Origin of the sequence: Anoxynatronum buryatiense, from assembly GCF_900182905.1 — a bacterium.
In the GTDB taxonomy this organism is placed as follows: Bacteria; Bacillota; Clostridia; order Peptostreptococcales; family Tindalliaceae; genus Anoxynatronum; species Anoxynatronum buryatiense.
In genome coordinates this window covers 57,672-173,014 of sequence record NZ_FXUF01000001.1, presented here as the reverse complement: position 1 = coordinate 173,014, position 115,343 = coordinate 57,672, and the positions used below count along the sequence as shown (strand labels likewise).

108 protein-coding genes, 1 tRNA gene, 1 other RNA gene, 2 pseudogenes and 1 riboswitch (2 of these 113 cut by a window edge) are annotated in these 115,343 nt (G+C 45.3%); of the genes and pseudogenes, 80 read left to right on the top strand and 32 right to left on the bottom strand.

Going from position 1 to position 115,343, the window contains the following annotated elements:
- From rbsK to ssrA, 3 genes are all read left to right on the top strand, one after another.
- Positions 1 to 63: the 3' end of a ribokinase gene (rbsK, locus tag QOL74_RS00765; RefSeq protein ID WP_283407516.1), read on the top strand. Its footprint begins 840 nt before the window's first position; the window shows 63 of its 903 coding nt (coding positions 841–903); its start codon lies off the left edge, out of view; its stop codon occupies positions 61 to 63.
- 102 nt (positions 64 to 165) lie between these two features.
- Complete coding sequence (smpB, locus tag QOL74_RS00760) at positions 166 to 630, top strand: SsrA-binding protein SmpB (RefSeq protein ID WP_283407515.1); 465 nt, start codon at positions 166 to 168, stop codon at positions 628 to 630.
- Positions 631 to 987, top strand: a transfer-messenger RNA (tmRNA) gene (ssrA, locus tag QOL74_RS00755). It begins immediately after the preceding gene.
- Between the two features lie 176 nt (positions 988 to 1,163).
- Here ssrA and QOL74_RS00750 read toward each other — a convergent pair.
- Genes QOL74_RS00750 through QOL74_RS00740 form a run of 3 tightly spaced genes read right to left on the bottom strand, consistent with a single transcriptional unit; the run spans position 1,164 to position 2,631 of the window.
- The gene (locus QOL74_RS00750) at positions 1,164 to 1,328 is read right to left on the bottom strand and encodes a hypothetical protein (protein ID WP_283407514.1); all 165 of its coding nucleotides are present in this window, start codon (positions 1,326 to 1,328) and stop codon (positions 1,164 to 1,166) included.
- A gap of 34 nt (positions 1,329 to 1,362) precedes the next feature.
- The gene (locus QOL74_RS00745; RefSeq protein ID WP_283407513.1) at positions 1,363 to 1,725 is read right to left on the bottom strand and encodes a hypothetical protein; all 363 of its coding nucleotides are present in this window, start codon (positions 1,723 to 1,725) and stop codon (positions 1,363 to 1,365) included.
- A gap of 24 nt (positions 1,726 to 1,749) precedes the next feature.
- Positions 1,750 to 2,631 carry a cytochrome c biogenesis CcdA family protein gene (locus QOL74_RS00740; protein ID WP_283407512.1) on the bottom strand — a complete coding sequence of 294 codons (882 nt, stop codon included), beginning with the start codon at positions 2,629 to 2,631 and terminating at the stop codon, positions 1,750 to 1,752.
- Positions 2,632 to 2,637: 6 nt separating this feature from the next.
- Between QOL74_RS00740 and QOL74_RS00735 the strand changes: the two genes are divergently transcribed.
- From QOL74_RS00735 to QOL74_RS00715, 5 genes are all read left to right on the top strand, one after another.
- The gene (locus QOL74_RS00735) at positions 2,638 to 3,426 is read left to right on the top strand and encodes a copper amine oxidase N-terminal domain-containing protein (protein ID WP_283407511.1); all 789 of its coding nucleotides are present in this window, start codon (positions 2,638 to 2,640) and stop codon (positions 3,424 to 3,426) included.
- A gap of 547 nt (positions 3,427 to 3,973) precedes the next feature.
- A complete protein-coding gene (locus QOL74_RS00730) occupies positions 3,974 to 4,948 on the top strand; it encodes a MarR family transcriptional regulator (protein WP_283407510.1) in 975 nt (324 codons plus the stop codon).
- Positions 4,933 to 5,691 (top strand): hypothetical protein, encoded by a 759-nt coding sequence (locus tag QOL74_RS00725; protein WP_283407509.1) that lies wholly within the window; start codon positions 4,933 to 4,935, stop codon positions 5,689 to 5,691. The genes QOL74_RS00730 and QOL74_RS00725 overlap by 16 nt, the downstream gene beginning before the upstream one ends.
- 202 nt (positions 5,692 to 5,893) lie before the next feature.
- The gene (locus tag QOL74_RS00720; RefSeq protein WP_283407508.1) at positions 5,894 to 6,415 is read left to right on the top strand and encodes a hypothetical protein; all 522 of its coding nucleotides are present in this window, start codon (positions 5,894 to 5,896) and stop codon (positions 6,413 to 6,415) included.
- Positions 6,351 to 7,034, top strand: coding sequence for a recombinase zinc ribbon domain-containing protein (locus tag QOL74_RS00715; RefSeq protein ID WP_430383847.1), 684 nt, complete (start codon positions 6,351 to 6,353; stop codon positions 7,032 to 7,034). The genes QOL74_RS00720 and QOL74_RS00715 overlap by 65 nt, the downstream gene beginning before the upstream one ends.
- A gap of 420 nt (positions 7,035 to 7,454) precedes the next feature.
- Here QOL74_RS00715 and QOL74_RS00710 read toward each other — a convergent pair whose 3' ends face one another.
- The 3 genes from QOL74_RS00710 to QOL74_RS18445 form a co-directional block, all read right to left on the bottom strand.
- The gene (locus tag QOL74_RS00710; RefSeq protein WP_283407506.1) at positions 7,455 to 7,724 is read right to left on the bottom strand and encodes a helix-turn-helix domain-containing protein; all 270 of its coding nucleotides are present in this window, start codon (positions 7,722 to 7,724) and stop codon (positions 7,455 to 7,457) included.
- Between the two features lie 47 nt (positions 7,725 to 7,771).
- Positions 7,772 to 8,293: a DUF6431 domain-containing protein gene (locus QOL74_RS00705; RefSeq protein ID WP_283407505.1), complete on the bottom strand. Its 522-nt coding sequence runs from the start codon at positions 8,291 to 8,293 to the stop codon at positions 7,772 to 7,774.
- A gap of 657 nt (positions 8,294 to 8,950) precedes the next feature.
- A complete protein-coding gene (locus QOL74_RS18445; protein ID WP_430383843.1) occupies positions 8,951 to 9,088 on the bottom strand; it encodes an IS3 family transposase in 138 nt (45 codons plus the stop codon).
- A 1,261-nt stretch (positions 9,089 to 10,349) separates the two neighbouring features.
- Between QOL74_RS18445 and QOL74_RS00695 the strand changes: the two genes are divergently transcribed.
- From QOL74_RS00695 to QOL74_RS00680, 5 genes and pseudogenes are all read left to right on the top strand, one after another.
- Complete coding sequence (locus tag QOL74_RS00695; RefSeq protein WP_283407504.1) at positions 10,350 to 11,111, top strand: stalk domain-containing protein; 762 nt, start codon at positions 10,350 to 10,352, stop codon at positions 11,109 to 11,111.
- A gap of 29 nt (positions 11,112 to 11,140) precedes the next feature.
- Positions 11,141 to 11,431: a hypothetical protein gene (locus QOL74_RS00690; protein ID WP_283407503.1), complete on the top strand. Its 291-nt coding sequence runs from the start codon at positions 11,141 to 11,143 to the stop codon at positions 11,429 to 11,431.
- A gap of 45 nt (positions 11,432 to 11,476) precedes the next feature.
- Positions 11,477 to 11,668, top strand: a pseudogene (locus QOL74_RS18440) (diguanylate cyclase domain-containing protein); the annotation flags it as partial.
- A gap of 415 nt (positions 11,669 to 12,083) precedes the next feature.
- Positions 12,084 to 12,815, top strand: coding sequence for a LytR/AlgR family response regulator transcription factor (locus QOL74_RS00685; RefSeq protein WP_283407502.1), 732 nt, complete (start codon positions 12,084 to 12,086; stop codon positions 12,813 to 12,815).
- A gap of 132 nt (positions 12,816 to 12,947) precedes the next feature.
- Positions 12,948 to 14,252, top strand: a complete 1,305-nt coding sequence (locus QOL74_RS00680; RefSeq protein ID WP_283407501.1) for a sensor histidine kinase — start codon at positions 12,948 to 12,950, stop codon at positions 14,250 to 14,252.
- Positions 14,253 to 14,320: 68 nt separating this feature from the next.
- On the opposite strand, the gene QOL74_RS00675 is transcribed toward QOL74_RS00680, so the two are convergent.
- Positions 14,321 to 14,941: a YdeI/OmpD-associated family protein gene (locus QOL74_RS00675; RefSeq protein ID WP_283407500.1), complete on the bottom strand. Its 621-nt coding sequence runs from the start codon at positions 14,939 to 14,941 to the stop codon at positions 14,321 to 14,323.
- A 212-nt stretch (positions 14,942 to 15,153) separates the two neighbouring features.
- Between QOL74_RS00675 and QOL74_RS00670 the strand changes: the two genes are divergently transcribed.
- From QOL74_RS00670 to QOL74_RS00655, 4 genes are all read left to right on the top strand, one after another.
- Positions 15,154 to 15,393 (top strand): MerR family DNA-binding transcriptional regulator, encoded by a 240-nt coding sequence (locus QOL74_RS00670; protein WP_283407499.1) that lies wholly within the window; start codon positions 15,154 to 15,156, stop codon positions 15,391 to 15,393.
- 30 nt (positions 15,394 to 15,423) lie between these two features.
- Complete coding sequence (locus QOL74_RS00665) at positions 15,424 to 15,999, top strand: GNAT family N-acetyltransferase (protein ID WP_283407498.1); 576 nt, start codon at positions 15,424 to 15,426, stop codon at positions 15,997 to 15,999.
- Between the two features lie 305 nt (positions 16,000 to 16,304).
- The gene (locus QOL74_RS00660) at positions 16,305 to 17,837 is read left to right on the top strand and encodes a glutamate synthase-related protein (protein ID WP_283407497.1); all 1,533 of its coding nucleotides are present in this window, start codon (positions 16,305 to 16,307) and stop codon (positions 17,835 to 17,837) included.
- Between the two features lie 74 nt (positions 17,838 to 17,911).
- Positions 17,912 to 18,385: a Fur family transcriptional regulator gene (locus QOL74_RS00655; protein ID WP_283407496.1), complete on the top strand. Its 474-nt coding sequence runs from the start codon at positions 17,912 to 17,914 to the stop codon at positions 18,383 to 18,385.
- Here QOL74_RS00655 and QOL74_RS00650 read toward each other — a convergent pair.
- A complete protein-coding gene (locus QOL74_RS00650; RefSeq protein WP_283407495.1) occupies positions 18,375 to 19,601 on the bottom strand; it encodes a M20 family metallopeptidase in 1,227 nt (408 codons plus the stop codon). The two genes, QOL74_RS00655 and QOL74_RS00650, sit on opposite strands and share 11 nt — an antisense overlap.
- 35 nt (positions 19,602 to 19,636) lie before the next feature.
- Positions 19,637 to 20,320: a P-II family nitrogen regulator gene (locus QOL74_RS00645; RefSeq protein WP_283407494.1), complete on the bottom strand. Its 684-nt coding sequence runs from the start codon at positions 20,318 to 20,320 to the stop codon at positions 19,637 to 19,639.
- A 212-nt stretch (positions 20,321 to 20,532) separates the two neighbouring features.
- Between QOL74_RS00645 and htpG the strand changes: the two genes are divergently transcribed.
- The 6 genes from htpG to QOL74_RS00615 all read left to right on the top strand — a co-directional run bounded on the left by htpG (position 20,533) and on the right by QOL74_RS00615 (position 27,515).
- Positions 20,533 to 22,410: a molecular chaperone HtpG gene (gene htpG / locus QOL74_RS00640; protein ID WP_283407493.1), complete on the top strand. Its 1,878-nt coding sequence runs from the start codon at positions 20,533 to 20,535 to the stop codon at positions 22,408 to 22,410.
- 153 nt (positions 22,411 to 22,563) lie between these two features.
- On the top strand, positions 22,564 to 23,685 hold the full coding sequence (locus QOL74_RS00635; RefSeq protein WP_283407492.1) for an amidohydrolase: 1,122 nt from the start codon (positions 22,564 to 22,566) through the stop codon (positions 23,683 to 23,685).
- Between the two features lie 43 nt (positions 23,686 to 23,728).
- Positions 23,729 to 25,051 (top strand): MFS transporter, encoded by a 1,323-nt coding sequence (locus QOL74_RS00630; protein WP_283407491.1) that lies wholly within the window; start codon positions 23,729 to 23,731, stop codon positions 25,049 to 25,051.
- A gap of 141 nt (positions 25,052 to 25,192) precedes the next feature.
- Complete coding sequence (locus QOL74_RS00625) at positions 25,193 to 26,062, top strand: hypothetical protein (protein WP_283407490.1); 870 nt, start codon at positions 25,193 to 25,195, stop codon at positions 26,060 to 26,062.
- A gap of 165 nt (positions 26,063 to 26,227) precedes the next feature.
- A complete protein-coding gene (locus QOL74_RS00620) occupies positions 26,228 to 26,620 on the top strand; it encodes a hypothetical protein (RefSeq protein ID WP_283407489.1) in 393 nt (130 codons plus the stop codon).
- A 64-nt stretch (positions 26,621 to 26,684) separates the two neighbouring features.
- Positions 26,685 to 27,515 (top strand): J domain-containing protein, encoded by an 831-nt coding sequence (locus QOL74_RS00615; RefSeq protein WP_346771694.1) that lies wholly within the window; start codon positions 26,685 to 26,687, stop codon positions 27,513 to 27,515.
- 41 nt (positions 27,516 to 27,556) lie between these two features.
- Here QOL74_RS00615 and QOL74_RS00610 read toward each other — a convergent pair whose 3' ends face one another.
- Entirely contained in the window at positions 27,557 to 27,943 is a 387-nt protein-coding gene (locus QOL74_RS00610) for a metallopeptidase family protein (RefSeq protein WP_283407487.1), read from the bottom strand.
- Positions 27,944 to 28,075: 132 nt separating this feature from the next.
- On the opposite strand from QOL74_RS00610, the gene QOL74_RS00605 reads away from it, so the two are divergent.
- On the top strand, positions 28,076 to 28,384 hold the full coding sequence (locus tag QOL74_RS00605; protein WP_283407486.1) for a hypothetical protein: 309 nt from the start codon (positions 28,076 to 28,078) through the stop codon (positions 28,382 to 28,384).
- Between the two features lie 91 nt (positions 28,385 to 28,475).
- Here the strand turns inward: QOL74_RS00605 and QOL74_RS00600 are convergent, their stop codons facing one another.
- Positions 28,476 to 29,987 carry a protein adenylyltransferase SelO gene (locus QOL74_RS00600; protein WP_283407485.1) on the bottom strand — a complete coding sequence of 504 codons (1,512 nt, stop codon included), beginning with the start codon at positions 29,985 to 29,987 and terminating at the stop codon, positions 28,476 to 28,478.
- Between the two features lie 169 nt (positions 29,988 to 30,156).
- On the opposite strand from QOL74_RS00600, the gene QOL74_RS00595 reads away from it, so the two are divergent.
- Together QOL74_RS00595 and buk are read left to right on the top strand one after the other, a co-directional pair.
- Entirely contained in the window at positions 30,157 to 31,968 is a 1,812-nt protein-coding gene (locus tag QOL74_RS00595; protein WP_283407484.1) for a glycerophosphodiester phosphodiesterase family protein, read from the top strand.
- A 110-nt stretch (positions 31,969 to 32,078) separates the two neighbouring features.
- Complete coding sequence (gene buk, locus QOL74_RS00590) at positions 32,079 to 33,137, top strand: butyrate kinase (protein ID WP_283407483.1); 1,059 nt, start codon at positions 32,079 to 32,081, stop codon at positions 33,135 to 33,137.
- 11 nt (positions 33,138 to 33,148) lie between these two features.
- On the opposite strand, the gene QOL74_RS00585 is transcribed toward buk, so the two are convergent.
- Positions 33,149 to 34,771, bottom strand: a complete 1,623-nt coding sequence (locus QOL74_RS00585) for a putative manganese-dependent inorganic diphosphatase (RefSeq protein WP_283407482.1) — start codon at positions 34,769 to 34,771, stop codon at positions 33,149 to 33,151.
- Between the two features lie 70 nt (positions 34,772 to 34,841).
- On the opposite strand from QOL74_RS00585, the gene QOL74_RS00580 reads away from it, so the two are divergent.
- Positions 34,842 to 36,695, top strand: a complete 1,854-nt coding sequence (locus tag QOL74_RS00580) for a DUF4153 domain-containing protein (protein WP_283407481.1) — start codon at positions 34,842 to 34,844, stop codon at positions 36,693 to 36,695.
- Between the two features lie 53 nt (positions 36,696 to 36,748).
- Complete coding sequence (locus tag QOL74_RS00575) at positions 36,749 to 37,192, top strand: peptidylprolyl isomerase (RefSeq protein ID WP_283407480.1); 444 nt, start codon at positions 36,749 to 36,751, stop codon at positions 37,190 to 37,192.
- Positions 37,193 to 37,280: 88 nt separating this feature from the next.
- Here QOL74_RS00575 and QOL74_RS00570 read toward each other — a convergent pair whose 3' ends face one another.
- A complete protein-coding gene (locus QOL74_RS00570) occupies positions 37,281 to 38,069 on the bottom strand; it encodes a DeoR/GlpR family DNA-binding transcription regulator (RefSeq protein ID WP_283407479.1) in 789 nt (262 codons plus the stop codon).
- A 178-nt stretch (positions 38,070 to 38,247) separates the two neighbouring features.
- Here QOL74_RS00570 and iolC point away from each other — a divergent pair, with 178 nt between their 5' ends.
- The 10 genes from iolC to QOL74_RS00520 all read left to right on the top strand — a co-directional run bounded on the left by iolC (position 38,248) and on the right by QOL74_RS00520 (position 49,644).
- Positions 38,248 to 39,264, top strand: a complete 1,017-nt coding sequence (iolC, locus tag QOL74_RS00565) for a 5-dehydro-2-deoxygluconokinase (protein ID WP_283407478.1) — start codon at positions 38,248 to 38,250, stop codon at positions 39,262 to 39,264.
- The gene (locus QOL74_RS00560) at positions 39,261 to 40,082 is read left to right on the top strand and encodes a class II fructose-bisphosphate aldolase (protein WP_283407477.1); all 822 of its coding nucleotides are present in this window, start codon (positions 39,261 to 39,263) and stop codon (positions 40,080 to 40,082) included. The genes iolC and QOL74_RS00560 overlap by 4 nt, the downstream gene beginning before the upstream one ends.
- Positions 40,083 to 40,172: 90 nt before the next feature.
- On the top strand, positions 40,173 to 40,964 hold the full coding sequence (locus QOL74_RS00555) for a 5-deoxy-glucuronate isomerase (protein ID WP_283407476.1): 792 nt from the start codon (positions 40,173 to 40,175) through the stop codon (positions 40,962 to 40,964).
- 45 nt (positions 40,965 to 41,009) lie between these two features.
- Positions 41,010 to 42,875 carry a 3D-(3,5/4)-trihydroxycyclohexane-1,2-dione acylhydrolase (decyclizing) gene (gene iolD / locus QOL74_RS00550; RefSeq protein ID WP_283407475.1) on the top strand — a complete coding sequence of 622 codons (1,866 nt, stop codon included), beginning with the start codon at positions 41,010 to 41,012 and terminating at the stop codon, positions 42,873 to 42,875.
- A 41-nt stretch (positions 42,876 to 42,916) separates the two neighbouring features.
- Entirely contained in the window at positions 42,917 to 43,750 is an 834-nt protein-coding gene (locus QOL74_RS00545) for a sugar phosphate isomerase/epimerase family protein (protein ID WP_283407474.1), read from the top strand.
- Between the two features lie 111 nt (positions 43,751 to 43,861).
- Positions 43,862 to 44,749 carry a myo-inosose-2 dehydratase gene (iolE, locus tag QOL74_RS00540; protein WP_283407473.1) on the top strand — a complete coding sequence of 296 codons (888 nt, stop codon included), beginning with the start codon at positions 43,862 to 43,864 and terminating at the stop codon, positions 44,747 to 44,749.
- A gap of 378 nt (positions 44,750 to 45,127) precedes the next feature.
- Positions 45,128 to 45,379: a glutaredoxin 3 gene (gene grxC, locus QOL74_RS00535; protein WP_283407472.1), complete on the top strand. Its 252-nt coding sequence runs from the start codon at positions 45,128 to 45,130 to the stop codon at positions 45,377 to 45,379.
- 99 nt (positions 45,380 to 45,478) lie between these two features.
- A riboswitch (SAM riboswitch) is annotated at positions 45,479 to 45,582 on the top strand.
- Positions 45,583 to 45,663: 81 nt separating this feature from the next.
- Positions 45,664 to 46,953: an O-acetylhomoserine aminocarboxypropyltransferase/cysteine synthase family protein gene (locus QOL74_RS00530; protein WP_283407471.1), complete on the top strand. Its 1,290-nt coding sequence runs from the start codon at positions 45,664 to 45,666 to the stop codon at positions 46,951 to 46,953.
- A 6-nt stretch (positions 46,954 to 46,959) separates the two neighbouring features.
- On the top strand, positions 46,960 to 47,877 hold the full coding sequence (metA, locus tag QOL74_RS00525) for a homoserine O-acetyltransferase MetA (RefSeq protein ID WP_283407470.1): 918 nt from the start codon (positions 46,960 to 46,962) through the stop codon (positions 47,875 to 47,877).
- Between the two features lie 180 nt (positions 47,878 to 48,057).
- Complete coding sequence (locus QOL74_RS00520; protein WP_283407469.1) at positions 48,058 to 49,644, top strand: hypothetical protein; 1,587 nt, start codon at positions 48,058 to 48,060, stop codon at positions 49,642 to 49,644.
- A gap of 51 nt (positions 49,645 to 49,695) precedes the next feature.
- Here the strand turns inward: QOL74_RS00520 and QOL74_RS00515 are convergent, their stop codons facing one another.
- From QOL74_RS00515 to QOL74_RS00500, 4 genes are all read right to left on the bottom strand, one after another.
- Positions 49,696 to 50,937 (bottom strand): DUF1015 domain-containing protein, encoded by a 1,242-nt coding sequence (locus QOL74_RS00515; protein WP_283407468.1) that lies wholly within the window; start codon positions 50,935 to 50,937, stop codon positions 49,696 to 49,698.
- Between the two features lie 4 nt (positions 50,938 to 50,941).
- Positions 50,942 to 51,874 (bottom strand): D-2-hydroxyacid dehydrogenase, encoded by a 933-nt coding sequence (locus QOL74_RS00510; protein ID WP_283407467.1) that lies wholly within the window; start codon positions 51,872 to 51,874, stop codon positions 50,942 to 50,944.
- A 101-nt stretch (positions 51,875 to 51,975) separates the two neighbouring features.
- Positions 51,976 to 53,043, bottom strand: a complete 1,068-nt coding sequence (locus QOL74_RS00505) for a pyridoxal-phosphate-dependent aminotransferase family protein (RefSeq protein WP_283407466.1) — start codon at positions 53,041 to 53,043, stop codon at positions 51,976 to 51,978.
- 41 nt (positions 53,044 to 53,084) lie between these two features.
- Positions 53,085 to 53,498 (bottom strand): OsmC family protein, encoded by a 414-nt coding sequence (locus QOL74_RS00500; protein ID WP_283407465.1) that lies wholly within the window; start codon positions 53,496 to 53,498, stop codon positions 53,085 to 53,087.
- A 204-nt stretch (positions 53,499 to 53,702) separates the two neighbouring features.
- Here QOL74_RS00500 and QOL74_RS00495 point away from each other — a divergent pair, with 204 nt between their 5' ends.
- The 8 genes from QOL74_RS00495 to QOL74_RS00460 all read left to right on the top strand — a co-directional run bounded on the left by QOL74_RS00495 (position 53,703) and on the right by QOL74_RS00460 (position 64,282).
- The gene (locus QOL74_RS00495; protein WP_283407464.1) at positions 53,703 to 54,722 is read left to right on the top strand and encodes a LacI family DNA-binding transcriptional regulator; all 1,020 of its coding nucleotides are present in this window, start codon (positions 53,703 to 53,705) and stop codon (positions 54,720 to 54,722) included.
- Between the two features lie 2 nt (positions 54,723 to 54,724).
- On the top strand, positions 54,725 to 55,738 hold the full coding sequence (locus QOL74_RS00490; RefSeq protein WP_283407463.1) for a carbohydrate kinase family protein: 1,014 nt from the start codon (positions 54,725 to 54,727) through the stop codon (positions 55,736 to 55,738).
- The gene (locus QOL74_RS00485; protein ID WP_283407462.1) at positions 55,701 to 57,200 is read left to right on the top strand and encodes a glycosyltransferase; all 1,500 of its coding nucleotides are present in this window, start codon (positions 55,701 to 55,703) and stop codon (positions 57,198 to 57,200) included. The genes QOL74_RS00490 and QOL74_RS00485 overlap by 38 nt, the downstream gene beginning before the upstream one ends.
- A gap of 16 nt (positions 57,201 to 57,216) precedes the next feature.
- Positions 57,217 to 58,305 (top strand): carbohydrate ABC transporter permease, encoded by a 1,089-nt coding sequence (locus tag QOL74_RS00480; RefSeq protein ID WP_283407461.1) that lies wholly within the window; start codon positions 57,217 to 57,219, stop codon positions 58,303 to 58,305.
- Positions 58,292 to 59,164: a carbohydrate ABC transporter permease gene (locus QOL74_RS00475; RefSeq protein WP_283407460.1), complete on the top strand. Its 873-nt coding sequence runs from the start codon at positions 58,292 to 58,294 to the stop codon at positions 59,162 to 59,164. Before QOL74_RS00480 ends, QOL74_RS00475 begins: the two co-directional genes overlap by 14 nt.
- A 138-nt stretch (positions 59,165 to 59,302) precedes the next feature.
- Entirely contained in the window at positions 59,303 to 60,670 is a 1,368-nt protein-coding gene (locus tag QOL74_RS00470) for an ABC transporter substrate-binding protein (protein WP_283407459.1), read from the top strand.
- Between the two features lie 90 nt (positions 60,671 to 60,760).
- Positions 60,761 to 63,115, top strand: a complete 2,355-nt coding sequence (locus QOL74_RS00465) for a glycoside hydrolase family 65 protein (RefSeq protein ID WP_283407458.1) — start codon at positions 60,761 to 60,763, stop codon at positions 63,113 to 63,115.
- A 57-nt stretch (positions 63,116 to 63,172) separates the two neighbouring features.
- Positions 63,173 to 64,282, top strand: a complete 1,110-nt coding sequence (locus QOL74_RS00460; RefSeq protein ID WP_283407457.1) for an ABC transporter ATP-binding protein — start codon at positions 63,173 to 63,175, stop codon at positions 64,280 to 64,282.
- 73 nt (positions 64,283 to 64,355) lie between these two features.
- Here the strand turns inward: QOL74_RS00460 and QOL74_RS00455 are convergent, their stop codons facing one another.
- Positions 64,356 to 65,477, bottom strand: a complete 1,122-nt coding sequence (locus QOL74_RS00455; RefSeq protein WP_283407456.1) for a stalk domain-containing protein — start codon at positions 65,475 to 65,477, stop codon at positions 64,356 to 64,358.
- A gap of 145 nt (positions 65,478 to 65,622) precedes the next feature.
- Here QOL74_RS00455 and QOL74_RS00450 point away from each other — a divergent pair, with 145 nt between their 5' ends.
- Entirely contained in the window at positions 65,623 to 66,189 is a 567-nt protein-coding gene (locus QOL74_RS00450; RefSeq protein WP_283407909.1) for a xanthine phosphoribosyltransferase, read from the top strand.
- Positions 66,190 to 66,274: 85 nt separating this feature from the next.
- A tRNA-Thr gene (locus QOL74_RS00445) sits at positions 66,275 to 66,350 on the top strand.
- A 254-nt stretch (positions 66,351 to 66,604) separates the two neighbouring features.
- Here the strand turns inward: QOL74_RS00445 and QOL74_RS00440 are convergent.
- The 3 genes from QOL74_RS00440 to QOL74_RS00430 all read right to left on the bottom strand — a co-directional run bounded on the left by QOL74_RS00440 (position 66,605) and on the right by QOL74_RS00430 (position 68,929).
- On the bottom strand, positions 66,605 to 67,732 hold the full coding sequence (locus QOL74_RS00440; RefSeq protein WP_283407455.1) for a tyrosine-type recombinase/integrase: 1,128 nt from the start codon (positions 67,730 to 67,732) through the stop codon (positions 66,605 to 66,607).
- A gap of 257 nt (positions 67,733 to 67,989) precedes the next feature.
- On the bottom strand, positions 67,990 to 68,610 hold the full coding sequence (locus tag QOL74_RS00435) for a hypothetical protein (protein ID WP_283407454.1): 621 nt from the start codon (positions 68,608 to 68,610) through the stop codon (positions 67,990 to 67,992).
- Between the two features lie 13 nt (positions 68,611 to 68,623).
- Positions 68,624 to 68,929 (bottom strand): helix-turn-helix domain-containing protein, encoded by a 306-nt coding sequence (locus QOL74_RS00430; protein ID WP_283407453.1) that lies wholly within the window; start codon positions 68,927 to 68,929, stop codon positions 68,624 to 68,626.
- Positions 68,930 to 69,353: 424 nt separating this feature from the next.
- On the opposite strand from QOL74_RS00430, the gene QOL74_RS00425 reads away from it, so the two are divergent.
- The 20 genes from QOL74_RS00425 (at position 69,354) to QOL74_RS00330 (ending at position 92,615) form a co-directional block, all read left to right on the top strand.
- Positions 69,354 to 69,551: a helix-turn-helix domain-containing protein gene (locus QOL74_RS00425; protein WP_283407452.1), complete on the top strand. Its 198-nt coding sequence runs from the start codon at positions 69,354 to 69,356 to the stop codon at positions 69,549 to 69,551.
- Between the two features lie 113 nt (positions 69,552 to 69,664).
- Complete coding sequence (locus tag QOL74_RS00420) at positions 69,665 to 69,913, top strand: helix-turn-helix domain-containing protein (RefSeq protein ID WP_283407451.1); 249 nt, start codon at positions 69,665 to 69,667, stop codon at positions 69,911 to 69,913.
- A 172-nt stretch (positions 69,914 to 70,085) separates the two neighbouring features.
- Complete coding sequence (locus tag QOL74_RS00415) at positions 70,086 to 71,531, top strand: hypothetical protein (RefSeq protein WP_283407450.1); 1,446 nt, start codon at positions 70,086 to 70,088, stop codon at positions 71,529 to 71,531.
- Complete coding sequence (locus tag QOL74_RS00410) at positions 71,500 to 72,396, top strand: ATP-binding protein (protein ID WP_283407449.1); 897 nt, start codon at positions 71,500 to 71,502, stop codon at positions 72,394 to 72,396. Before QOL74_RS00415 ends, QOL74_RS00410 begins: the two co-directional genes overlap by 32 nt.
- 129 nt (positions 72,397 to 72,525) lie before the next feature.
- On the top strand, positions 72,526 to 72,792 hold the full coding sequence (locus QOL74_RS00405) for a hypothetical protein (RefSeq protein ID WP_283407448.1): 267 nt from the start codon (positions 72,526 to 72,528) through the stop codon (positions 72,790 to 72,792).
- A 416-nt stretch (positions 72,793 to 73,208) separates the two neighbouring features.
- Positions 73,209 to 76,472 carry a helicase-related protein gene (locus QOL74_RS00400; protein ID WP_283407447.1) on the top strand — a complete coding sequence of 1,088 codons (3,264 nt, stop codon included), beginning with the start codon at positions 73,209 to 73,211 and terminating at the stop codon, positions 76,470 to 76,472.
- 11 nt (positions 76,473 to 76,483) lie between these two features.
- The gene (locus QOL74_RS00395) at positions 76,484 to 77,212 is read left to right on the top strand and encodes a DUF4391 domain-containing protein (protein WP_283407446.1); all 729 of its coding nucleotides are present in this window, start codon (positions 76,484 to 76,486) and stop codon (positions 77,210 to 77,212) included.
- Positions 77,205 to 79,163 (top strand): site-specific DNA-methyltransferase, encoded by a 1,959-nt coding sequence (locus QOL74_RS00390; RefSeq protein WP_283407445.1) that lies wholly within the window; start codon positions 77,205 to 77,207, stop codon positions 79,161 to 79,163. The genes QOL74_RS00395 and QOL74_RS00390 overlap by 8 nt, the downstream gene beginning before the upstream one ends.
- 13 nt (positions 79,164 to 79,176) lie before the next feature.
- Complete coding sequence (locus QOL74_RS00385; protein WP_283407444.1) at positions 79,177 to 82,140, top strand: type III restriction-modification system endonuclease; 2,964 nt, start codon at positions 79,177 to 79,179, stop codon at positions 82,138 to 82,140.
- A 76-nt stretch (positions 82,141 to 82,216) separates the two neighbouring features.
- On the top strand, positions 82,217 to 84,124 hold the full coding sequence (locus tag QOL74_RS00380) for a hypothetical protein (RefSeq protein WP_283407443.1): 1,908 nt from the start codon (positions 82,217 to 82,219) through the stop codon (positions 84,122 to 84,124).
- A 47-nt stretch (positions 84,125 to 84,171) separates the two neighbouring features.
- Positions 84,172 to 84,993 carry a hypothetical protein gene (locus QOL74_RS00375; protein WP_283407442.1) on the top strand — a complete coding sequence of 274 codons (822 nt, stop codon included), beginning with the start codon at positions 84,172 to 84,174 and terminating at the stop codon, positions 84,991 to 84,993.
- Between the two features lie 140 nt (positions 84,994 to 85,133).
- Positions 85,134 to 86,042: a GIY-YIG nuclease family protein gene (locus QOL74_RS00370; RefSeq protein ID WP_283407441.1), complete on the top strand. Its 909-nt coding sequence runs from the start codon at positions 85,134 to 85,136 to the stop codon at positions 86,040 to 86,042.
- 33 nt (positions 86,043 to 86,075) lie between these two features.
- Positions 86,076 to 86,927, top strand: coding sequence for a DNA-deoxyinosine glycosylase (locus QOL74_RS00365; RefSeq protein WP_283407440.1), 852 nt, complete (start codon positions 86,076 to 86,078; stop codon positions 86,925 to 86,927).
- A gap of 232 nt (positions 86,928 to 87,159) precedes the next feature.
- Positions 87,160 to 87,774, top strand: a complete 615-nt coding sequence (locus QOL74_RS00360; protein ID WP_283407439.1) for an outer membrane protein assembly factor BamD — start codon at positions 87,160 to 87,162, stop codon at positions 87,772 to 87,774.
- 80 nt (positions 87,775 to 87,854) lie between these two features.
- On the top strand, positions 87,855 to 88,160 hold the full coding sequence (locus QOL74_RS00355) for a hypothetical protein (RefSeq protein ID WP_283407438.1): 306 nt from the start codon (positions 87,855 to 87,857) through the stop codon (positions 88,158 to 88,160).
- Between the two features lie 468 nt (positions 88,161 to 88,628).
- Positions 88,629 to 89,246, top strand: coding sequence for a DUF6088 family protein (locus QOL74_RS00350; RefSeq protein ID WP_283407437.1), 618 nt, complete (start codon positions 88,629 to 88,631; stop codon positions 89,244 to 89,246).
- Positions 89,247 to 89,253: 7 nt separating this feature from the next.
- The gene (locus tag QOL74_RS00345) at positions 89,254 to 89,838 is read left to right on the top strand and encodes a nucleotidyl transferase AbiEii/AbiGii toxin family protein (RefSeq protein ID WP_283407908.1); all 585 of its coding nucleotides are present in this window, start codon (positions 89,254 to 89,256) and stop codon (positions 89,836 to 89,838) included.
- Positions 89,839 to 90,183: 345 nt separating this feature from the next.
- Positions 90,184 to 91,572 carry an AAA family ATPase gene (locus tag QOL74_RS00340; RefSeq protein ID WP_283407436.1) on the top strand — a complete coding sequence of 463 codons (1,389 nt, stop codon included), beginning with the start codon at positions 90,184 to 90,186 and terminating at the stop codon, positions 91,570 to 91,572.
- On the top strand, positions 91,562 to 92,239 hold the full coding sequence (locus QOL74_RS00335; protein ID WP_283407435.1) for a hypothetical protein: 678 nt from the start codon (positions 91,562 to 91,564) through the stop codon (positions 92,237 to 92,239). The genes QOL74_RS00340 and QOL74_RS00335 overlap by 11 nt, the downstream gene beginning before the upstream one ends.
- 202 nt (positions 92,240 to 92,441) lie before the next feature.
- Positions 92,442 to 92,615 (top strand): hypothetical protein, encoded by a 174-nt coding sequence (locus QOL74_RS00330; RefSeq protein WP_283407434.1) that lies wholly within the window; start codon positions 92,442 to 92,444, stop codon positions 92,613 to 92,615.
- A 182-nt stretch (positions 92,616 to 92,797) separates the two neighbouring features.
- Here the strand turns inward: QOL74_RS00330 and QOL74_RS00325 are convergent, their stop codons facing one another.
- The 5 genes from QOL74_RS00325 to QOL74_RS00305 form a co-directional block, all read right to left on the bottom strand.
- A complete protein-coding gene (locus QOL74_RS00325) occupies positions 92,798 to 94,771 on the bottom strand; it encodes a CotH kinase family protein (protein ID WP_283407433.1) in 1,974 nt (657 codons plus the stop codon).
- A 29-nt stretch (positions 94,772 to 94,800) separates the two neighbouring features.
- Positions 94,801 to 95,469, bottom strand: a complete 669-nt coding sequence (locus tag QOL74_RS00320; protein ID WP_283407432.1) for a DUF4956 domain-containing protein — start codon at positions 95,467 to 95,469, stop codon at positions 94,801 to 94,803.
- Positions 95,470 to 95,526: 57 nt separating this feature from the next.
- Complete coding sequence (locus tag QOL74_RS00315) at positions 95,527 to 96,195, bottom strand: polyphosphate polymerase domain-containing protein (RefSeq protein WP_283407431.1); 669 nt, start codon at positions 96,193 to 96,195, stop codon at positions 95,527 to 95,529.
- Between the two features lie 322 nt (positions 96,196 to 96,517).
- A complete protein-coding gene (locus QOL74_RS00310; RefSeq protein ID WP_283407430.1) occupies positions 96,518 to 96,790 on the bottom strand; it encodes a hypothetical protein in 273 nt (90 codons plus the stop codon).
- Positions 96,791 to 96,936: 146 nt separating this feature from the next.
- Complete coding sequence (locus QOL74_RS00305; protein ID WP_283407429.1) at positions 96,937 to 98,205, bottom strand: DNA polymerase Y family protein; 1,269 nt, start codon at positions 98,203 to 98,205, stop codon at positions 96,937 to 96,939.
- Positions 98,206 to 98,422: 217 nt separating this feature from the next.
- Here QOL74_RS00305 and QOL74_RS00300 point away from each other — a divergent pair.
- From QOL74_RS00300 to QOL74_RS00265, 9 genes and pseudogenes are all read left to right on the top strand, one after another.
- Positions 98,423 to 99,900 (top strand): annotated as a pseudogene (locus QOL74_RS00300) (IS5 family transposase).
- A gap of 510 nt (positions 99,901 to 100,410) precedes the next feature.
- Positions 100,411 to 100,917, top strand: coding sequence for a hypothetical protein (locus tag QOL74_RS00295; RefSeq protein ID WP_283407428.1), 507 nt, complete (start codon positions 100,411 to 100,413; stop codon positions 100,915 to 100,917).
- A 371-nt stretch (positions 100,918 to 101,288) separates the two neighbouring features.
- Positions 101,289 to 101,492, top strand: coding sequence for a hypothetical protein (locus QOL74_RS00290; RefSeq protein WP_283407427.1), 204 nt, complete (start codon positions 101,289 to 101,291; stop codon positions 101,490 to 101,492).
- Entirely contained in the window at positions 101,456 to 101,551 is a 96-nt protein-coding gene (locus tag QOL74_RS18435; protein ID WP_430383846.1) for a hypothetical protein, read from the top strand. Before QOL74_RS00290 ends, QOL74_RS18435 begins: the two co-directional genes overlap by 37 nt.
- 329 nt (positions 101,552 to 101,880) lie before the next feature.
- A complete protein-coding gene (locus QOL74_RS00285) occupies positions 101,881 to 102,198 on the top strand; it encodes a PadR family transcriptional regulator (protein WP_283407426.1) in 318 nt (105 codons plus the stop codon).
- 4 nt (positions 102,199 to 102,202) lie between these two features.
- Positions 102,203 to 103,567, top strand: a complete 1,365-nt coding sequence (locus QOL74_RS00280; RefSeq protein WP_283407425.1) for a DUF2812 domain-containing protein — start codon at positions 102,203 to 102,205, stop codon at positions 103,565 to 103,567.
- 153 nt (positions 103,568 to 103,720) lie between these two features.
- Positions 103,721 to 104,104 carry a BlaI/MecI/CopY family transcriptional regulator gene (locus QOL74_RS00275; RefSeq protein WP_283407424.1) on the top strand — a complete coding sequence of 128 codons (384 nt, stop codon included), beginning with the start codon at positions 103,721 to 103,723 and terminating at the stop codon, positions 104,102 to 104,104.
- Positions 104,101 to 106,173, top strand: coding sequence for a M56 family metallopeptidase (locus QOL74_RS00270; protein ID WP_283407423.1), 2,073 nt, complete (start codon positions 104,101 to 104,103; stop codon positions 106,171 to 106,173). Before QOL74_RS00275 ends, QOL74_RS00270 begins: the two co-directional genes overlap by 4 nt.
- An 81-nt stretch (positions 106,174 to 106,254) precedes the next feature.
- On the top strand, positions 106,255 to 106,830 hold the full coding sequence (locus QOL74_RS00265) for an SOS response-associated peptidase (protein WP_283407422.1): 576 nt from the start codon (positions 106,255 to 106,257) through the stop codon (positions 106,828 to 106,830).
- A 77-nt stretch (positions 106,831 to 106,907) separates the two neighbouring features.
- On the opposite strand, the gene QOL74_RS00260 is transcribed toward QOL74_RS00265, so the two are convergent.
- Both QOL74_RS00260 and QOL74_RS00255 read right to left on the bottom strand, forming a co-directional pair.
- A complete protein-coding gene (locus QOL74_RS00260; RefSeq protein ID WP_283407421.1) occupies positions 106,908 to 108,230 on the bottom strand; it encodes a bifunctional folylpolyglutamate synthase/dihydrofolate synthase in 1,323 nt (440 codons plus the stop codon).
- A gap of 207 nt (positions 108,231 to 108,437) precedes the next feature.
- A complete protein-coding gene (locus QOL74_RS00255) occupies positions 108,438 to 109,676 on the bottom strand; it encodes an FprA family A-type flavoprotein (protein WP_283407420.1) in 1,239 nt (412 codons plus the stop codon).
- A 277-nt stretch (positions 109,677 to 109,953) separates the two neighbouring features.
- Between QOL74_RS00255 and QOL74_RS00250 the strand changes: the two genes are divergently transcribed.
- Positions 109,954 to 110,484, top strand: coding sequence for a nitroreductase family protein (locus QOL74_RS00250; RefSeq protein ID WP_283407419.1), 531 nt, complete (start codon positions 109,954 to 109,956; stop codon positions 110,482 to 110,484).
- 50 nt (positions 110,485 to 110,534) lie between these two features.
- Here the strand turns inward: QOL74_RS00250 and QOL74_RS00245 are convergent, their stop codons facing one another.
- The 3 genes from QOL74_RS00245 to QOL74_RS00235 are packed head-to-tail and all read right to left on the bottom strand — an operon-like array spanning position 110,535 to position 112,516.
- Complete coding sequence (locus tag QOL74_RS00245; RefSeq protein WP_283407418.1) at positions 110,535 to 111,395, bottom strand: DegV family protein; 861 nt, start codon at positions 111,393 to 111,395, stop codon at positions 110,535 to 110,537.
- Positions 111,396 to 111,440: 45 nt separating this feature from the next.
- Entirely contained in the window at positions 111,441 to 112,130 is a 690-nt protein-coding gene (locus QOL74_RS00240; protein ID WP_283407417.1) for a polysaccharide deacetylase family protein, read from the bottom strand.
- A 14-nt stretch (positions 112,131 to 112,144) separates the two neighbouring features.
- The gene (locus QOL74_RS00235; protein WP_283407416.1) at positions 112,145 to 112,516 is read right to left on the bottom strand and encodes a hypothetical protein; all 372 of its coding nucleotides are present in this window, start codon (positions 112,514 to 112,516) and stop codon (positions 112,145 to 112,147) included.
- Positions 112,517 to 112,713: 197 nt separating this feature from the next.
- On the opposite strand from QOL74_RS00235, the gene QOL74_RS00230 reads away from it, so the two are divergent.
- Together QOL74_RS00230 and QOL74_RS00225 are read left to right on the top strand one after the other, a co-directional pair.
- Positions 112,714 to 113,130 (top strand): secondary thiamine-phosphate synthase enzyme YjbQ, encoded by a 417-nt coding sequence (locus tag QOL74_RS00230; RefSeq protein ID WP_283407415.1) that lies wholly within the window; start codon positions 112,714 to 112,716, stop codon positions 113,128 to 113,130.
- Between the two features lie 79 nt (positions 113,131 to 113,209).
- The gene (locus QOL74_RS00225; RefSeq protein WP_283407414.1) at positions 113,210 to 114,352 is read left to right on the top strand and encodes an MFS transporter; all 1,143 of its coding nucleotides are present in this window, start codon (positions 113,210 to 113,212) and stop codon (positions 114,350 to 114,352) included.
- A gap of 44 nt (positions 114,353 to 114,396) precedes the next feature.
- On the opposite strand, the gene QOL74_RS00220 is transcribed toward QOL74_RS00225, so the two are convergent.
- Positions 114,397 to 115,343, bottom strand: the 3' portion of a protein-coding gene (locus QOL74_RS00220) for a sensor histidine kinase (RefSeq protein ID WP_283407413.1). 739 nt of this gene lie beyond the right edge of the window; 947 of the gene's 1,686 nt are visible here — the last part of the coding sequence; its start codon lies beyond the right edge, outside the window — the gene reads right to left on this strand; the stop codon is at positions 114,397 to 114,399.

Sequence of the window (115,343 nt, the reverse complement as noted above, 5' to 3'; positions counted from 1 at the left end):
GCCCAACATTCCCTCCCCCTGCGTGGGCAGGTGGATGACTTTATGAAGTCATATCAGGCATGAAACAAGGCTGGCACAAAAGACCTTTTGGCGGTACAATGGAAATAGAGGAAGTGAAGTCACCGGGTAAAGCAAATTTATCTGGTGGTGAAAGGACTGAAATGCATGGCAGAAAACGTTAAAATCATTGCCCAAAATCGAAAAGCCCGGCACGATTATTTTATTGAAGAAACCTACGAAACAGGAATTGTTTTAAAGGGTACCGAGGTGAAATCAATCAGAGGCGGCCGCATCAACTTGAAAGATGGGTATGCCAAGGTTGAAAATAGTGAAGTTTTCCTGTATAATGTACATGTAAGCCCTTATGAACAGGGAAATATTTTTAATACCGATCCTATGAGGGTTCGCAAACTCCTGCTCCACAAGCGGGAAATTCGCAAACTCATCGGCTATGTGCAGCAAAAGGGGTACTCCCTGATTCCGCTGAAGGCATATCTGAAAAATGGGAAGGTGAAAATCGAGCTGGCGGTAGCCCGGGGCAAGGCCCAGTATGACAAGCGGGAAACCATCGCCAAGCGCGACGCCGACCGCCGCATTCAGAAAGAGCTGCGGGAACGGCAAAAACAGTAAGGGGACGTACTGGTCTCGACGGGGGTTTGGAGTCTTCAGAAGCGAGCCGTGTTTTTGTTTCGGGTACACGTTAAAGAACGGGACACCTAAAGATAAACGCTAACGAAAATTACGCTTTAGCAGCTTAATATAGCTGCTCGTCACCTTCGGTAAACCCGCGGGCCGAAACGTGACGTCAACTTAGCGGGGAACGCCGCAGGGGGGTGCCTTGACCCTGCGTTGTACAACTGGGGCTGGTCAAACCTAAATGCTGTTGCTGGCAGTTAGGCAAGACGAGATCTAAATCAGCAGCTGCGCTCGGAGAAACTGGTGGCAAAGGGCCTTCGGACAGGGGTTCGACTCCCCTCGTCTCCACCACCCATAGTGCAACCGGCATCATCGGAATCAAACCCGATGGTGCTGTTTTGCTTTTTGATGAAAATAGGCCCGTTAAGAAATGCAATATGAACACGTTTTTCATAAACGATGACATAATCTAATCCCTGGTCAGAGAGGCTGCTAAGTCAAGCTGCCTCCTCCGGCACAACCAGCACTCAGTCAGTGCCTGGGCCTATGGCAAAGTCCAGCAACGCCTCCAGGTCCATCAAGCCAACATGGAAATCCAGGAGTTCACTGCCCTGCATCTTCAGAAGGGTGGGGGTCACCGGGCTGGTGGTGTCCGTTGTGTCAGCCACTGCCTGCCAAAAGTCCTGTTCCATTAACCAGTTCACCCGAAGGGGGTAGTCGCCAATTTCAAAAAGGAAGTAGGGCACCTGCCGGGGCTGGTAAACGGTAGGCCGACAGCACCGTTGTTTCCAGTATGTGACAGGGTTCGCAGTAAACAGAACCAATGAGCACCAGGTAGGGCTGGGCTTCCAGGTCAAAGAGCTGGCGCCACTGGGTGGGCAGGATCTCTGCGTAAGGTGCCAGGCCGGGCCCTTCACCACCTTCCGGGAAAAGAGGGGCGTCAGTACCGGCAGCAAAGTCCAGGTAGCTTTCAACACTGTCAAAGGCCTCCTCCTGGGAGGCGTCAGAGGCCCCACTGCAGGCGCTCAGGGAAAGGGACAACAGCAACAGCAGCCAAACAAGGGGGTTGCGCAGGGTAGGGTGGTTCATGGACACATAGCACCTCCGATACAGTTACAACAGCCGCCACAACATCATCCCCACGTAACCCGCCATCCCGGTGTAAAAAAGGGCCCCGGCCAGCTTGATGTGTTTCAGGTGGCGGGTCAGGGTGTCTGACACAGTGAGGAGGGTCTTGGCGCCATAGACAGCGTAAAACACCAGGACAATGGGGACAATGAACATCAGGTTGTACAAAGCCAGCAAGCCGTAAAGCTGCCACCTATCCGGCCGGGTGGACAGCAGAAAGGTCAGGGTGGGCAGGTAAATCTGGCCGGTACAGAGAAAGTCAATGAGGGAGATCAGGACACTGACAAAAAAAGTGGTCAGGTAAAGGCTGGTGGGGGACACACGGTTGCGCACCAGGCGGTGGATGACGTGCTTCAGCTTTTTGGGCAGCTGGGTTTTCACCGCTTTTTCATTCCCCGACTTTAAATGATGGTAATCCAGGAGGTTCAGCCCGGCAAAGGCCAGGCAAAAAAGCACTGTCAGGCCATAGACCAGCCGCAGGGCCAGGGGCAGAAACGCCAGTTGCAGCAAAAATGTCATCAACCCGGCCCCGATGACAAAGTACGTGAGAAAGGTGGCGCCGGCATAGATCCACCCCACCGTCAGGATCCGCCGGTAATCCTCCCCCTGGACCCCGGCCATCATCACATAGGACAACAGGAACATGAGCATGGCCAGGGCGCAGGGGTTAAGGCCGTCCAGGAACCCGGCCGCGAGGATCACCGGCAGGGTAAAGGCAAGGGGCCTGTCACCTGCCGGAGCAGCAGCGTGTGCCTCTCCTGCCAGGTACCCTGCCAGGGCTTCCGGCTCCCAAAAAGCCTTGATGGCTTCCAGACCGGAAAGGGCCACCTGTTCATTGACCACCACCAGGGGGATCAGGGGCGTCACCCCTTTGTGGACAACAGCAACCGGACCTTGGTCCCCGTCCGGGTGGTCAGCGAAAACCTGGGCATGGCCATCACCTGGGACGAAGGCGCCCAGCGAGTGGGCATCAACAACGAAATGTTCCTCACCATCGGCAGTGCCACCGCCATGGTCCGGGGAGCCTCCGTCACCATGGACACCCGGGCCCTCATTGTGGGGGGCAGAACCTACGTCCCCCTGCGCTTTGTCAGTGAAAACTTTGGTGTAGGAGTAGATTGGGCGCATAACAACCTGGGGGGCATTGACGTGTTCCTGTACACGGACCCTGACAGCCTGCCTGTCACAGGACCGGAGCCCACGCCGGAGCTGGAGCCAGAACCCCAGCCCCAGCCTGGCAATGATTACTCAGCCCTGGATGCGGGACTTCCCAAAAACAAAGATGATATAATTCATCAAGTGTGGGGATTCACTACGATAAAAGATGAAGTGGTCGATGCCTACCTAAACGCTGCGTCATCAACCATCAAACTAACCGGCAATACCATTGAGATGTATCTGCCCCAAATGCCTGTGGGTTGTGGATGGGATGTGCGAACATCCGCGCTTCTTAAAGGGGAGGTTATTGAGCGTAATGATAGGTATATCAATAGTGTTGGCGGCGAAGTAGTTAGTTTTTCAGTTAACTGGAGCACTCAGGAAGACTACAGTATCAGTATAGGTCTAGATAGGGATATGGAACCCTGGTGTATTTCTAACATGAGTAACCTCAGTTATATTTACAGTGACGGCCGAATAGAAACGAGTTATCGTCAACGTTAAAAACCATGGCCACAGAACGGGGGTAGTTTCCAGCCGCCTTCCCGGGGTGGAGTATAGTGACCACCGCCCGTGTTACAACGTACCACCCGGTTGCTTACCTGATTGGCTTGAAGTGCAGCCATACCCCACCAGAACCAGGTGCGGGAACCTTCACAAAGATGCACACCCCTCAATAGAAATGCACACCCCTCAATAGAAATGCACACCCCTATCGTCAAATCGTTGAACTTTCGACAGGGGGTGTGCATTTTATCAATCTATGGTTCCTTCTTCAAAAGAAGTACCACCTATTGATAAAGGGCATTTATCGATAGGTGGTTTTTATTTTGCCCTTAAACAGCTGAAATGAGTGGGTTTGGAGGTTTTGTGATTCGGGCGTGGTAACTGACTGGGTGATTTTTAGATGAGTATTTGAGGGTGAATGTCGATTTTGCTTATGCTAATCTAAAAGTAAGGCCAATAAATAATATAACAAAATAAATTGCAATCAAACAAATTGAGTGGTATATTAATACGTGAAACGTTATGTTTGGAGGTGGTTTCATTGATGATGGTTGCTGAGTCTTATTTGAAAGAGAATATCGACGAAGATTTAACCGTAGAGCCATGGCATAAAAAAAATCGTTTCCCACTGTTTTTGAGAAACAGTTATCATTTTTATGACATGAAAATCCTTGAAACTCAATGTATTTTGATGGAAGTCATTCATGAGATGCCGAATATCGATCAACTTCAAAAACATATTAAGCAAATTAAAAACCTTACAGACTGTCACGTAGTGCTCCTGTATAAAACCCTTTCAAGGTATAGAAGAAAAACGTTAATTGAAAGAAGAATCCCTTTTGTGATTGAAGACGGACAGATGTACTTGCCATTCTTGGGGCTTGATTTGAAAAAGGCACAAGAGCAAGCGGAACAAGAATTGAAGCGCTTCACAGCGCCTGCTCAGGTTGCATACTTGTATTTCTTGTACCATAAAGATGACGTTGTGAATATGACCAAGTTTGCAGAAAAGATGGGGTTTAATCACATGACAGCTTCCAGAGCGCTGAATGACCTGTACCATGCGAATCTAGTCACTTACGAGGTTGGTGGAAAGACGGGGAGAAGCAAAGAATATAAAAGAATTCCAGATCCGGATTATTTTGTGATTGGCAGGAAGTATCTAAGTACCCCAGTAAGAAGAACCATCTATACAAGAACAAGACCTGTAGGTGCTTTGACTGCTGGCTTTGAAGCACTGGCAGGGTTATCCATGATCAATCCGCCCGATCATCCAGTCATGGCAATGCATGGAAAACAGCTTGATGAAGAACACCTTGAAATTGTTAAGAACCAAGACATGATAAAAGACACGCAACTGGTTGAGCTTCAACTTTGGCATTATGATCCCAAGCTATTCGCTAAAAAACAGCATGTGGATGTCATGTCTTTATATGCATCCCTAAAGGAAGAAACGGATGAAAGGGTTGAACAAGCGCTAGAAACGATCTTGCGAGGTGAGTCATGGTACACGGACTAGAGAAATTTAAAGAGTATTTTAGAGAGCATACAAATCAATATGTTTTTATCGGCGGCACAGCATGTGACCTGATTATGGATGAGTTAGGAGCTTCATTTCGAGCGACCAAAGACTTGGATATAGTACTCATTATTGAAGCGCTTGATTTGTCTTTTGGAGAAACCTTTTGGAAGTTTATTGAAGATGGTGGTTATGATACTCGTGAGAAGAATGAAGGGGAATATCAGTTCTATCGGTTCACTGAACCGAAGGATCCATCTTTTCCTAAAATGATTGAACTATTCAGCAAGAAACCTGCTAACATGGAACTGAAATTTGATACTGGACTAACACCGATCCATATAGACGAAAGCATTGTCAGTTTATCAGCCATACTTCTAAATGACGTCTATTATGATTCGCTGGTGAAAGGGAAGCGAAGTGTTGATGGTTACTCAATCATTGAAATTGAAACCATCATTCTTTTCAAAATGAAAGCCTGGCTGGATATGAAAAAAAGAAAAGAAGCTGGAGAGCAAGTGGATTCAAAAAACATGCGAAAGCATAAAAACGATGTCTTTAGGTTATTATCCAATGTGACACCTTCTAAAAAAATTGAAACGGCAAAAGGAATCCAAAAAGACATCACAGAATTTTCTGAGCTGATTCTTACAGACAAGCCAGATTTAAGGAATTTGAGAATAAAAGGAACTGATTTCGAAGAATTGTTAGGTTTGCTAAAGGATGTTTTCTTAGAGAAATAAGAAGCTTGATTGAAAGAGTTTAGGGCGAAATCTTCAGAACAATGCACACTCCTAAACTAAAATGCACACCCCTTGTCAAATTGCCTATGCTAATCTGATAGTGAGCCAAAATCATACTTCGTGCTGATGAATAAGTGAGCCACCTAATCCAAACTCCTATACAATTGAAAGCATCAAATTAATTGATTGGAGTGTGAAAGGTGTGATCGTGGACGTGGAACTGTATGGTCAAATCAGACGTATGTTTACCCAAGAAGGTATGACACAACGAGCAATTTCCCGAACATTAAGCATCTCCAGAAATACAGTCAAGAAGCACTGCGAAGGCAACCATGTTCCCTGGGACCGAAAACCCTATGAACGAATATCATCCGTTGTGGCGGAAGAAATCCGTGCTTTTATCCAAGAATGTCTGGATCAGGATCAAGCGGAAGGTTTGAAAAATCAAAGTCATACAGCCAGGCAAATCTATCACCGCCTAAAACGTGAAAAAGCCTTTACCGGTGGCGAATCCACCATTCGAAATATTGTCAATGAAATGAGACCTAAACACAAAGAAGCTTTTATGCCGCTGGAGTTTGATCCAGGTGAAGCTGCCCAAGTGGACTGGGGAGAAGCAACAGTTTACATCAAAGGCAACAAAACAAAAGTACAGCTTTCTGTCGGCACGCCTGGTCTGCGGACAGTGCGGCGGGTTCTACGGCTCCAAGGTCTGGGGGTCTAACACAAAGTACAGGCGGACCATCTGGCAATGCAACGACAAATTCAAGGGTGAGGTCCGGTGCGCCACCCCCCATGTGACGGAAGAAGTGAAAGAGAAGTTCCTGAGGGCGTTTACTTCACTATTAGAATACCGGGAGAAGCTAGTTGAAAACTGCCGATTAGCACAAAAGACCCTGTGCCATGTGAAGGACATTGAGGAGGAACTGGAAGAGCTGCAGCAGGAAAAGGAAATGGCTGCAAAGCTGGTCAGGCAAGCCATTGAAGAAAACGCTCATCGGGTAGTTGATCCGGAAACATGGCAGGAGAGTTACAAGGGGTATCTGGATAGGTATCAACAGGCAGTGGAAGGAATTGACCAACTGGAAAGACAGAAAAAGGGGCGGAAGGACAAGAATCGGGAAATGGAACGATTTATAAAGCACATAGAAAAAGCAGACGAAACACTGACGGATTTTGAAGAAGGTCTCTGGGTGTTGATCATAGAACGTGTCACAGTCCTAATAGATGGCAGATTGATGTTTCATTTTAAGGATGGGACTGAGGTTCAAGTCCATCATCTGGAAGAAACGCCTTTCCATTCAATACAGCAGAAAGAACAAGTCACTATGCAGACAGGTTGATAGAATAGATCTAATGACAAGCACACCCTTTAGCCTCCAATCTGGAAGCCACGGGGTGTGCATTTTTTTAATGGATTTATATTGAAGTGTGAAAAACGATAACAGCTAGACTAGTCCTGTGACTGGACTAGTGTGTTTCACTGTGAGTGCTATCGCTAGCTGACCGGAACCAGACGGCCTAAACTGACCGAAAACTGCCGGACTTTGTGACCGGAAAACCCAAAAGCACTTTTGTCACTTTTGGGTTTTCCACATCAGGTTTCGTTGACCGGCTTTCTGCCCTCCGGGAACCGGAGGGAGTCATACGCGTCTTGCCCCAGACCAGGCGCTCGGGTTGCTCCTCAGCAGAGCCCTATCCTCCCGGAAAGGAAAAAACCGGTCAAAGTCATAAGAAGGTTTATCGCTTTGGAGGCATCTGCGTTATGCCATCTCCCCGCCAATGACCAGGCTGACCATATGATCATCAATGATGGGCTTTTGACTCTGTGCCCCATAGATCAGGCCGTCGTAGCCTCTTTCCTGGTATCGGGAAAGGTACCGGCGCAGGGTGCGTTCTGACAGGCCGGTTTCCTGGCTGATCTGGTCTTTGAGTTTCTGATAACTGGCTTTGTCCAGGCTGGGGGTCAAGAGGGGGGCGATGAGTTTCATCCGATTTTCCGCCAGCTGCCGTTGGTGCTTGTCCTTGGTCATGACAATCATCCTTTCATCGGTGGGATTGTCATCACCATACACTGATCTTACCTGGCACAAAAGGCCGAACGGGTCTGTACCCAGAGGTTCTTTTTCACCAGGCTTTGGACAATGCGGCCCAGCCAGCCGGGGGCACTGCCTACATACTTTCGGAACCGTTGAAGTGCAGTTCCCATGAGGGGAGTCTTTTCCATTGTTTCCTTCCGCTCCATGGTGTGCAGGGCACCCAACAGGTGGCAGGTGATGCCGTCAAACCAGACTTTCCAGCGCCTGAGGGTGGATTCTTCCACGGGTACTTCTTGTTCCTCCAGGGTAGATTCCATGAGTGCCGCTGCATGATGCTTGTAGGGGATTAGAAGGTCCGGCAGTTGGTGATGGATCTTCAGACAGGATTTGCACTGGAGTCTGCGGATACGAAGGACCTTCTCTACAAGGTCTCCGTTGGCCTCGTGAGCCTCAAGGACCTTCCGGTTCCGACTTCCAATGACCTTTTTTTCTGAAGAATGGCAGCAGGGGCAGAAAAATGGCTCCAAACTCCTAACAAAAAACACCGGTTTCGGGGTTTTCATCCAGCCTATACTCTGATAAAATGACCATAAGAGTTGTGTTGGACGTCCCTGAGACTGCTGTCGGAAGCAGTCTATCTAACAGGGGCGTCTTTCCTTTCTCAAGATTTGTTATGGTCATTATATCTGGCAATTTTCGGACAGGCAAGTACGTCAGCAATTGGTCATTTGGGATCGGCTTAAACAGGAAAGCTACTACAGGCAACTGCGGAAGGTGACCAAAGGAAAAGCCGAATTGTACCGATTCCTGGCAAATCTGTCCAGTTTGTGGATCAATACAGCATCAAACTGTCCGTTTTTGCATCCTTCATCATTCGTTGAAAGCCGGGGCAATCGTCTGAAGTAGCGGAGTGTTCTTCATCATTATGGTTCCAGCAATGGTCATGCCATTTTTATCCGCATATGATTTAATGGCCCGCGGGGGACAGGTTTTATTCTGTTCCCTGTTCTTGTCTGCGTCGAAATGACATGGCAAAAATCTAGCCTTTCAATGGTTAAAGGATGAAGATTTCCTGAATCCGTGACATTCAACACAAAAACAACTGTCGAAGCTCCAAAGGCCCCAAAACCTTAAAATTTGACACTGTAGTCGGGATATTGATCCATCAAGAGATCAATTTGGCAGTGATCTGAATCCCTTGGAACGGAAACAACGGTGGTTCAAATAGCAAGTGAATATTTATTTTCCAACTCTGCCCTTTTTTCTGCCGGGGTCATTTGGTGCTTTAGTTGATACCGGGAGTGATTATAAAATTCAACATAATCCATCACTTCTTGAATAACCTCAACAGCACTCATTCGAAATGTTCTTCAGCCACTCTGTTTTCATACAGGAGATTGGTGCATTATCAATGGGCTTTCCTGGCCAGGACACCGTAGGGAATAAAGACTTCTTTTGATCGTTTGAATCTTGTACTTTTTCATGCCATCATCCCTCGGGTATTGGCATACCTTTATTATACAGGAGTTCACCTGGCGGGTGAAGTGGTGTATAATAAAAATGTGTTGTTATTCCAAATGTTTGACTGTTATTCAGGTGCCGTTGTGTCACGGATTAAGGTGGCTTATTAACCAATCACATCTTTGAATCACATGAACATTATAGCTGCGGCGAATTAGAAACCTAATGAAAATGGAAGAAATTTATGTTTACAATTTATGTGTACGTTCTTGATACTTTAGCCGACGGGGAACTGAGTCATATTATTTCGGAGCTGAATTTTGGTCGACTTTTCTAAAAGGGTGAGTAACGTGTATCGCTCAAAATGGTTAGTTATTCTCAAGAACCAATCAATGTAATGGGCGGGATGACAATAGTGCCAAATTACTTGATTGATGATATAGTTTTGAGTTAAACAAGCATGTTGCCATTACCGGGCGCAGATTCATGGAATGACCCAAGGCATAGCAGGCGGTTTTTCCGGGCGTGGTCAAAGATCACAAGCAGGTTCGGGAAAGCTGGAACGCCTTGTATCAAGGCAGCATCAATGCTCGCCTTGATTTATTCCTCCATACGTCAGTGTGGACCATATGTGAGCAAATGGCGAAAAATACACTTGAACTCCGGCACATGGATCGACGATAATCACGTTGATGCTGTGCAAGTGGACAGTTAAATATGAGTTCAAAAAGCTTCCTGGCTGTGATCTCGATGAAAATGTCAGTTAGTCATCCATGATAAACAGACCAAAATCGCAGAGCGGATTTACGATGGTAGATGCATAATTTCGTCAAAGAATGCAATTGCCCCTAAAATGATGGCAATTGCACCAAAAGCGGTTACGGTTACTTTTTTGTGTTGATATATAGAGATTAAGAAAATATATCTCTGAAAATGCAGTTGCTGTACTTAGCGAAAAAAAGAAATAAAAAATTGGAACTTTATAAGCCTGTGGATAAATATTAATAGTTGGGACCAGTCGATAATGTAAATGTATTTTATAATCCCATGTCCAATGAAATCATTTTCCCAGCAGGTAGCCTAAGGAGATCAATTAAAAGAGGTTTAACAGTTGGATCAAGTACGCCACTAAAAACGAACAGGAGTGTGATTAGTCAAATGAAAGAAACGATGAAAGCAGTAAGGTTTTTCATTGCTGGTATGTTGATGATGGCGTTACTTTCCAGTGTGGTGGTGATGGCAAGCCCCGTGGTTAAGGAAATGATCTCTGGCGTTAGGGTTGAGGTTGATGGAAACGCGGTCAATTTCTCAGCTGACAGTGAGCCATTTATTATTGAGGGTAGAACCTTTTTACCCCTTCGTGCTCTTGCAGAAACACTTGGCTTAGCAGTGGATTATCGCTATGAAACAAATACAGTGCTTGTAACAACTGAAGGCTTATCCGCCGAAAACGCTGTTAAGCCAATTACCGAAGCAGAAATTGCTGCAGCTCAAGCAGCATGGGGCAAAGGCCTTGTTGATATTAGCACTGCCTATGCCACCGGCGATGATTATGTGGCTGTTGCGCAAGTTGTCATGGACAGTCTGTATGGATATGACGACGGAACTGTTTTGTTTAAGCCCACCCTTTCGCAAAACCCATATACTTTCAGGTTTACTGAAGAAGGTGCAACAACCTATTTTATCGGCACTGAACGCGCTCAAGACGGTTTTGCCCTCAAACCATGGACTGTTGTAGAGTTCGACACCAACGGAAAATCGATTATAAATGGAGAAATAGCTCTTTGGATGGGTAATGTACACATTACCAACGACAAAGGTGAAGTAACCACCGTCGATAAAACATTTGGCTATTACAGAAATGCTGATGGTGATGTAAGAATCAATGTTCATCACTCAAGCCTGCCAGTTACAAATTAACAGACAAGAATGATTATATGGGTGTATACATGGCTGCCGACAGCGAGTTTACCTCCCAGACCACCGATGATAACGGTAATCTAGTGAGTGAAACCCAGGCGGAAATTAGCCAGAAATTTGCCGACTCTCTATCGGAGACTTGGCCTAAAACCACCAATAACAAGATGGTTACAACGACTAACTTTGTTGCGGATGATATCCGTGTACTTTCCATGGGCATTAGCCTCATTCGTCCCGATGGCGCAGCGCTTAAAATCGCTTCAGTTATATTCGTTACGACCTGGAGGTCTCCTAAACCGATGCGGGACAGGGTTATCTAGACAGTGAGAAGGTCACGGTGATCATACAGGGACGATCATAGGTTTTGCGTTAATACTTCCGTAGGTGTGGCCCATTATCTTCAAGATGGTCAAGACAGGCAAACACTGCTGAGAAATGCAGATTCCACCATGTATGAAGCAAAAAGACAAGGGAAGAGTGGATTCAATTTCTGTAGTCTTAATGGCTGCATACAATACAGCGCCATTGGAGAAAACTGGGTTCGATATGCATATTAATACTGCAGATTCCATTTTTCATTCAATTCAACTATAAGCATAACTCTTAGCGGTTTAGCCAACGATAAACGATACTGCAAAGGACGGTCAGTTATTGTGGGCAGCCCTTTGGGTGACAGCGCCACGAATCAATTGACTGCACGCAACCCAAATGAAGGACCACCTATTGATAAGAGCTTTGTCGGCAGGTGGTTTTGTTTTGCCCTAAAAAATTGAAATATGTGGATTTGATGTTCTGCTAACTGAGTTGAAAACAATGCTCGGCAGATTTCGAATAAGAAGTATAATACGAAATGAATAAAGAAAACTGGTAAAACCCGGAAAGAATCGTTAAACTATAAGACACAGGCATGGATGTTAAATGCCAAAAAAACAATTGCACATTAGTTTCACACAACGAAAAAGGAGGGGCCGTATGATTCGTATAGCGATCTGCGATGACGAAGATCAGGAAATTCAGCGCGCACACGACTTTCTTTTTAAGTATATACAGGCACACTCTCATTATGAATACACAATTGATTCCTTCTCTGCCCCTCTGGAGTTAGTGTCTCATGTGGAAGAACATGGAGGCTTCGACATATTCCTACTGGATGTCTATATGGCTGGCATGCTTGGAACAGATGCTGCACGGGAACTACGTCAATTGGATGCCAAAGGAGAAATTATTTTTTTGACCACTTCTCACGACCATGCCATTGAGGCCTTTCAAGTGGATGCGGCTCAGTATCTGGTGAAGCCCTATACAGAAAGTGAATTTTTTAAGGCGTTAGACAAGGTGTTCCATCGACTGAAAGTAGATAGACGTCACCTGATTACGCTCAAGACGTCAGAAGGGATGGTGCGTCTTTTTACAAGGGATGTAGTCTTTACCGAAACAGGCAAAAACAATTATCAAATCATACACACGATACAAGGAGAAAAAATTGAAGTGCGCATGACTGCCACAGAATTGTTTGAGCTTTTATTACCAGCCAAGTTTTTTGTGAGAAGCGGCGTTTCCATTAATGTAAATCTGAAATACATTCGACAAATAACGAAAGATGCCATCATCTTTGATTCGGGTGAACAATTGGCATTCCCCTACCGTGCTTATCAGAAGCTGAAAGTAGCATTTCTCAGTTTTCAAATGACCTCAGATGAATAAACAAGGCAAATACCCCGAATCAAATGGCAATCACCCCAAAAAAATGGTTTTTAGTCAATTTATGCTATGCTATCTTTAAATGGCAGGCCATCATAAAGAAGAAAGTCATCACAAAACAAGGGGGAAGCTGACGTGTTGTATAGAAGTCTGGTCTTTTTATCATTTTTGCAGTCAGTCATTGGTTTTACGTTAATAGCTTCCTCTATGATGCGCTTTAAGGAGCCTGTGAAAAAGCGAATCATGTCAGGACTCGTTGTCATGATTTTTGGGATCAGTCTCCTATCTTACACACTTTTCACCCGAGGCAATGATTCGGTTGACCGTTTTGCCATACTTGTCATTCTATTGATACAGCTTTCATGGTTTTTAATTTGCTCTGGTGACCGGCTTTTCGTATCTCTCTTCATTTTTCTCACCTTTGTCAACATATATGTATCCATCAGCTATGTCAGTGATAATTTTTCCATAGGTTTTGACGGGAATGCTTTTATTGGCGCACGCATCATCATACGCATGGGGATCTACCTTGTGATATTGCCGCTGCTGTTTAAATATGTTCGTCCACGTTTTCGAATGCTGGTGGAAACCCTGGATAAGGAGTGGCGCATGGCCACACTGGTTCCGTTGATGTTTTTAATGATGCAGATCATGGTACTGTATTATCCGGCACCCTATTGGTATTGGAATAGCGGAAATTGGTCAAGATATGTCATTGCAACGGTGTACATGCTGTTTTTAGCCGTGTACCATCTCCTGTATATACAAGCAAGTGCCATTGTGGAAAAGTACGTACTGGAAAAGCGGCAACTGCTTATGGCACAACAGGAAAAATTGTGGGAACTGGAGCTGGTTCGTCAGAAAGCTACGGCAACACTGGCTTTTCAGCAAAAGCATGACATGCACCACCACAATGCTGTTATTATGGGGCTGCTGCAAAGTGGAGATATGGACACCTTGAAAAATTATGTGAAAAGTTTTGACGAAACACTGGATGCCCACCGCACCCAGGCATTTTGCCTGAATCCAATTGCCAACAGCATTCTGAATCTCTATGCCAGCAAAGCAGAAGAAAAGAACATCAAAACAACCTTTCATGTCAATCTGTCTGCGAGCATTGGCATCGATAACATCGATCTTACCTGTGTACTTGGAAATGCGTTGGAAAATGCCCTTGAAGGATGTCTTCGCCTGCCAGAGGACAGGGAAAAGGAAATCAGCGTTACCATCAAATACATTGACCACCGTTTGCGGGTGAAGGTGGAGAACACCTGTCGTACAGATATCACTTTTGATGAGGAACTGCCTGTCACACAAAAGCTCATTGGTGGAACAGGTACTAAAAGCATTCTGTATACTGCTGAGCGTTATGATGGGATGGCGGGGTTCTCTGTGAACAATGGGAAATTCATCACGCAGGTGGTACTCAATGGGAAGTAATGTCAGTTTCAAAATTGCAGTTACAAACGGCTGTCAGTCATCACTGGTAGTCTTTACTAATGAGAAGATCATTCATGTACGCGAAAGGTGCAGATACCGAATACTTTTTTACAATCGATTGACTTCTGGAGAGGGGCATAATTGGATGACACACTCAGCAAAATCCCATTTTTTGAAACAGCTGTTTCTGTGCAACGGCTTTGATCAAAGCAGCAAGGTCTCTTCTTTCCTGTTTTTAACATAGCGCAAGCTGTTTTAATTCTTTTTTTGCGGGTTGCCGGATTGTTGCTGAATCGAATCCAGCGAATCCACTCCCAGCGAGCCTTGGTTGTTATGATGTTCCACTGATTTTCAACTTCTCCTGAACGGATGGCTTGCTGTAAGTCCGGTGGCACTTCTGGCTCAAGCCAATCCTTCATTGGCTCAATAACCAAGGAAACAGCATCATCGACATTTAGCTGTGCAGCATTAGGCAGAAGATGATCCGTTCGAAACCAGTGGCTGCCGGCTCCGTCGGGTTCAAGCGGGATCTTAAAAGGAAATCCGTTAAGGGTTCCCTGAATCATTACCATTCCCCGGGATGGAAGCTGTTGACTGACGTTAGCGGGAATGCGCAGAATATGCCAGGTATTGATTTTGCAAATCTCTGCGTTAAATGAAATAGTATCCACAGTTTCAACCCTTTCCATAAGTGGAAGTACCCGGAACGGCTAGAGCATTCATATTAGTTATTTACCCAATTTATGGGAATCACTCAATCTGACGAAAAAATGAGTTCGAAAGAATAGACAAAAACTGATTGACCTTAATGTTGTGTCATGGTTTATCATGGTATTAAGATCATTCAGCGGCCGATGAATGACAGGATGTTCAATGAAGACAGGGTTTTGAAGTGATAATAATGACATACAGCATCAGAGAACTGGCGAAACGGGCAGGTGTCAGTTCCCGTATGCTGCGCTACTATGAAGAAATTCAGCTATTGACGCCAATGCGAGACAGTAACAATGGATACCGACTATATAGGCAACAAGTGAGTCGGGCGCGCGGTTGCGGTATAAGCATTTGTGCTGAAAGGAAAGATGATTTCTCAGCCGTTGATGGAAGTGGTATGATAGAAATGGAAAAAACAACAAGGTGAAAATATAGGAGTAGAAGGAGTGGAAACTGAATGAATTACAGAAACGCAACGATTGAAGATATTCCCGAGATTTCAGCCTTACAGCAGCTTTACCACGTGTCCACCATCAGCGATGCTGATAAACCAGACGGATTTGTTACAACTCTGTTTACCGAAGAACAGTTCAGGGGACTTATTGAGACCGAAAATGGGTTGGCAATTGCCTGTGATGGTGATCAAGTGGTGGGTTATGCCATGGCAGCATCCTGGGATTATTGGTCAGCCTGGCCCCTTTTTCAGCACATGATTCAAGATCTGCCAGAAACAGAATACATGGGCCGTATGCTATCAGTTGAAAATTCATATCAATATGGGCCTATCTGCATTCATAAAGACTATCGGGGCACAGAGGTACTTCCCAATCTTTTTGAGTTCTCCAGAACACAAATGCACAAGCGGTTTCCTATTCTAATCACTTTTATAAACCAGACAAATCCCAGATCGTTGAAAGCACACACAGAAAAACTCGGATTGGACATAATAAAAACCTTCACGTTTAATCAGAACCATTATTATGAACTGGGCTACAACACATCAAAAAGAACTCCAAACAGTTCACCTGAATAATCAAAGAAACCATAGAGTCATGCTGCTTACCCATACTGTCCCCCAAGGCATAGGTTTGATATTAATCAGATATCAGGCTGCTGTCGTGGGGGTTTTATATGCGAACCGATGTTAACGGATAATTTGGTTTCATCTCAAACATGAATGAGCTGTGATATGACTGAGAGTCATAGGCAGAAATTATATTTGACATATGTTCAAAAAGAGCTACAATATAAGTAGAATCGCTTGTGTCAGAAAGATCGACACAAATCATGTTATGAGGTGTTTTCCATTATGACGTGTGTGAGAGAAGGAGGGTGACCATGAGCTTTAGTCGCTATAATGCCACCACAACCAATAAAACCAGCATTCGAACTCCAGAAGACTATTCACCGACCACCGGAATGTGTACTGTTTGTACAGATAACTGCAACGGACCATGTGAAGTTGGACAGTCTGCGCTTAGGGGACCTGAAGTACTTTACCCAACGGCGCGGGCGACTTCACAGGCAGCCTCTGAAAAGGATTATCCCGTCGATCTTTCGCACCTGAATATTAATGGCAGGTGTTTCGGGGCCTACGGATCATCGGCTGACCAACTGGCGTATTGCCATGCGGACATTTGCTGTGAAGTAGGTGCAAAGGACACACGTATCAAACTGCGGGCACCGTATATCTTTCCTGCCATGGCGAAGCTTAACTGGAAGGGGTACTTTGGTGGTGCGGCCTTAAGTGGTGTGATGGCTGTTATTGGTGAAGACATGCCTACAACAGATCCCAATGCAGCATTTAACAATGGAAAAATAACAAAACTACCTTTATTGCACAAAATGCATGAGGCGTTTTATCAATATTACGATGGACATGGCGCACTGATGGTGCAGGCAAATCCTGATGATGAGCGTCTGGGACTGTTGGAATATGCTGTGAATGTGGTGGGTTTTGAGGCGGTGGAGTTGAAAGTGGCTCAGGCGGCCAAGGGTATACAGGGAATGGGAAAAGTGCCCACTATTGAAAAGGCAATAGAGTTGAAAAAGCTGGGATATACAATTGATCCTGATCCGGAAAGTGTGACGGTGCAGGAGGCTTATGGCAAAGGAATGGCAGGGCCATTTTATAAAATTGGGAAACTGCCCGCGTGGACGGAGGACTATTTGATCGATCGTGTCAAATCACTGAGAGCCATGGGAGTTAAGTTTGTAGCTGTAAAAACCGGTCCTTTTAGAATTTCTGATATGGCTCGTCTAATGTTGATGGCTTCAAAGGCCGGTGTTGATCTGGTTACGGTGGATACCGCCGGCGGCGGAACCGGTAACAGTCCCATCCGTATGATGAATGAATGGGGATATCCCACGGTGTACATGTTGGGTATTTTGAACGAAATTTGCGAGAAAATGAGCCGACAGGGTTTCTATGTTCCTGACGCAGCCATTGCCGGAGGTTTTGCATTTGAGGATCAGATATTCAAAGGGCTCGCTCTTGGGAGTTCGCATGTTAAGATCATCGGAATTGGAAGAGCAGCCATGGCGGCGGCCATGGTGGGTGAGAATGCAGGCAGTCAAATAAAAAACACTGACAGTCAACAAGAGTTGGAAGAGTTGGCAGCACTGTTACAGCGATATGGAACAGCAGCCTTTAACATGCCTGCAGGAGCATTGGGTGTCTACCGGTATGTTCAAAAAACCAATACAGGACTTCAGCAGTTGATGGCACTATGTCGAAAATACACTCTGGCCAACATATGCAAAAACGATCTCATGCCACTGACTCAAGTTGCAGCAGAGATCACTGGCCTTTCATTCGAATCGAATCAGGAGTGGGATGAAGTTGATACAATGATTCGGGGAACAATATAAAATTGAAACCTCTGAAAGATGAACGAATCAATAAGCCCATCACATGAACTGGGAGAGCAAAGGTGGTGTTGGTCATGGACAAAAAAGTCGCTGAGATCATACAGATGATCAAATCTGAAGGGTACCGTATCACTAAAACGCGGGAAATCATCATACGCCTTTTTCTTGAGACAGACAGGCACTTAATACCGGAAGAAGTGTATGAACAAATAAAGGGTAAGGGCATCAGTCTTCCGACAGTCTACCGCACCATCGACATACTGCTCAAAATGGGGATCATCAAAGAGCTGGCGATTCATCACGACCGTTATTACGAATTGTACCTTTTCAGCCAGAAGAAAATGCACATCCACTTTAAGTGCAACCGGTGCGGTACCATCAGAGAATATTCGGATCATCAGGTGTTCCGGGATATGGTGGAACAGCGGGACTATATTGAGAAAAAATATCAAGACGTTATTGAAGATATAACAATTATGATGACAGGTATCTGCCAACGGTGCAGAAAAGAGATGAACGAATCATTGGTTACCCCAGTCAATCCATGATGAGAGTGCTGTTTTCGTCCATGATCTTGTCTTTGATGCAAAAATTATCGATGATGCGTGCATAAACATCCACCGTATTGACAAGATCCCTGATGGCGATGCGCTCCGCCTCCGTATGGGATAGGCGAATATCCCCCGGTCCAACGACGACTGTGGGGATTTTTCCATAGACACTGAGGAGGGCGGCATCGGTCCAGCCCCGGCCCCGGGTGATTTTGGGGTCGCGTTGAATCACCTCCCTGAGAGCGGTCTTAACGGCATGAACAATGGGTTCAGACATGGGTGTGATGAGCGGCGGGTGGTTTAAGGCAGTGACGTTTTCTGCGCTTTTGATGATGGTAGCCTCCATGGCAGGATCTTCTTCCTTCATACTGTTTAGGAGATCCTGATATTCCTGAAGAACCGATTCCACAGTTTCGCCAGGGATATAACGGCGGTCGATTTTCACTGTGCACTGGTCGGCCACGGTGCTTTGTCCCAGACCACCTTCAATAATTCCCACATTCATCAGAGAAACACCCATGAATTCATCTTCTCGTTGTCGTATCTTGGGATAAAGCTCGCGTTTGGCCCGGTAGATGAACTCAGCTGCTTTTTCAATGGCATTCACACTGTTTTCAGGGCTGCCACTGTGAGAAGCTCTACCGGTAAAAACCACATCAAACCATTCCAGGCCGCGGTGTCCCACGGCATATTCGTAGTTTGAAGGCTCGCCAACAATGGCGGCGCTGGTGCGAATTCCAGAATGAATCAAGTGTTCTGTTCCTTCACTTTTTCCTTCTTCTCCGATGACACCTGCAAAAACAATATCACCATCGGGAACAATACCTGCCCGCTTCATCGCCACCATGGTAGTGATCATGCAAGCCAGGCCGCCCTTCATATCAGCAGCACCCCGTCCCCATACATAGCCATCCCGTACACGCTCATGAAAAGGATCAATGGTCATGCGGTAGGGGGTAATGGTATCGGTATGACCATTCAGCATCAGCGAATTACCCACACCGCTGCCTCTGAGAAATGCCAGCACGTTTTTGCGCTGATCAACCACTTCCTGCAGCTGCACCTCCAATCCATGTGAACCACAATAGTCATAGATGAACTCGGCCACTTCTTTTTCCTGATGGGGAACATCTTTATGACTGGGAATGCTGATGAGTTGTTGAGTGAGTTCAACGACTTCATCGCGATGAAAATAGTCTTTAACATTAAACACGGAATAACCTCTCCTCAAAGGTATGATGGCGTTGATTACGGCTGAAGCCCGACGGTTCTCTCCACATCAAGCAAAAAAGCGATGCCCTTGCCGGGTTGATTAATTTCTGCCTTTTCCATAATGGCATCCATGATGAGATCAGCCTTATCTGCTTTCGCCAGGATTAAAACAATTTCTTTTTCAGGGGTAATGGGAACCTCCAGTCGGATGGTCTGATCAAGCGCTCCAATACCTTTGCCGGCCATCACAGTGCCCCCTGTGGCTCCCTGACTTCGAGCGGCTTCCAGTACAACACCAGAACGTCCCTGATCCACAATGGTGATGATCAGTTCATAGCCGCTTTTAATTCTTTCCTTCAACATAATCCCCTCCTGTAGCTCCTCCAGGCTGCCGATGACGCCCCGAACCTGTTTCAGATCAATGACAAATGAAATTCCCGCCGGTGACTGAGAGAGTTGTAACTGCCGGTCGATGGTGGATAAAAGATTTTCCACCAGATCTTCATGAACAATGGTGAGTAGCAGCTCTTTGCCCAGGTGCTCAGAGGTGCGTGAAGAAGCCCACTCACGCCAGGGGGCAGTGCCCTTTGCCTTAATAAAAGTGCCTCCCTTGGCACCGGCTTCTTTAACAGATGCAAGGAGTTTTGTATCCAGCTCTTCGGTAACGACGGTCATCACCAGTTTCTGATATAATAAGAAGGCGCAGACGGTACTGACCATTCGGCATCAGTCCTTTCTGTAGATATCATCATTATACCCCAAAGCCCTGGCGGATCAAATCTGATTTATGCTAAAATGGAATTTGGCCGAAGATAATTGACAATCAGTGCTGATTTTGGTATACCTTTTTTGGGAAAAGGTGACATCGTAAAGGTGACATCGTATATGAAAATCAAAAAAACAAATGAAGATCGACTGAAGGAGGAGTACAGATGCAAACCAAACAGTTTCAGGCAGAAACCAAACGACTGCTGGACATCGTGATTCATTCCATCTACACCAATAAGGATATTTTTCTCAGGGAACTGATTTCAAATGCCAGCGATGCCATTGACAAGGTCTACTACAAAGCGCTGACAGATGAAACCATTCAGTTCAATAAAGACGACTATTATATTCGGGTGGAGGCTGACAAAGCAAACAGACTGCTAAAAATCATCGACACCGGAATCGGTATGACGGCAGAAGAACTGGAGGATAACATTGGCGTTATCGCAAAAAGCGGCTCACTGTCCTTTAAAAAAGACAATGAGCCAAAAGATGGCCACGAAATCATAGGGCAGTTTGGAGTTGGCTTCTATTCAGCTTTTATGGTGGCAGATGAAGTGACCATTATCAGCAAAGCTTTTGGAACTGAAGAAGCGCACAAATGGGAATCAAAAGGCGTTGAAGGGTACACCGTCGAGCCCTGTCAGAAAGAAACCTATGGCACAGAAATTGTTTTAAAGCTCAAGGAAAATACCGAAGAGGATCAGTATGATAAGTACTTGGAAGAGTACACCCTGCGTTCCATTATCAAAAAGTATTCCGACTTTATCCGCTACCCCATCAAAATGAATGTGACAAGAACCAAGCCTAAAGAAGATAACCAGGAAGAATATGAAGAGTACACTGAAGAACAGGTTATCAACAGCATGGTGCCCATTTGGAAGAAAAACCGTAATGAACTGACAGATGATGACTATGAGAAGTTCTATTTTGAAAAGCACTTTGGCTTCGACAAACCCATCAGACACCTTCACATTAATACAGAAGGAATGGTTTCTTATCGGGCGGTGCTGTTTATTCCTGAAAAAGCACCCTATGATTTTTACACCCGTGAGTACGAAAAAGGACTGGAGCTTTATGCCAATGGTGTGTTGATCATGGAAAAATGTGGTGAACTGCTGCCGGATTATTTCAGCTTTGTAAAGGGTGTTGTTGATTCAGAAGACTTGTCTCTCAACATTTCGAGAGAGATGCTGCAGCATGACGGGCAGTTAAAAGTCATTGCCAAAAACATCAAGAGCAAGATTCAGAAAGAACTGGTGGATCTGCTGGAAAATCATCGGGAAAGCTATGAAAAGTTCTACCAGTCATTTGGCCGGCAGTTAAAGTATGGGGTCTACAGCGATTTTGGCAGTCACCGGGATGATCTTCAGGAACTGTTGTTATTCCATTCATCCAAGGAAACCAAGCTGGTAAGCCTGTCAGAATATGTGTCTCGCATGCCTGAAGATCAAAAGTACATTTACTATGCCGTGGGCGATTCGGTGGATCGCATCGAAAAACTGCCGCAGACCGAAATGGTGAAAGACAAAGGTTATGAAATTCTGTATTTCACAGATGATGTGGATGAGTTTGCCATTAAAATGCTGCGTGAATACAAAGAAAAAGAGTTCAAGTCAGTTTCCAGTGGCGACCTTGACATTGATACCGAAGAAAACAAAGCATCTGATGACGCTGAAAAAGAAAACAAAGATCTGTTTACTGAAATGAAGGAAATGCTCACTGAGCAAATTAAAACGGTGCGCGCTTCCAAAAGACTGAAGCAGCATCCGGTTTGCCTGGTGAATGAGGGGGATATTTCCATTGAAATGGAGAAAGTGCTGAACGCACTGCCCAACGAGCAGGAAGTGAAAGCGGACAAGGTACTTGAAGTCAATGTGAACCACGAAGTATTCAAGTCGCTACAACAGGCCTATCAGGATGACAAGGAGAAGTTTAAGCTGTATACAGAGCTGCTTTATCAGCAGGCCAGATTAATTGAAGGCTTGCCGGTGGATGATCCGGTGGCGCTTTCCAATAAAATCTGTCAGATCATGAAGTAGTTCACTGATTGATCAAAGGATAACCTTCAAAAGCCCGAAGTCTTGCAAAAACAGCTTTCGACTGCCGATAACCACTATCGGCAGTTTTCCTTTTCTGGACCAGAGAATAAAACCCTGATACAATGAAATCAAATATGGGAAGGAGCTGCTAAAATGAAACCCGAAAACCTGACACTGGTAAAAACACTCCGTCATGAATTGCATCAACATCCGGAGCCTTCCAATGAAGAAACCTGGACCAAAAACCATTTGATTCAATTTCTCAAAACCCATACACAGCTGGAAATTAAAGACCGTGGCCGTTGGTTTTATGCGGTATACCGGGGAAAGAACCCTCAAAAAAATATCGCTTTTCGGGCAGATTTCGACGCTATTCTCATGAACGAAAACCTGGATATTCCCCATGCATCTCAACACCCAGGGGTTGCCCACAAATGTGGTCATGACGGGCATGCTGCCAGCCTGGTGGGTCTGGCCCTTGAAATTGAGCAGCTGGGAGCAGACCAAAATGTCTTCTTTCTATTCCAGCATGCTGAAGAAACAGGCGATGGCGCAGCTGAATGCGTGGCTTTTATTGAAGAAGAAGGTATTGACGAAATCTTTGCTTTTCACAATTGGAGCGAAGCGCCAAAGCACGCAGTGCTGGTAATTAACGGAACAGCGCACTTTGCCTCCCGGGGGATGACCATCCACCTTGAAGGGGTGCCGACTCATGCCAGTCAACCAGAGTATGGGCGTAACCCGGCATATGCTATTGCGCGACTCATCAGCGCGCTGCCTGAGTTGACATCATCGGCACATAGTCGCGGACTGGTGCTGGCAACAGTTATTCAGGTGGCCGTGGGAGAAAGAGCTTTTGGAATTGCCGCCAGCAAAGGTGATTTGCTGTTGACCATCCGAGCTGAATATGAGGAAGAACTGAATCAGTTGCAGGTGCATCTTGAAAACATGGCACAGCAATACGCCCGAGAAGATGGTCTTGAAGTCAGTTTTGCATACAATGATGTGTTCCCTGTGACCTCAAACCATACTGAAAGCGCCGATAAAGTGCGCCAGGTTTGCCAGCAAAAAGACTTCCGGCTCATTGAAATGGATAAAGGATTTAGAGGGTCAGAAGACTTTGGTCATTATTTAAAACAGACCAAAGGAGCCATTTTCTACATCGGTAACGGTGAAACGTATCCACCGTTACACACCTATGAATATGATTTTCCGGATGAAATTATTGAAACAGCCGTAACCCTGTTCAAAGGCTTGGTGGCCTTGGCATCATAACAACTAGCATGACAACAATTGAAAAGTCAGTTAAGGAGAGTCTATGAAACGCACATATACCGATAATGAACGCACCAAAAATCCGCTGGCTTTTTCAGGCTATAGTTGGGTGATTGTGGGGATCAGCGCGCTGATCCTATTCTTTTCCGGGCCGGGGCAAACCTACAACGTGTCCGTGTTTATCAATTCTTATATTGAATCAGAAGGTTGGAGCCGTTCTGCTGTATCTGGGTTCTATTCCATGGCGACACTTATTGCCGGGCTGTTAATGCCCCTTTCAGGCAGATGGATCGACGGCAAAGGCCATCGATTGATGACACCTGTCATTGCCACACTGCTGGCAGCAGCCTGCATATGGATGAGCTTCATGAAAAGCCCCTGGATGCTCATGGTGGGTTTCTTCATGATCCGCTTTCTGGGCCAGGGATCTATGTCGCTGCTATCTTCCACCCTGACGCCCCAATGGTTTGTTAGAAAAAGAGGCATTGCCCTCAGTCTGACGGCCCTGGGAGGGGTAGCTGGATCAGCTATGATTCCGGTGATCAGTAACCGATTGATTACCAATTATGGCCCCGCATTTGCATGGCGCTTCTGGGCGCTGCTATTATTGGGGATCATGGTTCCGGCAGGGTGGCTGTTAATTCGTAACCGCCCTGAAGAGATAGGAATGGGACCAGATGGCATGATGGCCTATGAAAACGAACAGCAACTTTCACAGATGCCACATCAGCAAGAGAACCTGCCTGGTCGCGTGCATGAAGCGCATGATTGGACACCTGGAGAAGCAATGAAAACCCGGGCGTTTTGGATGATGCTTTTCTGCATGTTAATACCATCCATGATTAACACAGGCATTACGTTCCATATGGTCTCAATCATTGGAGAGAAGGGTTTTGACTCTTCTTTTGCAGCCTTAATACTTAGTATATATGCCATGGTGCAATTGCCGGTGACTTTTTTGGCAGGCTGGCTTTGTGACCATTATCGGGTACATCGCCTTAAAGCCTTTAATTTTGGACTATTGGCAGTTTCCATGCTCATGGTTCTGTACAGTCCGTCACGTTTGTTACTGATCGTCTACGCACTGGTTCATGGTATTTACTCGGCGATTGATTCGGTCAGCACCGGCGTCTGGTGGCCAAACTATTTTGGACGGCGATATCTGGGCAGCATTCGGGGAATGGGTATGACCGCCATGGTTATCGGCTCTGCATTGGGGCCACTCCCCTTTGGAATCGCCTTTGATACCTTCGGTAACTACCAATTCATCATTCTGGTCATGCTGATATTTCCCCTCGCCGGTTTTCTGGCAGCACTGATATCACCGCCACCCGTTTTAAATCATATTTCTGGTCAGGAGGAGTAATAATGAAATACTTATTCCGAACATGCGATTTATTTTTGTGCAGGATCCCGATGGTTACCAGGTTCAGTTTGTGGAATTGATTCAGTAAAAGGGCATTCAAATCAATGAACCATTTGCCGCATAGGCAGGGAGGCATACCGGATGACGAAAACGCTAATCAACCAAATCATTCAGCGGGTTTATGAAACGTCGCAGCTGAACTTCTTTAAATCATTGCAACTGCCGTTGGAGCCCATGTGGCAGCCACCCATCACTGGATATGCAGCGGGAAATGACCCCTTGTTTGGATTTTTGCGGGATGACATTGGTGATTTTTACTGGCTGCCGTCAGAGGTCTATGATAAAAGCAATCCTTCACAAGAGCTTCAATCACACGATGAGACCCTCACCGTGGTAAGCATTGGTTTCTCACAGACAGCAGCCACTAAAAAAGACCAGGCAGGGGTGAGGGAGATTCCCTGTGATAAATGGCTGGTCACCCGGGGAGAATGGGAAGCTTTCATCAAAGATTTTTGCCGGAGACTGGTTGTTGCATTATCAGATGAAGGGATAGAGGCAGTGGCTGTTGATTTGTTGCCCTCGTTGCAGCGTGAGAATTCCATTCGATATGGATTCGCATCCAACTGGTCCCACCGACACACAGCTTTTGTGGCAGGCTTGGGAACCTTTGGCCTCTCAGAAGGATTAATCACCCGGCAGGGAAAAGCCATGCGTTTCACCAGTCTGGTGGTAAAGGCAACACTGCCTGCCGATGAAAGAAAATATAGAAATCACCAGGAATGGTGCGCCTTCCATGCCAATGGCACCTGTGGGGCCTGTATGTATCGATGCCCGGTCAATGCCATTACACCGGCAGGGCATGATAAGAACCGGTGCAGCGACTATTTGAACCGTTTAAAGAAGGAGCTGGGGCCATCCCTGCTGACCCAAAGCCATTACATATCTGGGTGTGGGTTATGTCAGACAAAGGTGCCCTGTCAAGATGGAATTCCTGCAGGGTTGGCGAGATGAGTTTGCGGTGGCTCTCAGAATGAAGTCACAACCATTATTTTCAGCATGTTCATGGAGAGTTCATTCTGATCATTTATGATGTTTCTGTTTTAAAATGCGTATGATATAATCAACGGAATTGATGCTGGCAAGATCAGTGTTGATCATCGGGAAGGGAGTGTTGATATGAATTGGCTTCAGCGATGGATGGTGGGACGGGCTGGCGGTGACCATTTCTCCCTGTTTCTTCTGGTGTCAGCAGCGGTGATAAACCTCATTGGCCGATGGGCTGGCTTATCATTACTGGTAATGGTGGGATATACAGCTTTGTTGGTTGGTATTTATCGTACATTTTCCAAAAATGTCTATCAGCGTCGTTTGGAAAACCAGAAATTCTTAAAAGCAGTAGGTCCCATCATCGATAAAGTGGGATTTTTGAACAGGCGCCGGCAAGATGCAAAAACCCATCATTATTTTCAGTGTGTTAATTGTAAAAAAACACTGCGGGTTCCCAAGGGCAAGGGAAAAGTCAGGGTGACCTGTCCGGCGTGTAAAAATCAGGTGGTGCGAAAAATATAATTTCGCAGTCAATGGGCGGTGATAAAGCCATTGATATTGATAGATGGTGGAAGGTGGGATGATATTGATAAAAAAGATCCTTGGAAAAGGGGTCTATGGACTGGCGAAGGGGATTGGTGCAGTACTTGACGGCCTGATTTACGCCACTGAAACCATGGTACTAATTGCTAAAAGTTTTCTTCGAGGTTGTGCAGTGCTCATCAGCATGGGCGGGTGTCTGTTTTTCTTTCTGATGATCGGCCCTCTGGGAGCCTGGTTGCTGGGAAATCCAGGCATACTGCTTTTGTTGATGATGATCTTGTTCATTCCGGTGGCGGGGGCACTTTTCATCACCTATCTCAAATATGTGAAGTATATTCTGACAGAATATCTCTTTCATACAGCAAATTGCTGGATGGGAAAATCCGGCTACAGCTACAAAGCCTTTGATCACTTCAAAAAAGCTTACCGCCAGGCGGAAGAAGACCGAATTAAGCGGGAACGCCAGCGAAGATATGAACAGCAACGGGAATGGGAAGAGCGCTTTCAGCAGTGGAATCAGCAAAATACTTACAGCAGCTCCTGGAGTACCGGTGGTACCGGTGCAGGAGGCTGGTCATACAATCAATATGGTTTCGGGCAGTCTGGGCATCAACAAAATGGTTATAGTCAGGGAACATCAAATCCATATGTGGCATTTCGCGAAAAATATCAAAAGAGCTGTGACGTATTAGGGGTGCCGGAAGACGCAGATCAATACAGGGTTAAGCTGGCATATCGCAAAATGGCCAAGATGCACCACCCTGATGTTAACCAGAGTCCTGATGCCACCAAAAAGTTTCAGCAAATTAACGACGCCTATGAGTTTCTCAACGAAGATAATATTCAACGTTATCAACAGATCAAAAAACACTAAAATACAGGCAGCTGCGGCTGCCTGTATTTTAGTGTTTTTGATCAACGGTTTGATCTGATCCGGCGGTAAGTATTCAACTGATCTTCGTCTTTAATCTCAAGTCCCCGTTCACCAGCCAGATTTTCAAGATGGTGGGTGAATTCATGGAGAAGTGTTTCTTTGAGTTTTTCATACAGCCTTTTTTCCGACAGATGAGTGTAGGCGTTTTGGAAAGAACCATAATACAGAATTATTTGCCGCCCCATGGCGCTGCGTTGATATTCTCCCATGATATAAAGTGGAAAATCAGGTTGGGTATCGGTGTGTTTTTTCGCGTACTCAACCAGTACCACCCCACCGTTTAATTCCCTGTAGAAATCCTGGGGGATTTCGTCGGATATCCTTTCAAGCATTTCTTGTACTTCATCAATGGATGGAAAAGTGCGCATGGCATTCACTCCTTTGATTCCATTTTACCATAAATCATCAATAAAACCCTGCAGAAAGACGGCTGGCAACCCCAATAACAGTATGATAAACTGATATCAACAGGAAGCCTTCAAAAACCGGGAGGTCCAACAATGAACATGTGGAAAAAGGCAAATGATTTGAGGGAGTTTGAAGGAAAAAATTCAGAAGATGCCCAATACACAGCAATGCAAAAACGCGTCATGCTGCTGAAAGGGCCATCAATGAAAACCAGCCTCAAATTAATGGGGATCGGTTTTGGCTGCGTTCTGGCAGTGACAGGCATCGAACTGATAGCAACGCATCCTGCGGTGACAGGTCTGCTGGCCGGTTTTTTCAAAGTGAGCTTTTTTATTGGGTTGGCTGGGGCTTTGCTGATTCCATACGGGTTATATCATGTGATTCGAAACATAAAGCTATAACAGTGCGGCTGTGTGAAAGAACAAATGTAAGCATATGAAGCAGGCTCAATGAACATCAAGTGCTAAGACTGAGTTCTATCAGATGAGCGTATTAAGTGCCGCAGAAAGTGCGGTACCGCTTGAAAGATGGCGGTGGCGGATCTGCATAGGTTTGCTGACTGGAAGTGTGGGCATACGGTTGTGACAACGCTTCAAGAAAGCGATGAAACCCCTGAAAATCGTGGTGATGAACAGCAGCCTCCAGTACTTGTTCAACATGATGATTACGGGGAATCACGGCAGGGTTAGACTGATGCATCAAGGCTTGCGAATCATTGATTAAATAAGGTTGACGTTTGCGACGAGCCTGCCACGCTGCCAGCCAGTCAGAAAAACCAGGTTGGGTGCTCAGGCTGGTTTCAGTTGTTTTGTCGTGGGTTAAGGCGACAAAGGTATTGGTATAATCTTCCTTGTGGGTCTCCACGAGTGAAAGGAGCCGGGTAATGAGTGATTCGTCCTGATCCTCCTCATTGAACAGCCCCAGCTTTGACCGCATTCCCCGCAGCCAGTGCTGTTGATAAACGGAAGCATATTTTTCAAGTGCCCCCTGCGCAGTTGTAATGGCTGTCTCTTTTTTTAAATGGAGCAGTGGCAGCAGCGTTTCGGCAAACCGGGCAAGATTCCATCCGGCAATGGAAGGCTGGTTGCCATAAGCATAGCGGCCGCCATGGTCAATGGAACTGAACACGGTGCCGGGATGATAGGTATCCATAAAAGCGCAGGGGCCATAGTCGATGGTTTCACCGCTGATGGCCATATTGTCAGTATTCATCACACCATGAATGAAACCCGCCAGCATCCACTGAGCCACCAATGAAGCCTGTTGATGAATGACAGATTGTAGTAAACACAGGTAGGGTTCATCAGATGAAGAAATTTCGGGATAATGTCGTTGAATGGTGTAATCGGCCAAACTGCGTAAATCTTCCTGCGAAAGGCGGGCGGCTGCATATTGAAAAGTGCCCACGCGTATATGGCTGGCAGCCACACGGGTCAGGACAGCACCTTCAAGCTGTGTTTCACGCAACACAGGTTCACCCGTGGTGACCACTGCCAGACTTCTGCTGGTGGGGATGCCAAGGGCATTCATTGCTTCACTGATCAGGTACTCACGAAGCATGGGACCGAGAGCTGCCCGGCCGTCACCCCGCCGGGAATAGGGAGTGGTACCAGAACCTTTCAGCTGAATGTCAAACCGCTTTCCGATGGGAGTCATGTGTTCCCCCAGTAAGACGGCCCGGCCATCACCCAACAATACAAAATGACCGAACTGATGACCGGCATACGCCTGGGCCAGTGATGCGGTGCCAGAGGGAAGCTGATTGCCTGAAAAGATAGCAGCACCTTCGGGTGTGTTGAGAGCAGCGGCATTTAAGCCCAGTGTGGCGGCCAGTGTTTCATTAAACAGCACCAAATCAGGAGCAGTGACAGGTGTGGGTTTCACGAGGGTATAAAGACCATTCGGCAGATTCAGGTAACTGTTGTCAAAGTGCCAGCCCATTTGCTGACCGTCGTTATTTCCTGCTGTGGTTGTATGGTTAAGGTAATGGTTGTCGGAGGTCATTGTCAAAATCCTTTCGTTGCTTTATCTTATATGTACCACAGATAAACAGTGCGAAACTCGGTTTCATGTGGAAGATACGGTATTATACAAGATGCATTCTGAACTTAAGACTGTCGGATATCAATTGACATTCATCAATTCCGTTCCATAGGAAGGAAAGGAGTTGTCTGTGATCAGACTTATTCTGAACAGCCTTTTGGATTTTCGGCGTTCATGGCGCCACTATATGGCCTTTGCACTTTTGTACATGTTGCTGACCAGTTATGTGCTGGTGCCGGTACTGGCTTTTCTGCTGAACAGGATTTTGATTTTAACCGGTTCAGGCGTCGTTCTCAACAGTGAAGTGTTTCGCATCCTGCTGAACACAAGAGGACTTTTGGGGTTTTTGGGGCTGGCAGCCCTGGCTGTCATGCTGATATTTCTTGAACTGGGAACGCTCATTGTCATCGCACAGAAGCGATTTTTTCAGCAGCGGGTGATGATTTCAGAGGCCATGGCCACAGCCATTTATTCTTTGCCACGCATCATCGGGTTTGGAATGGTTTACCTGATATTGCTATTGCTGGTCATCATTCCTCTAATCGAACTTCCTGTTGAACCGCTCATATCAAGTCGTGTCAATATACCGCCGCTGCTAATGGAAAAAATCCTCGCAACCTTTGTTACCCGGCTGTTGTATTGGGTGATGGTGGTGGGCTTGGTCTATACTTTGATTCGTTGGATTTTTGCGCTGCATTTAATTATTCTGGAGGGAAAAACTACCCGCCAGGCCATTCGCACCAGTATCCAGCTGACTCACCGAACAAAGTTGTCAACATTACTGATGATGATGGCGTTAAATATGATCCTGTTTGGTCTGGTATTGGGTGCATTGACAGCGGCCTCTCTGGTTCCTGAAAAACTGCGAATAGCCACCAGTTATTTGTTCAGCCAGTATTGGGCGACATTATCGGGATTTTTGGCACTGATGTTATCGCTGATGATGATGCCGGTGAATATGATTTTTCTCACAAGGCTTTATTACAAAACCAGTGAGCGAGCGGGAGTACCAGCAAAAGATTTGTTGAAGACAAGGCAGTTTTCATCACTTGAGAAAATTGAAAAGCTGCTGCAACGTCTGTTTCGCCGGCGCCGCCATTTGCTGGCGGCCATTCTGGCAGTTAACCTTATCGTTTCATTTTATGCCGGGTATACCCTCAACAAAGATCTTTTATATGTGGGGAGGAATGTGGCAGTTGCCGCTCATCGGGCAGATTCGCAAAATACGCCCGAAAATTCACTCAGCGCCATAGTGTCGGCCATTGAGATGGGTGCTGATGTGATCGAATTTGACATTCAAATGACGCGGGATGGTGTGATAGTGCTGCATCATGATGCAACACTATCACGAATGGCTGGAGTGAATGACAGAGTCGCAGAGCTTACCCACGAAGAAATACAGAAACTGGAGATTGGCAGTGCTTTTTCCCCATCTTTTGAAGGTGAGAGAATCCCCACGCTGGAAGAAGCCCTGACACTTATCGATCATCAGGCGGAAGCGCTGATTGATGTTAAAACCTATGGAAGTGGTGAAGTACTGGCCAGAGAACTGGTGAACGTGATCGAAAGAACTGGTATGGTGGAACACAGCTATGTGCAGTCTTTTGATAGTGATTTTTTACAGGAAGTGCGCCGCCTGAAACCCGAATTGCGGCTGGGACAGATCATGTACTATGCACTGGGAGACCTGGATCAGCTTGATGTTGATTTTTACACGATTCAAAAAGGCATGCTGAGTCGAAGACTGGTACGGGAAGCCAGACGGGCAGGCCGTGGTGTCTGGGTATGGACAGTGAACGAAGAAGCAGATATTCGTGAAGTGCTGCAATATGATATTGATGGAATTATCACCAATGAGGTAACCATGGTGAGGGAGATCATAGGGGTTGAGCCCAGAGGGGCATCGGAAGAAGTGACAGTCACAGATGAAACAGAAAGGTGACTGTGAAAAAAGAGTGTGCATTTACACATTTTTTTGATATGATAAAATAAAATGGCAGCCCAATCGATGGAATGATTGTGGCAGCCCTTAAGAACAGGAGGATGCGATTGATGAAAATTCTGGCCATTAATCCAGGTTCAACTTCCACTAAAATAGCGCTTTACGACAACGAGAGAGAAGTCTTTCAGCAGAATTTGGAGCATACCAATGATGATCTGGCACCTTTTAAGGAAATTGCAGATCAATACCAGATGCGCAAGACAGCCATTACCAGCGTGTTGGAAGAGCGGGGCATACGATTGGAAGAACTGAAAGCTGTGGTGGGGCGGGGTGGTATCTTGCCGCCGGTGAAATCTGGTGCTTACCGGGTTAATGAGGCCATGGTTGACCGATTGCGAAATCGCCCACTGGCGGAGCACGCATCAAATCTTGGAGGGCTGATTGCCTATGAAATGGCAGAGTCATTGGGAATCCCATCATTCATCTACGATTCGGTGGCAGTGGATGAGTTCGAACCCATTGCCCGCATCTCCGGCTTGGCGGATATCAAGCGAAAAAGCCTGTCCCATGCGCTGAATATGCGGGCAGCTGCCATTGAAACGGCCAAAAGAGTCGGAAAACCCTATCGTGATCTGAACTTAATTGTGGCACATTTGGGAGGCGGCATCACGGTCAGCGTTCATCATCAGGGACGCATGGTCGACATTGTGTCCGATGACGAAGGGCCTTTTTCGCCGGAACGGGCTGGGCGTGTTCCTTGCATGGAACTGGTGAAGCTTTGCTATAAAGAAGAGCAGGGGACAGCAATGAAAAAAATCAGGGGCAAGGGCGGGCTCATCTCTTATTTGAATACCAACAGTGCACTGGAAGTGGAAAAAATGATCGCCCAGGGTAATGATGAGGCGAAACTGGTGTATGAAGCCATGGCTTATCAAATTGCCAAGGCCATCGGTGAGTTGGCAACAGTTGTTGAAGGGAAGGTTGACCGGGTGGTCATCACCGGCGGAATTGCATATTCGGAGATGATGACGGGATGGATCCAAAAGCGGGTTGAGTTTATTGCGCCGGTGGAGCTCATACCTGGTGAAAATGAGCTGCGATCACTGGCGCTGGGAGCATTGCGCGTTCTTAAAGGAGAAGAAACTGCATTGGAGTATGATTTGGATTAACAAATGAATTACTATCTGGAAGCATCCAGCTGTTGGATGGCTTCCAGAATGCGCGGCACCACCTGTTTTTTGCGGGAGACAAGACCGGTAACAAAAACCCCCTGGTCAGCGGATGTCTGAAAAGCCAGTGGAATCAGTTGCCGGTTTTTGCATTGGTAAAAAAGATAAGAACCTTCTTTCAGAATATCTGTCACCAGGAGCATGGTGAGCTCCAGATTCCTGTTTTCATGCAAGGTGTGCAGAGTCTCAAGCACTTCATTCCGGCGAAGAAATACCTCGTCCACATCAAGGGTGAACACCTGGCTGATTCCGGCTTCAAAATGACCCACCTGAAATGTTTTGTAATCTTTGTTGAAAATTTCCATCATCGACTGTCCCTTTAGTGAAGTGCCTGCCTGGAACATCTCCATGGCATACGCTTCCAAGTCTGATTTGACCGAACGGTTAAGCTCTTCGGCGGCTTTTCGGTCGGCCAGTGTCGTGGTGGGTGATTTGAAATAAAGCGTATCAGAGAGAATGCCGGAAAGAAGCAACCCAGCCATACGGCGGTTGGGTTCCAGCCCGTGTTCCAGATACATTTGATAAATAATGGTACAAGTGCTGCCCACCGGTACGTTTCGAAAAGAGATGGGGAGATTAGTGGAAATATCGCCCAGCTTATGATGATCAATAATTTCCATGATTTCAGCTTCTTCAAGACCGTCCACGCTTTGAGCATATTCATTGTGATCCACTAAAACCACCCGTTTTCGGCTGGGACTAAGCACATGCTTGCGATTAATGAAACCTGCCAATCGACTACCTTCATCCACCACCGGATAACTGCGAAAGTGAGAGCGGCTCATTTCATCCCGCACATCTTCCAGATAGTCATTGGGATAAAATCGAATGACATCACCAATACGCATGATGCTGGCCAAGTAACCGCACTGATGGATCATTTTGGAAGTATAATAGGTGTCACTGGGAACGGAGAGCATGCAGACACCGGCAGACTGAGCCAGTTGGATATATTTATCGGGAATGGGTTTGCCACCGGTGATGATAATCAGTTGAACCCGTGATTCGATGGCATGTTCAATAATGTCATAACGGTCTCCCACGATGATAATGCTTTCATCATTGAAGGTTCCTTTGATGGTTTCCACATAAAAGGCGATGACGGAAATGCGTCCCTCAATTTCGCCGGCGGTACCTGAAAGCAGGGTGCCATTGAGGCCGTCAATCAGATTACTGACAGATGTACACAACCGGTGAAAATCTCCGCGAATCAACCCCATGGCTATATCTTTCATGCTGACGATTCCCTGAAGTTCGCCGGCATCATTAAGCACGGGCAGCGTAGGCAGATGCTTTTCTTCCATTAGGTGATAGGCTTCAAGAATTGACGTTGTTGGGGGGAGCCCGGGGATGTTTTCCAGCTTTAGATCCTTCACCTGCGTTTTGACATCCTGTATGATCAAGGGAGGGGCGACTTCGAACCGGTTTAGGACAAAAGCGGTTTCCCGGTTGATTTTACCGGCGGCAGCAGGAACGGCGTCAATTCCCAAACGGCTTTTGAGTGCAGCATAGGCAATGGCAGAACAGACAGAATCAGTATCTGGATTTTTATGACCAAAGATGAGAACTGCCATGGACATCACTCCTTATTGTTTTTCCTTTTCATCATACCATACAATTCATCATTTTGAGGTAGGTATATAGGTGTTAGAGTTGAAAATGGGTATTAATCCAATAGTCATGTGGTTGAGAATTCATCATCAGAATGACCAGTCTGTGAAAGAAGGCGTGAAAATGAAAGTGAAGGATTTGGGGCGTCAGTTGCTACAACGTTTTGCCATCAGTTTCAGGCGTTTTCCGGTTTCAATGTTCATGGCAGCAGCCACCGTGACACTTTTGATAGTATTAAATCATGTGGATTATCAACAGACGCAGTACCGTGAAATATTGGAACGGGTGTCCATGATGACCGCTATCGGATTTCCCATGACGTTAATCATCCGGCTTTACAGGGAAGACAGATCTGGCCCAACACGAGTACCTGAATGGATGGCCTATGGTCTGGTGATAGTATTGCAGGTTGCCGGATTCTTTCTGTTGGTTCCTGAACTGGGAATGATACAGGTTACCCGATATACAGGGTATAGCCTGGCTCTTTATCTGGGATTTCTTATGGTACCTTATGTTCATGATTTTGAAGGATTCGAGATGCATGTTGTCAGGCTGTTTGCCGCTTTCTTTGTCACTTATCTTTATTCGGGAATTCTGTATACCGGCCTGGCTTTGATGCTGGGAGCGATTCACATCCTTTTTGAAATCACCATACCTTCCCGTTTGTATTTTGATATATTCCTGGTGGTGGCAGGAGTGGTGGCACCGGCAGTCTTTCTTTCAGAGGTTCCCCGCAATTCTGAAGAAAAGAGGTCGTATGATTATTCTAAAGTGCTGCGGGGCGTGTTCCTGTTCATCGTAATGCCACTGTTGGTGGTATACACACTGATTTTATATGCGTTCTTCATCCGGCTTTTGATAACGCGCCAATGGCCCCATAATCTGGTGGCACATCTGGTGGTCTGGTATGGAATAGCAACCGCCATCACGTTATTTCTCAGCACACCTCTGCGGCAGCAACATCCCTGGGCCGCCTTGTTTGCCCGCTGGATGCCAGCAGTAATCTTACTGCCTTTTGGAATCATGTTCACAGGAATTGGCATTCGTATTCACGCGTACGGCGTTACAGAGCCCCGTTTTTTCCTGCTGGTAACGGGAATATGGCTTACAGGAGCGATGCTCTTTTTCATATGGCGGTTTCGGGAACCCAGGTATCTGCCTATTGTCGCGGCGTTATTAGTGATGGCAGTTCTATCGGTCACTGGCCCATGGAATGCTTATTCCATTTCTCGCTGGAGTCAGTCAAATCGTTACCGGCAATTGCTGGCGAACCACCAGCTGCTGGAAACAGATGGAACAATCATACCTCGGCAGAACATTCCGGAAGAAGACCAGAGATCCATCAGCTCTATCCTGCAATACTACCTGCGATACCATGACGTTAACCAGCTTGCGGGTGTTCCGCAAGGCTTTGAAATGGGTGATATGGATTCAATCTATGGATTTGCGGCGCATTATGATACAGGTATTCCATGGGAAGGACAGGAGTATGTTTACCTGGGACGCGAAGAGGGATCGGAACTGATTCCCATTGAAGGGTATACACACATGACCACGCTGAATACCTATGGCAGCCAAAAAACTGAAATCAATGAAGCTGAGCTCCAGGTAACGTACCATCCGGAAAGCCGTACAATACGCATTCTCAATCAGAGTTTGATTGTTTATCAGCAGCGTTTGGATGAGATGGCAGAGCCGATTATCCAAGCAGCAGGAACAGGAAAAATGGGCCCACTGCCTTTTGGAGAAATGATCTTTACGGATGAGACGGAAACTGTTAAAGTAATGATAGCCTTTCGACACATCAACGGCGTTGTGAATCGCCACTCTCAAAAAGTGGAAGTGGAAGGTGCAGAGATGGAAGTTTTCTTTGCGCTCAAGCCATGAGGCAGAATCACTAGATGGCCTTAAATAACACGTCATCAGACAGGAGGAAATTCATGAAAAAAGCAGTCATTGAAACACGTAAGGGAACAATGGTTATCGAATTGTTTGAACAGGATGCCCCAGGCACGGTGGCAAACTTCGAAAAACTGATTAAGGATGGATTCTACGATGGGCTGACATTCCACCGGGTGATACCTGATTTTGTCATTCAGGGCGGTTGTCCTCATGGAACCGGAACCGGAGGACCAGGCTATACCATCAAATGTGAACTGGACAACAACCCGAAACGCCATGAACGCGGCAGTCTGTCAATGGCCCATGCAGGTCGTGATACAGGCGGAAGCCAGTTTTTCGTCTGCCACAGCCCACAGCCTCATTTGGATGGCAACCACACTGTTTTTGGAAAAGTTGTTGAGGGTCTTGAAGTGGTTGATGATATTCGACAAGGCGATGTGATGGATAAAGTTACCATAATGGAAGAATCAACAGAAGATTGAAGTTTACCCTCATAAAACCTCAAAAACCGGCGCAAGCCGGTTTTTTAATGTTGATTTTCAGGTGATTACTTTAGATGTGAGATGGCGGTCATGTGCGATCAGAATCTTGTGTGGCAGATATGATGTCAATCCTGTGTTTCTGGAAATATTCCCGGTACAGATCTGGGAAATCATCTGAAATAATGGTGTGTATCTTTGAAAGGTCAGCGACAGGGTACATGGCAATGCGGTCATATTTTGAATGGTCAGCCATGAGAATCCATCGGTGAGCCATACTGGGGATGTGCTTAAACACATAGGTGCTGATAATGGAGTTAACAGTCAGCCCAGCCTTTAAATCAATTCCTGAAATGCTGGTGAAAGCTTTATTCACATAAATGGACTCTGTGAAAGGTTGAGGTTGTTCCCAACTGGAAAAAAGGGTATTGGCATCAGTAGAAGTAACTTCACCGCCAATGAGATAAACTTTGGAAACCCTGGCAAGCAAATCCTGGAGAGCAGTAATGTTGTTGGTCACCACTGTCAGCTTCTGAAAACGTTCCAACTTCCGGGCCAGTACACAACAGGTTCTTCCAGATCCCAAAAAAAGGCAATCACCATCTTCGATTTCACGACAGGCTGCTTCTGCCAATTGTTGTCGTAAAGGATCCTGGTAGAAATCCAAAACTGTTTGGCCTTTTGATGTCAATGGTGCCTGATTTAGGCTGAGAGAAGCCCCGCCGTAAAATCGCTGGGCAAATCCTTCGTTCTCCAGAATCGACAAATCTTTTCTGATGGAGACGGTACTGACGCCGAAAGACTCACTTAAATCACTGACCAATACTTGCTGGTGTTGCAATAGTTGTTCTCTTATCAGCTCAATTCTTTTCTTTGGCATCATTGTCTCCTTTCCGGCAGTCCGATAAATCATTATAATCATAAGCCTGAAATCCTGTCAAATGATGGCGCATAATTCAAAAATAATGATTGACAATTCAGAACGAAAGCATTAATCTTAAATCAAAACATAAACGAAATAGAAACGAAACAAACGAAACATCGGGAGGTGAAGTTTAATGATACTAAACCAGCAACGACCACTTGATTTGATTTTGGCAGGCCGGGCAGGTATTGATTTCAACGCTGGGCAAATGAACAGTTCGTTTGCAGAAACTGCCACTTTTTTTAAAACTGTGGGTGGTTCACCTGCCAATATTGCTCAGGGCACAGCCCGCCTGGGTTTGAAAACCGGGTTTGTTGGAAAGGTTGCCGGTGATGGCATGGGCACCTATATTCGAAAAGTCTTTGAGAAAGCTGGTATTGACATCACCGGACTGATGGATGACCAAACAGGAGCAAGAAACTGCTTGGCTGTGACAGAAATCTTGAATCCGCATCAAAGTGGCTCCTATCTGTATCGGGAAAAGACAGCAGATCTTATGATTCAGCCGGATGAAATCAGTGAAGCTTATGTTAAGCGGGCTTCAGCCGTTTTGATTTCAGGAACAGCGTTATCGGAGAGTCCATCACGAGAAGCGATGCTGACACTGATCACCTATGCCCGGCGTCAGAAAACCCACTTGTTAATGGATTTGGACTACCGGCCTTTTGGTTGGAAAAGTGCAGAAGAAGCAGCGCTTTATTACTCCATGACAGCTGAATTGTGTGATGTGGTGATTGGAAACAGAGAAGAGTTTGATGTGCTTGAGTTCCTGTCAATGCCTGGAAACCGTGACAACCAACGTACAGCGCAGGATCTGCTGTCGAAAGGTGTCCAACTGGTGGTGATTAAAGATGGTGCCCGAGGGTCTTGTGCGTATACGGCTGACGGAAAAATCGTGAAGCAGGGTATCATTCCTACCCGCATCAAAAAAACCTTCGGCTCAGGGGACGCTTATGCAGCAGGGCTTCTGTACGGACTTTTTTCAAAGTGGCCTTTAGCGGAGGCCATGGCATTGGGATCTGCCTGTGCCTCCATCGTTTTGGCCGGGGACAGCTGTGCTGATGCCATGCCCACACTGGAAGAGGCAAAATCCCATTTGGCAGACCATCAGTTCATATCTGATGAACAGCTCATGGAGGATCTTACATGAAGCACATCAATGAATATATTCGACATGCAACGTTTCAAAAAAAAATGATCCCCGGCTTCAATGTTTTCGGGTATGAAGATTCGTTGGCAGTGGTAAAAGCAGCAGAACAAGCCAATGCGCCAGTACTATTGATGGTGAACCGGGATGCCCGGCGTGTCATGAACATCAAACACTGGGGGGCACTGCTGAACTCCATCGCAAGTCAGGCCAGTGTACCTGTCGGTGTTCATCTGGATCATTGCACTGAGTTAAAAAGTATTCAACTAGCCATTGAAAATGGATTCACATCAGTCATGTATGATGGGTCAAAGCTTCCATTGAATGAAAACATAATGAACACCCACCAGGTGGTTTGCCTTGCAAGAGAAAAAGGCGTTGCTGTTGAAGGCGAAGTTGGTTCGGTGCCATACGATGATCTGGGTGAAACCCGCAGTGAAATGACATTGCCAGAAGAAGCATGGCAATTCTGTCAGGAGAGTCAGGTTGACTGGTTGGCCGTATCGGTGGGCAACATCCACAGATTACACGAAGGCAAAGCCAAACTTGATTTCTCAAGACTTGAAAGCATTGAGTCCCTTTGCCAGACACCACTGGTGATACATGGGGCTTCCGGGATCGGTTCTGATGACATCAATAAGTTAAAAGAGCATCATGTGGCAAAAGTCAACATAGGAACAGTTCTGAGACGCGCCTTTGGGGAAGCTCTTCGTCAGTCTTTTCAAGAGAATCCAGCGGTATATGATCGCCTGACACTCTTTGAAAAACCGGCTCAGCAACTTGAAAAAGTGGCCTATGAAATTATTTGCCAACTTAAATAAAACGATGGATCAGCAAGCTGCTTTTCAAAGTTCTAACGATTTTTTGTCAGTTATCTGCCACCATTGTACCAAAGAAAAGAGGTGCTGAAGATGAGAATTAAGCAACAACAACCCTTTAAGACCGGATACAATGCCATTACAGAAATGACAGGAGTGCACCCTGAAATGCTGATGGATTTTGGGATCCTGAAGCTCCCGGCTGAGGAATACTATTCTGACCATCTCCCTTATGAACGCATATTTGTCCTGCTCTATGGAGAAATAACGATAGCATGGGAAAACCGACAGGAACATGTCAGCCGAAGCACATTTTTGGATGATCAACTGTGGTGCCTGAATGTACCGGCAGGGACAGCGGTTAAAATTGTTGGTGTGGCACCAGACAGCGAAATGGCTGTTATTCGAACAGAAAATGAAAAAAAGTTTCAGGCGGTGGTGCGTTCAGGCAGTGAGATTATCAAAGAAGTACGTGGAGAAGGGACCATGAACGAAACAGGAACAAGAATTGTACGAACGGCACATAATGTGGATTTATCACCGGATTCCAACATCATGTTTGGCGAAGATGTACACTATCCGGGTAAATGGGCCGGCTTTCCCTCTCATCATCATCAACAGCCAGAAATTTACTTCTACAAGCTTCAGCCCGAAAATGGATTCGGACTCATGAAACTGGGTGAAGAAGCAGTATTACTGGAAAACAATGACACTGTATTGATTGCACCTAATTTAGTCCATCCACAGGTATCGGCACCGGGATATGCCATGTACTTTTTATGGGTCATCAGACACCTGAAAGATAACCCCTATATTGCCCCCACCTTTGAAGAAGAACATCTATGGGTGGAAAAGCCGGATGCAAAAATCTGGCCGGAAAAATGACACACCACAGACGATTTGAATTTGGAAACGGAAAAGAGGCATGACATGAAAACAACAATTCGATTAACCACTGCGCAGGCATTGGTGACTTTTTTGCAAAATCAGATGATTCATGTTGACGGCGAAGTCACACCATTTGTACATGGATTTATGGGTATTTTTGGTCACGGCAATGTGGTGGGGCTGGGACAGGCACTGGAACAGATGAAAGATCAGATGCCTTTTATTCAGGGGAAAAACGAACAGGATATAGCCCATGCCTGTATGGCCTACGCCAAGCAAAAAAGACGGCGGGCAATCTATGCCTGCACTGCCTCCATCGGCCCGGGTTCGCTGAACCTGGTAACAGCTGCCGGCACTGCCACAGTCAACCGGATTCCACTGTTGTTACTGCCGGGGGATACCTTTGCCGACCGACAGCCAGATCCGGTACTGCAACAGGTGGAAGTGGAATCAGACTACACCATTAGTGCCAACGATGCTTTTAAACCTGTCAGCCGTTACTGGGACCGGATTACCCGGCCTGAACAGTTGATGAGTGCATGCCTTAATGCGCTTCGGGTACTGACAGATCCGGAAAAAACCGGTGCGGTGACCCTTTGCCTCCCCCAGGATGTTCAGGGTGAGATGTATGACTATCCGGTGGATTTCCTGGCCAGACGCATCTGGTACCTGGATCGAACACCGCCTGCAAAAGAAGCAGTTCAAAGAGCTGCTGAGCTGATAGCCGGCAAAAAGAAACCTCTGATCATATCCGGCGGCGGCGTTCGCTACAGTGCTGCCGGTGAAGCGGTGAAGGCGCTGTCTCTCCGCTTTGGTATCCCCGTGACTGAAACCCAGGCGGGAAAAGGTGAAATTCAGGGAGATCACCCCTTTTATGTAGGCTGCGCCGGAATCTGCGGTACACTGGCGGCAAACCAGCTGATGAAAGAAGCAGATATCATCATTGCCATAGGTACCAAGCTGAATGATTTTGTCACCCATTCCAAAGGCGGATTTCAACATAACGGTATTCCACTGGTGTCCATTAATCTCAGTCGGATGGATGCCCTGAAAATGGGAGCCCTCTCCCTTGTTGCAGACGCTCGGGAAGGAGTGACTGCGCTGACAGAAGCATTGACTGAAAAGCAGTATACCACGGGCTATCAAAATGAAGTGGAAGATGCCCAGATTCAGTGGCATGAAGAACTGCAGCGGTTGTCAGCTCTCGACCCGGTAGAAGGACTGTCCCAGACCCGTGTATTGATGGAGCTTAACCAGTGGCTTCGGGCTTCAGATATTGTGGTGGCCGCCTCCGGCAGCCTGCCATCAGATCTGGAACGAATTTGGTCTGTGCGTCAGGCAGGAACATATCATCTGGAGTATGGGTTTTCTTGCATGGGATATGAAATTGCCGGCGCATTTGGTGTCAAGCTGGCAGAACCACAAGCAGAAGTATACAGTTTTGTGGGCGATGGTGCTTTTTTACTGGCACATTCCAATTTAATCACCAGCCTGCAGGAACGGCAGAAAATCAACATCCTTCTCTTCAACAATCATGGACATCAGTGTATTCGCCAGTTGCAGAATAATCAGGGTATCGACACCTATGGCACCGAATTTCGGTACCGTGAAGCTGACACCGGTAATCTTTCAGGCAGTCCAATCCCCATTGACTTTGCCAAGGTGGCCGAGGGGTACGGTGCTCAGGCCTATCACGTCAGATCCTTGCCAGAGTTGAAAAACGCCCTGGAGATGAGCCGGAAATCACCGGTATCCACACTGATCGCCATCGACGTTCTACCTGGCACTATGACAGACGGATACGCCAACTTCTGGCGTGTGGGAACTCCGTCGGTTTCAGAGAACCCTGCAGTGAAAGAGGCGCATCAACGAATGGCCACAGCTGTCAGAGAGCTGAGAAAGTTTTAATCACAGTGACAAGTCGATGAAAACATAGAGGGAGTGATGGAATGAATCGAAAAGCACTTCATACCAAATCCATCTGGAAAAGCAACTTGCTGTCAGATCTTCGTATTGCCAAAGAAGCAGGTTTTGGAGCAGTTGAGATGGCCGGCGATAAGGTGCATGATTACCTGGCAGCCGGACTGTCGACAAATCAGGTTAAGGAAACCCTTAATAATCTGGACATTCAAATGATTAGTATTAATGACGTGGCCCATGTGGAGCGGACAGATGACGATGCTGTTCATCGAATGCTGATGGAGACTGAATCCCTGTCTCGATTCGCACAGGAAGTGGGATGCGACTGCATTCAGCTGGTTCCGCTCTGCGCCTTGGAAGGTCGCTCCTGGGAAGAAATCCGAACACTGACAGCCCGGAACATTCGACGTATTGCCGATGTGGGCGCCTGCTATGGTGTCCGATTCCAGCTGGAGCCAGTGGCCTGGTCACCCATTCACTCCCTTTCGCAGAGCCTGGAACTCATTGAAGCAGTTGAGCGGGATAACTTTGGTATGGTCATCGACTTTTGGCATTTGTGGTATGGTGGAAAAACCACTCCGGAAGATGTTGCCCGAATGAATCCGGCACAGATTTACCACATCCACTTTGGTGATGGTAAGAAAAACCCGCCGGGAACCCTTTGTGATGAAACAGACCTAAGAGGATATTATGCAGGAGACGGCGACATTGATGTGCCTCAATGGGTGCAAGCGGTGAAAGCTTCCGGCTATGATGGATGGTGGACCTATGAACTGGTCAGCGCGTATCATTGGCAGATGGATACCCGTGAAGTGGCAGAAGCCACCAGCCGGCTGTTGGATGAATACGTATTTAAAGGATAAAGCATGGATATTTCATGACATAAAAAACTTTAATGGATTTCGTCTGATAATAAGACGAAGCCATTAATAATGAATCAGCTTTTTCAATAGATGGAGGTGGAAAGGTATCTCATGAAAATTCAATATGGCTGCGCACCGATTAACTGGTCAAATGATGATTTGCCCAGTTTGGGGGGAGAACTGACCTACCAGCAGTGCCTCAGCGAAATGGCACTGGCCGGCTACACCGGCAGCGAAGGCGGCATCAAATACCCCAAAGATTTTGATGTCATTAAGAAAGCCATTGACCTGCGAGGCATTACCATTTGCAACATGTGGTTCAGTACAGAGTTTACCGTTTTCAACAATGAAGACACTTTTAGGCGCTTTCAAAAACACTTGGACTACACTTATGGGCTGGGAGCCCGGGTGGTGGGTGCAGGCGAATGTGGTGTGACCATTCACGGTGATGAGTCCATTCCCCTGTTCAAGAATCGGGTCATTCTTGACGAACGCCAGTTTAACAATCTGGCTGAAGGTTTGAATGAACTGGGCAGAATGGCCCAGGCAAAGGGCATGAAGCTGTGTTTTCACCCCCATGCGGGAACGGGGATCGAAACAAAGGAAGAAATTGACAGATTGATGGCGATGACCAACCCAGAGACGGTGTTTCTTCTCTTTGATACCGGACACCTGACCTTGGCAGGTGAAGACCCGTTGGCAGTGCTGGAAAAGCATCTGGACCGAGTGGCTCACATTCATGTTAAAGATGTTCGGCGACATGTATATGAGACGGTTAAGGAACAGGACATGAGCTTTCTTCAGGGGGTTAAAAATGGCATGTTCACCGTCCCTGGAGATGGCGATATGGTGAACTGGGATGGTATTTTCGATCTGATTAAAAACAGCAGCTATGAAGGTTGGATAGTGGTGGAGGCGGAACAGGACCCAGCGAAAGCGGATCCCCTGGAATATGCGATGATGGCCCGCCGCTTCTTACGGGAAAAACTGGGCCAATAGATCATTCATAGTCTTCGAAGTAGCAGGAAAAACACGATTAAGAAAGTGTTCGATCGGCCGATAAAGAGGCTGTCTGAGTGGATTGTCCATAACTAAAGCGGTAAATTTTTCAACTGCCTTCGGTAAAAAGAGAAGGCAGTTTGTGCTTTTTGGTATTATTTGGGTAATAGAACAAAAATGGAAGAACTTTGAAAAATCGACTTGATTTCCACATTTCTTATAGAATTAGTGGTAAATTGGATTAACTCCCGCAGGATCAAAATTCTAAACAAAAATCGAATGTGGGAAGAGCCTGTCATCCAATATGGATCTGAAACAGGATGGATTGACAGATGTTCAACTGCCGGTATGAAAAATTAACTAATGGAGGACAAAATTATGAAAAAAGTCGAAGTCTATTGTTGGACCTATTGTCCATATTGCATTCGTGCCATGCAGCTGCTGGATCAAGAGGGAGTTGCATATGAAAAAATTGTTATTGATGGAGACAATGAATCGATGAACAAGCTGAAAGCTAGAACGGGTAGTGGTACAGTGCCACAAATATTTGTTGAAGATCAGTTTATTGGAGGATGCGATGATTTAATGGCAATCAAGCGTCAGGGGAAATGGGATTCACTTTTTTTATAAAGTCAGTGGCCGGGCCACTCAAAAATGTCAAAAAAATGCGATATTGTTCTTGACATTGAAAAAATTCTATGTTAGTATTGATCCAATTTAATAAGTTAACTCTTATAAAGAGCAGGCGGAGGGACTGGCCCGATGAAGCCCGGCAACCGGCAGCAGAGCTGTACGGTGCTAATTCCTGTAGGTGTAAACCTAAGAGATGAGAGATGAGCAACCATCGAACCTCTTGATGCACCAGTCAAGAGGTTTTTCTATTGCCATCTCAACAACACAAAGGAGAGATGAACATGACGACAACCAACCTGAAGTTTGACACGTTGCAAATTCACGCTGGGCAGGAGCCTGACCCAGCCACAGGAAGCAGGGCCGTACCCATTTACCAAACCACTTCCTATGTTTTTCAGGATACTGACCATGCTGCCCGCCTGTTTTCCCTTGAAGAAGCCGGCAACATTTACACCCGCATCATGAATCCCACCTGTGACGTGCTGGAAAAGCGCATTGCTGCACTTGAGGGTGGTGTGGCGGCATTGGCCGTTGCATCCGGGTCTGCAGCTGTGACTTACGCTATTTTGAATATTGCCGGTACGGGCGACGAAATTGTTGCATCCAATACCCTGTATGGCGGCACCTATACACTACTGGATGCCCAGCTCCCCAAATATGGCATAACCACCCGGTTTGTCAATCCTGATGATCCGGAAAATTTCAGAAAGGCCATCAATGATAAAACAAAAGCTGTTTTAATTGAGACCATCGGCAACCCCAATATTAACCTGATTGATGTGAAAGCTGTGTCTGCCATTGCCCATGAAAATGGCATTCCTGTGATCGTTGACAACACCTTTGCCACCCCCTATCTCTACCAGCCTTTCAAGCATGGGGCTGATATTGTGGTGCATTCTGCCACCAAGTTCATTGGTGGCCACGGTACCAGCATAGGCGGGCTCATTGTTGACGGAGGTACTTTTGACTGGGAAGCCAGCGGCAAATTCCCGGGGCTGACCCAACCAGACCCCACCTATCACGGCATTCGATATACTGAAACATTTGGCCCGGCGGCCTTCATCGTGAAAGTGCGGGTGCAGTTACTCAGAGACACTGGCGCAGCCCTCAGTCCTTTTAATGCGTTTCTTTTTCTCCAGGGAATTGAAACCCTTTCGCTTCGAGTAGAACGACATGTGAGCAATACACGAAAAGTGATTGAGTTTCTTAATCATCATCCTCAGGTGAGCTGGGTAAACTATCCTGAACTGGCAGACAGCCCTTATCAAGCGCTTGCAAAAAGAGATTTTACCAAAGGTGTAGGCTCTATCTTTACTTTTGGAATCAAAGGTGGTTTACAGGCGGGCAAAACATTCATCGACTCTTTGAACATTTTCTCATTGCTGGCAAATGTGGCCGATGCCAAATCGCTGGTAATTCATCCAGCCAGTACCACCCATGCACAATTATCTGAGCAGCAGCAACTTGAAGCGGGGATTCGCCCTGACATGGTGAGGGTATCAGTGGGATTGGAAGACGCGGACGACCTGATTGCCGACTTGGAACAGGCGTTACAACAGGCGGGGAGGTAGTGAGTGATGCCGGTTAAAATTCCAGATACATTGCCTGCCGCAGAAATCTTGGCTGGTGAAAACATCTTCGTCATGAAGGAGAGCAGGGCATATCATCAGGATATTCGCCCGCTTAAAATAGCCATTCTTAACCTGATGCCCACAAAAACGGCCACTGAAACCCAGCTGCTTCGATTATTGGGAAACACAGCGCTTCAAGTGGATGTGGTTCTGCTTCACCCGGCAACCCATGATTCAAAAAATACACCGCAACATCATTTAACCACCTTCTATAAAACATTTGAGGAAGTGCGTCACGAGAAATTTGACGGATTAATTATTACCGGAGCTCCCGTGGAACAGATGCCCTTTGAAGAAGTGAACTATTGGGAAGAACTTCAGCAGATTATGGAGTGGAAGAAGACGCATGTCTTCTCCACCCTGTTTATCTGCTGGGCTGCACAGGCAGCATTGTATCACTATTACGGAGTGCCCAAATATCCACTTTCAGCAAAACTGTTCGGGGTCTTCAGTCATCAGGTACATCAACCCCACGTGAAACTGCTGAGAGGATTTGACGACTTGTTTCAGGCCCCGCATTCCCGTCACACAGAAGTGCGGGCAGAAGATCTGGAAGCAGTGCCAGGGCTTGATATTCTGGCCACTTCACCGGAAGCAGGCGTATATATGGCGGCAACGCGGGATGGGAAAAACATTTTTGTCACAGGCCATTCAGAATATGATCCATTAACCTTGAAGGCGGAATATGATCGTGATGTGAAAGCGGGCTTTTCCATTGACGTTCCGGTGAATTATTTTCCGGAAGATGATCCTTCAAAAACACCGCTTGTCACCTGGCGTGGACATGCCAATCTACTCTTTGCCAACTGGCTGAACTATTATGTGTATCAAGAAACGCCATTTGATTTAAATCAGATCGGATAAAAGCATCACTGTTTTTATATTGTCATCAGATGCGATGATCTGTTATTGCGCATCATCACACAAGATTTTTTGTTTCCTGTGATTCCTGTGATTCCTGTGCTATGCTATAGGATAGAAAAGTATCCGAAAAGGTGCAGACAATACAATGGTATAGTCAAAATGTATAAAGGGGTCATAGGCGTGAAAAAAAAACCGCTCCATCACCAGCAGCAATTATGCAGGGCCTTAACCCGGCATAGGCAACCGATAATCACGAAACAGTTTCAATTTGGAATCGGACTATTGTTGATTTTACTCATTGTCGCTGGCTGCGTTTCTCCCTCAGGAAAAACAGAGATGGTTGATGATCAGACGCTGGCCGGTATTCCTGCGGTTTGGGACTGGTGGACGCAGCAAACATCACCAGTACAGGCGCGATGGATGTCGTCATTTGGTTTACAGACAGAGGATTTACTGGTAAGAAAACTTGAGAAACAGCGCCATCAACAAACAAACCTTTTTGAGATGGGGTTTGTTTGCTTGAACATGAGGGAACCGGAAGCATTTGATCGTGCCTGGTTTCAGTCGGATCAGACTTACTTTCAACAGTTGCACAGTTTGCCAGATACTCATGGGAGAAGAGTGAAGTTGTATCTCGAAACCCTCCAGTTGCAACGGTATCAACAGAATGTCATCAGTGCGGTAAAAAAAAGACATCCACATTATCGCCTTTATTCTCCGGCAGAGACTGATGCAATAAACAGTTTGTTCATTGCAACCAATGCCCGGCGACGTTTGTTAAAAGACAGCTTGTCAGGTGACTTAGAGTCGGCTTGGGAAAGTTACTATCCAATCGAGTACACATATGCATTTTTTCAGTTGGAGCACTTAAACCTTCAGGGTGGAATTGAAAAAGCAGCCGTGGAAGTAATGGATCATTTTACAGCATATGATGAAGCTGTGATCCATGATTTTCTTGATGCACTTCCTGCACCTGAGATGGTTTATGATGGAAAAGAAGTTTTCTTCATTAATGGTGCCAATGATGAATACGGAGCAGTGCATGCCAACGGACAGATTTTGGTATTTAATCTTTTTGAAGATGTATCAGATGTTCTCAAGTTACTGGCCCACGAAGTAGGCCATGAAGTTGGGTATCTTATTTTTGGAAGAGATGGTTATGAGAATCAGAAGAACAGTATCAAAGAGGCGTATGCCAATCTTTATGGGTACCCGGTTCCGGTGGATGAACGTGTTCCTTGGGGAGCGCGGCTGAGCGAGAACTTTGCAGAGGACTTTGCATGGGTATATGGTGATTTTCCCAAATGGAGCTGGTGGGAGGGTGCTGAAAAATCTCTGATACAGAACTTCATCGAAACGGAGCTGAGTCGGACGGATTTAAGTGATGCTGTGCTGATTCGTGATAATGTACACGTATATGCAGATAATCACATATTGACGCTTTTTAGTGGTTTCCATGAGGATCATGTGCAGGTTATTGTTGATCCCGAAATACAGCTTGTCATCGACGGATTTCAAAAAGGACCATACGATTTGTTTGTTCACGTGCGCAACAATGTGACAGGAAATCTTCCACGTCAACCCTTCTCAGATAACGGAGTTGCAATGCTAAATCTTGGACAGCTGCCTGAAGAGCAACAAAGGCTGGAAACAGAGGGCTATGTGGTCTATGAAATTCAGATAAAGCTGTATCATTATACTTCATTAAGAAAATATCACCAGCCAACCATTGCACGTTTTTGGGTTGTGCAGTGGGCTGGCTGGTGACAGGGAGAAGATACCGTCTTTTGAAAGTGATATTCGAAGAAATTTGGCAGGTTATTTCAGGGAGTGAACAAACAGGCCACTACGTAATTTGGGTTCAAACCAAGTGGATTTGGGGGGCATAATTTTCTGCTCATCAGCCACCTGAAGCAAATCCTCAATCGTGGTGGGAAAAAGGGAGAATGCCAATGCCATATCTGTCTGAACCCGCTTTTCAAGCTCTCCGATTCCGCGAATGCCGCCGACAAAGTCAATGCGTTGGTCGGTACGAGGGTCTGAGATGCCCAAAATAGGTTGCAAAAGCCAGTTTTGAAGTATACTGACATCCAGCTGCGAAATGACGTCTTCAGAATCATACGTATGGGGTTTGGCCTTCAATGCATACCACTGTTCATCAATGAGCATGCCAAAAGAATGTTTTTCCTGAGGCTGATAAGCCTCATTCACCGGCTGACATTCAAAATGAGCTTCAAGTCGGATGATCAGTTCTTCCGGCGATAAGTCATTAAGATCCTTAACTACCCGATTATATTCCATAATCAGAAGATCTTCCTGCGGAAAACTGACAGCCATGAAAAACTGACTTGGATCATTGGCATCCAGGTCTTTTTGCTGTGCTCTGCGCTGCAAACCTATTTTGGCAGAAGAAGCACTGCGATGGTGGCCGTCGGCGATGTAGAGAGACGGAACTTCCTCGTTAAAGATTGTCTGAATTCGTTCAACATCTGAAGAACCGCTAACAACCCACAAAGCATGGCCGATGCCGTCCTCGGTTATAAAATCGTACGCTGGCGCCTGTTTCACAGTGAGTTCCTGTAAAAAGCCGGTTAGAGAAGCATTACTGCGATGTGTTAGAAATACTGGTTCTGTATGAGCATCACAAGCATCAAAATGATGGATGCGGTCATTTTCTTTTTCGGGCCGGGTGAGTTCATGTTTCTTAATACGGTCATTGACATAGTCATCAATGGAGAAGCAGGCCACAATTCCCAATTGACTGCGGCCGGCCATGGTTTGTCGATAGAGGTAAAAGGCCGGCTGATCATCTTGAATTAATGTGCCTTTTTTGATCAAGTATTGTAAATTCTCAGAGGCTTTCTGGTAAACTGCCCTGTCATAAGCATCGACCATGGGGTCAAGATCTATTTCTGAACGAATAACATGAAGAAAAGAGTTGGGGTTTCCATCGGCCATTTTGAGAGCTTCGGCTCTGTTCATGACATCATATGGCAAACAGGATACTTCCCGGGCAATGGCAGCTGCCGGGCGAATTGCAGGAAATGGCTGAATAAGCATAGATCTATCTCCCCTCGCAAAATTCGGTAAAAATGGATACCAACTCGTCACCAATTCGCTCCTGGGCTTCTATGGTAGAAGCTCCAATATGAGGAGAAAGAGAGACGTTTTCATGGGTTAACAGTGCTTCATTTATAGGGGGTTCCTTTTCAAAAACATCAAGACCGGCACCTGAAATCGCTCCATTGTTTAGAGCCTCCAGCAAAGCATTTTCATCAATCAGACCGCCCCTTGCGCAGTTAATGACATATGCCCCACGCTTGATCTTATCAAAAGCCGGCTTGCCAAGAACTGGAGGTTCACCAGGAATTTTGGGTACGTGAAGGGTAATGAAGTCAGAAGTGGACAGGAGCGTATCCAAATCAACAAAAGTGAAATGAGATAAATCTTTTGCCTCGCCCATCACATCGTTGTATTGCACCTTCATACCCAGCGCATGTGCTTTCTGAGCAAGATCACGGCCAATGCGTCCGAACCCGATAATTCCCAAAGTGCTGCCAGAAAGTTCAACTCCTTTGTATGTCTTTTTGTGCCACTCCCCCCGCCGCATGGTCACATTCGATTTCTGAAGATGGCGAGAAAGGCTGAGCATATGAGCCAGTGTTAGCTCTGCCACTGATTCAATACTGGAATAAGGTGTATTTTTGACTGTGATGCCCATTTCTTTGGCAGCTTCCAGATCAATGTTGTCTAAACCGACACCGGCTCGTACGATCAGCCGCAATTTTCCGCCAGAACCCATTTTCTCCAGTAATTGACGGGTGATTTTGGTGGCCGATCTAATAATGAGTCCATTGTATTCCCGCAGCTTCTCAGGCAGTTCTTCCTGATTATAGGAAGCTTCTTCCACTGCGCAACCCATGGCACGCACCTTTTCCAGTGCGCTCTTGACGATGCCGTCAGAAGCCAGTATCTTGGTGTCTTTCATGTTATTCATCAAATCGCCTCCTGATTAGTTTGATAGGGATGTGACGATAGCTGTTTGAAACACCTATAAAATCTGAACAACTGGAAGTTACTTTGTTTTCAAAAGCAGTTCTAAGGTAATATGCTTTCAATGACTTGCAGCAGTTCCTTCACTTCATCAACTGTACGATCAGCCATATGGGCAATGCGGAAGGTTTTTTCTTTCAAATTGCCATAACCGTTGGAAATGGCATAGCCCTTTTCCCCCAGTCGCTTGTTCAGATCTCCAATATTAATTTCGCGGGTGTTGCGAATGGTTGTTAACGTGTGGGAAGCAAATGGCTTTTGGGGGAAGAGCGCGAAGTTTTCTTCTGCCCACGTCTGGACAAGATCTGCCATTTCTTTATGTCTGGAAAAGCGGTTTTCTGGCCCCTCTTCAAAAATGCGGTCAAGCTGATAATCAAGAGCATACATGTGGGAGAGAGAAGGCGTTGATGGATATTGATGATCTTTCTTTTGAATATAATCATATAGAGAGAGGAGATCAAGATAATAGCCGCGATGCTCCACCTGGCGGGCAGCTGCCACAGCTTTCTCTGAGAAAGAACAGATGGCCAGTCCTGGAGGAAGGCCCAGTGCCTTTTGAGTGGAGGTGATACAAATATCGACACCCAGGGCATCCACTTCAATCTTGGTGCCTCCCAGTGAACTGACGGTGTCCATGGCGAAAACCACTTCAGGGTAACGGCGAATCACCTCTGCCAGATCAACAGCAGCATTCATGAGGCCTGTAGATGTTTCATTATGGGTAATCGTCACCAAGTCATACTTTCCTGTTGCAAGGGCTGCATCCACCCTTTCAGGTGTTGTCGGATGTCCTGGTTCTGACTCAAATAAATCAGCGGGCACTTGGTTCCCGGTAGCCAGTTCATACCAACGTTTTCCAAAAGCGCCAACAGAAAAAACTGCCGCCCGCTTACGGGTGCAGGAACGTATTGCGCCTTCCATTAAACCGGTACCACTGGTGGTGGAGAGCATAATCTGATTTTGGGTGTACATCAGCTTCATCATTTTTTCGGAAATACTGCGTTGCAATGCACTGGCTTCTTTTGAACGATGACCGATCATGGGGGTGGCCATTCTTTCCAGTACTTCCGGAAGTACGTCCACCGGGCCGGGAATAAAGAGTTTTTTGTGCATGAAAATCCTCCTTTATCGTTGTTTGGAAATGGTGGTGCGCATCATTCAATGATGATTTCATACTCGATAAGGCCGGCCTTTTTCAGCATGGCACTGACACCACAGTATTTCTCTTCAGAAAGGTGAACAGCTTTTTCCAACTTGTCCATGGGAAGATTATTGCCCTTAAAATAATAAACCACTTTAATTTTGTCATAAATCTTGGGGTGTTCTTCTGTCTGAGAACCCGAAACAGTGATACGAAAGCCTTCCAGCGGGACACGCATTTTATTCAAAATGGAAACCACATCAATGCCTGTGCAGCCTGCAAGACTTGCTAAAAGCAAAGGTTTTGGCCGGGGGCCCCGGTTTTCGCCACCCAGTTCAGGGTTCGCATCAATAGTCATATGATGTCCGTCAATAGTGACATCAAAGGCCATATTCTCCATCCATTGGCAGTCAATTTGGTGATTCATTATACGAACACTCCTTTTTGGTAAATGGTGTCAAGCGTCAGATGCTTCCATCATTATATACCTTAAATGCACTGATTTGAAACAAGAAGAAACTATCTTACTATTTTGTTTATTTAAGCATAAGGCATTGACAACAGGAAAGCGGTTTCCTATAATAAAAGCAGGAAACCGCTTTCCCAAATAACGACAAAGGGAATGGAGCCAATGAAAATAACCATTGATGAAGTAGCCAGGCGTGCAGGCGTTTCGAAAGCAACTGTTTCAAGGGTAATGAATGACTCTAAACCAGTGAAGCAGGAGAAGTACGATCGGGTGATGCAGGTTATCGAAGAACTGGGATTTATTCCCAACCCTGTTGCGAGAGGCTTGGCCCATCAGAAAACCGGCTTGGTGGGCGTCGTGATTCCTGACATTACCAATCCCTTTTTTGCAGAACTGGTTAAGGGGATTGAAGAAGTTGTGAGAGACAAAAATTATAATATGGTTCTTTGTAACACCTTTCATAATTTTGAAAAAGAGATGAGTTACTTAAAAATGCTTCGCGAAAAATATGTGGATGGAATTATCTTCATGACTGCAAAAGTCACCCATGAACATCGGGAATTTTTTCGGTCCAGTCAATTGCCGGTGACGTTTATAAACAGAAAATGTGAAGACTTGAATGTGTCAAGTATCGACATTGATAACTATCAGGCGGCCCATGATATAACCACTTTTTTCCTGAAACGAGGGCATCGTCGGGTTGCGATTATTCGAGCACCTTTAACAGATAAGACTTCTGGTTATGAGCGCTTTCACGGATACCGGGATGCCATGCAAGCTTACGGAATAGAACTGAATGCAAGCCTGGTAATGCGCTCGAACTTTAAAATTGAAAACACCTACAGAACCGTCCGTCGCTTTTTAAGAGAAGAACCCGCTGTGACAGCCATTTTTGCAACCAGTGATCTAATGGCCATTGGTGCCATCAAAGCACTTCAGGATGAAGGTATTCAAGTGCCTCATCAGGTGGAAGTGGCAGGGTTTGACGATATTCCCATGGCTTCTTACTATCATCCGTCCATTACAACGGTTCGACAACCCATTACTGAAATGGGGCGAACAGCCACTAAAATACTGATTCGGGAAATCAACGGCGAAAAAGTGAAAAATCGCAATCTGATTCTTCCTTACCAGCTGATTTGCCGTGAGAGTACGCTTACTTCCAAAGTGTCAGGAGAATGAAGATGCGTTTTGATGATACCCTTCAACTGCAAAAAACTGAATATGACGTGGTGGCAATGGGGGAACTGCTCATTGATATGATTTCCACCGATTATGTTGCTTCTCTGAAAGAAGCAGTCCATTTTCAGAAATCTTTTGGGGGTTCACCTGGAAACCTGGCAGTAAATCTTGCCGGAATGAGCCATGCTGCCGCATTAATTGCCAGTGTTGGTGACGATGATTTTGGCAGGTATTTAACCGGGTTTTTACAAGAACAACGAGTGGCACTTCAGGGTGTTCATGTGAGTTCCTGGCCCACTTCAATGGTATTTGTCACTAAAAGTCGAGAGAATCCTGCGTTTATGCCAATGCGCCGCGCAGATCTTGATGTGATATTAAAGCCAAAGCATGAGTTAATGGTAGACCAGTGCCGCATTTTTCATTTCACTGCCTGGGCTCTTTCTCATCAAGAAATACGCGAAACAACAATGACGTTAATCAAACGGGCTAAATCACAACACAAGCTCATCACTTTTGATCCCAACTATCGACCGGTGCTCTGGGAACCTGGACACGATGGCGTAGAGTTTATCAATCGACAGATTCTACCTCTGGTGGATGTCATCAAGCCTTCGGAAAGTGATGCTGAGTATTTATGGGGAACGGGCAGTTGGCAAGATGTAAAAAGACGTTTGCGTCAACACCCAGATCTATTCGTCATCATGACCTTGGGAGCTCGTGGTTTAGCAGCCTTTAATAGTGATGAGGTGTTGCAACTACCTGCTTATGCCAGGGAAGTGGTGGATACCACCGGGGCAGGAGATGCATTCTGGTCGGGGTTTATGTCTGGGCTCCTCCGCGGATTAACGGTAAAAGATGCATTATACCAGGGCAGCTATTGCGCTGCCTGGAAACTGGGTTCCATTGGGGCAATTTGCCAGATGCCAGATCCAGAAAGTCTTGAAAAATGGGCAACAGATACTGGAAAGGAGAACCTCCATGCACATCGCTTGTTTCAACCCACAGGGAAACTTTGATCAACACGACAGCTATTGGACACAGCACCCAGACTTTGGTGGTCAATTGGTATATGTGAAAGAACTCGCTTTCGCCTTTGATCGACTGGGTCATGAAACCATTATTTTCACCCGAAGGATAGAAGATGAAGACTGGCCGGAATTTCAACAGCCTGAAGAAGTTTACGCAGGAACCAATGTGCGCATCGTGCGCATCAGTTTTGGCGGAAAAGCATTTTTGCCAAAGGAACAATTGTGGCCTTTTCTCCATGAGTTTGTGGAAGGTATTCGTCAATGGTATCATCAGGCGGGTTACTTGCCAGATGCAGTTACCACCCATTATGGCGACGGGGGCATTTCAGGAGCCATTTTCCAACAACTTACAGGTGTTCCGTATACGTTTACAGCCCACTCCCTTGGAGCACAAAAACTGGAAAAGCTGATGGGAACCGGAGTGTCTTATGAGACGCTTGACCAACAATATCAATTTACCATCCGGTTGGCAGCGGAAAGAACTGCCATAAGCCAAGCCATGATCAGATTTGTGAGTACGCAGCAAGAGAAAGAGCAACAGTATTTTCACACATTATATCGAGATTTGTTTAGCCAGCAGAAAAAGCTGCCGTTTGTTGTTGTTCCTCCGGGTGTGAATCAGGATATTTTCAATGATAAACCCCAGGCACATGATCAAGCAGTGACAGAAATCATACAGCAAGTACTTCGCCGTGATGTGGCAAAAGAAAGACAGCATTTGCCATGGGTCATCGCATCCAGTCGACTGGACCCTAAAAAAAACGTGACAGGATTAGTGAAGGCTTACGGTGAACATTCTCACCTGCAGGAATGCTGCAATCTGATTCTGGCTGTTCGGGGCATTGATGATCCTCAAGCGGATATGCATCGACTCAAAAACGAGGAACAACAGCAACTGGCATCCATATTAAATTTAATACAGACCTACCAGCTGGCTGGCAAGATTGGTTTTGTGAACTTATCCGGACAGCAGCAACTGGCTGCTGCATACCGGGAAACAGCCAGGCGGCACGGGGTGTTCGCGCTAACCTCTCTCTATGAACCTTTTGGTTTGGCCACTATCGAAGCCATGGCATGTGGTGTGCCCGTGGTGGTGACAGCCAACGGTGGGGGTCAGGATATCTTGAAGAAGGGAAATGAGTCTTTTGGATTGCTGGTGGATCCTCAGCAGTCAGATGCCATCGCTGAAGGTATTTTCTCGTTAATGAAAGATCATGTTTTGTGGAATACTTACCACCAAAAAGGATTGGAAAGAGTTCGCAGCACATTTACCTGGAATGCAGCTGCTGATGCCTACGTTAAGGAAATACAGCAATGGAAGAAAAATACGCAAGAAAAAGCCCGTCAAATCAATGTGCCTGATTATTTTATGAAACACGAGTCTCAGAACAAGCATGAATTTGAATCTATACGTGCTCGTGCTGCGGGAATTAAATTAGAACAGGAGTAGCGAAAGGGGGGGGATTATGAGTAACGATAAACGAAGCGGCCGATCTGAGTTGGCAAAAAGAGAAGAGCGTACTGCTTATCGGTTACTGTTACCGGCGCTGATCATTTTGCTGGTGATTGCGGTTTATCCGCTGGGTCAGGTGTTTTATACCAGCTTTACCAATCGTCAATTTGCCAGCGGACAGGAAACAGAATTCATAGGATTCGACAATTATCAGCGACTATTGAGTGTCACGATAAGTCAATTGCCGCCGGTGATTGATGAAGACACCAACCAACCTGTTATTGATGAGGAAACAGGAAAAACCGTTTATGAACGGCCCATTTCGGTATTGCCACGGGAACCGGTGCGCTACCGGGAATACAAACAGTTCTCTTTTATGGGAAATCGATATGTGCTGGGAGCTACTGATGTTGATTTCATTGATGCCATCACCAACACCTTAATTTTCACTGTTACCTCCGTATTTCTGGAACTGGCGCTGGGGCTTGGAGTTGCTTTGGTGGTGAATAGCAATTTCAAAGGAAAGGGCGTGACACGAACTGCGATGCTCATCCCCTGGGCGGTGATCACAGTTGTCTCTGCCCGTATGTGGGAATGGATGCTGGCTCCCAATCGAACCGGACTCTTCAACACCATGCTCTATACCCTGGGATTGGCAGACGGGAGAGTGGCTTTTCTGGCCAGTGGTCAGCTTCAGTTATGGGCCATGGTTGCAGTGGATGTATGGAAAACGACCCCCTTCATGGCCTTGCTGTTGCTGGCAGGACTGCAAACGATACCGGATGAACTATACGAAGCCGCTGCCATCGATGGTGCGGGGCCAGTCAAACAGTTTTTCAGCATTACCTTTCCGCTACTGAAACCTGCCATGGCAGTGGCGCTAATTTTCAGAACGTTGGATGCATTACGGGTATTTGACGTTTTTCAGGTATTGTTGGGACAAAGCCAGTATTCCATGGCAACATACAACTATTTTCAGCTAATAGGAAATCGAAACATGGGGCTGGCCTCAGCCATTGGTGTGGTCATTTTTATCATCATCTTTGGTTTTGCCATTGCCTATATTAAAATGCTGGGGGTGGACATGGATGAAACCGCCTAAACATTTCAGTCATCTTCTATTAAAAGCTGGGTTTTATCTCATTCTGATGATTATATTTATCTATCTGCTGTTTCCATTTTACTGGGCCATCAATTCCTCTCTGAAATCGGAGGCACAACTGCAAATGGCACCTGCCACACTTGTTCCCCGGGATCCATCTACCGGTGATTTCGCGCCAACACTGAGAAATTATCGGGTGATATTTGAAAATCAACAGTTTGTTCGGGGGCTGATCAACAGCAGCATTGTAGCCACCAGCACTACCTTACTGGCATTGGTAGCCGGTTCATTCGCCGCCTTTGCCCTGGGAAAACTCCGGTTTCGCGGCAAAAAACCAACCCTGTATATGATTTTAGCCATGACCATGTTTCCTCAGGTAACAGTACTTGCGGGGTTATATGCAGTGATCACAACCTTAAAACTGCCAACGATCACCAGCATGATCCTGTCATACATGATATTCACACTGCCCTTTACCACGTGGGTGCTGACGGCTTTCTTCAAAGGATTGCCCTTGGCCTTGCTTGAATCGGCACAGGTAGATGGTGCAACGCCTTTTCAAACGTTTTACAAAATAATGCTGCCACTGACCGCTCCGGCATTGGTGACAACGGGGTTGCTGGCCTTTATTGCCGCATGGAATGAATATCTTTTTGCGCTGACATTTACCTCCATTAATCCAGGTGCCCGTACAGTACCGGTTGCCATTGCTTACTTTACGGGAGCTGTCGCCCGACAAGAACCCTTTGGTGAAATTATGGCAGCAGCTGTGGTGGTGACGGTGCCCATTGTTGTGTTGGTGTTGATATTCCAGAAACGGATCGTGGCAGGGTTGACTGCCGGAGCCGTGAAAGGATAAAACAAACAAACCCGGCAGGTGATTTACTGGAAGGGAGTTGATGCCCAAAATTATTACCATACCATAAGCATCAAAAGTATCAAAAGCATCAAAATAATGGTTCCATGATGATCAACCAAAGATGAAGGGGGAACATTCATGAAAATCAAGAAAAAGCACTGGTGGACATTGTTGTTGGTAATGGTATTGGTGGGTAGCTTGTTAGCGGGTTGCGGAAGCCCCGCAGAGCCTGCTGAACCGGCTGAACCTGCAGAGCCTGCAGAACCCGCAGAGCCTGCTGAACCGGCTGAATCTGGTGACCAGGTAGTGATTACGGTGGCCGCCGGCGCTGTCGGACAGGAACTGGAGCTAACGCAAAAGGCTGCTGAAATGTATATGGACCAAAATCCCAATGTTTTGGTGAATGTCCTTGATACACCTGACCTGGCTCAGGATCGCCTGGGTCTCTACCTGCAGTTTTTTGAAGCACAAAGTGCTGAGGTGGATGTATACCAGATCGACGTGATTTGGCCCGGGGATTTGGCAGAGCATTTTGTTGACCTCTATGATTTTGGTGCAGCAGATGTTGTTGACGAGCATTTCCCGGCAATTGTGGAAAACAATACAGTAGATGGCAGGTTGGTGGCAATTCCATGGTTTACAGACGCTGGGTTGCTGTATTACCGCACCGATCTTCTGGAAAAATATAACTTTGAGCCGCCAGCTACCTGGGATGAACTGGAGGAACAGGCATCGGTAATTCAAGAGGGCGAACGTGCTGAGGGCAATCCTGATTTTGTGGGCTTCGTATGGCAGGGAAATGCTTATGAGGGGCTTACCTGCGATGCACTGGAATGGATTGCTTCCAATGATGGCGGTACCATTATTTCACCCGAGGGCATGATTACCATCAACAATGCCAACGCCATTGAAATCATTGACCAGGCTGCCGGGTGGGTGGGTACCATATCACCCAGTGGTGTTACCGGCATGGGAGAAGAAGATTCCAGAGCCGTATGGCAGGGCGGAAATGCAGCTTTCATGCGCAACTGGCCTTATGCCTACAGTTTAGGGCATGCTGATGACAGTGCCATCAAAGGTCTCTTTGATGTATCACCATTGCCTGCCGGTAAAAGCGGTGAAGGTGCGGCCACCCTTGGTGGATGGCAATTGGCAGTGAGTCGTTACAGCAACAATCCTGAAATAGCTGCCGAAGTGGCACTATTCATGGCTGGTTATGACGCACAAAAAATGCGCGCAGTGGAAGGTTCATTGAACCCAACCATTATGTCTCTCTATGAAGATGCAGAAGTGCTGGAGGCCAGTCCTTTCTTCGGCAGTCTGTATGATGTGTTCATCAATGCAGTTGCAAGACCTTCAACGGCGACAGCACCCAACTACAATGCGGTTTCAACTGCTTTTTTCAGATCGGTGCATTCCGTCTTGACAGGGTCCATAGATGCAGCGACTGCCTTTGAAGAACTGGAATTGGATTTACAGGACATCACCGGATTCGATATTCAATAAGCAACCATCCGGACTGCCCGGCAAAACCGGGCAGTCCGCTACATACTTCCGTTAAGTGAAGTGAATGAGGTGCGTTGGAGGGGACACGTTATGAGCAGAAATAGACAACAAAAAAAGATATTCTATAAGGTGGATCCCTGGAAAATAATCGAAACTGACTTTGACCCCCAAACTAATTTTCTGAGTGAAACTGTCTTTTCTTTGGGAAATGGCAACCTCGGTATTCGAGGCAGCTTTGAAGAAGGATACGACGGTCCGGCGGGAACATCAATGGAAGGCACCTATCTGAATGGATTTTTTGAAAAAGTACCCATTCACTATGATGAAACGGCCTATGGATATGCGACACACACAGAAACTATGCTAAACGTGCCAAATGGAAAGTTGATTCAACTCCAAATAGAAGATGAAGTCTTCAGCTTATTTACAGGTACCATTGAAAAGTATCGACGGGAGCTTGATCTTCAGCAGGGGATTTTAAGGCGATATACACGTTGGGTATCGCCACGGGGTAAGATTGTTGATATAGAAGTTGAACGAATGGTTTCCTTTGCCGAAGACAGCTTGGTGCTGATACGCTACGCAGTGACCCCTGTTAACTTCAACGGAACAGTTCAGGTCATCTCCATGCTTGATGGACATGTCCATAATCAGACAGCTGAAAACGATCCTCGAATTGGAACATCTCTCACAGGACAAACTTTAAAACTGGAAAAACTGGAGCAAAAGGAAGATGCTTCCAAACTGTTACAGGTCACCACCCACTCAAAGCTGCAAGTGCTCAGTTGTATTCATAACCTGATTGAATCGGGCCACTGTATCAACAGAATGAATCATGCGCATGGTCAGATGCTGGTGCATCGTTATACATTTGCAGCAAAAATGGGAGAACGTATCAGTCTCACGAAGTCGTTGCTTTACCTCAGAAGTGACCGTGTTCCGCCTGATCAACTCTGGGAAATGGCTGATACCATTCTCGAGACAGTCAAGCAACAAGGATGGGCACACTATCACATGGTACAACGTCAGGTGATGGATGATTTCTGGATGCATTGCGATATAGATATTGCGGGAAACGATGAATTACAGCAGGGTCTTCGGTTTAACCTGTTTCATTTATTTCAGTCAGCAGGAAGAGACGGCAGTACCAATATCGCAGCAAAGGGGCTGACGGGAGAAGGTTATCAAGGGCATTATTTTTGGGATTCTGAAATTTATATCGTTCCTTTTTTTATTTACACCCAGCCCTGGATTGCCCGCAAACTACTGGAGTACAGGTTCAATACCCTTGACCAGGCGCGCCGGCGGGCACACACCCTTTTTCGGAAAAAAGGTGCATTATTTCCCTGGCGTACCATTACAGGAATAGAATGTTCTTCCTATTATCCAGCCGGGACTGCTCAGTATCATATAAATGCAGATATTGTTCATGCCATACGTCAATACGAAATGGCAACCGGAGACTGGGAATTCATTCTCAACTTCGGCGCTGAAATTATTTTTGAAACAGCGCGTATCTGGCTTTACATTGGCGCATTCAGCGGTGGAAGTCCCCAACGCTTTTGTATTTTCACTGTGACAGGACCGGATGAGTATACGGCACTTGTAAATAATAATTTTTATACCAATGCCATGGCGAAGAGTCATCTGAATTATGCAGCTGCCTTGGCAAAGAGAATAGCGCGGGAAGATGATGAAGATTTTAGCCGCATAAGTCGCAAGATTGATTTGGGAGCAGAAGAAATCGAACAATGGCAGATGGCAGCCGACGCCATGTATTTGCCAAAAGATGAAGAACGAGGTATTCATCCGCAAGACGACAGTTTTTTGGATAAACCGGTTTGGCCCTTTGACACAACACCGGAGAATCATTATCCATTACTATTGCACTACCATCCCCTGGACATTTACCGTCATCAGGTGTGTAAGCAGGCGGATGTAGTTCTGGCCCTCTATTTACTTCATGATCAGTTTTCCCATGAAGAAAAGAAAAGAGATTTAGCATATTATGAGCAAGTGACGACCCATGACTCTTCTCTTTCACGATGTATCTTCAGCATCATAGGAGCTGAAACAGGCGACACCGAAAAAGCTTCAAGCCATTTTTTGGAAACGGCCCGACTAGATCTGGATAACCTGCAGGGCAATGCCCACCATGGAATTCACACGGCCAGCATGGCAGGCACCTGGCTCAGTCTGGTAAATGGGTTTGCAGGCATGCGCATTTCAGAGGAAGGGCTTCGTTTTTCACCTCAGATCCCAGTTGGTTTGACAGGATACAGTTTCCGCATTAAATTCAGGGGTAACTGTTTTAAAGTAAATGTTTCAGTACAAGAGACGACAGTGAAGTTGCTGGAAGGTGATGGATTTGAGTTTTATTATGGAGATGAGAAATTTTTACTGCTCCCTGAAGAATCCATTCAACTACAACGAAAAAGAGAATAACATAGCATGCATAAACCCCATTTTGCAAGGACAAATTTGGAAAGAGGTGATGGATCAATGGCAGGATTAAAGCTGGTCAATGTGAATAAAGTTTATCCCAATGGCTTTCATGCCGTGCATGACATGAATTTGGATATTCAGGACAATGAGTTCATTGTATTTGTAGGTCCCTCCGGGTGTGGAAAGTCAACAGCGTTACGCATGATTGCTGGTCTTGAAGAGATAACCAGCGGTGAAATATACATCGAGGACCGCCTGGTCAATGATGTTTCTCCGAAAGACAGAGACATAGCCATGGTTTTTCAAAACTATGCCCTTTATCCACATATGACCAATTATGAAAATATGGCTTTTGGTTTAAAGCTGCGCAACATGCCAAAAAAGGAAATTGACCAGCGCGTCCAAAATGCAGCTGATATTTTGGGATTGCAGCATCTGTTAAAGAACAAACCAAAAGAATTGTCAGGTGGACAACGCCAGCGAATCGCCCTGGGCAGAGCCATTGTTCGTGACCCTAAGGTCTTTCTGATGGATGAACCACTTTCAAATCTGGACGCCAAACTGCGAGTACAGACAAGAGCAGAAATCAGCAAACTTCATCACCGACTTAAAACGACGTTTATTTATGTCACCCATGACCAGACTGAAGCAATGACCATGGGAACCCGCATCGTTGTTTTGAAAGACGGTCATGTGATGCAGGTGGATACACCCACCAATCTCTATGAAAAACCGGCCAATAAGTTTGTAGGCAGCTTTATAGGGTCGCCACAGATGAATTTCATCGAGGGTGATTTGGAGCGCAATGATAGTTTGTTAAAAGTCATTTATGACGGAGGAAGCGTAGCTGTCAGCGGAGACCGGGAAGAAAAGTTGAAGAAAAGTGGAGCAGAAGGGAAAAAAGTGGTTATGGGGATTCGTCCTGAACATATTGAAGTGGAAACAGGGGAATCGGAGGAAAATTCGACCAATCGTGCGCTGGTCGAAGTGACAGAATTATTAGGCTCTGAAACCTATCTTTTTCTTAAACTGAAAGAGAATACGCTGGTTGCCAGAGTAGATCCCTCGGTGAAAGCAGATGTGGGTGACTGGGTTACCATAAAACCAAGAGTTGATCGGGTGCATTTTTTTGATCCTGCGACCGAAGTATCCCTGTTGATGTCATAGGTACCATGGGAATAACAAACGAGGGCCAGTGCTATTAAGCACTGGCCCTCGTTGATTTAATGTACTCAAAAGGCTAATCAGTGAAAAGCTGTGTCCAGGTAATGCCGCCATAAGGCCCGCCATTGACAGCTCCGATACCAATCTGAGTAAACTCTGGATTTAAAATGTTTTGTCGATGCCCGGGAGAATTCATCCAGTCACTGACAACTTGCTCCGCTGTGCGTTGTCCTGCAGCAATGTTTTCACCGGCACGACGATAGTTGACATTGAAAGAATCCAGCATGTCTCGCATTTCACCATAAACAGGCGAAGTGTGAGAGAAGTAATTGTTATCCACCAAATCTTTGGATTTTTGTGTTGCAACATACATCAAATGGTCATTTTTACTGAGCGGCTGAAGATTTTCCTGTTGACGTTTATCATTTATTAAGCGCAATACTTCAAGTTCAATGCTGCGTTCATCGTGAGAAAAAGGAGATCTGACAGTTGCCATATTATCTTGTTCGTGGGTCCCCTGATTGAGATGTTCATGATCTCGACTTTCAAGTTGAGACATGACAGAAGCCAGTTCCTGTGTATCAGAAAAATGACCGGTGATGGTCACTGTTCGTGCCACGGCATCCCATGAAACAGAAAAACCAAGCACTTCACTGACAAAGCGTAATGGAACAAAGATGCGGCCATTCACAATGACTGTCGGCGTACTCAACTGAACATTGCGGCCATTGACAAGAGCTGTCTGACTGTCGTTTTTCAGAATAATCTGCTGAGAGTCGTTGGTGACAATAACCTGCTTTTGTGAAGCAATCCATTCAACGTGGGCCCCCAAAGCTTCAGAGAAAAAGCGAAGTGGTACCAGTGCACGACCATTTCGAATCATGGGAGGCGCTTCCAAAGAAAAAACCTGATTGTTTATGTATGCCTGTTGTTCATTGATAGTCATTCTTACAGCAATAGAGGCATCAGCTGTAGGAGAATTACCATATACAGGGACTATTGTGAAAATTGTCAGGAAAAGTAATGGAATCATACTAAGCATTTTTTTTGTTGATTTCATCGCACCAACTCCTTTATTCAAATCATATTCATTATCCGTCTTCAGTGAAGTTATGTCTACCAAATAGGAGCATTTATTTGAAAACCGAGTTAAAATAGGGCCTATAGTCCTACTTGAACCATTTAAATAGTCAAGCAATTGTTCTGTTCCATGAAGTTACCCTTGACCATGCTTCCATTATAGATTAACATATAAAGAATCCTTTCAAGGCTTTCTTCTGTCAATATAGATCCACAGGAAAAGAGGTGTGTTCTTGAGTTCAACTTCTTTAAACAATAACGATATAGAAATACTGCGTCATGCAATCCTGGATCAGGGCCGGGTGATTGGCAATGATATTCTTAAAGTAGACAGTTTTTTAAACCACCAACTGGACGTTTCTCTTTTGAACACCATTGGCAGGGCATTTTATGCTCACTTCGGACAACTTAAAATCGATAAAATTCTGACTGCAGAAGTATCTGGTATTGCCATAGCTGCCATAGCTGCCCAGTATTTTAAGGTGCCGGTTGTTTTTGCAAAAAAAACACTTTCTAAAAATTTAGATCCCGATACATGGGAAGGCTCAGTCTACTCTTACACTAAAGGCCAAACTTATCAGATTCGTGTTGCCCGAAGATACCTGCAGGCTGATGAAAAAGTGTTAGTGCTAGATGACTTTTTGGCCAATGGAGAAGCTATTAAAGGTATGAAAGAGATCATTGATCTGGCAGGTGCGCAAATGGTTGGAGCAGGTGTTGTGATTGAAAAGAGCTTTCAGCCAGGTGCCGAAAAGCTGCGTGAGTTGGGTGTTGATGTCCATGCATTGATTCGAGTTGTCTCGTTGGATAATGGTCAGATCAACTTATAAAAAAACCGCCAAAAAGTTGAAATAAAGTCTTTACATTCATCGCCCTATCAGGTATAATCAATTTCGTGGTCAAAAACGGCAACACGCTGTTGTAGCTCAGGCGGTAGAGCACTTCCTTGGTAAGGAAGAGGTCCCGGGTTCGAGTCCCGGCAACAGCTCCAGTAATTCCAATGCTTACGCCAGTCTGAGGACTGGCGTTTTTTGATTCTTCTAACCCATTCTTCTAACCCCTTAATTTAAAATGGTTACAAATTGAATTCATTCCACGAAAAAAGCCCCGCGTTTGGGGCTTTGCTTAATGTCCATTCATTCATTCGTTCGTGAACTCGTTCGCTCGTTCATTCGCTCGTTCATTTGATCATTCGGTCATGTATTCACTGATTATCATTCAGGCGTTCTACTAACAGGCGTTCTGCTAAAAGTGCAAGATTTCTGCGGCCTCCCGTTGCATGGAAGGAATCACATGGGAATACAATCCCAGGGTGACTTTTATGTCGCTGTGACCAAGGCGTTCCTGCACCACCTTAGGGGAGACGCCTGCTTTCATCAGCAGGGTGGCGTGGGTGTGGCGCAGGTCGTGAAAGCGGACAGGCCGAATGTCTGCCTCTTTCAGCAGTTTTTTGAACGTTTTTGATACATAGTCGGGGCGCATGGGCTCGTTGTCTTGCCAGGTGCATACCTGCTGATCATCCATTTCATGACGGCGGCCATCGCTCAGCCGAATAACGTTACCTTCCCGCTGCCTGATGAAATCTTCCTGAACCGCCTTTTGACGCTCCAGCACTTGCTTGACAGAGTCATTGAAGTCAACGGAACGATGGGAGGAGTCTGTCTTTAAACTGGCCATTTGGACGCCCTGAGTGGACTGTGTCCAGGCATCTGTCACATGGATCACCCGGTTTACCAGATCAACATGACGCCAGGTGAGCCCCAGAATTTCGCCACGGCGAAGGCCGCAGCTGGCTGCCAGAAAAATAACCAGATGCATGGGGGTGCCTTCTACAGACTTCAGCAGATGGGAAACTTCTTCGGCAGTCAGTGTTTTCATGGCTTTCTTCTTTTCTTTGGGCAGGGTGATATCAATGCAGGGGTTATGGAGAATGATGCGCCACTTGACGGCTTTTACCATGGCAGACTTGATGGCCGTGTAGTAGGAGATAACAGTGTGGCGGGCTTTACCCTCTTTCACCAGGGTATTCACAAATCGCTGCATGTGCTGAGGCGTTATTTTCTGGATTCGTTCATGGCCAAAAACCACATTCGCGGCTTTGACGGCAGCGCGGTACTTGTCAACGGTGCTGGGAGAGGTGTTGGGAACCACGTGATCTGCCAGCCACTGGTCAAAAAACTCAGAAGCCTTCATGGTGGAAGCATCCACCACAATGCCTTTTTGAATATCAAGCAGAATGTTGGGCAGATCAATTTCGGCCGCTTCTCTGGAATCATAGCCAGAGTACCATTTGCGGTGCTTCTTGCCGTTTTTCATTCCCAGGTAAACAGAGATATACCACTTGTCGCCTTTTTTAATAACGGATCCGCGCATGAGATGTGCCTCCTCCTTTAAAGATGCCCTGTTAAGATGCCCCAAAAAGATGCCATTTAGAGCAATCATTTAAAGATACCATTTGACACTGATTCAACTGCCAACAACACAAGGCTTGATGGAAAGGGACGTGAAACAGGCTGCAGGTGAATACACTGGGGGAATGTTCAAGCTTGTGGAAACGATTGAAGCTGGATAATACGATGCAAACTGAATAAGTTGAAGAAGCTGAAGAAGTTGAAGAAGCGGTTGAAGATTTAGAAGCTATCTAATTGCGATGAGAGTGCACTGGAGCACTTTTCAACGCATGGTTGACGATGGAAGTTGATGAGATGACGGGCGAAATAGGCGGCATCATCTGCAAGGGGCTGAAAGGCTGCATTCTTTGGGTACTGCTTTGATTGTTGATCTGGGTACTGATCTGATTGTTGATCTGGGTGTTGCGCTGGGTGTTGCTCAGATTGTTGCTCTAAGACATGGGCCACTTGAAAAAAGTGGGGATGACTCAAGGGATGACACAGGAGATAATGGCACAGTTGCGTTGCCAAAGATAGTTGAATCTGGTCGAAGGGCTGGGAGGTGTTGTAAAACAGATAGCATTCTCCCTGCTCACAAACAGTAAAACCAGCCGTCGAAATGGCTATTAGTTCAGGATTGGCAGTGCTGTAAGAGCAGGCATGCACTTTCACATGGGCACAGAGGCTCTCCAGGTTCAATGGCTGGGCACTGAGAAGATGCCTGTGGGCGGGGTCTGCTAAAAAATCAGTCACTTTACCGGTTAGAGCCAATCTGTGATCATGGCTGCGGCCATCTCCGGCATTCAAATCGTGTTGTTCATCATCCAACTGGCGGTGTGTGTGATTGTGTCGGTTACTCATTGATCCACGCCTTTCAGTTTTGATTTTTGGCTTTCATCTGCCGAATCATGCTGGTGATGATTTCACGTTGTTCATCGGTGAGTTCAGAAGCCTCCCGTCCAATAAAGAGGGCTTTTGAATCCGCTTCGTTTTCGCCGTTAAACAAGTAATCGATGGTGGTACCCAGCACTTCAGCAACACGTTGCAGTTTATCGGCGGTGGGCACAGAATTGTTCCACCTGCGAATCACTCCATTCCCGATATTGGCTTTTCTTTCCAGTTCAGCGATTGTCATACCTTTTTCCCTTAATAGCGCTTGAATCCTATTAAGTATTTCCATTTTTGACCTCCATTCCGACCCCCGATAGAATGTGGCACTTATAAATTAGCGCATTCGCTATTGACAATTAGCTTTTAATTAAGTATAGTGTTTTTTATAAAGTTTCAGCGCAAGACGGATGCCGAATATAATATGGGGGTCGTTCGTGTTCTATGTTTTTTTATAATGTAGGATTCTATGCTAATAGATTAGCATAAAAACTAATAAATGTCAACAGATTAACTAAGTTAAGAAACTAACACCATAGGCTAAAATGCGAAGCGCAGTCGCTATTCAAACAGGCTTCGTCGCTATTCAAACAGACTTCATCGCTATTCAAACAGACTTCATCGCTATTACAAGAGATGTAATCGCTAAGGGACAACGCGATACATTTTGAAAAGCACTAAGAAAACATCATCGACCAAAGACAGGAGGACAAATCATGAACTTTGAAAAAGCTGTGAAAGAAGCGCTCATTGACAAACGCATGACCCAGAGCGCCTTGGCAAAACAGCTGGGCATTTCAGGGCCCTATCTATCAGACATTATCAGAGGCAACCGGATTGCCCAGCAGCACCGGGAACGGATCATTGTTTCCCTGGGGCTCCAAGGAAACGTGGAACCCCATGAAAACGCTTAAGGAGGTGTGTCTGGCAGCGGGGCTCATCCGAAAGAGACCCGTGAGACAAGCATCATCACCAATCAACATCACCAAGCATCATCACCAACCATAACCATTAGGGAGGCTTTCACATGACACTTTACACCGTTAAACAATCAGCAGACCGCTTGCAAGTAAGCACCGACACCGTTTATTCCCTCATTCATGCAAAAGAGCTGCCGGCGGCCCGCATCAGAGCCCAATGGCGGGTGAGAAGCACCGATCTGGAAGAATACATCCAGCGCATGATCACAGATGATCAGGAAGTGGAAGCATCGACCATCACCATTAAGACCATTAACGTGCAGAAGACCACCGGTGCCAGAAAAGCAAAAGGCTAAAAATGGAGGGAATAGAGGGAGCATGGAATACTTGAGAGCTTACAAGCCGGGGGACTGACACCTGTGAGATGTAGGTGATGGAAACTGGTGCACAAGAAAACGGCGCCAATGAATCATAGGCACAGCATTAAGGTCAGTTGTGAAGCTCCAGTCTCTTGGGAGGTTAGTTTGCATGGGTACAAACAGGGGATATGTCAAAATATATCGCCAGCTGCAGAACCACTGGTTGTGGGATGATAAACCTTTTTCAAAAGGCCAGGCCTGGCTGGATCTGGTAATGCTGGCCAATCACACCACTAAAAAGTTCCTCCATGGCAGTCATCTCATCCAGTGCCAGCGGGGCCAAACAGTCACCAGTGCCAACCAGTTGGCCAAGCGGTGGGGCTGGGGCGAGAAAAAAGTGAGAACCTTCATCAAACAACTGGAAACAGACACCATGATAGCACGTCAGGCCACAGCCCATTACACCATCATTGAGATCAGCAACTATGATAAATGGCAGCAGTGGGACAAGGCGTGGGATAGTGACCAGGAAAAAGACACCCAGCCACATCGTCAGGCAAATAACCAGGCAAACCCACAGATCATTAACCAGTCACTCAGCCAGGCAAACCCACAGATCATCACCCAGCCACATCGTCAGATAAATAGTCAGACAAACCCGCAGATCATTAACCAGTCACTCACACAAGAAGGTGGCCAGCCAGGCAGCGAGACAGTGTGGCAGGAAACACAGCCAATGAAGATCCCCGACAGCGCCAGACCAGATGAAGAGCTGAAAGAGGACCTTGCAGACTTGCCAAAGACCAGGGAAGCGTCGCCGGAACGACGCAGCAAATCCACTGGAAACACTGAATCGCCAGATGTTGAAGACCAGCCAATGGCAAGCCGGAAACCACACAGCCGCCCACAAACAAGAAAGAAAGAAAACAAGAATGAAAAGAAGGATATCTTCAATAATATCTCCAATGATATCTCCACTGATGTCTCCACTCACATCAAAGGATTCCACGATATTCAGGCGACCCATCACACGAAAAATGAAAAGGCAGCCTCAGCCAACACCTCAGTGCCTTATCAGCAAATTGTCGACCTCTATCATGCCGCCTGCCCGTCGTTTGCGAGCATCATCAAGATTACGCAGAAACGCCGGCAAGCCATGGCAGCCAGATGGAATGAGTATGGCCAGACGACAGCACACTTTCAGCACTTGTTTCAGATGGCAGAAGCCTCAGATTTTCTTAAAGGGATGAACAACCGCCAATGGAAAGCTACTTTTGACTGGCTCATCAGCAACGAAGGCATGGCCAAAACCCTGGAGGGGAATTATCTTAATCGAGGAGGGCAAGAAAATGACCCGAAAGCACCACACATACAGGCATCCCACAACGTCTCTGCCCACAGCAACCATCCCCAAAAAAACCATTCCCACAACAACGACCCTCACAACAACCATCCCCGAGAGCATCACAACCGTACTGGAAAGAACCCTCAACCGGTTACCTCCCGTGTCAGCCCCGCCGGCCAAAAACAGCCCAGCACCAGCAACGAACCAGTCACCGACACCCATGGAGAATACACCGGCATTGGCATCGACCTTGACCACCTGGACCTGTAAAACCAGTGTTAATGAGAACATCCATCACGCCCGAAAAATGGGTAAGACTGCCAACGCCCACGACTTTCACGATACCCACGACACTTGTGACACCTGCGGCACCAAACGCACCACCACCATCACCATTCTTGGCATCAGCCGAAAGGTTCCCTGCGTGTGCCGGTGCCAGGCAGAAGCCCAGGCGCTGCGAAAGCGTGACGAACAACGCCGTGAAATCATTCGACGCATCGAAAAACTGAAAAAATACAGCCTGATGGATGCCCGTTTTCGCAACAGTACCCTCGCTGCCTGGAACGACGACGTCGGTTGCCCCAAGCTGAAAAAAACCATTCTGCGATATGTGGAAGCCTGGCCAGAAATGAAAACCTGCAACATCGGCCTCATGCTTCTAGGGAACCCAGGCGTGGGAAAATCATTCGCCGCATTTGCAGTGGCCAACGAGCTAATCAGCCGCCACCGTGAAGTCGTGATTGCCGTCAGTGCCATGGGTTTGCTGGCAAGAATTAGAGAAACCTTTAACCGGCAAGACAGAGAGGCAGAGATTGATATCATCCGCACCCTTGAAAATGCCAGCCTGCTGGTGCTTGACGACCTGGGGTCTGAGCAGAAAACCGACTGGGCCACAGCAATGCTTTACCAGATCATCGACAACCGGTACAGAAGCGGCAAGCCCCTGCTCATCACCACCAACCTGAGCCTGCAGCAGCTGCAGCAAAAACTCACCGGCTACGACCAAGTGGTGCGCACCTATGACCGTCTCATGGAAATGTGCCAGCCCATCACTGTCAAAGGCCCTTCCCAGAGAGCCGCCGTGGCCCGCAGCAAGCGAGACCAGCTGATCCAGCTGATCACCAGCGAAACCTGATTCCTCAGTCTCTTTGATAACAGCCACAACAGCCACAGCAGCAGCGCCGAGGGCAGTAACACCAAGAGCAGCAACAGCCACAACACCAAGAGCAGCAACCACATGAACCGACACAAAAGGAGGCCCACCATGAGCAAACCCGTCATTATACTGGAAGACCTGAACTTCGACTGGCAGCCGGAAGACATTCAAAAAGCCATTCATATGTGGCAGTCAGGGTACGGCGTCACAGCCATCAGCCAACACCTGAGATCACCTGCCACCAGCGGCAAAACCGGCGCCGACGCCGAATATGAAACCGCCCTGCTCATCATGCATCTCAGCAGAGAAAACCTGATTAGCCTGGATCGCAACAACAACCCCCAGGGAGCAGCGGAAGGCAGCAGCACTTGTTGAATCTTAATAAACTCATCAACAATCCCGGCAGAGAGTGTGGTTCACTCGTTGCCGGGATTTCTACTGGGTTGCTGTGACAGTACAAGACGATTGCTGGGCAAGACCCCGGAGACAATCTTTCACAGTGTTCTCAAAAGCCGGACCCACAATCGAATTTTAAATAATATCATCAATCAGGCAATTTAAAAAAATCGAATGAAATCCTAGAAATAGACAAATTTGAACGTTTATTATGCTAAAATAGTAGCTGGAGAGTTTTTTTGAAGAAAGTGGCAGACAAAAAAATAGGCTACCCAATAGACATTGTTGGCGATCTACCCAAATTGTCGATACTCGTTGAGTTGTTAGGAGCAAAATGATCTAAAAGACATATTGTTTACAGGAAAGCATCTCATCAAATACAAGGGGTGAAACACATGAGGAGCCCAAAGGTCTTAGACAACAAAGTGAACAAAGTGGTGGATGAACTTCGCTCTGAACTTAGAAAAGGAAGCCGGTTGTCTGTGGTATCTGCCTACTTTACCATTTATGCCTACGCTGAACTACGAAAAGAACTGGAAAAAATTGACCGACTGCGCTTTGTTTTCACCGAACCCACTTTTGTCAAAAAAGACCATGAATTAATCAGGGAATTTTACATACACCGCAACACCGAAAAGATAGTTTCCGGAAATGAGTTTGAAATCAAATTGCGCAATGAAATGCGCCAAGCTGCCATTGCTAAAGAATGTGCCAACTGGCTGGAACGAAAAGCGGAAATTCGTTCTCTGAAAAGCCCCAACCCGGCACAACCCCGCCTCATTTATGTGGAGAATCCAGAAGAAAATCTTTCCATCAACGGTACGGTTGACTTCACATCAGACGGGTTGGGGATCACTCCTTCAAACCGTTTGGACAGTAACATGTGTCTATACGGCAAAGAATACACCCTGGCTTTTCTGCAAGCCTTCAATGACCTATGGGAAGATGAAACAGCAGTGGAGGACGTGAAAAAACAAGTGTTAGAACAAATGCAAATGCTTTACAGTGAGAACGTCCCCGAATTCATCTACTTCGTTACCCTCTACAACATCTTCACCGACTACCTGGACGAACTGACAGAAGACAATATCGTGAAAAGCCGTACCGGGATAAAGGACACCTTGATCTGGAACAAACTCTATAAATTCCAAAAAGACGGCGCCATGGGTGCCATCGATAAAATTGAAAAATACAATGGCTGCATCATTGCAGACAGCGTTGGTCTGGGTAAAACCTTCACAGCCCTGGCAGTAATGAAATACTATGAACTGCGCAATGATCGTGTGCTGGTGCTGGTGCCTAAGAAGCTTCGGGATAACTGGATCATCTACACAAAAAACGATAAAAGGAATATCTTTGAAAAAGACCGGTTCAATTTTGACGTCATTAACCACACTGATTTAAGTCGCACCAGCGGCAAAACCGGTGACATCGACTTGGCAACCGTCAACTGGGGAAACTATGATTTGGTGGTCATCGATGAAAGCCATAATTTTAGAAACAACCCGCCAGTCAAAGGCCGTACCACCCGTTACGAACGATTGATGAACGAAATCATCCGTTCCGGTGTTAAAACGAAAGTCTTGATGCTATCCGCCACACCTGTCAACAACAAGATGAATGACATCAAAAATCAAATTTCCTTCATCACCGAAGGCGATAATCATGCCCTGGCAAAAGTGGGTTTAAACAACCTGGAGCTTATCTTAAGACAAGCACAGACAGTCTACAACCGTTGGTCGGAATTACCCGACGAAGAGCGAAAAACCGAAACGTTTGTCAACATGATGCACCTGGACTACTTCAAGTTATTGGACACCGTTACCATTGCACGGTCACGAAAACACATTGAAAAATACTATAATCTGGATGAAATAGGCAAATTCCCCACCCGATTAACTCCGGAAAACCTGTACCCGGAAATCGACCTAAAGGGCGATTTCCCCGAAATTGAATACATCAACAAATTGATTAAAAAGCTAACCCTTTGCGTGTATTCTCCCTTGGGGTACGTGCTGCCGGAACGAAGAAGCGCCTATGAAGAAAAGTATGACGTGAAAGTAGGCGCCCATAACAGCATCTTCCGACAGGTGGACCGGGAAAAAAGCCTGGTAGGCTTGATGCGTATAGGGATCTTAAAGCGCATGGAAAGCTCCATCCACTCTTTTGCACTAACGGTGGATAAAATATTAGGCAAAATCAACGCTGCCCTGGAACTTATTGAACGAAAACAATGGGATTATGATGTAGAAAACAACATTGAAGACATTGACCTGGATGATCCGGACCTGGACAACCTTCTCTTTGGCAACAACATTAAAGTATTGCTGCAGGACATGGACCTGCTCAAATGGAAACAAGACCTGCTGGCAGACAGGGACAAGTTGGAAACCATTTACCTGGAAGCCGTTGAAGTAACTCCGGAAAGGGACGCCAAACTGGCTCAATTAAAAGACCTGATGCAGCATAAAGTGAACCACCCCATTAACCCGGGAAACCTAAAGATCATTGTGTTCACCGCCTTTTCAGACACAGCGGAATACCTCTATGCCAACCTGACCCAGTTTCTTGAAGACAGAGGCCTGTACGCAGCCTTGGTCACAGGTAGCGGCACCAATCAGTCCACCCTGCCCTTAACCAGGGAACAGCGTAAAACCATCCGCATTACCGACCTGAACACAGTGCTTACCCTGTTCTCGCCCCGGTCAAAGGAATGTGAGAAAATCTACCCGGAAATGGACAAAGAGATTGATGTCATCATTGCAACAGACTGTATTTCAGAAGGCCAAAACCTGCAGGATTGTGATTACCTGGTAAATTACGACATTCACTGGAACCCGGTGCGCATCATCCAGCGCTTCGGTCGGATTGACCGTATTGGCTCCATCAACGAAGTCATCCAACTGGTCAACTTCTGGGCCACCCGGGATCTGGACGAATATATCAATTTGCAGCAACGAGTCCAGGGCCGTATGGTGTTAATGGATGTCTCCGCCACCGGGGAAGAAAACCTGATTGAAACCGACGCCAGCAAAGAAATGAAAGACCTGGAGTACCGTCGTAATCAGCTAAAACGTCTGCAATCTGAAGTGGTAGACCTGGAGGACATCTCCGGCGCCATCTCCATCACCGACCTGACCTTCAACGATTTCAAAATTGACCTGATGGAATACATGAAAGAAAACAGAAAGCTGTTGGAACAAGCCCCCAATGGCATGTACGCTGTGGCAGAAATCCCTGACGCGCTGCGTGAAGAGCTGAAACCCGGCGTTATCTTTACCCTGCGCCAGGTGAAAGAGGCCCAGCAGTTAAAAGAACAAAACCCCCTCTACCCCTATTACATGGCCTATGTGTCAGAGGAAGGGGTGCACATCACCTACACCCATGCCAAGAAGATCTTGGACTACTACAAAAAACTATGTTCTGGCAAGAAAGAAGTCTTTAGGGAACTGGTGGATGCCTTTAACCAGGAAACCGATGATGGACTCAACATGAAAGATTATTCTGATCTGCTGGAAGCCGCCATCGAAAACCTGACGGGTAAAAAAGAAGAAATGGGGACGGCCAGCCTCCTGAAAAAAGGTGGCACCACCCTGACGAAACATAAAGCAGAAGGCATCGACGATTTTGAACTAATCACCTTCTTGGTATTGAGGTAGGAGGTAATTTGATGGCCTATCACCACAAACTTCAAATCCCATCAAGTTGTGAGATCAATCAAATCATCGCCAAGGATTTGTTCTACAGTCAAGCCCAACTTACCAACAAGGAAAAAGACTTGATCAAAATGAACATCTCCCGGATCACATGCCTCTACAGCCTCAAGCCGGCCACCATCAATGTCAAAGCCTACAAAGACCCACTACGGGAATACGAAGAACTCCTTGTGATTCAAATGGCAGTGCGGGAAGACCGTAGCCTGGACCGACTGGCGGAGATTCTCATGAGAACCATCCCGTACCCCATGCTGCTGTTTGCAACCTGGGAAGAGAAGATCAAGCTCTATGCGGCCCACCAGCGCACCAACCAGAACGACCCCACCAAAAACACTATCGAAGAAGTGGTGGCAACAGACTGGGTAATGGAAAACAGCTCTCTCTTTGAGAGGCTGAACATTACAAACATGCGCTTTCGTAACCTGTATGCACTGTACGATGATTTTGTCTCGGCGGTATATCAGTTCAAAGTGGAGGAAATACTGAATCACCCTGCAGACCTCACACCGGAAGAAGCCAGGGATTTAAGCCTAACCATTCAACGGCTGGACGAAGAAATGACGAGTCTGAAAGGAAAGCTGAAGCGGGAAACCCAGTTTAATCGGAAAATGGAACTGAACATACAGATGAAAAAGCTGGAACAACAGCGCCAACAATTGACGGGAGGAAAGAACCATGAATGAAACCAAGCTAAACGGAAAAACCCCTAACATCACCCAGGAGAACATCAATAAACTGATGGAGCTGTTCCCGGAAGTGGCCACGGAAGGGAAGGTTGATATTGAAAAACTGCAGCAGCTGTTGGGAGAATATGCAGAAGACAAGCCAGAACGCTACAATTTTACCTGGAATGGTAAGAGCAGAGCCCTGCGCATTTCCCAAACCCCTTCCACCGGCACCCTGCGGCCCTGCAAAGATGAAAGTGAGCAGTGGGACACCACCCAAAACCTGTATATAGAAGGCGACAACCTGGAAGTGCTGAAGCTGCTTCAGAAGAGCTACCATGGCAAAGTGAAAATGATCTACATTGATCCCCCTTATAACACAGGCGGCGATTTTGTGTACAAGGATGATTTCAAAGACAACATCAAGAACTATAAAGAAATCACTGGTCAGGTAGATGGAGAAGGCAAGAACCTGAGCACCAATGCAGAAACCAGCGGACGTTATCACACTGATTGGTTGAACATGTTGTACCCCAGGTTGAGGCTGGCGCGAAATTTATTGAGTGATGATGGAGTTATTTTTATTAGTATTGATGATCATGAAGTTGATAATTTGAAAAAAGTACTAGCAGAAATATTTGGTGAAATGAATTTCATATGCCAATTTGTCTGGGCAGCTGGCAGAAAAAATGACTCAAAATTAGTTTCAATATCGCACGAGTACATGCTTTGCTATTCGAAATCGAAAAGTTGTTTGACTGAGAGCTCAACTTTGTGGCGGGAGAAAAAGCTAGGGCTAGATGAAATTTACTCTGTCTACAATAAACTCAAGAATAAATATAATCATGACTATAATGCAATACAGAACGAGCTGAAAATGTGGTTTAAATCTCTTCCACCAAATCATCCTGCAAAAAATCATTCACATTATTCATCCGTTGATAAGCGTGGAATATATTTCCCAGACAACATATCTTGGCCGGGAGGTGGGGGGCCAAAGTACGAAGTACTACATCCTAATACAGGAAAACCAGTTAAAATTCCTTCTCGTGGTTGGATGTTTAGTTCATATGCAAGGATGAAAGAGTTAATTGATGACGATAGAGTGCATTTTGGTGCAGATGAAAATAGTGTGCCCTGTACAAAATCATATTTAAAAGATAGGGAAACATCAGCTCCATACAGTGTCTTTTATAAAGATGGCCGCGCATCAACAAAAAGGCTTATGTCGTTAATGGGTGGTAAGGTTTTTGATAATCCTAAGGATGAAGAAATCATTAAGTCTTTAATTGAGTTCACAGGAACTTCTGAGGGGATTGTTTTGGACTTCTTCTCTGGCTCTGCTACAACCGCCCACTCAGTTATGCAATTTAATGCTGAAGACGAGGGAAATCGCAAATTTATCATGGTACAGCTGCCGGAACCCTGCGACGAAAAAAGTGAAGCCTTCAAAGCAGGATACAAGAATATTGCTGAAATCGGTAAAGAACGTATTCGACGTGCTGGCAAAAAAATTAAAGAGGAACATGGTGACGCTGCTGAAAACCTGGACATTGGCTTCAAGGTGCTAAAACTGGACAACTCAAACATCCGCAGGTGGAACCCAGACCCTGATGACCTGCAAACCAGCCTGGAAGATCACCTGGAAAACTTTGTGGCAGGGCGCAATGAGCTGGATGTAGTGTATGAGATCATGCTGAAATATGGTCTTGATTTAACCTATCCAGTGGAAGAATATGAAGTAGCAGGTCAGAAAGTCTATGCCATTGGCTTTGGCATGTTGATGATTTGCCTGGGAAATCAGATCACAACCAAAGTGGCTGAAGGTATTCTTAATTTGGTGAAAAAACTGGAACCTGAAAGTGCCCGGGTGGTATGCCGTGACAATGGCTTTGCCTCAGACAGCGAAAAAACCAATGTGAAAGAAATCTTTAACCTTGGCGGGATTGAGGAATTTATTTCAATATAGGAGGTGACGGAGGATGAAACTTCAATTTGACTCAAAACTGGATTTTCAAAAACAAGCCGTCGCTTCTGTGGTGGACTTGTTCCGCGGGCAGACACCCAACCACACTGTGTTCACGGTCACAACCCAAACACAACAGGTGGGGCTGCTTGATACCCAGAATGGTGTGGGGAACCGTCTGGAGTTAGACGAGGAAGAGATACTGAAAAACCTGCAGGAGGTGCAACTGCGCAACGGCTTACCCCAATCATTAAGGCTTCCTGCCATTGATTATAATTTTGATGTTGAAATGGAGACAGGCACCGGCAAAACCTATGTATACCTGCGCACGATGATGGAACTAAATAAAAACTATGGGTTTTCAAAGTTCATCATCGTAGTGCCAAGCCTGGCCATTAAAGAAGGGGTGTATAAATCCCTTCAGATAACTTATGATCACTTTCGAGAACTTTATGACAACGTGGTCTACAATTATTATATCTATGACAGCAGTAAGCTGGAACAGGTGAGAAGTTTTGCTGTCAGCGACAACATTGAAATCATGGTCATTAACATCGACGCCTTCCGAAAAAGCTTCAGTGACCCGGATAAGGTGAACAAGGCCAACATCATCCATCGGGAGAATGACCGGATGAACGGCATGCGACCCATTGAATTAATTCAGGAGACCAACCCTTTTGTTATCATTGACGAGCCCCAGTCGGTGGACACCACACCCAAGGCCAAGGAAGCCATCAAATCATTAAACCCACTGTGCACCCTGCGCTATTCAGCCACCCATGTGGATAAGCATCACTTGGTTTATAAGCTGGACGCCATTGACAGTTTTGAACTAGAGCTGGTGAAGCAGATTGAAGTAGCAGGCCTTGAAGCCAGGGAACAGCACAACCAGGCTTACCTTAAACTGGTGTCAGTGGATAATAAAAAGTCGCCTATAAAAGCGAAAATTGAAATGGACGTGCAAGACAACAAAGGCGCTGTCAAGCGAAAAGTAGTCACAGTGGGCGCTGGAGATGATTTGCAGGAAAAGGCTGGAGGTCGGGAGATCTACGAAAACTATGTGGTCAATGAAATCAATTGCGAGCCAGGCAATGAATTCCTTGATTTTACCTCCCAGGAAACGGTGCTGCGGTTGGACAAGCCGGTGGGCCATGTGGATGCGCTGTTTCTGAAAGAGCAGCAGATCCGTAAAACCATCGAAGAGCATTTGGACAAAGAGCTGTTGCTTAACAAGCAGGGCATCAAGGTGCTCAGCCTGTTCTTCATCGACAAAGTGGCCAACTACCGGTATTACGATGAACAGGGGAACCCACAGAAAGGGATCTATGCCCAGCTCTTTGAAAAGCACTACAAAGAACTGATCCTTCAACCCAAATACGCCACCCTGGTCGAAAAGATTGACGTGGAAACCCCTGCAGAAGAGGTACATGACGGGTATTTTTCTGCTGACAAAAAAGGCCGGGTGAAAGACACCACGGGGAAAACCCAGGACGATGAAACCGCATATAACCTGATCATGAAGAAAAAAGAAGCGTTGTTGTCCTTTCACACAAAACTCAGGTTCATATTTTCCCACTCCACCTTGCGTGAAGGGTGGGATAACCCCAACGTGTTTCAGATTTGTACCTTGAACGACACCAAAAGTGAAGTGAAAAAACGGCAGGAGATTGGTCGAGGGCTTCGTCTTTGCGTTGACCAGCAGGGCCAGCGAAAACATGGTTTTTCCATCAATACCCTGACGGTCATGGCCAATGAAAGCTATGAACAGTTTGCAGAAGCACTGCAGAAGGAATACGAAGCAGAAGAGGGCATTCGTTTTGGGGTCATTGAAAAACATACTTTTGCCAACATTACCATGGACAAAGCACTGAAAGCCAAGGGTTATATAGGCCAAGAAGCCTCAGAAGAAATTGTAAAATATTTCCAGGCACAAGGCTACATCGACAGCAACGGTAAAGTGCAGGATGCCCTGAAAAAAGCCATTAAAGAAAAAGACATCAGCTTGCCAGAAGCCTATGTACCTGTGAAGGAGGCTGTGATGGCCCTGAGCAAGAAGATTTGTGGCAGCCTGAACATTAAAAACAACAGCGACAAGCGAAAAGTGGAGTTGAACAAGCAGGTGTTCCTTGATCCGGAGTTTAAAACATTGTGGGACAAGGTGAAATACAAAACCACCTATTCTGTTGACTTTGATACCGATGAATTGATTGAAGAAGGCTGCCGTGCCATGCAAAAAGAATTGTCAATCACAAGCCCAAAATTGGTTTATACCAAAGCACGGCTTGAAATCAATGTGGGTGGTGTGCAAGATTATGAAGTAGACCGCAGTTCAGTGAGCGTCAAAGAGATAGACACAGCTCTGCCGGACATTATTGCCTACCTGCAAAACGCCACAAACCTCACCCGAAAAACCATCGTAAAACTGTTGGTGGATAGCAAAACCCTGCATCTTTTCAAAAAGAATCCACAGCAGTACATGGAGCAAGCAGCCCAGATCATCACCGCCAAAATGCGCTCCATGATTGTGGACGGCATCAAATACACCAAAATCGGGGAAGACGCCTATTATGCCCAGGAGCTATTTGAAGAAGAAGAGCTGACAGGCTACCTGAAAAAGAACATGCTGGCAAGCCAAAAGTCAGTGTTCCAGTATGTGGTCTATGACAGTGACGTAGAAGAAAGCTTTGCCACAAGTTTTGAGAACAACAACCGTGTGAAGCTGTACGCCAAGCTGCCAAACTGGTTTAAGATCCCCACACCACTGGGATCATACAACCCGGACTGGGCGCTGCTCATTGAAAAAGATGGCACAGATAAACTCTACTTTGTCGTTGAAACCAAAGGGAGCATTTTGGAAGAAAAACTGCGCCCCATGGAACGATCTAAAATAGAATGTGGACGTAAGCATTTCGAGGCAATAAACCATGACGTGGCCTTTACGGCTGCAGATAATTTTGAGGCTTTTATTGAGGATGTGTAGTGCTTGAGGACATATACAGATTTTATGTTCTTTTATAATGAAGGCTATACAGAAACTACAAAGGTGAGGTGTCCACATGAGTAGTGAATTGATGTTGTATTACATGCTGGCGGAGAACGTTGAAAAGAATTTAGATTTTATTGATTCGCTGTTGCCATTTGTTGAATACTGTCTTTTTGACAAAGTGCCAGATAAAATCACAACAGAGGTTTTGAAAAGCTGTGTCACATCAAAGTACGACATGAGTCTTACGGCAGCTAATTACGAAGATATTCTGAATCGCTTGGAAGCAAAAGGTCTGGTTTATAAGGCTGAGGCCGAAGGGATTGTCTACTACGAACCGGTGAAGGGCTATAAAGATCAAGAGGTTTTGAAGCGAGGCGAAGAGTTTACGAACGCCCTGGATAAGATCTGCAAAGACGTTATCATTTTCGCAAAAGAGAGTATGGGTGAAGAGATAAGTCCCATGGGCGTCAATGACAAAATGTTGAAGTACTTAGAGAAGAATATTGATGTGTTGATTTCTGAGGATCTGGCAGCACTAAATGGTGTGAAAGATAATAGTAAGGAAGATGTGCTGTTTAGTCTTTATTTTGTTGAACAGTACGAAAAACAGGAGCCTTTCAATGAGGCAATCGAGCAGTTAAAAACACTGCTTAAAGGCGTTGTTGCGTATAAGTATATTCACTATACGAATAATAAAGACAAAAAGTTAGAAGGACTTAAGGTCGTGCTCGACAGCCCATTGTTGATTTATGCACTTGGTTATGCTGGCGACCTTAGGAGAGACCTTGTGCGTGAACTATGCGATACCCTCAAATCACTCGATGCTAAAGTCTATTGTTATGAACATTCCGTATCAGAAGCTAGAAACAACTTGATTGCTTGCGAAAACATAATGCAGTACAAAGACCCGTCTTATGGCGATATGAGACTGACTGTGGACCACTTCTTATCGAAAAAGAACAGCAAAACCGAGATTTTTGAAGCCATTAAAAACATTAAGGCATCAATTAAGGAGATTGGAATTGAAATATACCCTGAGGAATTTTACGAGAGAGCTGATCATGCGCGATTCATCGATGAAAAAAGGCTGGCAGATCAAATTAATGAAGGGTTTAACAATACTGATCTAAATGTCGAAAGAGGAGAACATGACGCAAAAGCAATTAACATGACCCAGCTTCTAAGAAATAACAAGCAACCCAGTAATCTGTTCGAAAGTGAAGCGGTATTCGTTACCAAGAACAGGAAACTGGTTTATATTTCTACTTCGTTTCTCAATGAAGATGATTACACTATTCCGACGACCATACACTATACCACGCTGGCAACCAAACTATTGCTCATGAACGGCATTAAAGAGCCGAAGCTGCCATTATCAATTATTATGGAAAGATGCTATTCGGCTGTTGCACCAAAAAATGAGACATGGGATGCGTACATCAAGCAGCTAAATGAAGCACATAAAGCGGGTGAGATCAAAGAAATTGATTATATGATGTATCGTTCAGAAATGCGTTCGCGGAGATATCTGCTTAAAAAAGAGCTGGATGATTCGGTCTCATCAATTAGCATCGAAGAAGTAATGAGGTATGAGGAAGCAAAGATCGCAAAGGAAAAGGAAGCGGTGAGGCAAGAAGAGGAGAAAAAATATAACGAAAAACTGGATCAGGAGAGACAATCTAAGAATGAAGTTGAGAAGCATTATTCTAAGGTGCTTAACAACATTGAGAAATTTAAGGATGATGAAAGAACGCGTATTGAGAAAAAATACAAAAAAAGAAAGTGGGGCGCCGTGGTTGTGATCGCTCTATTTACCATATTCCAAAACATTTTCGATAATACCGTAGCTAAGGTTATATTCGCCTTAATCGCTGCTATTGGAAGTATGTTCATACAAGAAATACTGAAAAAGAAGGAACTGGATGACATTGACAAAAGAATCGATCAGGTTGACGCTACAATCCAGTCGGAAAATTGAATCATGGATAATATTCCGATGAGACTGGTGCACAATGGGGTGATGCAATGAAAAAAATTTCATTGAGGTATAAGTTAATACTAGTCATATTTATTGCAATACCAATTGTTGTAGCGGGTTTGATGGAGATTAACCTACCATTTAGTTTTTATAGGAATAATGATTGGATTGGTTTTTTTGCCAGTTATTTTGGCGCTATTATTGGTGTTATTGGTGTGTATGAGGTTATGAGATTTGATCAAAAGAAGAGGGATGAAGAGCGGAAAGATGAGATGTTTCTTAATCACTTGCCAATATACAGAAAGATTGAATCCAGCTTAGTTGTTTCAAGACTAACAAAACTACGAGAATCTTTATTTGATATTGAGAAGGATCCTGGCTGGGATATGGTCGATTCACGGACAAAACGAAAACTTATGCAAATAAAACAAAGCTTATATTATTGCGATGAAGTCAATGGATTTCATCACTTCATGCAAAGCTACATAATGAAAAATCTATATGATGATATCAAGATTACTGTTCAAATACAAGCTGATGAGTACACTGAAGCTGCGGAAATAGAGGACGTTCCAATTGAGTACCTTGATATGTTTATTGATGCAGTGAAGAAATGTTTTGATTTGGAACTTGAGACTGAGTACAGATTGGTTATTAAATCTTCTCGGAATGAAATGTTAGAAATAATCAGCAAGGTATCACAAAGAGATTTCACTAATAACATTGATGTTATCTTTAAGAAGCTTTCCAGGATTGATAGATCGGATGAATGGGCTTATTATATTTCAAAACATCAGCATACTTTTAGTCAAATTGATGGTATTAGAAATGAAATAAACAGAAGGATAGAGAAAGCACTAAACTATTAATTGAATAAGAGCCTCTTTCCAGTTATTAGATAACGTAATAATGTGAATATGCTGATGGTGCTGACTGACCAGCTCAGACGACACCTATTAATGGAAAAACAACAAACAAGATCTGTAGGGTGAAATAAGGAGGCCTGAAAATGCCCACAAGAGGAAAAAGCATCAACCTATACTTAATGGACGGCACCGCCAATGGCCGTATTAAATGCACCCTGGCCAATTGGACAGGGGTGGCCTACAAAATACCCCGTACCGAAATCGACAATTGTAAAGAACGGCACGACCTTAAGCAGAGCGGTGTCTATTTTCTCTTTGGCATCTCCGACCAGACTGGTGATAATGTGGTGTACATTGGCCAGGCAGGGGCCAGAAAAAACGGGGAAGGCATTTTGTACCGTTTGCAGGAGCATAAACGCAACCCTGAGAAGGATTACTGGACAGAGGCGGTAGTCTTCACCACCTCCAATAATTCCTTCGGGCCAACGGAGATCAGTTACCTGGAGAATCGTTTCTGCAAGTTGGCCACAGAGGCCAAGCGCTACCTGGTTAAAAATGGTAATGACCCTACCCTTGGCAATATCACCGAAGAAAAAGAAAGTGAAATGGAGGAGTTTGTTGATTACGCCAAAATCATCATGGGCACTTTTGGGCACAAAGTCTTTGAGCCTTTGGTTGGCAGTTCGCCCACTCCCGTCATAGACCCTCCAACCATCGACAAAGAACCAAAACTCTACCTGTCAACCACCAAAGCCAATGCCATTGGCCGCCGTACCAATGAAGGGTTTGTGGTGTTTAAGGGTTCCACGGTGTCAGCTGTACCCACAAAGAGTTGTCCGGAGACCATCAGCCGATTAAGAAAACAGCATGCAGAGCGAGTGAGCAGCGAGGGCATGCTGCTGGAAGACACTCTTTTTGGCAGCCCTTCGGCAGCTGCGGGCTTTGTTACCTATAGCAGTGCCAATGGTTTAACCATGTGGGCCACTGAGAACGGCAAGACATTGAAAGAGCTTGAGGGTGAAGATGAGAGCGAGCAATCTTCGCAAATATGAATCGGTGCTTTGAAAGCAAAGGAGTTGGCTGAGATGGCACAAAAATCTGCACACTTTGATACTGTTGAAGTAGTAAGGAATCGAACCATCAGACCATCGACAAGACTGGAAACATCGAAGAGCTATAAGATCGACACTAGGAAAGTATCTACGAACAACACCTTGATTGTAAACATTGACCATGAAGCGAAACCTTTCCAGAAGTCATACAAGTTCAAAGGCTCAGATGTCGCACACCGAAACAGCATCAGCTTTAGGGTAGATGAACTTGAATCACCAATCAGAATAACCTGGAGCGGCGTAACACCTATCGAAACATTTGTTCTTGAGACCAAATCGGAAATATCCAAATCATTAGAAACGAAGGCAAGTGGTACAGTCAGATCCAACTCTTCACAGATAAACATCAAAACCTCATTCGCTCCTATTGAGGATCAAAATATAATCACACTGATACTAGGCACTATGCCTGGAGATAAATCGTTAGAGTATGGTGAGTATTATAAAAACCCCAGGAATAGATTTTGGAAAATAATAGCTGCTATTACAAAAAATGATCTGCCAGAGACATATCAGGATAAAAAGATGCTTCTCCTCAAAACGAATATTGGAGTTTGGGATGTTGCCCATACAGCCATAAGAAAAGGAAGTTTGGATAGAGATATGGAAGTTCAAGAACCTAACGATATTGGGAGCTTTATTGCAGGGCATAAGCATTTAAAAACAATTGTGTTTAATGGATTAGAGTCTGAAAAGCTGTATGATAGATTTTTTGAAAGAAGTAGAAAAATAAAATATGTATCTTTGCCAAGTTCTAGTTCGGCAAATGCAGGCATTAGTTTTAAATTAATATGTGAAAAATGGAAGCAAATACTGGATTTTTGATCACTATAACAAAGAATACGCGTTGCTGTTTGGTTACAAACTATAGTCACGCAAAGAATAAAAACCTTGTGATTAGAAAGAAGGTGCTGTGACCTTGATTCATACGCCCTTGCGAGAGTTATTGGATGGCTGACACCAATAGATTTTGCCTCAAAAAGCTGGGTGTATGCAACCAACATTAAAACTTCACTATTGAATGGAATTTACTATTAACTGCGAAGGATGTGTGTTTATGGGAAAGAGATTACTCATAATGTTGGTTCTGTGTTTTGTCTTGGTAGGTGGCGGGTGTTCAAATGAGTTTAAAAACAAACTTGATGAAGGCAAAGGAGCGTATGAAGCAGAGAACTTTATAATGGCGATTATTCATTTTGAAGAGGCTTTGTTAATTAAGCCTGGCGATGAAGAAGCAAAACAGTTGCTGGAGATGTCAGAATCTAAATTGAAAGTATTGCTTGATGAGCTTGAGAAAGCCCAGCTAGAATTGGATTTAATAAACTACTTCGGCAACCTCTACTCAGCTCATTATAGCTTTATTGAATACCTTCAATTGGCATCAACAGACGATGATGTTGATCAGTTACTCAAGTTAAAAAGAGACTTAAATATCAAGTCGCCAGCGGCTATTGTAGATTATCACCGCCAATATTTGAGTGCTATGGATGAAATATATGATGCCCATTTGGAGTACATTAGGGGTGTAGAAAGGCAAGACCATAATCAAATAAGAGAAGCATCCAATAAGTTAGGTGATTCGGTGAGGTCTTTTGAGTTGTATATAAGAGATATGGAAGCTTATTTTATCAAAAATCAGATGACAAAAGAGCAAGTGGCATTTCCATGGTAGTATTTATTTGTTCCGGAAAGTAAAACCATACACAGAACTCACGTTTAATTTTCACAAATCATTTATCGAGGAGGACTCAAATGTTTGGATTCTTAAAACTTGGTGGGGCACCACCGGCAGCATACAATTATTACCGTGGCACATCTAATCAAGAAGAGAGGACGATACTGGAAGATTTGTACAACGTGTATGATAAGTCAGTTAAACTAGTAGAACACGATTTTAAGGAATTAAGAAAGCACTTACTGAAAAATGGGAGCAGTATTGACTCATTGCCGGATGAAAGGTCGTATATTCTTGGAGGTACTTATGAAAAACTAAAAGAGTATGGCAAGAATAAGGGCTATCCTGAAGCATTGATATCGCTATTTGACCAGGGTTATTGAGTCTTGGATTGAAAAATGACTGAAATGATAAGTGGTGATGACTAAGGTGATGGTATCGCGATAATGTATAAACCGCTTAAACCATGTAAACATAAATCAGGGCAGTTGGGACGGAGGTACTGTAACTTTGGTACTGTAACTTTCTCGAAGGAATTCATAAAAATGACCACTGGTTACTGGCCCAGTGGCCGAGGCCTTTGCTCGTCCTAAACCGTAGGTAAAGGATCATGCTACTTGTTACTTGAAAAGCGAAACGCATCCTATTAATAACATACCACTTAATCATCCGATTAATCACATCTTATGCACTACTTGAAATCGCAATGCCAGAACAGTATAGTATGGTCAACAGTACCTGCCACGCCTCTTCACAATGCGTACCAAGGCGGGTCGTTTTGTTTTTTGGTCCCCCCTACCATTCTCGTCACCAATATTGTATAATATTAGTGACGAAAGGTGGTGATGAGCATGACCAGTAACAAGGTAATGGAAAGTATGATCCAGAGAATAGACGCTTCCCCGAAGGGCAAAGCCTTTGTTTTGTCAGACTTTGCAGATTTGGGAAGTTACGATGCGGTTAAAAAAGCCTTTTCCCGGTTAGCGGCAGAAGGGAAACTGATCCGGGTGCACAGGGGCATTTATCAAAAACCCGACTATAATGAGTTTTTGCAGCAAGAAGTGGCGCTATCGCCACGGGAAGTGGCAGAAGCCATTGCCCGGGCCTATGGATGGCGTATTGTGCCCTCCGGGGAGGCTGCCTTGAACCAGATGGGGCTTTCCACCCAGGTGCCGGCGGTGTATGAGTATGTGACCGACGGTCCCCATAAAACTATTCGTCACGACCAGTTTGTGATCAAGTTTAAAAGGCGAACCAACCGGGAGATTAGCGAAATTTCCCCTAAAAGTGCCCTGCTCATCGAAGCCATTAAAGCCATTGGCAAAGAAGAAATGAACAATGAAATAAGAGCGAAAATGATGCGCAAGTTTAACCAGGCAGAAAAGAAAAAGTTATTGAAAGAAGCCCAAAGAACACGCTCCTGGGTTTATGAGGAGATTAAAAATATGACATCGGAAAGAACCTTTTAAGTTAGCCATTGATGAGGCCGACAAGCAGACCATTCGGTTTATTTATCCCCCATTGTTCAAGGATGAAGCGTTGAGACAAGAAATCAGGCTTGAAATTGGCCCTTTAGCGGCATGGACACCGGTTGTCACCAAGACGGTTGAACCCTATGCAGCATCTTATAAACCGGATCTTTTCGAAAAAACACACACTGAAATTCGCATGGTGAGTGCTGCAAGGACATTTTGGGAAAAAGCGACCATTTTGCATCAGGAAGCCAACCGCAGCAAAACGAAGATGCCAGCCCGGTATTCACGACACTATTATGATCTTTACATGATGGCCCAGACACCTGTGAAGAGTGAGGCCATTAATGATTTAGCGTTGTTATTGAGAGTTGTCCAGTTTAAGCAAAAATTCTACGCTTGCGCATGGGCTCAGTATGAACATGCCACGCCAAAAGAAATCAAGCTGCTGCCACGCGAGGAGCATATGAAGCAATTGAAGGATGACTATGCAAAAATGGAAGCTATGTTGTTCGGAGAAATACCTGAATTTGAAACGCTGCTTCAGGGGCTTAAAGACTTAGAAGATGAAATTCATGCCCTTGAGTAGAACGTGACACTGCTTCAACAAATGATGATGGTTGGATTTGTTTATTAAAATGCAAGGGATATAACCCAGCGGCGATGTTCATCAGGAGGAGGAGTCCTCTCTTGACCATTGACTTCGTCGCTGGGTTTTTGTGCCCCAACATCTAATCTCGATTACCCGCCAGCACTGTAATGCTCTTGGCCAATTAATGACGTTGCATCAACATGATTGATTAGCGTAAGCACCTAAACAAAGCAAAATAGAATAACATTAACACGAATAGATACAAAAAATATCGAAACCGAAAAATAAATTCACAAATTACGTGTTTTGTGATATGCTTTGTTGTAAGTGGAGGTGTATATGATGCAAGATGTGATGATTCGCATAAGAGAAGCAGAACTTGTTAATATAAAAAATGTTGAATATGGAAAAATTGAGATTTCAAATGACAAAGCATCGCCACATAAACGGATGAGTGCCGATATAATTGGCATCTATGGTCAAAATGGTTCAGGTAAAACAGCATTTGTGGATGCGATGTGGCTCGTCAAACACCTGATCAGTGGGAAAGAGCTGCCGAAGAACGCCGGCGACTATATCTTTGAAAATGAAGAAACGGCCACGATTAAACTGGGTTTTGATTTGAGTATGGATGATGACCATTATCAGATTTTCTACGAAGTTGAGATTGAAAGAAGAGATGAAGGCAAAGCCAAAGTGGTTCGGGAGTATTTGGCTTACAAAGAGTTTGTTGATAATGCCTGGAAAAGCAAGGCAGGCATTATTGACTATCATGTGAAAGACAAAGAGTATGCATTTAAGCCGACAAAAAACTATCGTTTACTGGCATCGAAGAATGAAGATGTTCAAATTGATTTGGGTGTTGCGAAAAAAATGTCGGCTAAAAACAGCACTTCTTTTATTTTTGGCAGTGAGTTGGAAGAGATCATTAAGAAAAGCCAGGGCTTTAAACGCTACACAGACATAATGGTTGCCTTAAAGCACTATGCCAATGTGAATCTGTTCATTATTAAAAATCATCATGCGGGAATGATTAACATGAATGTGTTGATTCCCTTTAGTTTCAGGTTGCTGGAGGAGAAAAAAATCACACAGGGGGATTTGGCAATTGGTCTTTTGAAGCCATCAGTGGTGCCGGAAGAAGTATATAATGTTGTGGTGAAGGTGCTTGAACAGATGAACATTGTCCTTGAAACCATTGTGCCAGGTCTTACTATCGGACTGAAAAATCACGGCAAACAACTGAAAGAAGATGGCAATGAAGGCATTCGGATTGAACTGATCTCCATAAGGGATGCTATTCGTGTGCCATTAAAGTATGAATCCGATGGGATTAAGAAAATCATCTCCATATTGAGTACATTGATCACCATGTTTAATCACCCTTCAGTCTGCATGGTGGTTGATGAATTGGACGCCGGCATTTTTGAGTATTTGCTGGGTGAAATTCTTCAGATTATCAGTGAAAATGGAAAGGGTCAATTGATCTTTACTTCTCATAATTTGAGGCCGCTGGAAATGCTGGATACTCGTTCAATCATATTCACAACAACGAACACAAAAAATCGCTATCTGCGATTTGCCAATGTGAAGAGCAACAATAACCTGAGAAACCTGTATTATCGGAGTATCAATCTGGGCGGCCAAAAGGAGGAGATTTATAAAGAGACCAACAGCTTTGATATCAGTCGTGCCTTCAGGATGGCCGGGAGGGTGATTGATGAAAATTAAAAAGGTCATTCTGTTTATTGTGGAAGGCATCGCAGACAAAACATCTTTGGGTGGCATCATTGGTAAATTGGTTTCTTCCAACTTGATAAAGTTTTATATAACCGGGGGCGATGTAACGAGTGACCAATATACTCATGGCGCTAATGCCGTTAAGAAGGTTAATGAGCATGTTAACAGATTTCTGAAAAGAGAAATTGGCATTAATAAGGGTGATATTATTCAGATCGTACACCTCATTGACATGGACGGCGCCTATATTGAAAGTGCTCAAATTAAAGTGGAAGAGGTCGAGGGCTTTGTATATTCGGAATCATTTATCGCAGCAAAGGCAGCCAGTCGTGTTACTGAAAGAAATAGTAGAAAGCAGCAAGTCATTAATCGATTATCGCTGTGTCCCCAAATATCGGGCATTCCGTACAATATGTACTATTTTTCGTGTAACCTTGAACACGTGTTGCACAATGAGATAAATCTGGCGGATGAGTTGAAAATGGAATATGCTGCAGCGTTTTCGGATTCCTATTATAAGACCGAAGAGACATTTATTGACTTCATTCGAGATAAATCCTTTGCTGTTAAAGGTGATTATAAAGAAACCTGGGAGTTTATCAAGCTCAACGGAAATTCTCTTAAACGATACAGCAATTTTCATTTATTCTTTGGATGATCAAACTGGACTACCGAAAGGGATCTTTGACCCCAGCGCTTGACCCGTGAGGGTTCGCCAATATGGACGCACCCATATTGGGTTTGTCATTGAAATAACCGGTGATCTTTGCTATGATGTGCTTACAGTTAACCGCAGAGCGTATATTGGCAACACCATAGGTATGAATATGAAATGTCAATGAATAAAGCAGGTGTCAAGTATGGCGACCAAAAGCATCTTAAAAAATATCAATATCAAAGACAAGCGTATGGGCAGGTCGGTTGTTTCTTCTCTTGAAAAAGCCAAAGACAAAGAAACTACGGCAGTTGTGATGTCAAAAAAAGTTAAAGAAATTAGAGGCGATGAAATCGGGGCGTTGTTTGGTGGAAAATAGACAAACGGGTTATAACCTCATTAATCTAACACACCTGATACTGCAAATGGGGGAGGATAGAACAAAATCTATCCCCCCCATTTTTATTGCCCGATAAACGATGACGTTAATCCCGGTTGCCAAGCACTGTGATGCTCTTGGCCAGCTCATTATTTTAGGTGCGGATTACTTGAGCATATTCATTATCTGGCTTTTGATTTTGCAACAAAAGCAGTAGCACCAGCCAGTATCATCAACAGAACAACAATCAATGCGGTATAACTTGTATGTGAGTCGGTGGACATCACTACACCAATTGTATTGTTCATGTCTGGCCGGCCCATTCCTCCGGGGGCATTTGCGTCTCTCTCAGGCATAGCATTTGGCAAACCTCTTTCATTTCCACCACCTGGTAATCTGCCTTGCATATGAGTGAGGATTTCTATCTGTTCATCGGTTAGGCCCAGTTCCAAAAGTTCGTCTCTCACTTCACTGGTGACTTCGCCGCCTGCCTCCATTAGTACTTGCATTGCCGGCTGCATGAGTTCTGTCTCAATCATATCCATACCGCCCATGCCTCCGGGCTGCCTGGCCTCACCGCCTTGCTGACCACCCATTGAGCCGAGGGCTGAAAGGGTGATACTGGAAGCGTCGATCAACGACGATGTGTCGGCGCTTTGGCCGCTTGATGTGGTTGGGATCGTCCCGTCCAGTTGGCCTTTGATACTTTCGGCGCGCAAACGTCCAAGCTCGATGAAATGTGGCAACGAGGCTTCATACTGCTCATATGTGTAAGAAGCAGAAACATCATTTTTCACATAGTCATTGATCTTTGTGTCCAGCTCGCGTATCCTGCTTTCATACAGGCCGCTCTCGAAGTACCCTTCAACAATCTGCCGCAGGTATTCATGGTAGCTGTCCATGTACTCATCGACTTCCAACAGCTTGTTCAATAATGGCCTGTCTTCCATTGACACACCGCTGACCGGCGTGTCAATGGGGAAATTCACAACATCCGTTGCGCCTGACGTGCCTCCAAAGGACATGCCTCCGAAAGCCAGGTTATAGTCCCAGGGCAGGATGGCTAATACCCCGTCGCGCTCATAGAGATAGTAGTTCTGTGCCATGTTTGACGTGTAACTGTCCAGGTTCACAACCACCGTATGCGCCGCGAAATAGCGCAGCGTCGCATCGACGTCAATGTATTCTTCCAAATCGGTTCCGGCGTTTAAGTTTTTCAAAGCCGTGATGACACGCTGCTTGTCGCTGTCGGAGTTGTTGTTAAAAACAGCGTTGTCCAATACCGAGCTGTAACTGCCGGGATCATCGTCAGTATATACCAGGGAACCGCCGCCCATGCTCCCCATGCCGCCGAAGCCGCCGCCTTGGGGCCGCTCGCCTCTGGGAATATTGGGCACTTCAGTCGTGCCTTCGCCTTGTTCTGCGGTGCCATCCGGCACAGCAGGAAAATCTGTGTGATTGACGTCTGTGCGTCTGCCAGGAAAACTGTTGACGGCACTTTGCCGCAAATCTTCAAAATCTCCCCGCATTCCCATCCCAATTTTCACATTGTACAATTGTCCGGAAGCGGTGTTGTAAACCCTTTCAAGGAAGGACTGTTCGTACCGTTCCAGCATGATCCCGAAACCGTAATCCTCGCCGTTGACTGTGACGCTGGCATAATTGTTCAGCGGTGTGGCCACACCAATATAGCTCATAAGATCATAAGCGATATAATCCTTCATATAGGTTGCATCACCTATCATGTTATTGACACAAAAGACATCCAGTCCGTAAAACGTCTGTCCTTTGACATATTTATTGGCTTTGAACTGCAGGCTGTAATTGCCGTCATATGAATCACCCATCCTGCTGCCCATGGATAAGCTTGAGTTACCCTTCGTCCGTATACCGATGGTGCTGAACCTTTGTCCGTTGATGACCAGATCAGCGGAAATCCACTCCTTGGCTTGGGCGTTGCCAAGCAGGTCTTGCCAGTCTTCCTCACTTACCTGAATGTCGATGGTGACAACCTCTTCGCCGAACAGTTCTTGCTGATATTGGGGGATGCGGATCGTATCAAATGAGTTGGCCGCGTAGACGATAAACCCACACAATACTAAACTGAAAAGCATGGCTGCTGTGGTAATGACAGCAATATATTTACTGGATATCATGTTGAAACATCCTTCCCGGTAAATTCTCCTTACATGTAGTATTCGCCGTTATAGGAAACAAGAGTCGCATTGTGAACACCTTCGATTGCTAAAAGTGCGTTGACAAATTGCGACGATGATTCCTTTAGCCGCACTTCGACGGTTAACTCTACACCTGTGATGGAGACGCTCTTCGCCTTGACAACGGTTTTTTTGGTGTGACTGTGCAGCAGATGAATTGACTGTTCTTCTGCCTTTTCGTCAGAGCAGCTGATGACAACCACATACGGCATGTCGTTCGTTTTTCGATGGACAAAAATAAAGAGCATAAGGCCAATGACGACAGAACTGATGACTGCCATGGGAATGAGTCCCGCACCAACAACGATGCCTTCTGTGATCGACCAAAATAAGTACACCAGGTCGAGGGGTTCTTTTACTACTGTTCTAAAGCGGACGATGGACAGTGCCCCAATCATGCCGAGACTGATCAGCAGATTCGAAGAGACCGTTAAAATGACAAGGCATATAAGCATGTTCATGGCGATCAGTGAAACGCCAAAGGACGATGAGTACATAACGCCTTTGAAAGTTCTTGTATAGACAAAGAAGATGAACAGCCCGATGGCAAAGGATATGAACAGCGCCGCCAGTATATCGGGGATTGAAAAAGTCGCGGCTCTATCCAAATAGCTGAAATTGAAAATTTGTTCCAACATGGTTGATTCCTCCTGTGGTTTGAGTTGTTAAAATACATGGAATGTCGTTGTGTTTGTTTATACAAGTCTTCCGACGACATACTTTGAAAATTCAGTTTGATTGCGCCAGCCGATTTGAAGAATGTCGCTGATGATATCCGGAAGAAAGCCATCATATTTGATCTCTAAGATGATCGTTTTTGCCGCCGGAATAGTGGTCATATGCCGATTCAGAAAGCCCGCCACCCAGTTTGCTGTTCTGATGTTGCTATCAAAGGTAACTCGCACATTTCCCGCGTGGTATGTGTAAGCTTCCCGGTGGTATTCCACAATGCTTTTTGGTCGAAGGTTCTGATAACGGATTTTTGTATACAGTTCCATAAACAATGGCTCGTCCGGGGTTTTAAGGCAATCGTATTCCCCTGCCAACAATGCTGCACATTGCGCTGCCTTGATGACGGTGCTCTCCTTATAAGTCAGCCGGTTTTCCTTGCTCTTTTTTTCCAGGCGAATCAGTGATGTGTCATCGTTGTAATATCGCAACCGGAATTTTTCCCTACGGCTCAAACCCGATAACTTTTCCACCACAGCCTTGTCCGAATAATTATCAAAGTAGAGGCTGCGAATGATATAGCCATCATCATCCCCGACGTTTTCGTCCAGTCTTGCTACGGTCTGCAGCCTCATTCGCAACTGTGCGTAATCCGATGCGTTGATATGATACTTCAACTCATGTCTGCCGTTCATGTTCTCACTCCCCTCATATCTGTATGCACGTATGATATTGCATAAAACTGAACATTCATTGTCAGCTTTCTGAACTTTAACTGAACTTTTGCTTAACCAGCAAGGGAAGCGTGAGAATGTTCAAAAGACATAAGATGAGTCTCTTGGAGTGGATTGTTTGGGAGGATTTGAGTTTAAAAGCGATGAGCAGCGAATCATTTTGTTTGCTGTACATGTTGGCAAGGAAAAGATGCCAGGTTTGAGTCATGGTAATAGCTCCAGCAAAGCAAAAGATCCCGGGGAATCGATTCTCCAGGATCTTTTGCTTTGCTGTCGGCGGGTTTTACATCTTAAACAAAAACCATTTACAGGTACTCAGTTCGTACTTCAGTTCATAAACCCTCTCAAGATCATGCATCACGCTCTGACAACGGTAAACCAGCATGCGGTTTCCTGCCGGCTTTTCTTCATGCTGCTGAAGAATACGGTCCACTTTAACAATTACAGGTTCGTGGTGAGGCTGGTCTTTCGCTTGCCAGCGATACCGCAGCGGACGGGGAAGTCCCTGAGAATCAAAAAAAGCAATGACTTCAATGGGATGCATCCATACTTTCATGACAATTCGCCTCCCAGCGAGTAAATGAAAATTCAATAGAAAAATTAGATCTTTCTCCCTTTTGCCGCGCAATAGAGGCCGATGTAAAAGATGAGAGACCAGGAGACCGCCCAGCAAGCAAGTGAGCAGCCACATATAACCAGTTACTACAAATAGCTGGCCATCATGGGGTATTCCACCTCTTGGTCTTGCAGCACTCCACCCATGAGAGGCTGAATGGGAGAGTGAGAGAAGCAGCCCCGAAAAACAGCCCGGGTGCCAAAGCGGGAGCGGAGCGCATCAATGGTCTTGTCCAGCTGATGATGTTTTTCCAGATGCTGATGGAAGAGGGACAACTGGTAATAATCGTTGCTGCAAAGATCTGACAGGTGCATTCCCATGTGCCGAAGAGGCTCCTTTTGCCAAATATCATCAAAAAGACGGCAGGCTTCCTGCCAAATGAGAGATGTGACATCGGTGGGTACCTCCAGACGGCGTTGGTGATGGCAGGTAATGAGCTTATCGGAACGAAGGGTCACCGAGACTACCTGTGCACAGCGGCGGATTTTTCGAAGACGCATGGCGGTGGTTTCGCAAAGAGACAGGAGAATCTGGTGGGCTGTGGCTCTGTCAGTCACATCAAAAGCCAGGGTGCTGGAATTGCCGATGCTTTTGACGGGTACGGGTTCATCTGTCACCCGGGAATGATCCAGTCCATTGGCATATTGCCAGATAAGCAGTCCTGGTTTTTTCAACCAGCAATGAATCAGCTTGGGATCAGTTGCTGCCAGCTGGCCAATGGTGAAAATGTTGTATCCCCGCAGTTTTCGAGCGGTGGCCCGGCCCACAAAAAACAATTCCTGAACTGGAAGAGGCCACATTTTTTCGGGCATTTCATGAAGAAAAAGGGTATGCACCTGGTCAGGTTTTCGCAGCTCTGAAGCCATTTTAGCCAGTAGCTTATTGGGTCCAATACCCACATTCACCGTAAAGCCCAATTCCTGCCTAATTTGGGCTTTCAGTCGAGTGGCGGTTTTCACGGCGGCGGCTTCTGCCTCAGGTCCCGGTGTCATACCTGGAGGAAACTGGTAATGCAAAAAAGCTTCGTCGATAGAATACCTTTGAATCAGGGGAGCATACTGGCTCATGATGGCCACCATGGCTTCACTGCACTGCATGTATAATCCATAGCGGGGAGGCACCACCATCAGGCCTGGACACTTTTGTCGGGCGCTATGAAGCGTTTCCCCTGTATGAATCCCGTATTTTTTGGCGGGAATGGATTTGGCCAATACAATTCCATGGCGGTCGGCTTCGTTGCCGCCCACCACTGAGGAAATAGTGCGCAGATCAACAGAATCTCCCTGTTGCAATCGATACACTGCTTCCCAAGATAAATAAGCACTGTTAACATCCACATGAAAAACACAGTACATTTGTTTCGCCTCCACCTTCATCATACACGGAACATATGTTTGATGTCAACATAAAAGCCATTGTCGAAATAGCGTGAAGACGTAGATGTAATAAAATAGGGTCTGCTGAATAACATTAAACCCGTTGATATTACTGACTCAAAGCCTCTTTTGTGATATAATAAGTGCATAGGTTTTAACTAATCCAACCCAAAAACCGTGCACTTGGGAGGTGAAAATGTATCGAAAACCCGATGAACAACATAGCGTTTATGCTTTTTTATCGCCGCTGGGCAGAGGCCTTAATCCTAACAATCGATGGGTAAAACTGGCAGACCAGATACCCTGGGATTATGTCGAACAGGAATACGCCAAAAATTTCAAGCCCGACGGGGCCCCAGCGATACCCGCTCGCATGGCCTTTGGTTCCTTGGTGATCCAAACAAGAATGGGCACTTCCGATGAGGAAACCAGGCAACTGATCATAGAGAACCTGTATTTGCAGTACTTCATTGGACTAAATGAGTTTCAGACAGAACCACCCTTTGATACCTCCATGATGCACCACTTCCGCAAGCGCATCCCCGCCGACATGATCAGGCGCATCAATGAAGAAACCCTCCACCCTGGCACACACACCCGAACTGATGATGACCAGGATGACCCACCAACAGGGACAAGCACAACACTGGATGAACATACAGAAGAACCTCCTGCCAATAAAGGCAACCTGATCCTGGACGCCACTTGCACACCCGCTAACATCAAGTACCCAACCGACCTGAGCCTGCTAAACGAAGCCCGGGAGAAATTGGAAAAGTTCATCGACTGGCTCCACAAACCCTTGAAGAAAGTTCAGGACAAGCCCCGCACCTACCGCAACAAAGCCAGAAAGAACTATCTGAACATCGCCAAATCAAGACGACCCGGTAAAATGAAAATCCGTCGAGGGATAAGGCAGCAACTGGGTTACGTGAAGCGGAACCTGACAGCCATCGACACACTACTGCTAGACGAAAGAAACCAGCCCCTCACCGGCAAACAAAAAGAAATGCTGGAAACCTACGAACACTGTATGAGCAGCAGCAAACCATGTATGAACAAGGCACTCACAGCATCGACGATCGGATCGTCAGCCTTCATCAACCTCATGTTCGCCCCATCGTCAGAGGGAAAGTCAACCAACCCACTGAATTTGGCGCCAAAGTCTCCATCAGCCTGGTAGACGGCTACGCCTACACCGAGCGAATCAGTTGGGACAACTTTAATGAAAGCACCGACCTGATCCTGGCAGTGGAGCGATACCTCCAGCGCTACGGCTGTTATCCAGAAGCCGTCATCGCAGATAAAATCTACCGCAACCGGAAAAACATCGCCTACTGCAAAGAAAAAGGCATTCGGATCAGCGGACCTGCCCTTGGCCGAAAAAACAAAACACTGGCAAAAGCCCAACGGGCACAGGAAAGACTTGACGAATCCATTCGCAATGCTGTCGAAGGAGCCTTTGAAGTCGGAAAACGCTGTTACGGTTTGGATAGAATCATGACGAAACTTAAGGAAACATCCGAAACAATGATCGAAATGGGCTTCTATACCATGAACTTGGAGAAGAAGCTCCGGGTTCTTTTGACCCTATTTACAAAACGCCCTTGTTTTTGGCTGAAAAAACTTCTATACAGACCGTCTTGGTTGACAGGGCGTTATATAGCAGTGTAAATATGGGGTTTTTTCAACAGACCCTAGTTATTATCTATCCGTTAAAATTGATGCTTCGTGAACCGCCGTGTACCGAACGGTACGCACGGTGGTGTGAGAGGTCGGTAGCTGAATTAATCAGCTACCCCCTACTCGATTTTTTGCAAATCCATTCTGCTAACCCTTTATTTGAAATAGTTGCAAATTGAGTTCATTCCACGAGTAAAGCCCCGCATTTGGGGTTTTGTTTAATTTGTGTTCAATCATTCACTCGTTCGAGTCAATTCCAAAATAGTGTGTAACTTCCTCGGCGGTGTTACCAATCTATGTGAAGCAGCATAAACACGAACGATTTATGCCGCGAAAGCCTGGTGACGCAGAAAAGAATCAATCAATTTGCCAGTTATTCGCCTTGGTTGCGCAGGTACATAATCAGTTCTTTCGTTTGACGGCTTTTCTTAAATGTGATACCTTTGTGACGTTTAAGGGCATTTTTACCACACAATACTGGACAATTGGAGGAAGACACTCATGTATAGTAAAAACAACATCCTTGTCGCAGTTATTCTGCTGGTATTTTCATGGTTCACACCTTTGTTCACAATTCTGTCTCAGCTGATGGTGGGTTTTACTGGCAGCTTGTTGAGCATAACAAGTAGTTCCTGGTTTTTCTCCAACCTGATTGATACAGCCATCTTACTTGCCGCACATATCATCTTTGTGTGGGTGATGCTAAAAAAGTTCAGGAAGAAAGACATTGTGCATGGCAGCATGATCTTTGCACTGATTAATGGCTTTGTCGGTATGTTGGTCTTTCGAAATCCGGTTTCCACACCGGGCTTATTCTACCAAACGGTTAATTTTCTATCCAATGTGATTCTGTCAAATGTTGTGTTTGTACCAGAACAAGGCAAGCCATACATGTTGCTTCTACCATTGGTGACACTGGCAGTTCATTTACTGCTCCCGCATATCATTCTATTCATTCAAACCAACGAAAAAGAAGCGCCCAAACGTCAGGCAGAGAACGCCCAGTAGTCACGGTTATTTCTCGCAGGTTAATTAATGGCCTGATCATGCTGATTAGACATGATGCCAACCAAAATATCAGCATGATGATGATTTCCTTATCATATCAATTGTATTAGTAGCTGACTGAAGGAAAAAACAAAAAGAAAAGGCCTGCAGTGTGCATCGTTTTGTACACTTCAGGCCTTTTTTGAGACGTGGCGATACAGCTGACACTTCAGTGGTTAAGCTGTTTCCAAACCTAATCTATAATAGAGAGGAAAGCAACTTATCAAAGCCATTTCCATCAACAAAAGAACTTTTCAAGAATTGGGCTACCAGGAAAGAAATATCTTCAGGAATGGATTAGTAAAAACACTGATATTTTGGATGAAAGGCTGTTGATCATTCAAAAGGAGTTCAGCGGTTTTGATGATACGAAGGAACGGTGTGACCTTCTGGTTTTCGATGAACAGGGAAGCTTGATGATCATTGAAAACAAGCTGGATGACAGTGGCAGCGACTCGACAAGGGAAAAGGCAGTCGTATCGCTTATTTTCTCAGAGACATCGATGCTTTTAACGAAGATGACTGGCCGCGAATGATCCAGTTCATGACAACCCATATGATTAAACATGAGCAGGTGATGAGAACTGTTTTGTAAGATATTATGAAAGGTAGCAACTTATAATAATTTTTGCAAATGTTACACGACATTTTGTAATGATAGTTGGATATATCAGAAACAGTAATGAATCATGAACATTTTGTCATCAAAAAAAGGAGCCCGGTATTCAGGTTCCTTGGTTTATTTTAAGATCATCTCTCGGATTTATGGCAACTGATTTTTAGATTAAATCAATGTCAGTGCCACCACAGTGTAGCTCATTTTGGATCATCGCGATTAATAAATTATTGACAAAAGAAGAAAAAGTAAAGTATATTGATAGTAGATATATCTATCATCGATATAAATGCGACGGAGGTGATTTGATGGCAAGGGAACAGTTTAAAACCTTGACAGAGCCGATGTACTATATACTTCTGACTTTGATAGAGCCTCAGCACGGCTATAGCATTATGCAGGAAGTAGATAGGCGAACTGATGGAAGGGTCAAAATTGGAGCTGGGACGCTATATAATCTTCTATCCAGATTTGAAGAAGAGAAGATAATTGCACAGGTTTCTGAGGAGAATAGAAGAAAGGTATATACAATAACAGATAAGGGATTAGATATTTTGAAGGATGAATACCATAGATTGGTGCAATTGGTTTCAGACGGCAGGCATCATCTAGAGAGGGGGCGGTGATCTGGTGAAACATAAAACGAAGAGAGTTTTTTGGGGATTCTTTTCCTTGGACTATAAAGCCATAGGCATCTATCTGGAAGAAATGGCTGCGAAAGGATGGATGTTGGAACGGGTTGGGCGAGTGATGGCCAAGTTCAGGGCGATAGAGCCTCGGAGATTAAAATTTTATGTTGATGTGTTTAAAGATGAAGACCCGCTGACGCCGGCAAACACAAAAGAATCAGAAGAGTACAGAAGCTTGTGTCAAGCATCGGGATGGACTTTCATCACTTCACAGGACTACCTGCAATATTTCTATTCTGAAGATGATGATTCTGTTCCGATTCAAACTGATGAAGTGCTGGAGCAGAAAATTGTAGAGACCACACTTTTTAAAGGTGAGATACTAAATACCTCACTGATTTTGATTGTTGGCATAGTGGCATTGGCGATGCATTTTCCCGTCAGACATCATCATTTATTGAGCTTTGCAGGTGTTGCGGTAACAGTATTATTCCCCATCCTTTTTGGGGCTGTACTGACTTCCACTGTCTATAGCGTGACAAGGGTATTCAAGGCCAGAAAAAATATCAAAAGAGGTTTGCCTTTGGATAAGCCCACCCTGAAAAATGCCCAAAAGCGTATTATGGCATTTAATGGCATTGCAATGACGATAGTATCTCTAATCATGGTGGCATTTTTGGTAGATGCATATTTTAAGCCCAGCAGTGTGATCCCCATCATAGGGCCAGTTTTGGGGACGATCATTGGACTGGGCCTTCGATACGTCATTAAGAACAAATCAACCGATAAGAATAGTGGTATTGCCTATATCACCTTGGTGGTCTTGGCTGCTTTCTTTTCAATGGCCATTGTCAGCTCGCTGCTGAGCAATCGACCCTTTGATGATAGCAATCGAATTGACCCTGTTCCAGAGGGCTATCCGTTAGTTACCATGATGGAATTGATCGAAACATCACAGCAGGGGAGTCTGGCAATCAGAGAGTTTAACCGCGGTATGAGTCCTCTCACACCATTGCACTATGATTACCTGGAGGTCTGGGACTTTGAAAAAGAGAGGCAGGGAGTACGTGTCCGCTATTACAACACCATACATCCATTGTTTGCTCAGATGATTTTTGATGGCATAACAGAAGAATTGACGAGGGGTGTCAAATTTAGAGGCAACTATTATTTGACAAAAACCATTCTCTCAGATGAGGCAATGAAGTCATCCTGGCGGATGGATCATCTGGCATTAACAGAAGATCGAGATGAACTCATCCTCCAACAGGGAAATAAGGTGGTGCATTTGTCCGGGAAGGTAAATTTTGATGATGGTCAGATAAAAGATATAATCCTTAATCGTTTGTTTATGGATAACCAGTGATAAATAAGGGGAACCCTTGTATTATAAAGCTTTGAAGGTCTTGATAGAACGAGGCAATCAGATTTCTCACTTTGTCAGCGTTACTTGACACTTGTCGTGCATGATGCTATGATGAGATCGTGGTTGACACTTGTCGTTCAAAGGAGGATTGTGATGGCAAACAACAATAGTACGCTTGGAAGAAGTGAGTGGTATATCATGGAGAAACTCTGGGAAATTGCCCCCCGCACTTATGTGCAGCTTTGCCATGAATTGAAGGAAAATCCGGGCTGGAGCCGCAGCACAGTACAAACGATGCTGGAACGCATGACTGAAAAAGGTGTTCTTCGCTATGAAGTGGTGGGTCGCGCAAAACACTATTATCCTAATGTAGCACGGGATGATGTTGCCATGGCGGAAACACGCTCTTTGCTCGATCGTGCATTTGAAGGTTCGGCCAGCTTGATGATGAGCACATTGGTGCGCAAAAAACAACTTACAAAAAAAGAAATTGATGAGTTGCATGCCATTTTGGAGGAAGCGGAGGTGCCGAAATGATTGAAACTATCATCACATCTTCGGCTTTAATCCTCATTTTGATGGCATTGCGATATCTGTTGCGGAATAAAATTTCTTCACAGCTGCAGTATGTATTATGGGCGCTTGTTGCCATCAGGTTGTTACTGCCGTTCTCTTTGTTTGAAAGTCCTGTCAGTATTATGAATGCGGTACCAAATACTCAGGGATATCAATTGACAAGCACGCAACCCAGCACACCAGCAAACCCCGGAACAACAATGCCGAACGATTTACAAATAATCCAAAACATTGATCCGGCTGCTGATATCAAAACAGAAGCGGTCGGGTTAAAAGTGATTGTACAAGTTGTATGGCTTGGTGGCGTTTTTCTCTGCAGTTTGTTTTTTGTGGTTTCAAATAAGCGACTAAGCCTGAAACTCAGACAAAGCAGAAAACAGATTCAGATGAAAGATATTCCATTGGCTGTTTATACGGCCGAAGGATTGCCTTCTCCCTGCCTGTTTGGATTTTTGAAGCCTGCTGTTTATCTCACGCCTGAAAGTTTGTTGGATGAACATAAAGCAACTTATGTGATTGCTCACGAACTGACGCATTATCGCCAGAGAGACCATATTTGGTCATTCGTGCGTGTTTTGTGCCTGTGCATTTACTGGTTTAATCCATTGGTGTGGGTGGCCGCTGTATTATCCCGCAGAGACAGCGAACTTGCCTGTGACCAGGGAACACTCCGCAGAATCGGTGATAGTAGACGTATTGAATATGGGAGAACGCTGATCGATATGATGACTGCACCATCAAAGCCTTCCGATCTCTTTTGCTGTGCTACGATGATGACTGGCGGCAAAAGAGAAATGACAGAACGCATCAAGCGCATTGCAAAACAGCCTAAAACGCTTATGGTATCGCTTGTTATTGTTCTTATCGTTGGTACGGCTGCAGTTGCCGGTACCTTTGGTGGTGTTCGCAGTATCGCGCTCGCCGACGCTGTCGGAGGTAATGATGGAATCTCGTTAGAACCCCTCAATCAAGTTGCTTTCGGTACCTTAACTGATGGCAATGAAGACATGAGTTTTTCTGCGGTAAAGGCAGAAGAAATCATACCTTTTTTAAGGGAGCTTCGTGTCGGCAGGAAGGAAATAAGCGTGAGCAGAGAGGTTAATCGTGACAAAAGCAATCAAGTCCATTTTACATGTGAAGGTTTCTTGCAAGAGGGCACAGTAGTGGATATTAGCTTTAATTTCAATGCCAATTATACTGCGGTGTGGGTAGATAACGGCATAAAACCCAGCTTTTCCTATCCAGTTATAAAACCCAATGAAGTGAAGCTCTTTTTTGAACAACACTTGGAAAGTGTCACGCAAGCTTCGGAGATCGGCTCTGCCGAAGCGTTATGGAAAGCACGCACTCTATATGTGGGAGACAACTCAGCTGTGAGCAAATTGCTTGGCCTGCTGCGTCTCCCGGAAGGATTGCGACATAATCACTTTGTGCTGCACACTACTGGAAATGAACGCGGCCTGGAATGGATTCTTGATAGAGATGAAGCTGTCACCTACAAGGCTCGTGAGTTTGATTTAAACGCGGGGCTGCTCTTTGCACTGATTGACAATTTAGAAGACTTTTACGTCACGGTGGAATCTGTTTCAGGCGAAGGTATGAAGCACCATTATGACAGGAAATGGGCAGATGAAATGGTTGATTACGACGTGCGGCTTTATGCAGAGAGTCCCGAAAAACTGCAGGAACTAATCGATCTTTTTGGGACAGACGATGCTTATGTTCAATACAGTATCGCGAAGATTGTAAAAAATGGGGAGGAAACGATTACTTATTCTCTCGAAAATGAACAGCTTGCGCATGCAATTTTCATGGATTTTATAGTGAAGTCTGCTGCATGGGAGGGTGTTGATGTTGCTACTCTGGAAGAATGCTATCTGATTCGCCAAAAATTCTCGAACGAAAACGAAAGTCATGATTTTTACGCTTATTTACTGGAGGATGGAACAGCGGTATTACAAATGGGTCAAGAAGGAAGATATAGTGTGCTTTCGCAGGAGTTATATTCTGAACTGGTTGAATCTTTCTAAATCACCAGTGGATACAAGGCTGAAAAACACATATACTAAAAGAGTATTCAAAACAGTACAGAAATGTTAGGGGGCGTTACCATGTGCGGACGCTTTCGGTTGATGACAGACCAGGAGTTGAAAGAGATCGACTGGATCATCAGCCACTTGGAAGATGGGCAGCTGAAAAAGACCAAAACAGGCGAAATTTTTCCCACTGATATGGTGCCGGTGATAATGGTTCGAGATCGCAGTATTCGACCCTGGCCAATGACTTGGGGATTTCCTCATTTTAAAGGAAGTGGCGTTATTATCAATGCCAGGTCAGAGACAGCAGCGGTGAAAACCATGTTTTCAGGGAGTGTGAAGCAGTACCGGTGTGTGGTTCCCGGCACCGGTTTTTATGAATGGAAAAAACCCGAAAAACAAAAATACCTTTTCCGTTTACCTGAAGAACCAGTACTTTACATGGCAGGTCTTTACAGGGAATACGGAGATGAGAGCCGATTTGTGATCCTTACTACTAAAGCCAACGTATCCATGAAAGGCGTTCATGACCGCATGCCACTGATTCTGAGAAAGAGTGAGATTAAGAATTGGATGGCAAATGATAGAATGGCGCGACAGCTACTGGCGAATCACCGAGATCGACCGGAACTCATCAAAGAATTAGCGTAATGAAAATCATACAAAAAATCCGAACAACGCTTCTGTTGGAAGACGATTGTCCGGATTTTCTGCATTTCTTAGGATGATTAGCTGGCTTCCTTTTGCCGATCCAGGAATTGGAGCAAAGCGGCTTTGGCATCACCTACAAGGTATAGCGAACCGGTAATCACAAGCACTTCATCCATAGAGGTCTCAAGATAGGCAGCTTCCACAGCTTCGGGAAGTGAGTCCACTACATAGACTTCTTTGCCGAAAAACTGAACATTTTCAGCCAGGAGCAATGGATCGACTGCTTTTGAGTTCGCAGCTCGGGTGAAGAAAAGTTTGTGGCCCAAGGGAAGCAAAGTGTTTAGAACGCCTTGAATGTCCTTGTTGTTGAGCATACCAACCAGGAAGTTAATTTTTCGGTCAGACAGATGTGTGTTGAGGAAGTGCTGCAGGATTTCAGCTCCTTGAAGGTTGTGGGCACCATCAATGATCACCAGTGGTGATTGATGCAATACTTCAAGGCGGCCAGACCAGTGCGTGTTCAAAAGACCCCGTAAGATGGCTTCATTGCTGATGGTAAGATTTCCGTGGTCACGAAGCACCAGAAGGGTCAGGGCTGCCAGTGCGGCATTACTCATTTGATGGTCGCCCAGCATTCTAATATGCAGGTCTTGTAAACCATACTGGGGATGATTTAAATGAAAGTGCTGTTCAAGTAAATCAGAGTTTATCGGAAGAATATGACTCGATTCCAGGCAGAACAGGGGGGCGCTCAAAGAAGCGGCAACTGAACGTATGGTTGTTTCTGCTTCGGGCAACTGGTGATGATAGATAACTGGCCGGCCATGCTTGATAATGCCCGCTTTATGTGCAGCAATACCTGAAAGGCTGTTGCCTAAAAGATCAACATGATCGATGTCGATGGGGGTAATGACGGCAGCCAGGGGAGATTCTATCACATTTGTGGCGTCCTCAAGTCCGCCCAGCCCCACCTCTAAAACAACGTAATCGAGGCCTGCATTTCCGAAATAGACAAAGGCCGCAAGTGTCATCAGATCAAACATGGCGGGATGCTGACATTTGCCGTTTTGAACCATGGGGGTTATGAGAGACTCAATTTGCAGTATAATACGTGCCAGTTCCTCTTCTGGAATATTGACCCCATTAATTCGGATTCGCTCGGTATAGCAGTGCATGTGGGGAGATGTGAAGAGACCGGTACGATATCCTTCAGCAGTCAGCATATTGGCCAAAAAAGAAGAGGTTGAACCTTTCCCGTTGGTGCCTGCCACATGTAAAATGTGCAGTTGCTTGTGGGGGTTTCCCAAAAGATGAAGCAGATGATGAATGGTGTGTAAATGTAGCCGTGTTCCAAAGGCATGTGAGGTCTCCACATAATGGATGGCAGAAGCAAAACTCATGGGTGTACCCCCTTAAAATATGATGATAGCAGATCAATTATAATCGGTAAAAAAGAGAAGTGCAATCATTATTTTTGCGAAAGAGAGTATTTTTGTGAAAGCTCCTGATTTAAAGGATTTCAGCGAATAAAAAATAAAAAAAAACCTCCTGGGTTACAGGAGGGCTGCGAAATTCGTGATTACAAGTCATTCAGGTAATTGGCATCCTTAATAAATGATGCTGCAAAAGGGGTTGACACCGGGCTGACGTTCCTGGATCAACAAGTCTGCCATTTCATCAGCCATGGCGATGCACTTTTCAAAATCCGGTTCTTTAGGTGAGGATTTTGCTTCCACAGATTCTCCGACTTGCTGCCATTTGATCTTCTCAGCAAACTTATTCAGATTGGAGACTCCGCCACCACTCCAGGATGCAGTACCAAAAATACCCAGGTAGCGATCTTTCAACTGATAATTTTCAAGTTTGCTCACCAGGCTTTCCATTGAGGGGAAGAGACCTGTATTATAGGCGCAGCTTCCGAAAATAACACCTTTAAACCGCCAGATATCACTGATTAGGTATGAGACGTGCGTTTTGGAGGCGTCATATATGCGAATATTTTTAATTCCCTTGTCTGCAAGGCGACGGGCAATTAGATCGGCCATTTTTTGCGTATTGCCATACATGGAACCATAAACAATAACAACCCCTTCTTCGGTTTCGGCCTTTGACCAGCGATCATAGTAATCAATGATGCAACCGGGGGCGGTACGCCAGACAGGACCATGGGTGGGGGCAATGATGTTAATGGGAATACCGGCATTTTTAAGTTTGGTCAGTGCCTTTTGAACCATGGCACCATACTTGCCAACGATGTTGGAATAATAGCGGCGGATCTCATCCATATAAAATTCCAGATTCACTTCATCGTCAAAAACACCGCCATCCAATGAACCGAAACCTCCAAAAGCATCCATGGAAAAAAGAATCCCAGTTTTCTTCTCGTAAGTCATCATGGTTTCAGGCCAATGGACCATGGGTGTCATATAAAATACCAGTTCATGGCTGCCGAGAGAAAGAGTATCACCATCTTTCACAATATGGTAGTTTTCCATTGGACCATAAAAGTTCTCAAGTATTTCAAAAGTTTTGGCGTTGCCAACGAGTTTCAGCTGTGGGTATCTGTCTTGTAATGCTTTGATTGATCCGGAGTGATCGGGTTCCATGTGATTAATCACCAGATAATCAAGCGGACGATCTTTCAGAATCGAACTTATTTTTTCGATAAAATCGTTCATTTTAGTATTTTTGACAGTGTCAAACACAGCTGTCTGTTCGTCGTTGATAAGGTAAGAATTATACGAAACTCCTTGGTCCAGAGGCCATAGATTTTCAAAAAGATAAGTTTCTCGATCGTTGACACCCACATAATGGACATGTTCGGTTATACTGACGGTGGTGAGCATAGTAACACTCCTTCATATTAATTTGATAATAATATTGAATATATCATGATGGCGGCACAGCAGTTTCTGATAGAATCATACCATCAATCAGCTCCATTAATCAAGAAACTGATTCGATGTGTGCAACAAATCATGATCAGCAGCAAAAAAGAGAATAATAACAGACTATTGGGATGATTTCAATATCATAGAACGCTCTTGTGGTCTTGTCACAGATGCTATAAGATTAGAGCATAATTCAAATTCCACAGAAGATGAATAAGGGGGAAAACAAAACATGCTTGACTTACTGATGAAAAGGCGCAGTATACGAAAATATGAAAAAAGAGCAGTGGAGCCTGAAAAGATAGAGCAAATCATGAAAGCGGCACTGTTGGCACCCTCGTCAAAGAAGTCACAGCCCTGGGAGTTTGTCGTTGTGACAGAACCCGAACTACTGAAAAAGCTATCCCAATCCAGGGAAATGGGAGCCGCTTTTGTCAAAGAAGCGCCACTTGCCATCGTCATTCTGGCAGACCCGGCTAAAAGCAATGTGTGGGTGGAAGATGCCGCCATTGCCGCCACATTGATTCAATTGGAAGCAGAGATACTTGGGCTGGGTTCCTGTTGGATTCAGGTGCGTAACCGATCGTGCGATGAAGTGCGATCAACAGAAGCTGTTATTCATGAAATGCTAAAAATCCCCCAGCACCTTCACGTGGCAAGTTTTATCGCCATGGGATACCCTGCAGAAACCAAGCAGCCTTATTCAGAGGATGACTTGCCTGAAAATCGTGTTTTTGTTAATCGCTATGGAGTTGGAGAATAAAATGTGAAAGATATCTGCACAGACCTTTCTTGAAAAGAAAAGGCCGGCCTCTACAGCCGGTCTTTTAATGTATGGTAGGCGATGCCCACTGTGCCTGGTCCAACATGGAGACCAATCACTGGGCCAATGGGAACAACGGGAACTTCTTGATTGATTTCTTTTTCAAGAACTGAAGCCAGTTCAGTACCGGCAGTTTCATCATTAATATGGTGAACCGCCACATTCCCTTTTCCAAATTTGGAAAAATCATCCAGCAATAAATGGGTCATTGCCTGCAAGGCTTTTTTCTGCGTGCGGACTTTATGAAGCACAGCTGTCTTTCCATTCTCAACAGTTAATAGAGGCACGATACGAAGCATAGAGCCTAAGAAGGCAGAAGCAGCACCAATACGCCCTCCTTTTTTTAAGTGGTCAAGGGTTTTGGGTGCAAAAATGAAACGACTTTTTCGAATAAAACCTGCTGCCTGATGATGCACTGTATCAAGACTCAGACCATCGGCAATTCCTCTGGCCGCCTCTAATGCTGCAAAACCCATCTGCATACAGTTGGTTCTTGAGTCAATCAATTTAATCTGAGCCTGAGGATACTTTTCTCTAACGATTCGGCTGGCAAGTAGGGCTGACTGATACGTTCCACTCATGTCTGAAGAAATAAAAATGCCTAAAACGGCCCATCCCTTTTGGATACAAGCTTCAAAAGATTTCACAAAGCCCTCGACAGGTGGTTGTGAAGAAGTGGGCCAGATCGGGTCGGCTTTCATTCGCTGATAGAAATCATGATGACTGATCACATCCTCCTGAAAAACCGTTTCTCCAAAATGGACACTTAGTGGAATCACCTGAATCGCATACTTTTTGACCAGAGTTTCGGGCAGATAGGCGGTGCTGTCGGTGATGACCTGTATGGACATGTTATCCCTCCTGCGTGACAACTGCTTCAAATGGTTGAGATTGTTTTACTCAATGGAGTCATTCATTCCCAAATGGTGAAATTTCACATAAAATGAATCAGAAGTTAACTTCTTGAAGGTATATCCCCGCGACTTAAGATGGGCAATAATTTGTGGGAGTGCTTCAACGGTTGTCGTTTTCGGGGAAGAATCATGAAAGAGAATTATGGCATTTTGATGTCCGGCCAGGTTATTCAATGTATTCGATATAATAATATCTGTATCAAGAGTTGAGGCTGCCGCATCAGTTGAACTGACATTCCAGTCAAAATAAGCTAATCCTTTATTCTCCAGCGCCTGCATGATTTCTATCATGAAAAAGGGGTTATCAGATGATTGAAACTGTTGATAAAACCGATTATTTGAGCCTGCGGGAAACCGAAACACTTCTGGCCTTACGCCGGTAATGGTTTCCAGATGATCTTGCAAACGCAATACGTCGTTCATAAAACCATCGACAGAACTGTAGATTTGTTGGTAATCATGGGTATAGGTGTGATTTCCGAGAGCATGGCCTTCGTCAACGATTCGATGATACATACGTTGCGCAAACTCACTGTCGCTGCCAACCACAAAAAAAGTTGCCGGTATCTGATGCTGTTTCAGCAGATCCAGAATACGTGCTGTATTGGCACTTGGTCCATCATCGAAAGTGAGATAGACAGTGCGTTCATCATTTCGATTACCTGAAACCATATTTCTCCCGTGCCTCATTGCAATTTTTTTTTTAGAAGTTCATTTTCAGTGGCCAACTCGTTAAGCCAACCGTCAGCCTCCTGTAAAAGTTGTCGCTGACCCGTTAATTGAGTATTTAAGTCGGCAACAGTCTCCTGCAGGATCTCCAGTTCTTCATATTGACGAATACTTGCTGCTTCGGCATCCAGCATAAACTGTTGAAACCAGAGAACTTGCTGCTGTTGCTGGCGGTGTAGCAGGATGACGGCGATGCTGTTAATAATCATCAATGCAATCAACACACCGGCAAGAAGGGGATAAAACTTGGATTTCGAGGTAGTTGGTTCCGACTGTGAGAGAGGCGCATCTGATTTATTCGATTTATCCATAGCATCATGATGGTTCATGAAATCGTCTCCTTTTTAAACATCTACTAACCATCATAAACTGATGAATGTTGCATTGTCAAGGAAAACAGCCTCTTGGCTGAGTGACCGGCTCAACAACCTTGATTGACAATCCAGCATGATTGGATAAAATGAGAGCATAGGCACATCACAACGAAAGCGTGATCATTACAGTTGAAGAAGAGGGGGAATAACTGATGGTATCATATCGGAAAGAACTTTGGTTCAGTACTTCAAACAGACGTGAATTTATCAACATAACATCAGAAGTCGAATCTTGTCTCCGGGAGAGTGGCATTCAGGAAGGGCTTTTACTGTGCAATGCGATGCATATTACTTCCAGTGTTTTTATTAATGATAACGAAAGTGGATTACATCAAGATTTTGACTTGTGGCTTGAAAAATTGGCTCCCGAAAAACCATATTCTCAATATCAGCATAACGGATATGAGGATAATGCAGATGCGCATTTAAAACGAACGATAATGGGAAGAGAAGTAGTTGTTGCGATTACCAAGGGTAAACTGGACTTTGGTCCATGGGAGCAAATATTTTATGGTGAGTTTGATGGAAAACGGGAAAAACGCGTATTGGTTAAAATCATTGGTGAATAACTTCATGCTTTAAGAATTTCACCCTTTTTGAGATTCGTGTGATTTGCAAGCAAGGTACTGATTCTAACGACTGGAAGTGATGGAAATTCTACTTCAATACCGTTTCTTATTTGGATCAATTTATTTTGCCATTGGAGCATTGTATTCATTATTGGCTCTCTATTTGGAGAGAATTGGCTTTAGCGGAACACAAATAGGCTTAATCATGTCATCTGGGTCTCTAATGTTAATTTTCTCACAGCCGTTTTGGGGAATTGTTTGTGACAAAACAAGGAAAACTGTACTGGTTTTGAAGGTTTCACTGATAGCAGCCGGTGTTCTGGCATTATCACTGCCCTTTGTCAGAGGGTATCTACTTTTTCTGATTTTGTATGCTGCGGTTCATTTTTTTCAGGGGGCGAATGCTCCCATTTCTGATACACTTGGAATAACTGCGGCAAATCGTCTGGGACTAACTTTTGGTGACTTCCGGCAATATGGGGCCATTGGATTTGCCATTGCCGTCTTCACGGTTAGCAATATTAGTGAAGTAGTGGGATTATGGATCATTTTCCCCTTTTATTTTCTCGCATATCTTGTTGCGGCCATTTTATTCCGTCAAGAAGAACCTGAAATAACAGATATGCATGTACCGTTGATTCCGGGATTAAAACAGCTTATTATTTTACCGCGATATCGTCTGATTCTGGCAGCTACCTTTTTTATTTTTGGACCAGTGGTGGCGAATAATAATTATTACGGACTTCTTTTTGAGTTTACAGGAGGCACAATTGCCGGTATAGGACTGGCATTTTTATTGTTCTCCGGCAGTGAAGCGCCTTTCATGAAATTATCAGGCAAAATGATTGCTCGTTTGGGTTTAATTAACACGATGATGATGGCCACTAGTATTTCTGCCGTTCGCTGGTTTTGGTATAGCACCGGGCCTGAGCCAAAATGGATGCTTATATTTTTTGTTATTCAGGGTTTGTCAGTGGGTCTGTATATTGTCAGCGGTGCACAGTTTGTTTCAGAAAATGCGTTACCTCATTTGAAAACGACAGCAATGACTCTGTATGCGTCGGCTGGAATTGGAATGGGTGGTATATTTTGCCAGTTTACCGGAGGAATCTTACTGGATTTATACAATATTTTAGCTGTTTATTTCTTTTTTGGTGTCTCAACAATTATTGGCTTCCTAATTCTCTGTTACCTGCGTTATCATGCCAGAAGAGAGGGTTAAGATGTTAATAAGCCGCCATTGATATATGTGATGGCGGCTTTCACTTAAACAGAATCAATGTTTGGATTTTTAGGAAGGGGAAGAATAATACGAAATTGGCTTCCTTCTCCCGGAGTGGAGGAAACATGGATTTGCCCCTGATGAATGGAAAGAATTTTTTTGACGATTGAGAGGCCCAGACCCTCTCCTTCTGCATGGTTTGGATGCAACCGGTGGAAAATGTCAAAAACTTTTTGGTAATAGTGCGAAGAGAATCCGATGCCATTGTCTTCAATCAAATACTCAACAGCGTGTTCTGATCGATGGCCAGCGATGTGAACATATGAAGATCTGTCTGAGTGGCGGTATTTAATGGCGTTATCAATAAGGTTAAAGAATAATTGTCCTACAAGCATTCTATCACCGTAAACGTTGGGCAGTTCGCCGGTAGTGACCTTGATTTGATGTTGGGAAATAATATACTCTTGTGAGCTGAGTTGTTCCTGAATCAGTTCGGCCATATCAACCTCTGCCATTTGAATACCTTGTCTGCCTGTACGGGAATACTTCAGCAACCCTTTGAGGAGTAGATCCATTTTCTGGGTACTACTGTTGATAAAGGTCAAACATTCGGGAATTTCTTCATGAAGCAGCGTTTCAAGCTGGGGTGAAGCATGTTGGCCTTCATCAGAGTTTGCCGGAGAAGAGAGGTGCTCGCGAAGTTCACTAAAGGCAAAACCCAGTTCTTGACTGAAGCCTTGCACATTCACTAAAGGTGACCGAAGGTCATGAGAAGCGACATATATAATCTGCTCCAACTCATCATTTTTGCCTGATAATTCGAGGTTGAGACGCTTCAGTTCATATTCTTCCTGTTCTCGCTGGCGAGTCATCTGCATAACAGAATCACTCAGCTTTCCAATTTCATCATGGCGTTCCAGAAAATGGCTTGGGATGTTGACATTGGCATAATCGCCAGACGCCACTTTCCCTAATTCCCGGGAAATATGCA

Bases quoted from the DNA above. Each gene is read 5' to 3' on its own strand.
- QOL74_RS00225 (WP_283407414.1), top strand. From the start codon at position 113,210: ATGGAAATTCTACTTCAATACCGTTTCTTATTTGGATCAATTTATTTT.
- QOL74_RS00575 (WP_283407480.1), top strand. From the start codon at position 36,749: ATGAAAAAAGCAGTCATTGAAACACGTAAGGGAACAATGGTTATCGAA.
- QOL74_RS00690 (WP_283407503.1), top strand. From the start codon at position 11,141: ATGGCTGCCGACAGCGAGTTTACCTCCCAGACCACCGATGATAACGGT.
- QOL74_RS00305 (WP_283407429.1), bottom strand. From the start codon at position 98,205: ATGTACTGTGTTTTTCATGTGGATGTTAACAGTGCTTATTTATCTTGG.
- QOL74_RS00560 (WP_283407477.1), top strand. From the start codon at position 39,261: ATGAAGCACATCAATGAATATATTCGACATGCAACGTTTCAAAAAAAA.
- QOL74_RS00625 (WP_283407490.1), top strand. From the start codon at position 25,193: ATGACGAAAACGCTAATCAACCAAATCATTCAGCGGGTTTATGAAACG.
- QOL74_RS00705 (WP_283407505.1), bottom strand. From the start codon at position 8,293: ATGAAAACCCCGAAACCGGTGTTTTTTGTTAGGAGTTTGGAGCCATTT.
- QOL74_RS00360 (WP_283407439.1), top strand. From the start codon at position 87,160: ATGGGAAAGAGATTACTCATAATGTTGGTTCTGTGTTTTGTCTTGGTA.
- QOL74_RS00665 (WP_283407498.1), top strand. From the start codon at position 15,424: ATGAATTACAGAAACGCAACGATTGAAGATATTCCCGAGATTTCAGCC.
- QOL74_RS00510 (WP_283407467.1), bottom strand. From the start codon at position 51,874: ATGAATAACATGAAAGACACCAAGATACTGGCTTCTGACGGCATCGTC.
- QOL74_RS00600 (WP_283407485.1), bottom strand. From the start codon at position 29,987: ATGACCTCCGACAACCATTACCTTAACCATACAACCACAGCAGGAAAT.
- QOL74_RS00620 (WP_283407489.1), top strand. From the start codon at position 26,228: ATGAATTGGCTTCAGCGATGGATGGTGGGACGGGCTGGCGGTGACCAT.
- QOL74_RS00730 (WP_283407510.1), top strand. From the start codon at position 3,974: ATGATGGTTGCTGAGTCTTATTTGAAAGAGAATATCGACGAAGATTTA.
- QOL74_RS00235 (WP_283407416.1), bottom strand. From the start codon at position 112,516: ATGAACCATCATGATGCTATGGATAAATCGAATAAATCAGATGCGCCT.
- QOL74_RS00605 (WP_283407486.1), top strand. From the start codon at position 28,076: ATGAACATGTGGAAAAAGGCAAATGATTTGAGGGAGTTTGAAGGAAAA.
- QOL74_RS00310 (WP_283407430.1), bottom strand. From the start codon at position 96,790: ATGAAAGTATGGATGCATCCCATTGAAGTCATTGCTTTTTTTGATTCT.
- QOL74_RS00295 (WP_283407428.1), top strand. From the start codon at position 100,411: ATGTATAGTAAAAACAACATCCTTGTCGCAGTTATTCTGCTGGTATTT.
- QOL74_RS00315 (WP_283407431.1), bottom strand. From the start codon at position 96,195: ATGAACGGCAGACATGAGTTGAAGTATCATATCAACGCATCGGATTAC.
- QOL74_RS00375 (WP_283407442.1), top strand. From the start codon at position 84,172: ATGAAAAAAATTTCATTGAGGTATAAGTTAATACTAGTCATATTTATT.
- QOL74_RS00285 (WP_283407426.1), top strand. From the start codon at position 101,881: ATGGCAAGGGAACAGTTTAAAACCTTGACAGAGCCGATGTACTATATA.
- htpG (WP_283407493.1), top strand. From the start codon at position 20,533: ATGCAAACCAAACAGTTTCAGGCAGAAACCAAACGACTGCTGGACATC.
- QOL74_RS00275 (WP_283407424.1), top strand. From the start codon at position 103,721: ATGGCAAACAACAATAGTACGCTTGGAAGAAGTGAGTGGTATATCATG.
- QOL74_RS00685 (WP_283407502.1), top strand. From the start codon at position 12,084: ATGATTCGTATAGCGATCTGCGATGACGAAGATCAGGAAATTCAGCGC.
- QOL74_RS00390 (WP_283407445.1), top strand. From the start codon at position 77,205: ATGAATGAAACCAAGCTAAACGGAAAAACCCCTAACATCACCCAGGAG.
- QOL74_RS00395 (WP_283407446.1), top strand. From the start codon at position 76,484: ATGGCCTATCACCACAAACTTCAAATCCCATCAAGTTGTGAGATCAAT.
- QOL74_RS00435 (WP_283407454.1), bottom strand. From the start codon at position 68,610: ATGAGTAACCGACACAATCACACACACCGCCAGTTGGATGATGAACAA.
- QOL74_RS00485 (WP_283407462.1), top strand. From the start codon at position 55,701: ATGCACATCGCTTGTTTCAACCCACAGGGAAACTTTGATCAACACGAC.
- smpB (WP_283407515.1), top strand. From the start codon at position 166: ATGGCAGAAAACGTTAAAATCATTGCCCAAAATCGAAAAGCCCGGCAC.
- QOL74_RS00230 (WP_283407415.1), top strand. From the start codon at position 112,714: ATGGTATCATATCGGAAAGAACTTTGGTTCAGTACTTCAAACAGACGT.
- QOL74_RS00440 (WP_283407455.1), bottom strand. From the start codon at position 67,732: ATGCGCGGATCCGTTATTAAAAAAGGCGACAAGTGGTATATCTCTGTT.
- iolE (WP_283407473.1), top strand. From the start codon at position 43,862: ATGAAAATTCAATATGGCTGCGCACCGATTAACTGGTCAAATGATGAT.
- QOL74_RS00475 (WP_283407460.1), top strand. From the start codon at position 58,292: ATGAAACCGCCTAAACATTTCAGTCATCTTCTATTAAAAGCTGGGTTT.
- QOL74_RS00490 (WP_283407463.1), top strand. From the start codon at position 54,725: ATGCGTTTTGATGATACCCTTCAACTGCAAAAAACTGAATATGACGTG.
- QOL74_RS00370 (WP_283407441.1), top strand. From the start codon at position 85,134: ATGCCCACAAGAGGAAAAAGCATCAACCTATACTTAATGGACGGCACC.
- QOL74_RS00355 (WP_283407438.1), top strand. From the start codon at position 87,855: ATGTTTGGATTCTTAAAACTTGGTGGGGCACCACCGGCAGCATACAAT.
- QOL74_RS18445 (WP_430383843.1), bottom strand. From the start codon at position 9,088: ATGAGTGCTGTTGAGGTTATTCAAGAAGTGATGGATTATGTTGAATTT.
- QOL74_RS00610 (WP_283407487.1), bottom strand. From the start codon at position 27,943: ATGCGCACTTTTCCATCCATTGATGAAGTACAAGAAATGCTTGAAAGG.
- QOL74_RS00670 (WP_283407499.1), top strand. From the start codon at position 15,154: ATGACATACAGCATCAGAGAACTGGCGAAACGGGCAGGTGTCAGTTCC.
- QOL74_RS00460 (WP_283407457.1), top strand. From the start codon at position 63,173: ATGGCAGGATTAAAGCTGGTCAATGTGAATAAAGTTTATCCCAATGGC.
- metA (WP_283407470.1), top strand. From the start codon at position 46,960: ATGCCGGTTAAAATTCCAGATACATTGCCTGCCGCAGAAATCTTGGCT.
- QOL74_RS00350 (WP_283407437.1), top strand. From the start codon at position 88,629: ATGACCAGTAACAAGGTAATGGAAAGTATGATCCAGAGAATAGACGCT.
- QOL74_RS00245 (WP_283407418.1), bottom strand. From the start codon at position 111,395: ATGTCCATACAGGTCATCACCGACAGCACCGCCTATCTGCCCGAAACT.
- QOL74_RS00480 (WP_283407461.1), top strand. From the start codon at position 57,217: ATGAGTAACGATAAACGAAGCGGCCGATCTGAGTTGGCAAAAAGAGAA.
- QOL74_RS00515 (WP_283407468.1), bottom strand. From the start codon at position 50,937: ATGCTTATTCAGCCATTTCCTGCAATTCGCCCGGCAGCTGCCATTGCC.
- QOL74_RS00365 (WP_283407440.1), top strand. From the start codon at position 86,076: ATGGCACAAAAATCTGCACACTTTGATACTGTTGAAGTAGTAAGGAAT.
- QOL74_RS00675 (WP_283407500.1), bottom strand. From the start codon at position 14,941: ATGGAAAGGGTTGAAACTGTGGATACTATTTCATTTAACGCAGAGATT.
- grxC (WP_283407472.1), top strand. From the start codon at position 45,128: ATGAAAAAAGTCGAAGTCTATTGTTGGACCTATTGTCCATATTGCATT.
- QOL74_RS00380 (WP_283407443.1), top strand. From the start codon at position 82,217: ATGAGTAGTGAATTGATGTTGTATTACATGCTGGCGGAGAACGTTGAA.
- QOL74_RS00530 (WP_283407471.1), top strand. From the start codon at position 45,664: ATGACGACAACCAACCTGAAGTTTGACACGTTGCAAATTCACGCTGGG.
- QOL74_RS00320 (WP_283407432.1), bottom strand. From the start codon at position 95,469: ATGTTGGAACAAATTTTCAATTTCAGCTATTTGGATAGAGCCGCGACT.
- QOL74_RS00420 (WP_283407451.1), top strand. From the start codon at position 69,665: ATGACACTTTACACCGTTAAACAATCAGCAGACCGCTTGCAAGTAAGC.
- QOL74_RS00635 (WP_283407492.1), top strand. From the start codon at position 22,564: ATGAAACCCGAAAACCTGACACTGGTAAAAACACTCCGTCATGAATTG.
- QOL74_RS00260 (WP_283407421.1), bottom strand. From the start codon at position 108,230: ATGAGTTTTGCTTCTGCCATCCATTATGTGGAGACCTCACATGCCTTT.
- QOL74_RS00330 (WP_283407434.1), top strand. From the start codon at position 92,442: ATGGCGACCAAAAGCATCTTAAAAAATATCAATATCAAAGACAAGCGT.
- QOL74_RS00660 (WP_283407497.1), top strand. From the start codon at position 16,305: ATGAGCTTTAGTCGCTATAATGCCACCACAACCAATAAAACCAGCATT.
- QOL74_RS00500 (WP_283407465.1), bottom strand. From the start codon at position 53,498: ATGAATCACCAAATTGACTGCCAATGGATGGAGAATATGGCCTTTGAT.
- QOL74_RS00415 (WP_283407450.1), top strand. From the start codon at position 70,086: ATGGGTACAAACAGGGGATATGTCAAAATATATCGCCAGCTGCAGAAC.
- QOL74_RS00495 (WP_283407464.1), top strand. From the start codon at position 53,703: ATGAAAATAACCATTGATGAAGTAGCCAGGCGTGCAGGCGTTTCGAAA.
- QOL74_RS00465 (WP_283407458.1), top strand. From the start codon at position 60,761: ATGAGCAGAAATAGACAACAAAAAAAGATATTCTATAAGGTGGATCCC.
- QOL74_RS00265 (WP_283407422.1), top strand. From the start codon at position 106,255: ATGTGCGGACGCTTTCGGTTGATGACAGACCAGGAGTTGAAAGAGATC.
- QOL74_RS00630 (WP_283407491.1), top strand. From the start codon at position 23,729: ATGAAACGCACATATACCGATAATGAACGCACCAAAAATCCGCTGGCT.
- QOL74_RS00695 (WP_283407504.1), top strand. From the start codon at position 10,350: ATGAAAGAAACGATGAAAGCAGTAAGGTTTTTCATTGCTGGTATGTTG.
- QOL74_RS00335 (WP_283407435.1), top strand. From the start codon at position 91,562: ATGAAAATTAAAAAGGTCATTCTGTTTATTGTGGAAGGCATCGCAGAC.
- QOL74_RS00555 (WP_283407476.1), top strand. From the start codon at position 40,173: ATGAGAATTAAGCAACAACAACCCTTTAAGACCGGATACAATGCCATT.
- iolC (WP_283407478.1), top strand. From the start codon at position 38,248: ATGATACTAAACCAGCAACGACCACTTGATTTGATTTTGGCAGGCCGG.
- buk (WP_283407483.1), top strand. From the start codon at position 32,079: ATGAAAATTCTGGCCATTAATCCAGGTTCAACTTCCACTAAAATAGCG.
- QOL74_RS00240 (WP_283407417.1), bottom strand. From the start codon at position 112,130: ATGGTTTCAGGTAATCGAAATGATGAACGCACTGTCTATCTCACTTTC.
- QOL74_RS00400 (WP_283407447.1), top strand. From the start codon at position 73,209: ATGAGGAGCCCAAAGGTCTTAGACAACAAAGTGAACAAAGTGGTGGAT.
- QOL74_RS00750 (WP_283407514.1), bottom strand. From the start codon at position 1,328: ATGGAACAGGACTTTTGGCAGGCAGTGGCTGACACAACGGACACCACC.
- QOL74_RS00430 (WP_283407453.1), bottom strand. From the start codon at position 68,929: ATGGAAATACTTAATAGGATTCAAGCGCTATTAAGGGAAAAAGGTATG.
- QOL74_RS00545 (WP_283407474.1), top strand. From the start codon at position 42,917: ATGAATCGAAAAGCACTTCATACCAAATCCATCTGGAAAAGCAACTTG.
- QOL74_RS00405 (WP_283407448.1), top strand. From the start codon at position 72,526: ATGAGCAAACCCGTCATTATACTGGAAGACCTGAACTTCGACTGGCAG.
- QOL74_RS00710 (WP_283407506.1), bottom strand. From the start codon at position 7,724: ATGACCAAGGACAAGCACCAACGGCAGCTGGCGGAAAATCGGATGAAA.
- QOL74_RS00655 (WP_283407496.1), top strand. From the start codon at position 17,912: ATGGACAAAAAAGTCGCTGAGATCATACAGATGATCAAATCTGAAGGG.
- QOL74_RS00470 (WP_283407459.1), top strand. From the start codon at position 59,303: ATGAAAATCAAGAAAAAGCACTGGTGGACATTGTTGTTGGTAATGGTA.
- QOL74_RS00505 (WP_283407466.1), bottom strand. From the start codon at position 53,043: ATGCACAAAAAACTCTTTATTCCCGGCCCGGTGGACGTACTTCCGGAA.
- QOL74_RS00645 (WP_283407494.1), bottom strand. From the start codon at position 20,320: ATGGTCAGTACCGTCTGCGCCTTCTTATTATATCAGAAACTGGTGATG.
- QOL74_RS00725 (WP_283407509.1), top strand. From the start codon at position 4,933: ATGGTACACGGACTAGAGAAATTTAAAGAGTATTTTAGAGAGCATACA.
- QOL74_RS00250 (WP_283407419.1), top strand. From the start codon at position 109,954: ATGCTTGACTTACTGATGAAAAGGCGCAGTATACGAAAATATGAAAAA.
- QOL74_RS00325 (WP_283407433.1), bottom strand. From the start codon at position 94,771: ATGATATCCAGTAAATATATTGCTGTCATTACCACAGCAGCCATGCTT.
- QOL74_RS00570 (WP_283407479.1), bottom strand. From the start codon at position 38,069: ATGCCAAAGAAAAGAATTGAGCTGATAAGAGAACAACTATTGCAACAC.
- QOL74_RS00340 (WP_283407436.1), top strand. From the start codon at position 90,184: ATGCAAGATGTGATGATTCGCATAAGAGAAGCAGAACTTGTTAATATA.
- QOL74_RS00385 (WP_283407444.1), top strand. From the start codon at position 79,177: ATGAAACTTCAATTTGACTCAAAACTGGATTTTCAAAAACAAGCCGTC.
- QOL74_RS00745 (WP_283407513.1), bottom strand. From the start codon at position 1,725: ATGAACCACCCTACCCTGCGCAACCCCCTTGTTTGGCTGCTGTTGCTG.
- QOL74_RS00270 (WP_283407423.1), top strand. From the start codon at position 104,101: ATGATTGAAACTATCATCACATCTTCGGCTTTAATCCTCATTTTGATG.
- QOL74_RS00425 (WP_283407452.1), top strand. From the start codon at position 69,354: ATGAACTTTGAAAAAGCTGTGAAAGAAGCGCTCATTGACAAACGCATG.
- QOL74_RS00585 (WP_283407482.1), bottom strand. From the start codon at position 34,771: ATGGCAGTTCTCATCTTTGGTCATAAAAATCCAGATACTGATTCTGTC.
- iolD (WP_283407475.1), top strand. From the start codon at position 41,010: ATGAAAACAACAATTCGATTAACCACTGCGCAGGCATTGGTGACTTTT.
- QOL74_RS00255 (WP_283407420.1), bottom strand. From the start codon at position 109,676: ATGCTCACCACCGTCAGTATAACCGAACATGTCCATTATGTGGGTGTC.